Raw genomic sequence first — 114,521 nt, forward strand, 5'->3', positions numbered from 1 at the left:
ACCTCAAGATGGCGGCCCGTGGGGCAGGCATCCTGCTGCGCGAACGGCTGGCGCCGCTCGAGCGTGCCATCACGGCCTTGAAGAACCGCAAGGCGCCCCCGCGCGAGCCGAGCACCAGCAAGATCGTTGTTTTCATCGAGCGCCATGTTCCGAGCCGCGTCGGCATCGCAGCGACCGTGCTGATCCTCGCCGGCAGCATCGGTTTTGGCGTGGTCAAGGGCGAGCATGTCGATGAAGTCGTCGCTGCCTTTCAGGATACCCGCAACGCTGCGGCCAATGCCGCCGGCTTCCGCATTTCCTCGGTCATTCTCAATGGCCGTAAACAGCTGACCCAGGACGAGATCCTGGCTATCGGCGGCATCAACGGCCGCTCGTCGTTGCTGTTTCTCGACGCCGCCGCCGTGCGCGAGAAGCTGAAGGCCAATCCGTGGATCGGCGACGCCAATGTGCTGAAGCTGTATCCGGATCGCCTGCAGATCGACGTCACCGAGCGCACCGCGTTCGCGCTCTGGCAGGAAGACGGCAAGCTCGCCGTCATCGCCGACGATGGTGCCATTCTCGAGAATTACGTGCCGAGCCGCTTCGTCAAACTGCCGCTGGTGGTGGGCAAGGGCGCCGATATTCAGGCGAAGGATTTTCTCGCTTTGCTCGATCGCTATCCCCAGGTCCGCGCCGTGACCAAGGCCGCGATCCTCGTCGGCGAACGGCGCTGGAATCTCCGCCTCAATGACAATCTCGACGTCCGCCTGCCCGAGAACGATGTCGGCAACGCGCTGGCCATGCTCAGCAAGCTCGATCGCGAAGAGCGCCTCTTCTCGCGCGACATCGTGGCCATCGACATGCGTTTGCCGGATCGCCTGACCGTGCGTCTGTCCGAGGAGGCCGCAAAGGCTCGCGAAGATCAGTTCAAGGCGCAAGACAAAGCCAAGAAGAAAGCGGGCGCAGCATGAGTGGGCTGGATCGCAACCAGGCACCGAAGACGCGCCAGATGGCGGCCAACCGCACTGCGCTCGTGGCGTCGCTTGATGTCGGCACCAGCAAGATCGCGTGCATGATCGCGCGTCTGCGGCCCTGCGCGCCAAACGAGGCGTTGCGCGGCCGGACTCATGCGGTCGAGCTCATCGGTTACAGCCAGATCCAGTCGCGCGGCGTAAAGTCCGGCGCCGTCGTCGATATGGGTGAAGCCGAGCAGTCGGTACGTCAGGCCGTCGGCCTCGCCGAGCGCATGGCCAAGGTTCGCGTCGAATCCGTTTTGCTGTCGGTCTCCGCAGGCCGCTTGCAGGGCCAGCTCATCGAAGCTACGGCCGATATCAAGGGTGGCGCGGTCAGCGCATCCGATATGGCACGCGTGACCTCGACAGGCATGCGTCATGCGACACCTCCGGGCCGCACGGTGCTGCATGCGCTGCCGGTGAGCTATTCGCTCGATGGCGTGAAGGGCATCCGCGACCCCAAGGGGATGGTCGCGTCTCAATTCGGTGTCGACATGAATGTCATCACTGCCGACGCGACGGTCGCACGCAATCTGATGCTCGTGGTCGAGCGTTGCCACCTCAATGTCGAGGCGATGGCGGCTGCGCCCTATGTCGCAGGCCTTTCTGTGCTCACCGACGACGAGACCGATCTCGGCGCCGCCGTTGTCGAGATGGGGGCGGGGACCACGACGATCGCGACCTATTCCGGTGGACGCATCGTGCATGCGTCCGGATTTGCGGTCGGCGGGCAACATATCACCATGGATCTCGCACGTGGCCTCGGTTGTTGCATCGCGGATGCCGAGCGAATCAAAACGTTATATGGCACGGTGCTGACGGGTGGCTCCGATGCGCGCGAGATGATGAACGTGCCGACGGCAGGCGATAACGACCGCGATTATCCGCAGGCCGTGTCGCGCGCCACGATTGCAAACATCGTACGCCAGCGTGCCGAGGAGATTTTCGAGATGATCCGGGATCGGCTTGCCGACTCGCCTTTTGCAGCAGAACCGCGCGCACGTGTGGTGCTGTCGGGCGGCGCGTCGCAGCTCACCGGTCTTGCCGAACTCGGTTCGCAGATTCTCGGCCGCTCGGTGCGCGTCGCGCGCCCGCTCGGTTTCGGCCGTCTGCCCAATGAGGCGAAGAGCGCATCCTTCGCCGTTCCATCGGGTCTTCTGGTCTATCCGCAATTCGCTCACCTCGAACATGTCGAGCCGCGCTTCACGCGGCAGCTCAAGACAGGCACCGACGGCGGCGGATACTTCGGAAAGGTCGGTCGATGGCTACGCGAGGGCTTCTGATGAGATTTTTCCAGACACTGCACATTCCGTCACCGACGCCATCGGCTTTCAGCCGCCGGCACGACCACACAATTCGCGCGTAATACGAGAGGCAACCTCATGACCATCAATCTCAACGTTCCTGATATCAGCGAGCTGAAGCCTCGGATCACCGTGTTTGGTGTCGGTGGCGCGGGCGGCAATGCCGTCAACAACATGATCACCGCCGGTCTGCAGGGTGTCGACTTCGTCGTCGCCAACACCGACGCGCAGGCGCTAACGATGTCGAAGGCGCAGCGCATCGTGCAGATGGGCACGCAGGTCACCCAGGGGCTCGGCGCCGGTTCGCAGCCGGATGTCGGCGCGGCCGCCGCTCAGGAAGTCATCGACGAAATCCGCGATCACCTCACCGGCGCCAACATGGTGTTCGTCACCGCCGGCATGGGCGGCGGCACAGGCACCGGCGCCGCACCGGTCATTGCCAAGACCGCACGCGACATGGGCATCCTCACCGTCGGTGTGATCACCAAGCCGTTCCACTTCGAAGGCCAGCGCCGCATGCGCACCGCCGAGGCCGGCATTGCCGAGCTGCACAAGGTGGTCGACACGCTGCTGATCATTCCGAATCAGAACCTGTTCCGGGTCGCCAACGAAAAGACCACGTTCGCCGACGCCTTCGCGATGGCCGATCAGGTGCTCTATTCGGGCGTCGCCTGCATCACCGATCTGATGGTGAAGGAAGGCCTGATCAATCTCGACTTCGCCGACGTTCGCGCCGTCATGAAGGAGATGGGCAAGGCGATGATGGGCACCGGCGAAGCCACCGGTGAGAAGCGCGCGCTGACCGCCGCCGAAGCTGCCATCGCCAATCCGCTGATCGACGATTCCTCGATGAAGGGCGCGAAGGGCCTGCTGATCTCGATCACCGGCGGCAAGGATCTGACCCTGTTCGAAGTCGACGAAGCCGCCACCCGCATTCGCGAGGAAGTGGATTCGGACGCCAACATTATCGTCGGCGCCACCTTCGACGAAGGTCTCGACGGCGTCATCCGCGTGTCGGTGGTCGCCACTGGCATCGAGCAGGCGCAGCTCGCCCGTACGGCGCCAGGCCCGGTCGGTGCCCCGGTCGCAGCCGTGGCCGGCCAGGCCGTTCCGGACACCCGTCTCGCTGACCTGACCGCCCGTCTGCGCGCCGACAACCAGCGCCTCGCTGCAGCTACGGCGGCCAAGGCGGGCGCTCCGGTCCCCGCCGCTGCGCCCGCTCCGCGCGCACCGTCCAGCAATCACGAGCGCGCCGCTCTCGCCGCCATCGCTGCCGCTGTTGCGCCGGAGGCCGCTGCTCCGGCAGCGCCGCAGCAGTATGGTGACGTGACGGTTCGCCCGATCGCCCAGAAGCCGTCGCTGTTCCCGGAAACGCCGCGCCAGGAAACCCCAATGGAAGCGCCGATCCCCGAACAGTTCATCCCGCCATCGGCTGAGCGTGCGCCGGTTCGCGCCCCGCGTATGCCGAAGTTCGAGGAACTGCCGATGCCGGCGCAGGCCGAGATTCGCCAGGCCCGCGGCGATGCGGAGGACGAGCCTCAGAAGCAGCGTCTGTCGCTGCTGCAGCGCCTCGCCAATGTCGGCCTCGGCCGTCGCGACGAGGAAGCGGAAGCGCCAGTGTCCGGTCGCCCGCAGGCCCCGGTTATGGCCCCGATGCCGCCGCTGCCCGAGCGCAAGCCGCAGCGCAACGTGGCCCAGCAGATGGCCAATGAACCGCCGGTGTCTGAATATGCGCGCCGTCCGGCTCCGCAGGGCCTCGACGTACATGGCCGCCCGGCCCCTGTTGCCCCTGCGCCACAGGGCGACGATCATCTCGATATCCCGGCCTTCCTGCGCCGTCAGTCGAACTGATCGACTGTAACAATCGTCACAAGCATGAAGCCCCGGTCATCTGACCGGGGCTTTTTCGTGAGCGTGGTGCAAAATGCGTCATTGTTTGTTAATTCATTGATAGTACTTCGTTAATTGATATGTGCCGACGCGGCTTCGCCGCCTGGGAGTGCGCCAGCCGTCAGAAACCTTGGTTAACAATCGGCCGGAATGCGGCAGAGGTTGGGTAACAATCGGTTAGAAAGCGTGAGTTGGCGCACTTTGTGGCAACGGTTAATGTAACTGCGACTCGGGGGCTCGGAAGGCCGCAAGGTTCGCCTTGATAGGTTCGACTGAGTGAGTCCCTCTCATGACGAGAGGTCTACTTGGGTGGGTAGCTTATGACTTTCAGCCGACAGACCACGCTTGGAGCGCAAGCCACCGTGACCGGTGTCGGCGTCCATTCCGGAAAGCCTGTCAGCCTGACACTCGGGCCCGCTCCTGTCGATGCCGGCTATATCTTCGTCCGCACCGGGCTCGAAGGCCCGGATCGCGAAGTCCAGGCCACGACCAAATCCGTCATCGCCACCGAATTTGCCACTGTGCTCGGCGATCGTGAAGGCCCGATCGTTTCCACCGCCGAACACGTCCTTGCCGCGCTGCGTGGTATGGGCATCGACAATGCCACCATCGAAGTGGACGGTCCGGAAGTGCCGATCATGGATGGTTCGGCCGCCCCCTTCGTCGCCGCCATCGATCAGGCCGGCGTGGTCGAGCAGGGCGCCCGCCGCCGCTTCATCCAGGTGTTGAAACCGGTGCAGGTCGCCATCGGTGACAGTTTCGGTGAACTCCGCCCCCACGCTGCCGGCTTCCGCGCCGAGATCGAAATCAACTTCAACAATCCCGCCATCGGCCGTCAGAGCTTCGTGCTCGACCTCAATCCCGAATCCTTCCGCCGTGACGTCGCTCGCGCCCGTACCTTTGGCTGCATGAACGACGTGGCCCGCCTCTGGAGCGCCGGTTTCGCGCTCGGCGCCTCCTTCGAAAATTCCGTCGTGTTCGACGATACCAAGCTCCTCAACACCGAAGGCCTCCGTTACGCCGACGAATGCGCCCGCCACAAGGTGCTCGATGCGGTCGGCGATCTCGCTCTGGCCGGCCTGCCCATCCTCGGCGCTTATCGCTCGGTGCGCGGTGGCCACAAGCTCAACAACGAAGTCCTGAAGGCGCTGATGGCCGATCGCTCGGCCTGGAAGATCGTCGAAGCCGACGCTGTTTCCTTGCAGACCGCCCGCCGCGGCCGCGCCTCTGCCGATGTCACCTCGGGCGTGCTCGGCGGTTTGGCGCCGGCATTCGGGCCGGACGTCTCCTGAGCGGATGCGGTGTTTTGGACGTATTCCGGCGTCCCACACCCGCAGTAACCATAACCACCTGTCTCCACACCTCTTTCGCCACAATCCCGGCGAAATGCGTCCCTATCCGGTTGGTTAACGAACGGCCTTCGGATAAACAGGCACGCGGTCGGGGAGATGACCACGGGCCCGTTTGGGCTGGTTCGTATCGGGGCGCGGTTGGCGCGCAAGGCACCGCATTCAGGGCACCGTGATGGCGCCCGCAGACAGGCGTCAGGCAAGAATAGATGTCGGCACAGCGTATCGCGCTTACCTTCCGTGATGAACTCAATCGCCTCAAGCGTCCGCTGCGGCTCGCTGCCGGCCTGATCGTGCTTGCCGTGCCACTGGCCGGCTGCGGCACCGGCGCCCTGTGGGACAAGTTCTCGAAGAAAGACGATCAGTTCGTCGATGAACCCGCCGACAAGCTCTACAATGAGGGTCTGTACCTCATGAACCAGAGCAAGGATCCGAAAGCGGCTGCGAAGAAATTCGAGGAAGTCGATCGCCAGCACCCGTATTCGGAATGGGCGCGCAAGTCGCTGTTGATGTCCGCCTATGCGGCCTATCAGACCGGCGACTACGACACCTGCATCGGCTCCGCCACGCGCTACGTGACGCTGCATCCGGGAAGCCCGGACGCCGCCTACGCTCAGTACCTCATCGCCGCCTCGCATTACGACCAGATCCCGGACATCTCGCGCGATCAGGGCCGCACCGAAAAGGCGATGGCTGCGCTCGAGGAAGTCATCCGCAAATACCCGACCTCCGAATACGCCACTTCCGCCAAACAGAAGCTGGAAGGCGCCCGCGACCAGATCGCCGGCAAGGAAATGGATATCGGCCGCTATTACATGAAGAAGCGCGACTACACCGCGGCCATCAACCGCTTCAAGACAGTGGTCACGCAATATCAGACCACGCGTCACGTCGAGGAAGCGCTGATGCGCCTGACCGAGGCCTATATGACCGTCGGCGTGGTCGGCGAGGCGCAGACCGCCGCCGCGGTGCTTGGCCACAATTTTCCTGACAGCCGCTGGTACAAAGACGCCTATAATATTGTAAAGTCGGGCGGTCTCGAACCGAGCGAGAACAAGGGCTCCTATATTTCGCGGGCCTTCAAGCGAATCGGCCTCGGCTAGGAATCGTCCTCTCATGCTCGCTCGTCTGTCGATCCGTGACATCGTCCTGATCGAGCGGCTCGATATCGAATTCGCGCGCGGCCTCGCGGTGCTCACCGGCGAGACCGGCGCCGGCAAATCCATCCTGCTCGATGCCTTCGCGCTCGCCCTCGGCGGTCGCGGCGATGCCGGTTTGGTCCGTCACGGTGCAGAGCAGGGGCAGGTGATCGCTGCCTTCGATCTCGAACCCGGCCATCCCGCGCTCGGCCTGCTCAAGGACAACGGTTTCGACGACGACAGCGGCGAGATGATCCTGCGCCGCGTGCAGCTCGCCGATGGCCGTACCCGCGCCTACATCAACGATCAGACCGTCAGCGTGCAGACGCTCAGGGCCATCGGCGCGGCGCTGGTCGAAATCCACGGCCAGCATGACGACCGGGCGCTCGTGGACGCCGCCAGCCATCGCCGCCTGCTCGATGCCTTTGCCGGGCTGGAGAAGGACGTCGCTGCGCTGGAAACCCTGTGGGACGCCCGCAAGGCCGCCTATACCGCGCTGGAAACCCACCGCGCCAATATGGAGCGCGCGGCCCGCGATGCCGACTATCTCCGCCATTCCGCCGACGAGCTGAAGAAGCTCACCCCGAAGGAGGGCGAGGAAACGGCGCTTGCCGAACGTCGCACCGGCATGATGCAGGGCGAAAAGATTGCCGCTGACCTGCGCGAGGCACAGGAAGCGGTGTCCGGCCCGCATTCGCCGATCTCCGCGCTGGCTGCCGCCGTGCGCCGCCTGGAGCGTCGCGCTGGTTCGTCGCCGGCGCTGGTGGAACCTGCGGTCAAGGCCATCGACGTCGCTATCAACGCGCTTGAAGAGGCCAGCCAGCATCTCGAGGCCGCATTGATCGCGGCCGATTTCGATCCCGCCGAACTCGAGCGTATCGAGGAACGTCTGTTCGCGCTGCGCGCTGCTGCCCGCAAATTCTCGACCCCGGTGGATGGCCTCGCTGCGTTGGCTGCGAAGTTTTACGCCGATGTGGCGACGATCGATGCCGGAGCCGGACAGCTGCAGAAGCTGGAGAAAGCTGCGGTCGAATCCGATGCGAAATACGTTGCTGCGGCGACGAAACTCTCCTCCGCACGCATCAAGTCTGCCGAAAAACTCAACAAGGCTGTGATCGCCGAGTTGGCGCCGCTCAAGCTGGAGCGTGCGAAATTTATCACGCAGGTCGATACCGATGCGGCGGCGCCCGGCCCGCAAGGCATCGACCGCGTCGAATTCTGGGTGCAGACCAATCCCGGCACGCGCCCGGGGCCGATGATGAAGGTCGCTTCCGGCGGCGAACTCTCGCGGTTTCTGCTGGCGCTGAAAGTGGTGCTGTCCGACAAGGGCTCGGCGCCCACGCTGGTGTTCGACGAAATCGACACCGGGGTGGGTGGCGCGGTGGCCGATGCCATCGGCGCGCGGCTCGGCCGTCTCGCCGGCAAGGTCCAGGTGATGGCGGTAACGCATGCACCGCAGGTGGCTGCGCGCGCGGACCAGCATCTCCTGATATCCAAGGCGGCGCTCGACAAGGGCAAGCGCGTGGCAACCAATGTGAACACGCTGGCGGACGATCATCGCCGCGAGGAGATCGCGCGGATGTTGGCAGGTGCTGAGATTACCGCCGAGGCGCGGGCTGCGGCGGATCGGTTGCTCAAAGGCGCGGCGTAACCCAAACTCGTCATTCCGGGGCGCGCCGAAGGCGCGAACCCGGAACCTCATAATGCCTGCACTCTGTGTTACAAAACGCCGCCATACCGTACTGCGTCTACATGCTCGCCTTGAAGAAGAATGGTGCGCTGTATATCGGTGTCACCAACGACCTTGTTCGCTGCGTCCACGAACACAAGACAAATGCGGTCAAAAGTTTTACCTCGCGCTACAACGTGCATGTTCTTATGTGGTTCGAGATTTACGCCGATCCGCTGACGGCGATCACCCGCGAGAAAGAGCTGAAGAAGTGGCGGCGGGAATGGAAAGTTGCTTTGATCGGGGCAACGAATGTCGAATGGCATGATTTGTATGCGTCGATCCCGTAAGAGCGCCCCATGATGAGATTCCGGGTTCGCGCTGCGCGCGTCCCGGAATGACGAGTGTAGCTATGGCAAAATCTCCCAAAACTCCCCCCGACATCTCCACGCTCACCAAGCCGAAAGCCAAGGTCGAGCTGATGCGGCTGTCGCTGGAGATGGAGACGCACAACAAGCTTTACTATCAGGACGACGCGCCGACGATTTCCGACGCGGCCTATGACGCCCTGCGCCAGCGCGTCGAAGCGATCGAAGCCAAATTCCCCGATCTCGTGAAATCGGACTCGCCGACCCAGACCGTCGGCGCTGCGCCTTCGCGCGGCTTCGCAAAAATCCAGCATGCGGTGCCGATGCTGTCGCTCGGCAATGCCTTCAGCGACGAGGAAGTCACCGAATTCGTCACCCGCATCCAGCGCTTCCTCAAGCTCGACGAAATCCCGGCACTCGTCGCCGAGCCAAAGATCGACGGCCTCTCGCTGTCGCTGCGTTACGAGAATGGCGAGCTGATCCATGCCGCCACCCGCGGCGATGGTTTTACGGGAGAGGACGTCACCGCCAATGTCCGCACCATCAAGGACATCCCTAATACGCTGAAGGGCAAACAGATTCCCGCCGCCTGCGAACTGCGCGGCGAGGTCTATATGCTCAAGAGCGATTTCCTTGCGCTCAACAAGAAGCAGGAAGAAGCCGGCGACACAGTTTTCGCCAATCCGCGCAACTCGGCAGCCGGGTCGCTGCGGCAGAAGGATGTCGCTATCACCGCATCGCGGCCATTGAAATTCTTCGCCTATGCCTGGGGCGAGATGTCGGACTACCCGATGCCGGCGCCGACCCAGCATGCGATGGTCGACTGGCTCCACAAAGCCGGCTTCACCGTCAATCCCGAGATTACGCTGTGCAGGAGCGTCGATGACGCGCTCGCCTTTTATCGCCGTATCGGCGAAATCAGGGCCAAGCTCGGCTACGACATCGACGGTGTCGTCTACAAGGTCGATCGGATCGACTGGCAGGCGCGTCTCGGCTTCGCCGGCCGCGCGCCGCGCTGGGCCATCGCACATAAATTCGCGGCGGAGCAGGCGATGACCGTGCTCGAAAAGATCGACATCCAGGTCGGGCGCACCGGCGCGCTGACCCCGGTGGCGCGGCTGACCCCGATCACGGTCGGCGGCGTCGTGGTGTCGAATGCAACGCTGCATAACGCCGACTATATCGCCGGCATCGGCAATGACGGTCAGCCGCTGCGCGATGGCGTCGATATCCGCGAGGGTGACACCGTGATCGTGCAGCGCGCGGGGGATGTCATTCCGCAGGTCGTGAATGTCGTGCTCGACAAACGCCCGAAGACAGCGAAGCCCTACGTGTTTCCCGACAAGTGCCCGGTCTGCGGCAGCCATGCCATTCGCGAGAATGACGAGGTCGTGACCCGCTGCACCGGTGCGCTGGTGTGCCCGGCGCAGGCGGTGGAGAAGCTCAAGCATTTCGTCTCGCGGCTGGCCTTCGACATTGACGGCCTCGGCGACAAGCAGATTCAGGAATTCTATGACGAGGGCATCATCATGCATCCCGTCGATATCTTCACGCTGGCCAAGCGTGATGAGCGTGCCAACAAGAAGCTGCGCGATCGCGAAGGCTATGGCGAAGTCTCGGTGCGCAATCTGTTTGCAGCCATCGACGATCGCCGAACGATCGAACTCAATCGCCTGATCTTCGCGCTCGGCATCCGCCATATCGGCGAGGGCAATGCAAAGCTGTTGGCGCGGCACTATGGTTCTTTCGCCGCGTTCCGCGAGGCGATGCTGGCTGCGGCGGCGGGCCAGAGTGAAGAGGGGAATACGTCGGAAGCCTATCAGGACCTCAATAATATCGGCGGCATCGGTGAGATCGTTGCCGACGCCGTGGTCGAGTTCTTTGCCGAGAAACGTAACGTGAAAGCGCTCGATGAATTGGTTGGTGAACTCACCGAAGTTATCCCGGTCGCGCAAGCCAAGACCGACACGCCGGTCGCGGGCAAGACGGTGGTGTTCACCGGCTCGCTGACGAAGTTTACACGCGATGAAGCGAAGGCGTCGGCCGAACGTCTGGGGGCGAAGGTTGCCGGCTCCGTGTCGAAAAAAACCGATTATGTCGTCGCTGGCGAGGATGCAGGTTCAAAGCTTGCCAAGGCGCGGGATCTCGGCGTGACCGTGCTGACGGAAGACGAGTGGCTGGCGCTGATTGGGGGATAATACCTCCGCCCTACATCAACCCGCTCTCTTCACTCTCCGCTTTCTCGACCATCTTTTCCGTCACCACCACCTTCCGCCGTGGCACCAGAAAGATCATCGCGGCCGCGCAGCCGCAGGACAGCACGACCAGTGACAGGTTGAGCGCTACCGGCGTCGCAAAATGCCCGCCGAGCCACGCGCCACCCTGCGAGCAGAGTGCGCCGAATCCCATCTGCATGAAGCCCATCATACCCGAGGCCGCACCGGCCGCTTGCGGGCGGATGCTGAGTGCGCCGGCGGCGCCGTTCGACATCACGAAGGCATTGCCGAACATCACGATCATATGGGTGAGGAACAGCCAGGCCGGGTCCTGATTGAGGCCCGTCAGTCCCCAGACGACATTGAGCAATGCGCCGCCGAATTGCAGCGCGAGGCCGAACCAGATCAGCTGCTCGATGGTTCGGCGCGGCGCAAAGCGCACACAAGCGAGATTGCCGACGAGATAAGCGAGGCCGGATGTTGCGAACCATGCGCCATATTCGGCAGAGCTGCGGCCCATCTGGTTGACGACCACATAAGGTCCGCCGCCCGCGAAAGTGAAAATGATCCATGAGGCCATCACGTAGCAGAAGAGATAGCCGAGAAAGGCGCGGCTGCCGAACAGCACTCTTGAATCCGCGATGAAGCCGCTGCTGCCGGAATCGATGGTTGCGCGCTTGCGTGTCTCCGGCAGCAGGAAAGCAATCGCCAATGTGACGGCCAGCGACGCCGCGGTGACCGTGTAAAAAATTGCCCGCCAGCCGAAGCCGGTTTCGATCAGGCCGCCGGCGAGCGGCGATAGCATCTGCGCAATCATCATGACAGCGATGACAAGGCTGATCATCGGCCCCACGCGTTCACGTGGATAGAGATCGCGGATGATGGCGCGGCTCATGACCATGCCCGTCGCGCCGCCCAGCGCCTGGAAGAAGCGTGCGGCGATGAGTTGCGGCAGCGTGGTCGCGAAACTCGAGCCGATGCCGGCAACCACCATCAGGCTGAGCCCGGCAAGCAGCACCGGCTTGCGGCCGAAGCGGTCGGACAGCGGCCCCATGATCAGCTGCGAGAAAGCGAGCCCGACCATGTAGAGCGATACGGTCATCTGCGCGATGGAGATGTCGGCATCGAAGGTGCGGGCCAGCTCCGGGAGTGCCGGTACCAGCATATAGAGCGAGATGGGCGCGATGCCGGTCATCACGACCAGCAGAAGCAGCATCACCCGCGAACGCGTAGAATCCGTTTTGTCGAGATCGCTGGCGGCCGGACTGCAGGTCACGCGAACATTGTTCTTTCGTTGTTATGGCTGGACCAGCGGTTCGGTCGCCGCCTGCAACCAGGTCCGCGTTTCCTCGTCGTCGATCAGCGGCGCGATCTCGCGGCGGACGCGGGCGTGATAGTCGTTGATCCAGACGAGCTCACGCTTGCTGATGCGATGAGCGTTGATCAGCCGGCGATCGATCGGTGCCAGGGTCAATGTCTCGAATTGATTCATCGGCTGCTCGGCGCCATCGATCCTGGCTTCGACGACGAGTTCGAGATTCTCGATGCGGATGCCGAAGGCGTCGGTCTTGTAATAGCCGGGCTCGTTGGAAAGGATCATGCCGCGTTTCAGCGGCGTGGTGCCGAGTTTGGAAATCCGCGCCGGGCCTTCATGCACCGAGAGATAGCTGCCGACGCCATGGCCGGTGCCGTGGGCGAAATCGAGCCCGGCATGCCACAGGAACTGGCGGGCGAAGGCATCGATCTGCGCGCCCGTCGTGCCATCCGGAAACACGGTACGGGCGATGGCGATGTGCCCGCGCAGCACGCGCGTAAAACGGTCGCGCATTTCGTCGGTCGGCTCGCCGATGGCGATGGTTCGCGTGACGTCGGTGGTGCCGTCCTCATATTGCGCGCCGGAATCGATCAGCAGCAGGTCGCCAAGGGCGACACGGCGATTGCTCTTGCGGGTGACGCGGTAGTGTACGATGGCACCGTTCGGCCCGGTGCCGGCGATGGTCGGGAAGGACACATCCTTCAGCGCGCCGGTGTCCCGGCGGAATGTTTCCAGTGCCTCCACGGTGTCGATCTCGGTGAGGCCACCCTTCGGCGCCTCGCGGTCGATCCAGGCCAGAAACTTCGTCAGCGCCACGGCGTCGCGGCGATGTGCGGTCATGGTGCCCTTGATCTCGACCGGATTCTTCATCGCCTTGAGCATGGCGATGGGATCGGTGCTGCGGACAGCCGTGCCGCCGGCAGTGGCAATGAGCTGGCTCAAGGCATCCGCTGCCGTCGCGCTATCGAGCGCGATGGATGCGCCGCTCACCGCGAGATCGCGCAATGATTTCGCCAGCGCATCGGGCTCCCGTACTTCGGCGGAGGCTTCGAGATGGTCGCGCGAGCTGTTGGACAGCTTGCGGTGATCGATGAAAATCTGTGGCCGGCCGTCCTTCGGCACCAGCGCATAGGACAGCGGCAGTGGTGTATGCGAAACGTCGGCACCGCGGATGTTGAAAGTCCACGCCACTGCATGTGAGTCCGACAGCACGATCGCGTCGACGCCGAGCTTAGCGATCTCGGCGCGGATGCGTGTGAGCTTGTCGGCCTCGCTTTCGCCGGCATATTCCATCGGATGGATTGTGACGGCGCCGAGCGGTGCTGCAGGGCGTTCGTGCCACACGGCATCGATGGGATTGCTATCCACTGCAACGAGCTCGGCGCCGGCCTTGGCGCAGGCCGCCTTCAGGCGCTCCGCTGCTGCTGTCGTGTGCAGCCACGGATCAAATCCGAGGCGGTCCTCCGGCTTCAGATGGTCGGCGATCCAGTTTTCCGGCGGCGGTTCGACCAGCGACTGGATGCTCCAGGCATGGGTATCGACCTGTTTCGCCACCTGCACGGTATAGCGGCCGTCGACGAAAACCGCGGCCTCCTGCAGCAGGACCACCGCCATACCGGCCGAGCCGGTGAAGCCGGTGAGCCAGGCCAGCCGCTCGTCGGATGGCGGGACATATTCGTTCTGCTGCTGGTCAGCGCGCGGGATCACGAAGCCGGTCAACTTCTGCCGCAGCAATTCCTCGCGAAACGCAGCCAGCCGCGCCGTCAGCGCGACGCCGCCCTCGGGTTCTTCAAAGGTCTGGAAATGAGCTTCGAACATGGTGGTGATATCCTACGGGCGTGCCATGGCGCGGGCAATCGAGGGGCAGGGTTGCGAAAAGCTGGCACAGGTTATGCTTGAATTCCGGACAGCGGAGTCAGAAATCCGGAACCTTTTCGCGCCGCGATTTGTTGCCGATTTGCTGCCTCGGCGAAGACTGCAAAGCCTTTGTCGTGAAGTCTTTTCAGTCTGGTCTTTGTGTTCAACTCAACGAAGAGGGAAAACACCATGCCCGCTTTCACGTTTGAGAAGATTTCCCCGCCGCGTCATAACGCGCATTCCGTCCTTTCGCAGCCCCAGCCGCAAGTCTCTTCGCCGCAGCAACGAGACAATGTGATCCAGGTGCTCGGCCGCTTCGTCATCGCGCGCGTGCGTGAGGACGAAGGGTCTGCGAAGCAATCCCTTCCGAAGTAATCTCTTCGGTCATTGCCCGGTTCGACCGGGCAAGCCAGTCAACAGAGCTACGAGCGATCGAGTCGGAAACGCGGCCTCGGCTGGATCGTCGGCTCCAAGCGAGCAATCGCGCGCCTGGGCGGGTGATGGCAGCTGGAGCGGGATTACCCCGCCCGCTGCATCAACAGGCTGCTCCAGCCCTCGATGATCTGCTCCCGCAGCAGCACCAGGCCCCGCGCGCGATAGGCGGCGATCACGCTGGTCGCCTGGTGCGGCAGCAGGCCGGACAGGATCACCATGCCGTTGCTCGCCATATGTCGCTCCATATCGGTGGCCATGGCGCGCAGCGGATTGGCGAGAATATTCGCGAGGATCAGGTCGAACGGCGCATGCAGCGCGATCTTCGCCGACGAAAATCCCTTGGCGCAAACCGTCTCGACCAGATTGCCGACGCCGTTCAGCCGCATGTTTTCATGTGCCACCTTCACCGACATCGCATCGATATCGGTAGCGAGCACGCGCGTCTTGGTGGCCTTGGCCGCAGCGATGGCCAGCACGCCGGTGCCGGTGCCGAGATCGAGAATGCGTTTTGGTGCCTTCGAGCGCAGGACATAATCGAGATAGACGAGGCAGCCGCGCGTGGTGCCGTGATGACCGGTGCCGAAAGCCAGCGCCGCCTCGATTTCGATGCCGAGCTGGTTATCCTGTACCTTGTCGCGGTCATGGCTGCCATGGACGATGAAGCGTCCGGCGCGCACCGGCACCAGTCCTTCGAGGCTTTCCTTGACCCAGTCCTTGGCCTCGATGGCGTCGAACACGACGCTGGCGGCCACGGTATCGTCCGAAGCGAGGGCGACCAGATTGCGGATCGAGGCTTCGTCCGGCGGATCGGCGAAATGCACGGTGACATCCCAGCGGCCCTCGGGATTTTCGAAAGCCGCGATGGCGGCTTCGCCCTCTTCAAAACTCTCGGTGAGCAGATCGACGATGCGCTTGGCGCTGAATTCATCGCCGACGGCAAAGGTGGCGCGGCTGGTGCCCTGGGTTGTCATCGCGGATCCGTCGTGAACAGGAAATGCACGGGTTTGTCCACGTTTCGTACAGGGTTTATCCCGGGGATGATACCCGGCTGATGCACCGGAATTGCACCGCCCTATACCGGCGCCGTGCACCAGCTGTCCCGGGCTTCTCAACAGACTTGTCCCGCCGCCGATCACAGGTCGCGCACAGACTTATCCACACCTTGCCCACAGGCTTATCCAAACAACGCCCGGTGATCCCGCAGCACGGTCTTCGCTGCATTATGGCCGGGGGCGCCGGTGACGCCGCCGCCGGGATGGGCGCCGGAGCCGCAGTGGTAAAGGCCTTTCAGCGGCCCCCGATAGTCGGCATGGCCGAGCATCGGCCGCGCCGAGAACAGCTGGTTCAGGCTCAGCGCGCCGTGGAAAATGTCGCCGGCGATGAGGCCGAAATCGCGCTCGAGATCGAGCGGCGACAGCGCCTGCCGGCCGATCACGCTGGCCTTGAAGCCGGGGGCGTAGTCGTCCACCGTTTTGATCATGAGAGCGGCCACCGTGTCGCGATGGTCGTCCCAGGACATTCCGCTCGGCAGTTCTGGCGCTACGTGCTGGCAGAACAGGCTGGCGACATGCTGGCCGGCCGGCGCGAGGCTGTCGTCGAGCGTCGAGGGGATCAGCACCTCGACGATCGGTTGCTTGCTCCAGCCATCCTGTCTGGCGTCGAGCCAGGCGCGGTCCATATAGGCGAGGCTCGGCGCGACGATGATGCCGGCCGTCAGGTGATCGCCGGTGCCGGGCAGCGCCGTGAACGAGGGCAGGGCGCTCAACGCCACATTCATGCGGAAGGTGCCGGAGCCGCCGCGCCAATTGGTCATGCGCGCGCGAAATGCCTTCGGCAGCGCATCGGCCGGCGTCAGCCGCGTATAGAGCAGTTTGGGATTGACGTTCGAGATCACATATTTCGCGCGGATGCTTTCGCCATTGTCGAGCACGACGCCAACCGCGCGGTCGCGCTCCACCAGCACTTCGCGCACGCCATTGCCAAGCGCGATGTCAACGCCGTGGCTTTGCGCTGCGGCCGCCATGGCCTGCGTGATCGCGCCCATGCCGCCGATGGCATGGCCCCAGACGCCTTTCTTGCCGTTCACCTCGCCAAAAGCGTGATGCAGCATCACATAGGCGGAGCCTGCGGCGTAAGGGCTTGCATAGTTGCCGACAACGGCGTCGAAGCCGAACAGCGCCTTGACCAGATCATGCTCGAACACATCGTCAAGCATCTCCCCGGCCGAGCAGGTGAACAGATCGAGCAGGATGCGCTGCTGCTCGATGGTGAGTTCGTTCAAAATCTTCGCGGTGCCGAGCGCGTTGATCGTTTCGGAGACGGTGTTGCGGCCAAAACCCTGCACCACATTGGGCGGCGCCCGCAGCACGAAGGCGCGCAGCACATCGGCGATGACTTCGAGCTGCTGCGAGAAGGTGCCGATCCGCTCGGCGTCATGGGCGCTGAGTTTCGCAACCGAGGCCTGCGTACGGCCTTCGCCGGTCAGCAGGTAGCTGCCGTCTGGTGCAGGCAGGAAGTTTTGTGCCCTGCGCTCGACGATACGCAATCCATGCTCATGCAATTTGAGATCGGCGATGATTTTCGGATTGAGCAGGCTGACGGTGTACGATGCCACTGAGTTGCGGAAGCCGGGGTGAAACTCCTGCGTCACCGCGGCGCCGCCGACCACGCTGCGGCGGTCCACCACCTTTACGCGCAACCCGGCCATCGCGAGATAGGCCGCGCAAGTGAGGCCGTTATGGCCGGCCCCGATGATCACAACGTCGTGGTCTGACATGTCCGGTTCAGCTTGGGTTGCTAGAACCTCCCTTATCGAAGAGGCGGCCCTGCGGCACAAGGCCATGTGGCGCCAATTCGGTTCCTTGGTTAGCCCGGATTGCCCGAATGGGTACTCTATGCTCCATTCGCGCTCCGCCGGCCGCCCGGCGGATACTGTTGCCTGCTGTTCAGCCGGAGTGTCCATGAGTTCGTCGCAGCCGCCCGCCGCCCCAAACTCGGCCTCCCGCAATCGTCTTCTGCTGACAGTCTATACGGCCGCGATTTTCGTCAGCGCGCTGCTGCTGTTCTCGGTGCAGCCGCTGTTCACCAAGATGGTGCTGCCGCGGCTCGGCGGCTCGCCGGCGGTGTGGTCGGTGGCGATGGTGTTCTTCCAGTCGCTGCTGCTGGGCGGCTACGCCTATGCGCATTTCCTGATGCAGCTTCGCAATCGCGCGATTCCGGTGGCTGTGCATCTGGTGCTGCTCAGTGCGGCGCTGTTGACGCTGCCGCTGGCCATCGCAAATGGTTGGGGCGAGCCGCCGGAGAGCGGCTATGCATTCTGGCTGCTCGGTCTGTTCGCCGTCTCGATCGGTTTGCCGTTCTTCGCCCTCGCCGCCAACAATCCGATGCTGCAGGCCTGGTTCGTACGCACCGGCCATCCGGACGGCCGCGATCCATACTTCCTCTATGCGTCCTCGAACATCGGCAGCTTTCTCGCATTGCTGTCCTATCCGGTACTGCTCGAGCCGATGTTCTCGCTGCGCACGCAAAACCTGATCTGGACCTCCGGTTATGGGCTCCTCATCGTGCTGATCGCGTCCTGCGGTTTCCTGCTGATGCGCTCTCCGGCCGTGGTGATCGCAGCGCCGGAAGCGGGCGGGTCGGAAACCGCTGAGCCGAGCTGGATGCAACGACTGCGCTGGATTTTCCTTGCTGCCGTGCCGTCGGGCCTGCTGATCGCGGTCACCGCCCATATCTCCACGGACGTTGCCGCGGCGCCACTGCTCTGGGTGTTGCCGCTGTCGCTCTATCTGCTCACCTGGGTATTGGTGTTCCAGTCGCGTCCGCTGCTCCCGCATTGGCTGATGCTTCAGTTGCAGCCGCTGGCGATAGCCGGCGTCATTGTGTTGCTCGCCGTCGGCGGTGAACAAAACCTGCTGCTCACTTTGGGCGGTCACCAGCTCGCCTTCTTCATCATCGCCATGGCGTGTCACGGCGAACTCGCGCGCACCCGTCCGGCGCCGCGTCATCTCACCGGCTTCTATGTTTCGTTGTCGTTCGGCGGCATGGTGGGCGGCCTGTTCGCGGGCCTCATTGCACCCTACACCTTCTCGTGGATCGCGGAATACCCGATCCTCGTGGCGCTTGCGGTGCTCTGCCTGCCGGCGCAGTCCGGGCGTTCCTCGCGCTGGACCGGCATCTATTGGCTGCTGCTCTTCGCCGCCGCCGTGGCGCTGATCGCGCCGAGTTACACGACAGGCAAGCTGTTCAACTGGTTCGACGCCCAGCGCGTCTATGTCGTCGCGGCCGTTGCCGTCATCGGCGTGATTGTGGCCCGGTTGCATGTCGGCAGGCTCGAAATGCTCGGGATCACGGTGCTCGCGCTGGCGTTGATCCGCATCTACCCGGCCGATGACGGACGCGTCGAGACCGTACGCAGCTTCTTTGGCGTGCACAAGATTCAGGTCACCGCGAACGGTCAGTATCATGTGCTGCTGCATGGCACGACAATTCACGGCGCCGAGAAGTATCTCAACGACGACGGCACGCCTGTGACCGGCCGTCCGGAACCGATCTCCTATTATTACAAGGACGGCGGCATGGGGCAGGCGATTACGGCGATGCGTGCGCGCAAGGGGGCGCCGCTGCATGTCGCCGTTATCGGTCTCGGCTCGGGTTCGTTGGTCTGCGCCCAGGCGCCGGGGGAAAATTGGACGTTCTTCGAGATCGACCAGACCATGGTCGACACTGCGCGAGATCCGAAATACTTCAGCTACATTTCCAAGTGCCAGCCGGACATCAAGCCTGTCATCGGCGATGCGCGGCTGACCTTCGCGCGCGAGCCCGATAGCGCCTACGATCTCATCATCGTCGATGCCTATTCGTCCGACGCGATCCCGATCCATCTGGCGACGCAGGAGGCGATGGCGATCTACAAGGCGAAGCTGGCGCCGCAGGGGGCTGTTGTCATGCATGTCTCCAACCGTCACCTCGAACTCGCCAGCGTGGTGACGGGCATTGCCGATGCCAACGGGCTGAAAAGCTGGGTGTTCAACGAGGATACCGGCCGCGATGCCGAATATATCTTCTCGACCAATGTCGTGATTTCCGCACGCAACGACATGGACGTCGGCAGTATCGCGCTGCCGTCATCGTCATGGACTCTGACGCCGGCCAAAACGGATCAGCGGGTCTGGACTGATGATTATTCCAACATCCTCGGCGCCGTCTGGCGCCGGCTGCGGGACGGAGATACGTGAGCGTCCCTCAGTCGTAGGGCGGATGAGCGAAGCGTAATCCGCCGGCCGAGTCATAAACGAAGCTCTGCGGCGAATGACGGCTTCGCCTCATCCGCCCTTCGGGATTGTGTTTCAATAGTCGCCGAAGAAACCACGCTGACGCGGAGCGTAATAGACCTGCGGCTGGCGGTTGTAATTGTAGTAGCTGCGGTTGGCGTAATATTGCTGCGTCTCGGCCTCCGTCATACGGCGATAGCCGGGAGGGGCCGGATACTGACGGCCATCGTCGCCGTCGGCGGGATAGATATAGCGGTTATCAGACGGCTGCGCTTGGCGGATCACGCGACGATTGTTCGGCACCGCCTGCGGCGCAATCTCCATCGGATTGCCATAGGCATCATAGGTCGGCTCGGCAGGCGCGACTTCGCGGCGAGCTACCGCGGTCTTGCTGCCGCGCGGATTGCGGGCGAGGGCGACCTGCGACGAGCCGGTGAGGGTCACGTTGGTGTTCAGCACACCGTCGGCCTTCACCATCGCAAACAGCGTAGCGGCGTTCTCGCGTGACAGTCGCACACAGCCATGGGAGGCCGGAGAGCCGAGCCGGTTCACTGAATCCGTGCCGTGGATGGCATGGCCCTTCTTGGTGAAGAAGATCGCATGCGGCATCGGCGCGTCGTCGAATTCCTTCGAGAAGTGATCCTCTTCCATGCGGAACGTCTGGAAACTGCCGTTTGGCGTTTCATAGGACGGGATGCCCGACGACACCGGCCAGCGATATTTCTCGACGCCGTCCTGCACGACGGTCATCGTCTGGGTGTCTTTGTTGACGGTGATGTTGATCTTGGCTTCGGCACTGCTGCCGGCAGCGAGAACGGAGAGACCCGCCAGGGTCATGACAATCGCACGCATGTTACCTTTCGCCTCCGGGCCTCGCCCTGTTCATTCGCTCGCCGTCCCGGTTCCAATATGTATCCGGGTCCGGCGTCTCGCCAGTGACAGTTTCGTGCATCCTTAACCGCAGACGGTTCACGCCGTGGCAGGCCCTTTCGCTTGCTGCAGCGCGGAATGCGCATTTTAACACATCGGATGGGAACCAGTTCCGCCGACACGACGTTGCCATGACGCAATGTGATTGCGACCAAATCGCGCTCGGCGCTGGGGGATCGAACATGAACATCAAGACAACTGCACTGCCCATCCGTTTTACCGTGAAAACCCGTCTCGCGATTGCGGCGGCGGTGCTGGCCCTGACGGCGGCGCCGCATTTCGCCCATGCCCAGGGCGTGTTCCGCGGCGCAGAGCAGGGCGCCAATCGGGGCGCCCGGGAGGGTAACCGTGCAGCCGGTCCGGTCGGAGGCCTTGTCGGCGGCGCCATCGGTCTTGGTGTTGGCGGTGCCGTCGGCGGCGTCAAGGGCGTGCTCGGCATTCCCGAAGGGAGCCGCCGCCAATGTCGCGGCTATTACAACCGTCACGGCAAATTCCGCTGCTATCGCTGAGCGGATCGGTTCACAACAAAACGGCCCGGAGAAGTCCGGGCCGTTTTCGTTTCCGCATCATTTCTTCAGCTTGTAGCCGGTCTTGAAGATCCACCAGACGATCGTCATGCAGACCGCAAGGAAGATCAGCGTCATCGCCACGCTCAGTTCGATGCTGACATCGGAAATCTCGTAGAAGCTCCAGCGGAAGCCTGAGATCAGATAGACGATTGGGTTGAGGAGCGTCACCGTGCGCCAACCCGAGGGCAGCATGTTGACCGAATAGAAGCTACCGCCCAGGAAAGTCAGCGGTGTCACCACCAGCAGCGGGATCGCCTGCAGCTTTTCGAAACTGTCGGCCCAGATGCCGATGATGAAGCCGAACAGGCTGAAGGTCACCGCTGTCATCACCAGGAAGGTCAGCATCCATACGGGATGCAGGATGTGCAACGGCACGAACAGGCCGGCGGTCCCCAGGATGATCAGCCCGAGAATGATCGACTTGGTGGCGGCCGCGCCGACATAGCCGATCACCACTTCCAGCGCGGAGACGGGCGCCGACAGCAGCTCATAGATCGTGCCGATGAACTTGGGAAAATAGATGCCGAAGGACGCATTGGCGATGCTCTGGGTCAGCACCGACAGCATCACGAGGCCCGGCACGATGAAGGTGCCGTAGCTGACGCCCTCGATATTCGAAATGCGCGAGCCGATGGCGGCACCGAACACCACGAAATACAGCGACGTGGAAATGACCGGCGACACGATGCTCTGTAGCAGCGTGCGCCAGGTGCGCGCCATTTCGAATTTGTAGATGGCGGCGATGGCCCGGAAGTTCATCTCACTTCCTCACCAGGTTGACGAAGATTTCTTCGAGCGAGTTCTGGGTCGTTTCGAGATCGGCGAAGCGGATTCCGGTCTCGCGCAGATCGCCGAGCAGGCTGGTAATGCCGGTGCGCTCGCTTTTGGTGTCGTAGGTGTAAACCAGGTCCATGCCGTCATTGCCGAGTTCGAGATTGTATTGCGCGAGCGAGGCCGGCACGGAATCGATCTTGCTCTGCAGATGCAGCTTCAGGCGCTTCTTGCCGAATTGCTGCATCAGTTTGGCTTTTTCTTCGAGCAGGATGATCTCGCCCCGGTTGATGACGCCGACCCGGTCGGCCATCTCCTCGGCCTCCTCGATGTAGTGCGTCGTCAGCAGCACGGTGACGCCCGAAGCGCGGAGCTCGCGCACCACTTCCCACATGCCCTTGCGCAGTTCCACATCGACGCCCGCCGTGGGCTCGTCGAGGAACAGCACCTGCGGCTCATGCGACAGCGCCTTGGCGATCATGACGCGCCGCTTCATGCCGCCCGAGAGCTCCATGATCTTGTTGTCTTTCTTCTCCCACAGCGAGAGATCCTTGAGGATCTTCTCGATCAGCGCAGGGTTCTTCGGCTTGCCGAACAGGCCACGGCTGAAATTCACCGTGGCCCAGACCGACTCGAAACTGTCGGTATGCAGCTCCTGCGGCACCAGGCCGATCAGCGAGCGCGCCGCGCGATAGTCCGCCTGGATGTCATGTCCATCCACCAGTACCTTGCCCGAGGTGGCATTGACGATGCCGCAGATGATGGAAATCAGCGTCGTCTTGCCGGCGCCATTGGGGCCGAGCAGCGCAAAGATTTCGCCGCGATTGATGTCGAGATCGATGCCCTTCAGCGCGGTAAAACCGGAGGCATAGCTCTTGGTGAGGCCGGAAACGGAAATAATGGGTGACATGCAGGGCAATCGGCGCGGAGGCAGTGGGAACTGTGCGGCAGGATGGCACACATAGGAATGCGTCTGCTCCGCCGCAATCGCCGCAGAGAAGATTTTGCTGTTACCCTGCCGGCTCGTACTCGATCTCCGCGATCGTCGCGCCATCCGCCGCATCGGCGAATGCCGGATCGGCGCTCAGTTCGTCGATGGTGCGGGGCTTCGGCAGCGTGGTCGAACCGTCCGCATTGACCCAGTTCTCGGCCACGTCTTCGAGCGTCTCAACGGCTTCGTCGATGGCTTCGTCCAGGGTGTCGCCGGAGGTGGCGAGGCCTGGGAGATCGGGGAAGGAGACGCGGAAGCAGCCGTCGTCGCCCTTGCGGATCACGGCGAGATAGACCGGCATGGTCAGGCGCGCTCCACGAAACTGTCGACGACCTTCTTCTCGCCGGCCTTGTCGAAGGCGATGGTGAGCTTGTTGCCGTCGATCTTGGTGACGCGGCCGTAGCCGAATTTCTGATGGAAGACGCGGTCGTCCAACGAGAAGTCGGATTCGATGCCGGTGGATTTGGCCACCAGCTCGCCCTCGATCACCATCGGCCTCTTGCGCGACGCGCTGCTGCCAAAGGACGAAAACGGCGATTGGCTCTCGTTGAAGCCGCCACCGCCGCTGCGGCCGCGCTGCTGCTGCGCGCGCTGCCAGCCCGGGGTCGAATAGCTGGATCCGAAGGCTTCGAGATTGTCGAAGCGCGACGAGCCGTAGCCGCCGGCGCCGCCCCAGCCGCTGCCACCCTTGGATTCCGTGATCTCGACATTCGCCGCCGGCAGCTCGTCCAGGAAGCGTGACGGAATCGTCGTGCTCCAGGTGCCGTGAATGCGGCGATTGGTGGCAAAATACAGCTTTGCCCGCTTGCGGGCGCGCGTGATGCCCACATGGGCGAGGCGGCGTTCCTCCTCGAGGCCCGCGCGGCCCTGCTCGTCGAGGGCCCGCTGATGTGGAAACAGGCCTTCCTCCCAGCCGGGCAGGAACACATTGTCGAATTCGAGTCCCTTGGCCGAATGCAGCGTCATGACCGACACGGCGTCTTCGTCCGCCGCGCCCTCGCGGTCCATCACCAGCGAGATGTGTTCGAGGAAGCCCTGCAGGTTCTCGAATTCCTCCATGGAACGCACGAGTTCTTTCAGGTTCTCGAGCCGCCCGGCGGCGTCCGCCGAGCGGTCCTTCTGCCACATCTCGGTATAGCCGCTCTCGTCGAGCACGACTTCTGCAAGTTCGGTGTGCGGGACCACTTCGCTCTGTTTGCGCCAGCGTTCGAAACTCGTCATCAGGTCGCGCAGCGAGCCGCGCGCCTTCGGCTTCATCTCGTCGGTCTCGATCACCTGCCGTGCGGCTTCGGAGAGCGGAATGCGGCGGCGGCGCGCATGGTCGTGCAGCATCTGCACGGTGGCATCGCCGAGCCCGCGCTTCGGCACATTGACGATGCGCTCGAAAGCGAGATCGTCAGCCGGCGAATTGATCACGCGCAGATAGGCGAGGGCATCGCGGATTTCCGCGCGCTCATAGAAGCGCGGGCCGCCGATCACGCGATAGGGCAGGCCGAGGGTGACGAAACGATCTTCGAATTCGCGCATCTGGAACGAGGCGCGGACGAGGATGGCGATGTCGTTGAGCTTGTGGCCCTCGCGCTGCAGCTGCTCGATCTCCTCGCCGATGCCGCGGGCTTCCTCTTCGGAATCCCATGCGCCGGTCACGGTGACTTTCTCGCCGTCCTCGTCCTCGGTGCGCAGCGTCTTGCCGAGCCGGCCCTCGTTATGCGCGATCAGATGCGAGGCGGCGGCGAGGATGTGGCCCGTGGAGCGATAATTGCGCTCCAGCCGGATCACCTTGGCGCCGGGAAAATCATGTTCGAAGCGCAGGATGTTGTCCACTTCGGCGCCGCGCCAGCCATAGATCGACTGATCGTCATCGCCGACGCAGCAGATGTTGCGTTGCTCCCTCTCCCCGCTTGCGGGGAGAGGGTCGGGGTGAGGGGCTGCCTCCGCGAGCGCAGCAGGTGGAGAGTCCCCCTCAACCGGATTGCTTTGCAATCCGACCTCTCCCCGCACGCGGGGAGAGGTGACTACTCCGCCTGAGTTCTGTGACAGCAGTCGCAGCCAAAGATACTGCGCGACGTTCGTATCCTGATACTCGTCGACAAGGATATATTTGAACCGCGCCTGATACGACTTCAGCACATCCGGCTGTTCGCGGAACAGGCGGATGCATTCCAGCAGGAGATCGCCGAAGTCGGCGGCGTTCAGGATCTTCAGTCGCTCCTGATAGTCCTTGTAGAGCTTGCCGCCCTTGCCGTTGCCGAACACCGCGGCCTCACCTGACGGCACCTGCGCCGGCGTCAGGCCGCGATTCTTCCAGCCGTCGATCAGGCCGGCCAGCATGCGCGCGGGCCAGCGCTTGTCGTCGATATTTTCCGCGGACAGGAGCTGCTTGAGCAGGCGGATCTGGTCGTCGGTGTCGAGCACCGTGAAATTCGACTTGAGCTGCACCAGCTCGGCATGGCTGCGCAGGATGCGACCGCCGATGGAGTGGAAGGTGCCGAGCCACGGCATGCCTTCCACCGCCTGGCCGAGCATGATGCCGAGGCGGTGCTTCATCTCGCGCGCGGCCTTGTTGGTGAAGGTCACCGACAGGATCTCGCCCGGCCGGGCGCGGCCGGTGGAAAGGATATGCGCGATGCGCGAGGTCAGCACCTTGGTCTTGCCGGTGCCGGCGCCGGCGAGCACCAGCACGGGCCCATCCAGCGTCTCGACGGCTTCGCGCTGTTCGGGATTGAGATTGCTCAGATAGGTCGGTGCCGGCGCAGCAGCGGCACGGGCGCGCGCAGCAATGCCGCCCGCCGCGGGCTGATAGGCGGGGAGGTCGTTGGTAGGCACTTTGCGGGCGTCGGTCATGCGAATCGTCATCTGCCCACACTGGCACGGCGGGTCTCGAAAGGGAGCCTTGTTAACAGGGATTGGGCTCATATAGGGGCAAGTGGAGCCCCCCGGTAGAGTTATCCCCGCATGGGAACCCGGAACAGCGACATTGCGGCGCTTGACTTGGCCTGCCACTCGGCTACCCAGCAGGGGTACGGGACGACCCGCACCTTCGACGACCATTCCGGGACGGCCCGGCCCGTTCAAAGGGGCCGGCATGGCGAACCCGATCAAGCAATTCGACATCATCCCGCTCGTCCGTCTTGGCGAGATTGGCGGCCACGACCTCGTCGTTACGAATTCGTCGGCCTTCATGCTGCTCACGGTGGCGCTGGCGGCAATGTTCGTGCTGCTCGGCAGCCGAAAGCGAGCCCTGATTCCCGATCGCTGGCAGTCGGTGGTCGAATTGCAGCATGAATTCATCCTCAAGACATTGCGCGACATCACCGGCGATCATGGCCTGCGGTTCTTCCCGCTGGTGTTTTCGCTGTTCGTCTTCATCCTGTTCGCCAATCTCATCGGCATGCTGCCCTATTCCTTCACGGTCACCAGCCATCTCATCGTGACCTTTGCGATGGCAGCTCTGGTCTTCGCCGTGGTGACGATCTACGGCATCGCCAAACATGGGCTGCGCTTCTTCCGGCTGTTCATGCCGCCGGATGTGCCGATGGCCCTCGCGCCGTTCATCGTTCCGATCGAGGTGATCTCTTATCTGTCGCGGCCCGTGAGCCATTCGGTGCGTCTGTTCGCGGTCATGCTGGGCGGGCACATCACCCTGAAGGTGTTTGCCGGTTTCGTCGTCGGCCTGTCGGGGATCGGCGCCATCGGTATCGTGGCGGCGATCCTGCCGTTGATGATGACCGTGGCGATCACGGCGCTGGAAATCCTGATGGCCTTCATCCAGGCTTATGTCTTTACGATGCTCACTTGCATGTATCTGAACGACGCGCTGCATCCCGGCCACTGAGAAGCGGTGGTGTGGGCTATCGCATGGGATTGCTGCAAGTAGCCCGCGGCCATCCTTCGAGACGCGCGCAAGGACGCGCTCCTCAGGATGAGGGGAAAGTATGTGGCACGATAGAAGACCCTCATGGTGAGGAGCCCGCGAAGCGGGCGTCTCGAACCATGCAGGCCGAGCGCTATTCCGATCCATGCGGTAGTGCTGGGTCGGCAACGAAGGGGACGACCTCTTCGTATCTCACAAGCTCAGGACGGCCTGATCAACTGGAGAACCAATCATGGCTTGGCTTTATCTGTTCGTAGCCGGCATTCTCGAAATCGGTTGGGCTTATTCGATGAAGAAGTCGGAAGGCTTCACCATTCTGGTGCCGAGCGTGATCACGATTGTCGCGATGATCGCCAGCTTTGCGCTGCTTTCGATCGCGATGAAGACGCTGCCACTGGGGACCGCCTATACGATCTGGACCGGCATCGGCGCTGTCGGCGCTTTTGTGGTTGGTATCGTCGTGCTTGGCGAGTCCGCCAATGCGATGCGCCTCGCGGCAGGCACACTCATCGTCGTTGGCATCGTGATGATGAAGCTCTCCACGGTCGATTAGCCACGATCCTCTTGTCCCGGACGCGATGCGGCGCGCAGGCGAAGCGAAGCTTCGCCGCAAGTGCCGCTTCGCAGAGCCGGGACCGTACCAGCACGCCGGAGCCTGTGACGTCCCGGTCCTGCGAAGCAGTAAGCGCGCTGCATCGCGCCTGGGACGCAGCACCGTTAACCCTCTCATTTCCGTGATGATCGCCGGTATTTCGTCCGGAACTTTCACTTGACACGCGGCTTGTCTTGGCATCGAGCGCGACGTCAGAGCTCGCGCAGTGAACCAACCAACCGTAACTGAGGTACGTGTCATGCTGAGCTGGGTCGTAACATTCCTCGTTATCGCGCTGATCGCCGGTGTTCTCGGCTTCGGCGGCGTGGCCGGTGCATCCGTCGAAATCGCCAAGGCGATCTTCTTTATCGCTGTCGTGCTGTTCCTGATCTCGGCCGTCGTGGGCCTGGTTCGCGGTCGCGGTAATAGTCTGTAGCGTCGGACGTCGTATCGTGTCCCGGATGCAGTGCCGGGACACGTACCAAGAGACAGCGTTTGAAATGGTCCCGGCTCCGCGGAGTAACGCTATGCGTTGCGCCGCCTCCGGGACCGGTTCGTTAGAGCGCGACTATTTCTTTGCCGGCATCGCGATGCTGCGTCCGACGCCTTCGGGCCTGTCCAGGCTGGAATGGGCCTCCGCTAGCGCCCGGACATTGGCGTTGATATCCGGTGGAAACGGCGCCACCTTGCGCGCCGTCATATCCATATGCAGCGTCATGTTTTCCGAGGTAGCCGACAGCCAGCCTTCGGTGGCATGGCGTAGTTCCTTGAACGTATGAATGCGCTTTTCGTCGGCGGCGACCACGAGAATGGACACCTGCGCGGGATCGCCGAGGTGGATTTCCCGGACGTAGCGCACGTGGCACTCTGCGGTGAAGGACGAGTTGTTTCGCTCTTTCAGGTAATCAGGTCCCATACCGATCTGCAGCCAGAGTTCATCCACCGCCCGATCGAACAGCACGTTGTAATAGGCCATGTTGAGGTGGCCGTTATAGTCGATCCATTGGGGCTCGATCTGCATGATCGAGGATTTGAACACGGCGGGGCGGCGCAGCAATTCGTTGATCTCGGTCATTCCCATCCCATTTCCACATCGCGTCTCTTGACCGCTTATACAAGCTTTGTCACGGTCGCGCCCCGTTGAAAGGGACAACCGTGGGTAACATCGAATCGCATTTGAAGCACCCCGAGCCGAAAGCTCTGGCGGCCGCACTCGAGGCGCTGACGGCGCGCTTCGGCAACAAGTTCGTGACCTCCCAGGCGGTTCGCGAACAGCACGGCCACACCACGACGTGGCTGACGAACCAGCCGCCGGACGGCGTCGTGTTCGCGCAGGAGACGGCGGATATCCAGGACGTCGTGCGCATTTGCGCCGCCAACAAGGTCCCGGTGATCCCGTTCGGGACAGGAACGTCGCTGGAAGGGCAGGTCAATGCCCCCGCCGGCGGCATCTGCATCGACCTGCGCGACATGGATAAAATTCTCGCGGTGCATCCCGAGGATCTCGATTGCGTGATTCAGCCCGGTGTCACCCGAAAGGCGCTCAACGAGCATCTGCGCGACCAGGGCCTTTTCTTTCCCATCGATCCCGGCGCCGATGCCTCGCTTGGCGGCATGGCCTCGACCCGCGCGTCCGGCACCAATGCGGTGCGTTACGGCACCATGCGCGAAAACGTGCTGGCGCTGAAGGTGGTCCGCGCCGATGGCGAGATCATTACGACGGGGACCCGCGCCAAGAAGTCCTCGGCCGGCTACGATCTGACGCATCTGTTCATCGGCGCCGAAGGCACGCTCGGCATCATCAGCGAACTCACCATCAAACTGCGCGGCATTCCCGAAACGATAGCGGCGGCGTCATGCTCGTTCGACAGTGTGCGCGGCGCCTGCCAGGCCGTGATCCTCGCGATCCAGACCGGCATTCCGGTGGCCCGCATCGAACTTCTGAATGAAGCGCAGGTGCGAGCCAGCAATGCCTATTCGAAGCTGACGCTCCCCGAAACCCCGCTGCTTCTGCTCGAATTCCATGGCAGCGAGGCGGAGGTCGCCGAACAGTCCAGGAATTTTCGCGAGATCGCCCTCGAATGCGGCGGCGGCGATTTCGCCTGGACCACCAAGCCCGAGGACCGTACCAAGCTCTGGCAGGCCCGGCACGACGCTTACTGGTCGGTCAAGGCCCTGCGGCCGGGGTCGGACGTCGCGGCCACCGATGTCTGCGTGCCCATCTCCCGCCTTGCCGATTGCGTCGGTGAGACCGAGGAAGATCTCGCGCGCTTCAATCTCCTGTCGCCGATCGTCGGCCATGTCGGGGATGGCAATTTTCATTGTTCGTTGGTCTGCGACCGCAACAATGCCGGCGAAGTCGAGCGCGCCGAGGAGTTCATGCACCGCCTGGTCAAGCGCGCCCAGGCGATGGGCGGCACCTGCACTGGCGAGCACGGCATCGGCCAGGGCAAGCAGAAATACATGAAGGACGAATTGGGAACCGAAGCGCTCGACGCCATGCGTGCGATCAAGCGCGCGCTCGATCCCGACAATATCCTGAACCCCGGCAAGATTCTGCCGCAAGCCTGACGCACGGCGGCCACAGCGTTTCGCGCAAATTTTGTGCGCGAAACGCTGCTTTCGTCGCATGGACGGATGGTCCTCGAACACCTATGAGGTGCGATAGATAAATTTGCTTGTAAAAATTGTGCCGCGACCCCGCCGCGGACCTTGGGAATGCGACGCCCTGGCGTCCAAGAAAAAGGCATCGACCGATGCGGCTGCCGTTCTTCTATGGCTGGGTGATCGTCGCCGTCACCTTTGTGACGATGGCGATCGGGGTGAATGCCCGCACGTCGTTTTCACTGCTTTTTCCCCCCATCATCTCTGAATTCGGCTGGGATCGCGGTGTCACCGCGGGCGCCTTTTCCTTCGGCTTTCTCGTTTCCGCAATCATGAGCCCGCTGATGGGCAGGCTGATGGACCGCGGCGGCCCGCGCGCGGTGATGGAGCTCGGAACCGTGCTGATGGGGGCCGGGCTTCTGCTCGCGCCGCTCACCACCCAGCCCTGGCATCTCTATATGACCATCGGTGTTCTCGTCGGCGCCGGCAGCATCTGCCTTGGCTATTCCGGGCAATCGCTGTTTCTGCCGAACTGGTTCAGCCGCAAGCGCGGCCTGGCGATCGGTCTTGCTTTCGCCGGCGTCGGCATCGGTTCGATGACGGTGCTGCCATGGGTACAGTCGATGATCGAGCAGACCGGCTGGCGCACGGCCTGCACCGCCATGGGCCTCGTCGTTCTGATCGTGCTGGTGCCGATCAATCTCTTGCTGCGCAAGCAACCCCAGGACATGGGACTGTTGCCCGACGGTGATGCTGCGCCGCATCCGTCGGCCAAGCAGGTCTCCAACATCGTCGATTCCGCCTGGGCCAGCACCGACTGGACGCTCGGCCGTGCGATTCGTACGGCGCGTTTCTGGTGGCTGGCGCTGGGATTGTTCGGCGGCCTGTATGCCTGGTACGCGGTCCAGGTCCACCAGACGAAGTATCTGCTCGATGTGGGCTTCTCGCCCACCGTCGCCGCCTGGGCGCTCGCGCTGGTCAGTCTGTTCGGCGTGCCCGGACAGATTTTTCTCGGTCATCTGTCGGACCGCATCGGCCGCGAATGGATCTGGACGGTGAGCGGCGTCGGCTTCGTCATCTGTTACGCCACGCTGATCCTGCTCGAATATGTGCCGAGCATCGCGCTGGTCTATGTCATGGTGATCGCGCAAGGTCTGCTCGGCTATGGTGTGACCTCCGTCATGGGCGCGGTGGTGCTCGAAATTTTTCACGGGGAACATTTTGGCAGCATTTTCGGCACGCTGACCCTGGCCGGATTGGCAGGGGGGGCTGCCGGGCCGCTGGTGACTGGCGTTTTGCACGACCACTACGGCACCTACACGGTTGCTTTCGCGCTCGGCATCGTGGTCTGCCTGCTCGCGACCGCCGCGATCTGGATGGCGGCGCCGCGCAAGGTGAGGGTCGTCGCCGGCCGGCTGCATCGCGCCCAGGCTGCGCGTGAGGCGCTGGAACAGGCTTCGCGCGGCTGAGCGCAAGTGCAGGGGATTGGTGCAACGCTTCGCACAGCCGCGTCTGCGGGTTATGCTGTGACTTCGCCACAGTTCCTTCTATAGATTTCTATAGATAGAGTTCGTCCGGCGCATTCCGGAACGTAGTGAGCGGGCACGCGGATGCCGCGGGCCGTCAAAGGGGAGATTCCGTGCAGACCACGCTGCTCGGCCTCGCGATAGCATTCATCCTGGCGCTGGTGGCTGCTCTGGTCGGGCCGTTCTTCGTCGATTGGAGCCAATTCCGCCCACAATTCGAGGCGGAGGCGACACGTATCGTCGGCGCGAAGGTGCGTGTGACCGGCGCGCTCGATGCGCGGCTGTTGCCGGCGCCGTCGCTCCAGTTGCACGGCATCATCATCGGCGGCGCGAATGATCTCGGTCGCTTCCGCGCCGAGAAACTCGATGTCGAATTCAGCCTCGGTTCTTTGCTGCGTGGCGAATGGCGCGCGACCGAACTGACGGTTGATGGCGCTGCCGCAGACCTCGGCCTCAACGCGCAGGGGCGTTTCGATCTGCCGGCATCGACCGGCCCGTTCAATCTCGGCGCTCTGGCGATCGATCGATTGAATGTCACCGGTCGTCTCAGTCTGCATGATGCCGCAAGCCGCTCGACGCTCGAGCTCAGCGACATCGCCTTCAGCGGCGACGTCCGTTCGTTGGCAGCAGGCGCCATGCGGGGGGACGGTAATTTCACCCATGCGGGTACGCGTTATCCGTTCCGCATCTCATCCGGTCAGGCCGGGGATGGCAATGGTACACGGCTGCGTTTCGTCGTGGATGCCGGCGAGACATCGCCCGGTCTCGATCTCGATGGCACCCTGAGCTTCGACAATCGTACGCCCAGCTTCGATGGCGCGATGACCATCGCGAATACGGCGAACAAGGCCGACATGACGTTGTCGAATGTGCCTTGGCGCCTTGTCAGCAAGGTGAAGGCCGATCCGGCGCAGGCGCGGCTGGAAACCATCGATGTGAGTTACGGCGCCGACGACAGCGGGCTGAAGCTGACCGGTGTTGCCGATCTCCGCTTCGGCGCATCGCCTCTGCTGCATGCCGTCTTGTCGGCAAAGCAATTCGATGCGGATCGATGGCTTGCGAAGCAGGACGGTGGCAACACCGCTACTCCGATTGCGGCGCTGCGCAGGCTGACGGCCTTCATTCCGCAGCCTCTCTTACGGACTGAGATCGCAATCAGTGCCGAGCAGATCACGCTTGGCGGGCGCCCCATGATGAATATCGGCGCCGACCTGCACGGCGACAGGACATCCTGGGTCGTCGAGCGGCTCGAATTCCGTGCGCCGGGCGGGACGCAGGTGGTTGCCAGCGGTGCGGCTGAACCTGACGCCAAAGGCTTCGCCGGAGCGATCAATATCGAATCCGTCGATCCTGATATCCTTGCTGGCTGGCTCAAGGGGCGCAATGATGCATCGCTGCGCGATCAAAAGCCGCTGCGCATTCGCGGTAATTTCACCTCGCATGCGGATGGGTTTTCGCTCGCAGGTTTGAAAGCGGAGATCGATGGAGGGGCGCTGGAAGGCCGCGTCGCGCTCAACTATCCATCATCTTCGGAGGGCTCGCGGATCGATGCCGACCTGCGTGCGGATCGTCTCGATCTCGATGCAGCGATGGCGCTGGTGCGCTCGTTCGGCGGCTCGCATGCGGAATGGCCCGAAACGGGGCAACTGTCGCTTGATATCGGACGCGCGATCGCCTCAGGTCAGGAGATGCGTCCTTTCGCAGCCCGGCTGGTCTATAGTCCGAAAACGATCGCGCTCGATCGCTTCAGGGTTGGAGAGCCCGCGGGGCTGATGCTCGATGGCAGCGGTGCGTTCGATCGCGCTGAGGCCACCGGCAAGTTGATGCTGAGTGCGAGTGCGCCGTCGCTTGCGCAGATCGGCAAGACCATCGCGCCCCTTGTGCCAGCCGCAGCGACACGCATCAGCGAACTGTCGGCGATGCCGGGTGCCGCGAAGTTGAAGCTCGCGCTTGCGATGGCCAAATCGCAGGCGAAGCCCGATCACGCCGATGCGCGGATGTCGCTCGATATCGACGCGCCGCAGGTCAAGGGTGCGCTGACGATCACGGCTGCACCGACGCTGGCGGCCATGCGCAACCTCGATGGTGACGCGTTGTTGCGGAGCGAGCTATCGCTCGATTCCAGTTTGAAGGGGCAGGGTGGCCCAATGCTTACGCTGCTCGGCCTGAACGGCGCGCTCGCGGCGAGCAATGCGCCGCTGATCCTCGAGGCGAGCGCCACGGGCGCATGGCGTGCGCCGATGCGCGTCAAGGCGAAGCTCTCGGGCGATGATCTCGATGCGGATGTACAGGGAAGTGTCGAGCCTTTTGCGCAGATGCCGAAGGTAGCGCTGATGCTGGCGCTGCGCGGAGCCAATGCGGCGCCGCTGCTCGGCCTTGAGAGCTCCGATCCATTTGCAAGGTTGAATCTGTCCTCCCGCGTTGGGTTGAATGGCGACAAGCTCGATCTTGACGATATCGACAGCACGATCGCGGGATCACGGCTGCGCGGTCGTCTGGCCATGACGCTCGGGCCCGAGAAGTCGGTCGACGGTCAGCTCGGTGCCGACAATATTGATCTGGCCTCCGCATTCGGCTGGATGATCGGTGCGCGGGGGCGAGAGGCCACCGAACCTCTCGGCGGCGGGATGCTGCGAGGCTGGCGTGGTCAGCTTGCCTTTCAAACGCAGCGCGCAAGCCTGCCCGGTGGCACCGAGTTCCAGCTGCTGAACGCAACAATCAAAAGCGACGGCCATGCGCTGACCATCGATCCGATCAGGGGCAAGCTCGGTAGTGGCGATGTCGTGGCCGATATCGATCTCAAGCCAGCCGCGACGACAGGTTATTCATTTGATGCGCGCATCGCGGCAACTGGCGCGGAAGGCAGCGCGCTACGCTATCGCGGTCTCGCGATGCCGGCCGGCAAGGTTTCGCTGAAGATGAGCGTCGCGTCGCAGGGGCGCAGCGCCTCGGCGCTTGAAGGCGCTGTGACGGGCGACGGTCTCGCGACTATCGACGGGGTGCGCATCGCCGGGCTGGATCCGCGTGTGTTCGACGCCGCGATCGGTGCCAGCGATAGCGGGCAGGCGACCAACGATGCCAAGCTCAAGCAGATCGTGCAGCAGGCGCTTGGGCGCGGCGAGTTTGCGATAGCCTCCGCGCAGATCCCGTTCAGTCTCAAGGACAGCCGACTGCGCGTCGGGGCCACCACGCTCGAAGCCGAAGGCGCACGCGCCGTTGTTTCGGGGGGGTACGACATCGTCGCCGATCAGGTCGATATGCGCGCGAGCCTGCTTGGCGCCGCGACCGGAAGCTCGACTGCGCGTCCGGAAATCCAGTTATTCCTGATGGGGCCGCCTGACAGGCTGGATCTTACGGTCGATGTTGCGTCGCTCTCGTCGTGGCTCGCGGTGCGGGCGATCGATCGGGAGACGCGTCGGCTCGATCTGCTGGAACGTGGAGCATCGCAGGCGCCCGCCCCGGTGCCGGCTGCGCTTCCGCCGCCGCGCATCGCACCTCCGGTCGAGGGCCCTGCGCCCAACGATGCGCCGATATCGTCGGTGCCGACATCGCCGGATATTCCCTTGCCACGCAGGGCGCCCCCCAGAGCTGCTGCCCCACGACCGGTGATCGTCCCGCCGGTCGTCAGCCAGCAGATTGCGCCGCTGCCTGCACCGATTGAGGTCCGTCCGGCACCGGGGGCTGCCCGCGCGCAGCCAAAGCAGCGTCCCGCCCCGCCACTCATGCTCACGCCACCTGCAGCTACGTCACCGGCCAAGCCAAGCTTCTAGAGTATTTTTGATCTTGATAGAGTCCTGTTCCGGACGCCCTGCAGCGCAGGCGATGCAGAGCATTGCCGACAATGCAGCTGCGCAGAGCGCCGGAACCGTGCAACGCTCGGCGTCTGTTGTGGTCCCAGCTCTGCGAAGCTTCACTTGGAATGCCAATCGCGTCCGGGAAGCAATTCCATCAAAGCAGAAATTGCTCTGTGCTCTAGCGATGTCCGAATGATGCGCGGTGCTTGATCCATCTTCAATGGATCGACACGGGTGCCATACTCCATCGGCCAATGCTACGGAAACCGTCAGCGCTTCCGTAACGCATGGTCGAAGGCGCGGGCAGCCAGCTGCCCGATCCGATCAGGCGGACAGGTTCGTGTTGCTTTCGATGCCACGCTGTGGCGGTGCCGCGCGGGTGCGGAAGTAGTCGAGCACGAAGAGCCGGATCGCCGATGACAGGTTGCCCTGCTGGCGATTGGTGTCGATTTCTCCCACCAGTTCCGAAAGCGTCATGTCGCGGAGATTGGAAATCTCCTTCATGCCGTTCCAGAACGCCTCTTCGAGGCTCACGCTGGTCTTGTGTCCCGCAACGACGATCGATCTTTTAACTACGGGCGACTTCATGATGCGCTCTCGCCATCGATTTTATGCTGGTCAAGCATGGTGTTCGCACGGGCAGTGCGCTGCTCCTCTAGGGTACGTTCGGATTTGATGCGACCAAAACGGGCGCGATTGATGTCCGCTTGTCGGGAAGCTTCATCGCGCGCTGCGCGCTTTCGGAAGCGATTGAGATTGATCAGGTCACCCAATGATCGCTCCTGTCGTTCAATAAGGTGATGGATCGCGCAACGCAGACTTTTCCGTCAGGTACTGATACGAGGCGGGAGCGCGGTTGGTTTCGTCGTCCATCCAAAAAATTCACTCCGTATCTTTAACGCAAAAACAGCAGTCGAACTCAATCATAGTTAGCAGCACCGCCGAACTTCCGAAGCCGGCTTTCTGAAGTCACTTATTATGAGGCAGCTCGGATCGAGTTGACTCATCAAGTCATCTTCTCAAGTCGGCTTCCTACTAATCGCAGTAACCGTTGGAAACGATAGTTGGTCACCCTAACTAAATTCAGCGGTATGAATTATAACTATTTCGCTTTTGAGATATTCTCAACAAGCTGTGAGAAAAATATTTGTCTCCATAATAAGTACTCATCCTGGTTGTATCATTTTGACCGGCTGTACGAGGCGATCGAACTCTTTTGTGTCGACGAGGTTCAGGCGCAACGCTTCTTCCTTGAGAGTCGTTCCGTTAGCATGCGCAGCCTTGGCAACCTTCGCTGCGTTGTCGTAGCCGATCTTGGGAGCCAGTGCGGTGACGAGCATGAGTGAGCGTTCCGTCAGTTCGCGGATGCGCTTTTCGTCGGCGCGGATGCCATTGATGCAGTGCTCAGTGAAGGATCGCGCAGCGTCCGCAACCAACCGGATGGAATGCATCATACAATGCGCCATCACCGGCTTGTAGACGTTTAGCTCGAAGTGTCCCTGGCTGCCGGCCACGGTGATGGTCGTATGGTTCCCGAATACCTGGCAACATACCATTGTCATCGCTTCACATTGTGTCGGATTGACCTTGCCCGGCATGATCGATGAGCCGGGTTCGTTCTCCGGAAGAATGAGTTCGCCAAGTCCCGAGCGCGGGCCGGAGCCAAGCAGGCGAATGTCGTTTGCAATTTTAAATAGTCCTGTCGCGAGGGAATTTATTGCCCCGTGTGCGAACACATAAGCGTCGTTCGAGGCCAGAGCTTCGAATTTGTTCGTCGCACTCGTGAACGGCAGCTTTGTGATCTTCTGCACATTCTTGGCAAATAGTTTGGCGAAACCAGGCTTCGAGTTGAGGCCGGTGCCGACCGCCGTGCCGCCCTGCGCGAGCGGGTGCAGGTCCTTCACTGCCATACGCAGCCGCGCAATGCCGTTCTCGACTTGCGATGCGTAGCCGGAGAATTCCTGGCCGAGCGTCAGCGGCGTTGCGTCCTGTGTGTGCGTGCGGCCGATCTTCACGATCTTGGCGAAGGCTTTTTCCTTCTTGCGCAGCGCAACAAGCAGCTCGCTCAAAGCGGGGATGAGATCGTGCGTGATTCCTTGAGTTGCAGCGATGTGCATCGCGGTCGGAAACGAGTCGTTCGAGGACTGGCTCATGTTGACGTGATCGTTGGGGTGCACCGGCCTTTTGGCGCCGCGTTCGCCTCCCAGCAATTCGTTGGCACGATTGGCGATCACCTCGTTGAGGTTCATGTTGGTCTGCGTGCCCGAGCCGGTCTGCCAGACGACGAGCGGGAAGTGATCGTCGAGCTTGCCGTCGATGACTTCGCGGGCGGCCTGGACGATGGCCTTGGCGAGCTTCGGCGGCAATATGCCGAGCTCACGATTTGTCTCCGCGGCAGCGAGCTTGACGATGCCGAGCGCATGCACCAGCGGCATCGGCATACGATCATGGCCGATGCGGAAGTTTTGCCGCGAGCGTTCCGTTTGTGCGCCCCAATAGCGGTCGGCGGCGACAGCGATCGGGCCGAAACTATCGGTCTCGGTGCGAGTGGACGCGGCGGATGTCTTCTTCTGCGATTTGGCCATGATGGGCTTCCTGCATTGCTGCGCCGAAGGACGCGGCGCAAAACGAAACGGGCCGCATCGCTGCGGCCCGTTCATTCTACACGCTCTTGCGCTTATTTTTTCCGGAAGCGGTCTAATCGGACGACTTCCGCCCCTTCGCCGTTTTTCGGCGCCTCGCCTTCGGCGGGCGCTTCGGGGGATGCGGGCGCGGAGGGGAGGGGCTCAGCAGGCGTCGTCGCCGAGGGCGTGCTCGCAGCCGGCGCTTCGGCAGCGGCTTCGGTCTCGAAGCTCAGGCCGAACTGCACCGACGGGTCGTAAAAGCTCTTGATTGCTGCAAACGGAACGACCAGGCGCTCGGGGATTCCGTTGAAAGACAGGCCCACTTCGAAGCGGTCCTCGGTCACCGTGAGATCCCAGAACTGATGTTGCAGGATCACCGTCATTTCTTCCGGATACTGCGCCAGCAGGCGCGGGGATAGCTTCACGCCGTCCGCCTTGGACACGAAGGTGATGAAGAAGTGGTGTTCACCCGGCAGGCCATGTTCGGCGGCATCGATCAGCACCTTGCGCAGCACGCCACGGAGGGCGTCCCGGGCCAGCACGTCGTAGCGAATATGATCGGTCGGCATCGTTCGGCCCCGTCGCTTTCGTCTTGATAGAGGATGTATCGGCAATTGTGGCGATGTCGGGAAGCCGACTCGCGCCATCCTTCCCATTCCATACGCCCGCGTGCAACCGCGGTCAGCAGCCTTGGAGACTGGCAGTCCGGGACGGACGGGTGCACTCTATATATAAGAGTGATGTGTCGCGAAACAGATCGGATGGCTCTGGAGCCGATATTGGGGCAAAAACCACGCAAAAATCGTTTGGCGCGGCCTCTTCCTCGGCCTAAACCGGCGCCATGCCTGCCCCATCGCCCCCACTCACGGCTGAAAGCTCGGGAAATACAACCCCGGCGCCCGTTGGATTAGGGACGCTGTTCATCGCCTTTGCGAAGATGTCCCTGGCCGGCTTCGGCGGCGTGCTTGTCTGGGCCCGCCGGGCCATTGTCGAGCAGCATGGCTGGATGACAGCGGAGGAGTTCAACGAAACCTTCGCCATCTGTCATTTCTTGCCGGGGCCGAACATTGTCAATCTGTCGGTGGTGTTCGGCGCTCGTATTCGCGGCATTCCCGGTGCCGTCGCCGCTTTCGCGGGGCTGCTCGGTCCGCCCGTCTTGATCGTCACCTTTCTCGCGATTCTTTATTCACGTTATGGCGATCTGGAAGCGCTGCGCCGCACACTGGCAGGCGTTTCCTGCGTTGCGGTCGGATTGCTGTTCGCGGTGATCGCGCGGATGATGCTGCCACTGTTGAAGAAGCGCGAGCCGCTCGACCTGCTGACAATGCTCGCCGTCTTCGTTGCGGTCGGACTGGTGCGCTGGCCGCTGCCCATCGTGCTGCTGGTTGGGGTCCCGGTGAGCGTTCTGCTGACGATAATGGTGCGGCGCAGGAGCGGGGCGTGAACCAGATTGGTACCGGCACGCTCTGGACGGTCGCCAGGACCTTCGGTCTGATGTCGCTGTTCGCCGTTGGTGGCGCCAATTCAGCGATTCCCGAAATTCACCGCATTGCAGTAGACGTCAATCACTGGCTCACGGATAAACAGTTTTCCGACGTTTTTGCTATTTCGCAGCTTTCGCCAGGCCCCAACGTCCTCATCGTCACACTGATTGGCTATCAGGTCGCCGGTATTCTCGGCGCCCTGGTTGCCACCTTGTCGATGTGCGGTCCAACGGCGGTTGTCGCCTACTATGTCAGCCGTTTTCTCGCGCGTTCGACGCACGCGACGTGGCCAGGAATTGTGCAGGCAGCACTTGTCCCATTATCCATTGGTCTAATGAGCGCGAGCGGCCTCATCGTGATGATGACCGCAGATACTTCAATAATAGCATATTCCGTCACCGCGGTTGCAGCCGTTCTGGCCTTTGCAACGCGGCTTAACCCGCTATGGTTGTTAGTTGGCGGCGGATTACTTGGTTTCGCTGGCATTCTCTGACGAAAGTGGCTAGCAAGCTTGCCAACGGGGTCGTTGGGCGGCCCCGAATGACTTGAGCTATCCGACTTCGACTACAAGACCTGGGCTATAAGCTCGTGACTAGAGGGACGTACCAATGAGTGATGCGCCGAGCCACGCGCCGGAGAAATCAATTTTACCTAGCTGGGTCAAAGGCCCGCAGGATTTTATCGGTGGCCTCGCCCTGATGGCGATTGCTGCATTTGCGTTGTGGGCGTCCAGCGATCTGCAGGGCATGCACGGCTTCTCGTTCGGCGCAGGCACCGCGCCGCGGATGTTCGGCATTCTGCTGCTCGCTCTTGGCGCTGCCGTGATGGTGGTCGGCATCTTCAATGAAGGTCCGGCGTTGCAAAAGTTTCACTGGCGCGGTCCGTTCTTCGTCGGCCTTGCGATCCTTTCCTTCGCTCTGTGCATCCGCCCGATGGGCATGATCTTCTCGGCGATGTCGAGCTTCCTGATCGCGGCGCTCGGTTCGACCGAGACGCGCTGGATCGAAACCGCCATCGTCGGCGCTTGCCTCACGGCGTTCTGCGCCTTGCTGTTCCCGTATGCGCTGGGTCTGCCGCTGCAGATGTGGCCAACCTTTCTGATGCGCTGAGGACGAGGGCGTTATGGGCGATCTTTTTTCCAATCTCGGTCTCGGCTTCGCGACCGTCTTTCAGTTCGTGCAGTGGGCGCCGCCTTTTCTGGGCGGGATGAGCATTCCCGTTCCGATGAACATCCTGTTGTGTTTGATCGGTGCGCTGGTCGGTACGCTCGTGGGTGTTCTACCGGGCATCGGCACTATCGCCACCGTGGCGATGCTGCTGCCGATCACCTTCGGCCTGCCGCCGGTCGGCGCGCTGATCATGCTCGCCGGCATTTATTATGGCGCGCAGTATGGCGGTTCGACCACATCGATCCTGGTCAACATTCCCGGTGAAGCGGGCTCGGTCGTCACCGCGCTCGACGGCTTCCAGATGGCCAAGCAGGGCCGTGCCGGTCCGGCGCTCGCCATTGCCGCTATCGGCTCGTTCTTCGCCGGCTGCGTTGCCACCGTTCTGATCGCGATCCTTGGCGCGCCGTTGACCAAGCTCGCGCTGGCCTTCGGTCCGGCGGAATACTTCTCGCTGATGGTGCTCGGCCTGATCTTTGCGGTCGTGCTCGCCAAGGGCTCGGTGCTGAAGGCGATCGCGATGATCGTGTTCGGCCTGCTGCTGTCGATGGTGGGATCGGACATCGAGACCGGCGCGTCGCGTATGTCGTTCAACATTCCCGAGCTCGCCGATGGTCTTGGCTTTGCCACCGTCGCGATGGGTCTGTTCGGCTTCGCGGAAATCATCCGTAACCTCGACGCCGGCAGCGAAGAAGATCGCCAGCTGGTGCAGTCGAAGGTGACCGGCTTGATGCCGACCAGGGAAGACATGATCACGTCGACGCCTCCGATCCTGCGCGGTACGGTGCTCGGATCGATCCTCGGCATCCTGCCGGGCGGCGGCGCGGTCATCGCGTCCTTCGCAGCCTACACCCTCGAGAAGAAACTCTCGAAGAACCCGAAGAAGTTCGGTCGCGGTGCGATCGAAGGCGTCGCGGCGCCGGAAAGCGCCAACAACGCAGCTGCGCAGACGTCGTTCATCCCGCTGCTCACCCTCGGCATTCCGCCGAATGCGGTGATGGCGCTGATGGTCGGTGCGATGACCATTCACGGCATCGTCCCGGGTCCGCAGGTGATGCAGAAGCAGCCCGATCTCGTCTGGGGCATGATCGCCTCCATGTGGGTCGGCAATCTGATGCTGTTGGTCATCAACCTCCCGATGGTCGGCATCTGGGTGCGTCTGCTCCGTGTGCCGTATCGCCTGATGTTCCCGTCGATCGTGGTGTTCTGCAGCATCGGTATCTATTCGGTGAACAACGCGCCGATGGACGTCGTCCTTGCAGGCGTGTTCGGTCTGATCGGTTACTGGCTGATCAAGCATGACTTCGAGCCGGCTCCGTTGCTGCTCGGCATGGTGCTCGGCCCGCTGATGGAAGAGAATCTGCGTCGTGCCCTGCTCATCTCGCGCGGCGATGCGACGGTGTTCTTCACCCGTCCGCTGTCGGCGTCGCTGATGGCGATCTCGGCCTTCCTGCTGATCCTCGCCGTGCTTCCCGCATTGCGAAAGAAGCGCGACGAAGTCTTCGTCGAGTCCGAGAGCTGAGGCCCTACTCACTGCTGCGTCACTCCGCCGCGGCCCGAAGTCGAATGGACTTCGGGCCGTTGCTTTGTATGAGTGCCGCGCGATACGACACTACGGCGCAGAAACTTCGGTCTGGGAGGCAATAATATGAAGTCATTTAAGAGCATGCTTGCGATCGGCGGCGTGGCGGCATTGGCCGGCATCGGCACCGTTTCGACCAAGGCGCAGGCGCAGGAATATCCGACCCGGGCCATCACCATGATCGTGCCCTTCGCGGCCGGTGGCCCGACCGACGTGATCGCGCGCATCGTCGCGTCCGATATGTCGAAGACCCTCGGCCAGCAGATCATCATCGAAAACGTGGTCGGCGCCGGCGGCACCACGGGTGCGACCCGCGCTGCACGCGCGGCCAATGACGGCTACACCATCATCACCGGTCACATGGGCACGCATGCTGCGTCGGTGCCGCTGTATCCGAAGCTCGCCTATCACCCTGAGAAGGACTTCGAGCCGGTCGCGCTGCTTGCCGGCACGCCGATCCTTATCCTCGCCAAGAAGGATTTCCCGTCGAAGGACCTCAAGGAATTCGTCACCTATGTGAAGGCGAACAACGAGAAGCTGAACATGGCGCATGCCGGCGTCGGCTCGGTGTCCTATTCGTCATGTGAGCTGCTGTCTTCGGTGCTCGATATCAAGCCGATCGGCGTGCCGTTCAACGGCACCGGCCCGGCGATGAACGCGCTGGTCGGCGGCCAGGTGGATTACATGTGCGATCAGATCGTCAACGCCGTACCACAGATCAAGGGCGGTACCATCAAGGCTTACGCTGTGGCCACTCCGGAACGCAACGCATCGCTGCCGGATCTGCCGACCACTACCGAAGCCGGCCTGCCGAAGTATCAGGCCTCGGCCTGGAATGCGATCTTCGCACCCAAGGGCACGCCCGCTGCGATCACCGCCAAGCTGAATGCGGCTGCCGCCAAGGCGCTGGACGATGAGAACGTCCGCAAGCGTCTGCTCGATCTCGGCTCGGATATTCCGAAGCCGGAAGCCCGCACCCAGGCTGCTCTCGGCGAGCTGGTCAAGAGCGAAGTCACCAAGTGGTCGGCCGTGCTGAAGCCCGCCCAGTAAGCGGGAACCATCTAGTGGTTTGATTGCAGGGTCGGATCCTTCACGGGTCCGGCCCTCGTCATTTGGGGAGGCGTGGCGGCGCCGTATCGCTGCCTGTTCCAGCTCTGTCAGCACTCGGCTAATGTCGACCCGGGGGCGGGATTCTTCTGCGGTTTAACGGCGAAAGTTTTGACTGCTGTTCAACTATGGCATTGACCCCGCTGGGCAATTTCCTTGTCCCTGAAACTAGCGCTGTCATTTTCGGACGACTTGCCTATAGTTGAGTCGTCGCGCTACGGCGGCCGCGTAACGACCGCAGTCAGTCTGCCGGGCAAGGCGGTGACGCATTCCCAGTAGTTCTGCGACAGTCGGGACCTTGGCGCGCTGTCCATATGATACATCCGGAAACTCAATACCTCGATTTGCTCAGGCTTGCGCTCGAGCACGGCGACGAGCGGCTCGACCGAACGGGGATCGGTACCCGCTCGATTTTTGGCGCAGTCGTTCGTTTCAATCTGTCCGACGGCCATGTGCCCATTCTCACGACGAAGCGCGTCTATTGGAAGACCGCCATTAAAGAGATGCTTTGGTTCCTGACGGGTGGAACCAATATTCAGGCGCTTCTCCGGGAGAACGTTCGGATCTGGACCGATTGGCCGTTGGCGCGCTACCGGACGGAGACAGGCGAAAGCATTACCCAGGAAGAATTTGAGAGCCGTATCATTGGCGACGATGCGTTCGCCGCGAGGTGGGGCGAGCTCGGCCCTGTCTACGGAAAGCAATGGCGCCGATGGCTCGGGGCCGATGGGCGCGAACATGATCAGATCGCCCAGCTGGTGACGACGCTGAAAACCAATCCCGCAAGCCGCCGCATGCTTTTTCACGGGTGGAATGTCGCGGAGCTGGGGGCGATGGCGCTTCCCCCGTGCCACATGGTCTACCAGTATCACGTTACGTCCGACGGGCGGCTCAACTGCCTGCTTTTTCAAAGGTCCGTAGACCTGCTGCTTGGCGCTGCGTTCAACTATGTGGGGGCATCCGCTTTGCAGTTGATGTTAGCCCAGCAGGCCGATCTTCGACCTGGCGAACTCGTGTGGGTCGCCGGAGATGCGCACCTCTATCTCAATCATCTTGATCAGGCGCGCGAACAACTCACGCGTGAACCGCGCCAGTTGCCGAAAATGAAAATCGTTCGGCGGGCATCGAGCATCGATGACTACCGGATCGAAGACTTTGAGGTCGAAGGGTACTCGCCTCATCCGCCAATCAAGGCCGACGTTGCCGTCTGAGGACGAGCAGCGGGCGGGCGGCAGGGCCTTCGAAGTGGTCCTGCCGTCCGCATCGAGGGAAGTTCAGCCGCCTGCCAGATGGTCTGCAACCGTGACGGACTCTGGCAGGACTTTCCGCTCCGTCAGCCAGTTCGCCGCGTTCTGCAGCTCAGTAACGAACTTCTTGTCGGACACCGGGATCAGCTTGTAGTTGCGTTTGCGCTCGATGAACTGGTCGCGAATCCTGTCGTCATATTTGGCGACTTTCTGGACCAGATACTCAGCGTCGCGGGTGTTCTGATTGACCCATTGCGCTTCCTTCTCATAGGCGGCGTTCAGTGCACGCACGAGAGCCGGATTGTCCTTGGCAAATTTGCGTGACGTCACATATGAGGAGAAGTCGATCTGGAACGGCAGGTCGCGCCCTTCGAGGAAGACGTCGTGTGCCTTGTAGTCCAGCCGTGCGATATCGACGCCGGGTGACCACATCGACCACGCATCGACTTTGCCCGAGGCGAGGGCAGGCGCCGCGTCGGGCGGGTTCAGATACACGAACTTGACCTTCGATCGATCAACCTTGTGCTTCTCCAGAGCTGCGATCAGCAGGAACTCGCCAAGGCCGGAGCGGTTGACGGCAACTGACTTGCCGACCAGATCCTCGACCTTGTTGATGCCGGAATCGTCCTTGGCGATAATCGCCGTGGTGCGCGGCTCGTACAGGACGAATTGTGTGAAGACCAGCGGCGAGCCGGCGATGATCGCGGCCAATGCCGGCGTCGTGCTGCCGCCGAAGCCGAAATCCGCGCTGTCGCCGGTGACAGCCTGCAATGTTGGCGCATGGTTCGGGAACGGGCCAAGCCACTCGACCTTGATGTTGTCCTTCGCCAGTTCCTTTTCGAACTCGCCGCGCTCTTTCGCGATCAAAGTGAGCCCATGATAACCCCAGGTCAGCCGGACCTTGTCGGTCTTCCGGCCAGTATCGGCGATGGCATCATCGCTGCCGGTGAAATGAATGCCGGCATAGGCGCTGAGACCCGCCATCGCCCCGCTGAGCAGGTCGCGGCGTGACGGCGTAAAGAGACGTTTTGACATGAATGAGCTTTCCCGGGTTGATGTCAGGCAACTTGAAGATCGCTGGCGACGCCGAGTTCGCGCAGCAGCTGGTCGCGCGTGGCGGCGGGACCGCCGTGGACCGGCGTTCGGTGCTCGGCAGCGATGGTTCCGTGGCGCATAACCAGAATGCGATCGGCCAGCGCGATCGCCTCGTCGACGTCGTGGGTGACAAGCAGGACTCCGGGCCGGTGGCGAGCGACGAGTTCCTTAACCAGCACGTGCATGCGAATACGGGTCAGGGCATCGAGCGCCGCAAAGGGTTCGTCGAGCAGCAGAAGCCGGGGTTCCTGCACCAGCGCACGGGCCAGCGCGACTCGTTGCGCCTGCCCGCCCGACAGGTTGCGCGGCCAATCGTCGAGGCGATCTCCGAGGCCGACCTCGACAAGTGCCGCAGCGGCACGTTTGCGCGGATCGGGGCCACGCAGCCCGAGCGAGACATTCTGCCAGAGCGTGTCCCACGGCAGCAGGCGATGCTCCTGAAACACCACGGCAGGGCGTCCGGGCGCATCGATATGGCCACCCTGGATTGGGTCGAGGCCGGCGAGGGCGCGCAGCAATGTCGTCTTGCCGCAGCCGCTTTCACCGAGCAGGGCGACGAACTCGCCGCGACCAATGCGAAGATCGAGGCGGTCGATGACGGTGCGGGCGCCGTATGTGCGGGTCAGTGCGCTGACGGTGACGGCGGCTTCGGCGATTGTTTCCGGGATGCTCATGCGCGTTCGCTTTTGCCGTAGTTGGGATGCCAGGCCAGCAGGCTGCGCTCGAGCAGGCGGGCGATGGAGTCGGCGGCGACGCCGATCAGTGCATAGATCACGATGGTGAGCACGATCACGTCGGTCCGCAGGAACTCGCGGGCGTCCATGGCGAGAAAACCAAGGCCGGACTGGGCGCCAACCGTTTCAGCGACGACCAGAGCCAGCCACGCGGTCGCAAGAGAGTAGCGGACGCCGGTCAGGATCGAAGGCAGCGCGCCGGGCAGGATGATGCGCCGGATCATTTGCCAGGTGGAAAGTCCCTGCACGCGGCCAAGCTCGAGCAGTTTCGGATCGATCTGACGGATGCCGAGCGTGGTGTTGATGTAGATCGGAAAAGCAACGCCGAGAGAGACAAGAAAGACCTTCTGCCCTTCACCGACGCCGAACCAGACGATGACGAGCGGCACAACTGCGAGGAAGGGAATCGCGCGGATCATCTGAACGCTGCGGTCGATCAGAGCTTCGGCAATCCGCGAGAACCCGACAAGGGTGCCGAGAATGAAGCCGACGCTGCCGCCGACGATAAAGCCGGTACCGGCGCGTAGCAGGCTGACACCGAGGTCGGCGAGCAGCGCGCCGGACAGCGTCAATTTCCACGCAGTGCGGAGCACTTTGGACGGAGCAGGCAGAACCTGAGGCGACAGCCAGCCCGCTTGCGCCAGCGCTTCCCACACGACAATGAGCAGGAAAGGCGCAATCCATGAAAGTAAGACCAGGTTGGGCTTGAATCTGATTTGTGGAAACGCCGAGATCGTACGTTTCGGTGCTGCGCCGGCCGACGCGCTGTATTGTTGCTGGATGGCGTAGTCGGCGTTGCTCACTCTGGCGTCCGTCGCTCTGTTTCGAAGTGGACGCGAATGTAGAGCAACGACAAGTATGGCGTCTGCGGTTTCTGCAGTGAAATCGTTCTCCACGCGTTATTCGTTAGGTTTGATACGTGGAAGCGCTCGTTCTGAGGCCAATGATCCTGCGGTCGTCGTTGTTTTGGAAAATGACACTGACGTTCTCGATCGAGATCGTGCCGTTGCGCGTCGATGAGGATTATTCTTTCAGTTCGTCAGCACATTCTCAGAAAAAATTTCCATTTCCGGTCTGCGCCATTTCGCCGCCGCAGGGCCTGGTCGCATGACCCAGCTTGCATTGGCTTCGGATGGTCGTCTTATAACCTCAGTGATCTCTGTGCATGAGGCAAACAATGAGCAGCGCACCTCTTCGATTTGGAGTCTGGTCTCCTGTGCATGGCCCACGCGCAGCACATCGCGATCCCGAAGAGCCGTATGACGCTTCATGGGAGCGCAATCGCGCGTTGGTGCTGCAGGCCGAGGCGTTGGGTTACGATTCCGTCCTGATCGCCCAGCACACCATTAATCCACATCAGGAAGATCTCGATCAGCTCGAGACATGGAGTTCCGCGGCGGCTCTTGCGGCGCTGACGAGCCGTATCGAGATCATCGCAGCCATCAAGCCATACTTGTTTCACCCAGTTGTGCTGGCGAAGATGGCTTTGCAGATCGAGAATATCAGCCGCGGGCGCTTAGCCGTGAATCTCGTGAATGCCTGGAACAAGCCAGAACTTGAAAAGGCAGGTATCGGCTTCGCCGAGCACGACGATCGCTACGCCTATGGCAAGGAATGGATTTCGATCGTCTCGCGGCTGACCAGCGGAGAGCGATTGACCCATCACGGCAACAACTTCGATATCCGTGATTACGCCCTGCGCCCGAAGGATCTGTATCGCGCGCGGCCTGCCATCTATGTGGGTGGCGAGTCCGAGCCCGCGCGCGATCTGGTGGCGGCGCATGGCGATGTCTGGTTTATCAACGGACAGCCCTTGAGCGACGTAGCGACGCTCATCGCCGATGTGGCATCCCGGCCGCGCGCTGGGGTGCCGCTGCGTTTCGGGCTTTCCGCCTTTGTTATCGCACGGGAAACTGACGCGGAGGCGGAGCAGGCGCATCAGCGCCTGTTGGCGCTGGCGGCGCAGGATGCGCCGATGAAGGCCATTCAGCGTGCCAACACCGATCCGAAGGTGGTGATGATGCAGACCATGCAGAAGACACCGCGCGTCGGTACCAATGGCGGAACTGCCGCCGGTCTGGTGGGGAGCTACGATACGGTTGCCGCGCGCATCCGCGAGTTTCACGCGGCTGGGATCGAGCTCTTCATGCTGCAATTTCAGCCGTTCGAGGCCGAAATGCAGCGCTTCGCTGAGCAGGTGTTTCCGCGCGTGAGAGAAACGCGCTTTCTTAAAGCAGCGCGGGGATGAGTCGACGTTCCTCAACAGAAAGCCCGCGCCGGAAGCGCGGGCTTTTGCGTCCATGCTGCCGGGAAGTTTACCAGGCTGGCAGGATTGAGCCATTGAACTTGGCAATAATGAAGTCCTTCACCGGCTGCGAACGGTAGATTGCGATGAACTTCTTGAGGGCCGCTTCGTCCTTGCGATCGTCGCGCGCGGCAAAGATCAGCGTGAAGTAGGGCTTTGCTTCGGCCACTTCGGTCTCGGCAACAAGCGCCGTGTTGAGAGCGAGGCCAGCCAGATAGGCATAGTTCGACGAAACGAACGCCGCGGCGACGTCATCGAGCGACCGGGGCAGTTGTGCGGCGTCGATTTCGACGATTTGTAGCTTCTTCGGATTCTCCGCCACGTCGAGAATGGTTGCGGACAGGCCGGTGTTGGGCTTCAGTTTGAGGAGGCCGGCCTTCTCGAACAGCAGGAGTGCGCGCGCGGCATTCGTCGGATCGTTCGGGATGGCGATCTTGGCCCCATCGGGGATTTCGGTGGCTTTCTTGTACTTCTTCGAGAAGATGCCGGCGGGGACCAGGATCGACTCATCGAGCGCGGCGAGCTTGTAGCCGCGGGCTTTCGATTGGTTGGCGAGATAGAAGCGATGCTGGAAATTGTTGAGGTCGATGTCGCCGGCCTGGAGCGCCGCATTGGGCTGGTTCCAGTCGGTGAACTCGATGATTTCGGCCTTCAGGCCCTCTTTCTCCGAAAGGCGGGCAGCTTCGCGCAGGATGTCGCCATAGGGGCCGGCGGAGACGCCGATTTTCAGCGGCTTGTCAGCCGCGTGAGCGTGAATAGCAGGCAAAGAGAGAACGATCGCCGAGAGGGCAATGCCGAGAAAGCGTGATGCGATGGTCATGAAGATCAGGTCCGGATGTGTTTCAGCAAAATCAAGGAGCAGGCTGGCGCTGCTCCACTTCAAAATGATCCATGATTGGCGCCTCGGGCGTCAATGAAATCGACTTTCGTTTAGTTGAGGCTTTGGAGGAAGAAAGACGGGTGCGGATCGCCGAATGGAGCATTCGCAACTTTCGTTGCGTCGCTCCCTTCATTCCGAGAGGCAGACTCATTGTATCGGCGTCGTTCGTTCGCCCCGGAATCAGATATGACTAAGGTCGGTGGCTTTCGGACGCTGTTGGTGGCTTCTATGGAATCCCGTTGATGAGAGTGAAGATAGCGGTGGAACTCCTGACCGGAAAACCGTCCAGCGTCGCATCTTGCGCGTTGCTCAAGGCTGGGGTCGCGGTTTGACCATGAAGATCTTGCCAGACATCGTGCTCGTCTATGCCGTCGCCGAAAATGGGGTGATCGGCAATGGCAACACCATCCCGTGGCGGTTGAAGTCGGATATGCAGCGCTTCAAGGCGCTGACGATGGGCAAGCCCATCGTCATGGGCCGTAAGACCTTCGAGTCATTCCCGCGCCGCCCGTTGCCTGGCCGCACCAATATCGTGATCACGCGCAATGCCCATTACACGGCGGACGGCGCCGTTGTCGTGACATCCCTGGCCGACGCGCGCGCCATCGCCGTTGGCGATGCATTGCGCCGTTCGGCGCCAGAGATCGCCATTGTCGGCGGCGCGGAGATTTACGCGCAGTGGATGCCCCATGCAGATCGCCTCGAGGTCACCGAGGTTCATGCGCATCCCGTCGGCGATACCACCATACCGCCGGTGGATCGCGCTGTGTGGGAAGAAACCGGCCGCGTCAGGCATCCCGCCAAGGGCGAGGACAGTGTCGATTTCTCCTATGTGACATATTGCCGGCGGCCTTCGAACTGACCTCGTTTTTCGCCCGTTAACATTGAAAAACAGAGCGTTACGCTTAGCTGCAACGGTCAGGCGCCCCGCGTTGTAAGAGCAGGGTCCGTCCCCTATAAAGCCATGCAAACGTGGCGAGACCGGGCACTCCGGCCGCGCAGAGGAGAGTTTGAATGCCGTGGAAGAATCAAGGCGGTGGCCCATGGGGGCCCGGCCCGAAAGGACCCTGGGGATCGGGTCCGCAGTCGTCCGGACCGAGGCCGCCCGATCTTGAGGATCTTCTGCGCAAGGGGCAGGACCGGCTGCAATCGATGCTGCCGGGTGGCTTCATCAGCGGTATGGGCATCTTCCTGGTCCTCGTCATCGCGGGTGCGATCTGGGGACTGTCCGGCTTCTTCCGCGTGCAGTCCGAAGAGCTCGGCGTCGTGCTGCGCTTCGGCAAACATGTGCGCACCGTGCAGCCAGGTCTGAACTATCATCTGCCTTATCCGATCGAGACCGTGTTGCTGCCGAAGGCGCTGCGCGTGTCGACGCTGTCGGTCGGCATGTCGATCCTCGAAGACACCGGTCGCCGTGGTCGCACCGTGCGCGACGTGCCGGAAGAGAGTCTGATGCTCACCGGCGACGAGAACATCGTCGATGTCGATTTCACCGTGCTCTGGCGTATCAAGCCGGATGGCGTGGGCAACTTCCTGTTCAACATCCAGAACCCGGAAGGCACCGTGAAGGCGGTCGCCGAGAGTGTGATGCGTGAAGTGGTCGGCCGTGCCAACATCCAGCCGATTCTCACCGGCGCACGCACCACCACCGAGACGCAGGTGCAGGAACTGATGCAGAAGACGCTCGACGGTTACGGCGCCGGCGTCCTAGTCCAGCAGGTGCAGCTGCAGAAGGTCGATCCGCCCGCTCAGGTCATCGATGCGTTCCGCGACGTGCAGGCGGCGCAGGCCGACGCCCAGCGACTGCAGAACGAAGCGCAGACCTATACCAACCGCGTCGTACCGGACGCACGCGGCCGTGCCGCGCAGATCCTGCAGGTCGCCGAAGGTTATCGCGAACAGGCGATCGCCGAGGCCAAGGGCCAGAGCGCGCGCTTTCTGAAGGTCTATGAAGAATACAAGAAGGCGCCGGACGTGACCCGTGAACGTCTGTACCTCGAAACCATGGAGAAGATTCTCCACGGCGCCGAGAAGCTGATCAACGATTCCGGCTCGGGCGCCGGCGCTTCGCAAGGCGTCGTGCCTTATCTTCCCTTGAACGAACTGACGCCGCGACGTCAGCCACCGGCGACATCTGGTCAGCCTCAGCAGAGTGGGGGCAACCGATGAAATCCGGTATCTCAGGTATCGTTGCGCTGATCGTGCTGTTGGTGCTGGTCATCGTCGGTTTCGGCTCGCTCTACACGGTGCGCCAGACCGAGCAGGCCCTCGTGGTTCGCCTCGGTGAACCCGTGCGTGTGGTCACCGAGCCCGGCCTGAACTTCAAGGTGCCGTTCGTCGACAGCGTGATCACCATCGACAAGCGCATTCTCGATCTCGAGAATCCCGCGCAGGAAGTCATCGCCAACGACCAGCGTCGTCTCGTGGTGGATGCATTCGCGCGCTATCGCATCAAGAACGCACTGCGCTTCTATCAGAGCATCGGCACCATTCAGGCTGCCAACATCCAGCTGACCACGCTGCTCAACGCCGCCATGCGCCGTGTGCTAGGCGAGGTCAACTTCATCCAGATCGTCCGTGACGACCGCGAAGGTCTGATGAACAAGATTCGCGACCAGCTCGACCGCGAGGCCGACGGTTATGGCATCCAGGTCATCGACGTCCGCATCCGTCGCGCCGATCTGCCGGAGGCGAACAGCCAAGCGGTCTATCAGCGCATGCAGACCGAACGTCAGCGTGAGGCGGCCGAGTTCCGCGCACAGGGCGGCCAGAAGGCTCAGGAGATCCGCTCCAAGGCGGACCGTGAGGCGACGGTCATCATCGCGGACGCGAACTCGCAGGCCGAACAGATTCGCGGTGACGGCGACGGCGAGCGTAACCGTCTGTTCGCGGAGGCCTATGGCAAGGACGCCGACTTCTTCGCGTTCTACCGCTCGATGACGGCCTATGAGAACGGGTTGAAGCAGAACGATACCCGTTACCTGCTGCGGCCGGATTCGGAATTCTTCCGCTTCTTCGCCAATCCGACCGGCAAGCCGGCCCCGGCACGACCATAACGACGCGCGGCGGCGCAAACGGCCTGTACGTTTTGCGTTCGCGGCAAGTCTGATCTAAGGATGAGGCGCATCGTCACACGATGCGCCTCATTTGCTTTTCAGAAGACTGCGCCAAGAAACGTCAGGGTGCGAAAGTTCGGGAGTTGATACCGGTGGGGTCCATAGCGTTGACCGACTTCCTCATCGGTTTGGGGATACTGCTCGTGTTCGAAGGCATTCTGTTTCTCGGTTTTCCCGGCTGGATGCGACGTGCCATGAAGAGCGCGCTGGCCTCTCCCGACAGCGTACTGCGGCTGGCTGGCATCATCTCCGCGGTGGGGGGGCTGATCCTGATCTGGTTCGTGCGGCGCTAGACGCGTCCCGCGCTGTCTGTCCAAAAGCGCAGCGCGATCAAGACGATCGCGAACGGGTCTATCTGCATTCCGCCGCAATCTGACGCTCAAATGGGAGCGTCGCGACCGTTGCCCCAAGGTTCCGCGAGGCTTGCGCAATCGTGTGGTTCGGGCGCACTCTGCGCGCAAATCGCCGACTCTCGTCAGGAGACGTTACACCTATGCCCATCGCGACTCTCGCACCCCTTTCACAGCGCCGCGTGCGCAATTTCGGCTTGCGTCCGCTGATCGCGGCAATCGCGGTCGGTGCGCTGGTCGGCATCTCCGCGCCGCCAGCGTTGGCCCGGGGCCCCGACGGCATTGCCGATGTCGCCGAAAAAGTGATCGACTCGGTGGTCAACATTTCCACCACCTCGACTGTGGAGGCGAAGAATGGCGGCGAGGGCGGCAATCGCGGTGCGATGCCGCAACTGCCACCGGGCTCGCCCTTCGAGGAATTCTTCGAGGACTTCTTCAAGAATCGCGGTGGCCGCGGCGGCGGCGAGAAGGGCGGCGGCCTGCAGCCGCGCAAGACCAATTCGCTCGGCTCGGGATTCATCATCGACACCTCGGGCCTCGTGGTCACCAACAATCACGTCATCGACGGCGCCGACGAGATTACGGTGATCCAGAACGACGGCACCAAGATCAAGGCCGAGCTCGTCGGTGTCGACAAGAAGACCGATCTCGCGCTGCTGAAATTCACCCCGGTGAAGCCGGTGACGGCCGTGAAGTTCGGCGACAGCGACAAGCTGCGTCTCGGCGAATGGGTAATTGCCATCGGCAATCCGTTCTCACTCGGCGGCAGCGTCACCGCGGGCATCGTCTCGGCGCGTAACCGCGACATCAATAACGGTCCTTACGACAGCTACATCCAGACCGACGCCTCGATCAATCGCGGCAATTCGGGTGGCCCGCTGTTCAATCTCGATGGCGAGGTGGTGGGCGTCAACACGCTGATCATCTCGCCGACCGGCGGTTCCATCGGTCTCGGTTTCGCGGTGCCGTCAAAGACGGTGGCTGGCGTGATCGATCAGCTCCGCGAATACAAGGAAGTGCGTCGCGGCTGGCTCGGCGTTCGCATCCAGCCGGTCACCGACGAGATCGCCGAAAGCCTCAATATCAAGCCCGCCCGCGGCGCGCTGATCGCCGGCATCGACGAGAAAGGCCCGGCCAAGCCGGCCGGTCTGGAGACGGGCGACGTGGTGGTGAAGTTCGACGGCAAGGACGTCAAGGAGCCGAAGGACCTCTCGCGCGCCGTCGCCGCCAGTCCGGTCGGCAAGGCCGTGGACGTATTGATCATCCGCAAGGGCAAGGAGGAGACCAGGAAGGTCACCCTTGGCCGCCTGGAGGACGACAAGCCGGTGCAGGCCTCGCTGAAAGCGGCGCCGGAAGCGGAGAAGCCGGCGACGCAGAAGGCGCTCGGCCTCGATCTGACCGGGCTCAGCAAGGAGCTGCGCACGAAGTACAAGATCAAGGACAGCGTGAAGGGCGTTGTTGTCACCGGCGTCGACAGCGGTTCTGATGCCGCCGACAAGCGCCTCTCGGCCGGCGACGTCATTGTCGAGGTCGCGCAGGAGGCGGTGACCAATGCTGCCGATGTCAAGAAGCGCATCGATGCCGTGAAGAAGGACGGCAAGAAGTCGGTGTTGCTGCTGGTCTCGAACGGCGAAGGCGAGCTGCGGTTTGTTGCGCTGAGCGTGCAGTAAAGCACTGTCGTTCCGGGGCGCTCGCGCATAGCGCGAGCGAACCGGAACCTCGATGTGAGACAGGCACTCTCCGTCGGGACTGCCGCAGGTGATTGGCACATCGGGATTCCGGGCTCCGTCCCGCCGCCGGTGGCGTCGGTCCGTCCCCGGAATGACGAGTGTGCTAGCTCACAAACTCGCCGCGCCGATATCCCTGCGCATAGAGCAGCGCGGTGAGATCGCCAAAGTCGATCCGCCCATGTGCGGCTGCAGCCACGGCCGGCTTGGCGTGATAGGCGACGCCGAGACCCGCATCCTGGATCATCGCCAGATCGTTGGCGCCGTCGCCGACGGCCAGCGTATCGAGATTGTCGAGATCGAAGCTCTCGCGCAATTCCTGCAGCGTCGCGAGTTTGGCGGCCTTGCCGAGAATCGGCTCGGCAACAGTGCCGGTCAGCTTGCCGTCCTGTACATGCAGTTCGTTGGCGCGGTTCTCCTGAAAGCCGACCAGTTCCGCAACCTTGGCGGTGAACAAAGTGAAGCCGCCGGAGACAAGGCAGGTATAGGCGCCATTGGCACGCATGGTCTGCACGAGTGCGCTGCCGCCCGGCGTTAGCGTAATGCGCTCGGTCAATACCTCATCCACCACGCCGACCGGCAGATCCTTCAGCAGCGCCACGCGCTCGCGCAGCGCCGGCTCGAACTCGATCTCACCGCGCATGGCGCGTTCGGTGATCGCGGCCACATGGGCCTTGAGGCCGGCGAAATCCGCCAGCTCGTCGATGCATTCCTGGCCGATCATGGTGGAATCCATGTCGGCCAGAAAAAGCTTCTTGCGTCGATCGAGCACAGGCTGCACCACCACGTCGATCGGCATGTCGCCGCGCGCGGCGCGCAGACGGTCGGCGAAGATGATCTGGTCGGTGGTGCTATTGTTCTCGGGAGCGAACAGGATGTCGGCGGCGACGCCGTCGTCCAGCCAGTGGATCGTGGTATCGCCTGGCAGGGTCGCGCGCAGACCGTCGAGCACCGTGCTATCGAGAGCGGGATCGGCGGGGTTGCAGATCAGGGTAGCGACGAGAGACATGACGTGAGTTCCAGGCCGGATAACAGAGCGCTGCTTATCGCAGGGCCGACCGCCAGCGGCAAGTCGGCGCTGGCGCTGGCGGTGGCGCGCGCGCGGGACGGTGTGGTCATCAATACCGACAGCATGCAGGTCTACCGCGATCTGCGCGTGCTGACCGCGCGGCCGACCCCGGAAGAGGAGGCCACGGCTCCACATCGTCTCTATGGCACCGTGGATGCGGCGGTGAACTTTTCTGCCGGGGCCTGGGTCGATGCGGCGCGTGATGTGCTGAACGAGGTGAGCGCGGCCGGCAAGCTGCCGATCTTCATCGGCGGCTCCGGGCTCTACTTCAAAGCGCTGACCCGCGGACTTTCCGCTGTGCCGCCGATCCCCGATACCATTCGCGACGACGTCCGCGCCCGGCTCGGGCGCAACGGCCCGGAGGCACTGCATGCGGAGCTGGCCGCGCGCGATCCCGTCTCCGCCGCAAAACTAAATGTGCGTGACCGCACCCGCATCGCGCGGGCGCTGGAAGTGATCGAGGCCACCGGTCGCGCGTTGACCGACTGGCACAATAACGCGCTGCCGCCGTTGTTGCCGCCGGATGGCGTGACTGCCGTTTTCCTCGCACCAGATCGCGACGACCTCTATGCCCGCATCGATGCGCGCTTTGTGCGCATGCTTGACGAGGGCGCGCTGGATGAAGCCGAAGCACTCGCCGCCCGCAGGCTGGATCCATTACTGCCGGCAATGAAAGCGCATGGCGTGCCGGCATTGATCAAATATCTGCGTGGCGAGATTTCGCGCGAGGAGGCTTGTGCGACAGGGCAGGCCGATACGCGACACTATGCCAAGCGGCAGTTCACCTGGTTCCGGCACCAGCTCCCGGAGTTTGAATGGATGACGCCGGTGGAGGCCAAGGCTAAACTACAAACCCCATCCTCATCCTGAGGAGCGCACTTACGCGCGTCTCGAAGGATGGCCGGAAGCGCTGGAGTCCGCGAGCTCATGGTTCGAGAAGGCGCTCTCAGCGTCGCAATCGCGCCACTAGGCCTCCTCACCCCAGCCTGAACGCAATTGCGTTCAGGCGAGAAGGGCGGAGTAGCCGTATGCCTCCGCATATCAGCCCCGCCAATCTTTCCTCTCGCCGAACGTCTCCGACCCAGCTAGCCTTTGATCTCACGTGTGATCTGGCTGGCAGCCTTGACTTCCCGTTTTTGCCCGCTATGGTCCGCGCAAGTTTCGAGATCATACGACCAAGTCATGCGCAATAAAATTACAAGCCTTCTTATTATCGTGGTACCCTGGCGCATCGCCGGGGGTAGCTGATGGCTACCCACGATCCGAGCGGTGCGCACAGGGGTCCCAGGCGGGCCCTTTTTTATTGCCTGCAGTTCTTCGCTTGAATGACCACGACGACCAACAAGACCACAGCGCCAAGGGCGCATCCGGAGCCGACCATGAGTGACGCAAAGCCCCACGATCCCAACCAGATGACCGGCGCCGCCATGATCGTGCGCGCGCTCGCGGATCACGGTGTGAAGCACATTTTCGGCTATCCCGGCGGCGCCGTGCTGCCGATCTATGACGAGATCTTCCAGCAGGACGACGTCCAGCACATCCTGGTCCGCCACGAGCAGGGCGCCGGCCATGCCGCGGAGGGCTATGCGCGCTCCACCGGCCTGCCGGGCGTCGTTCTGGTCACCTCCGGTCCCGGCGCCACCAACATGGTCACCCCGCTGGCCGATGCGCTGATGGATTCGATCCCGCTGGTCTGCATCACGGGGCAGGTGCCGACGCATCTGATCGGCAATGACGCGTTCCAGGAATGCGACACCGTCGGCATCACGCGGCCCTGCACAAAGCACAACTGGCTGGTACGCGACGTGAACGATCTCGCCAAGGTGCTGCATGAGGCCTTCTATGTCGCCACCACCGGCCGTCCCGGCCCTGTCGTCGTCGACGTTCCGAAGGACGTGCAGTTCGCCACCGGCACCTATCATCCACCGCGCAAGTCGGATGTTCACGTTTCCTATGCGCCGCGCCTGAAGGGTGATGCCCATGCGATCCGCAAGGCCGTCTCGCTGCTGGCCAATGCCAAGAAACCCGTCATCTATTCCGGCGGCGGCGTGATCAATTCGGGACCTGCGGCAACCAAACTGCTGCGCGAGCTGGTCGAGGTGACCGGCTTCCCCATCACCTCCACGCTGATGGGCCTCGGCGCCTATCCGGCCTCCGGTCCGAACTGGCTGGGCATGCTGGGCATGCACGGCACCTACGAAGCCAACATGGCGATGCATGATTGCGATGTCATGCTGTGCGTCGGCGCGCGTTTCGACGACCGCATCACCGGCCGTACCGATGCGTTCTCGCCGAACTCGAAGAAAATTCACATCGATATCGACCCGTCCTCGATCAACAAGAACATCCGTGTCGACGTCCCGATCATCGGCGATTGCGGCAATGTGCTGGGCGACATCCTCCAGGTGTTCAAGGCCGAGGCGAAGAAGCCGGATACGAAGGACTGGTGGCAGACAATCGCCAAATGGCGCGCGCGCAATTCGCTGGCCTTCAAGAAGAACAACGATGTCATCATGCCGCAGCATGCGATCCAGCGTCTGTTCGAGCTGACGCGCGGCCGCGATACCTACATCACCACCGAAGTCGGCCAGCATCAGATGTGGGCGGCGCAGTTCTTCGGCTTCGAGGAGCCGCATCGCTGGATGACGTCCGGCGGTCTCGGCACCATGGGCTACGGCCTGCCGGCGGCGATGGGTGTGCAGGTGGCGCATCCCGATGCGCTGGTGATCGACATCGCCGGCGACGCCTCGGTGCAGATGACCATGCAGGAATTCTCGACCGCGGTTCAGTACGAACTGCCGATCAAGATCTTCATTCTCAACAACCAGTACATGGGCATGGTGCGGCAGTGGCAGCAGCTGCTGCATGGCAACCGTCTGTCGCATTCGTACTCCGAAGCGCTGCCGGATTTCGTCAAGCTCGCCGAAGCCTATGGCGGCGTCGGCATGCAGTGTTCAAAGCCGAGCGATCTCGACAGTGCGATTCAGGACATGATTAAGGTGAGGAAGCCGGTGCTGTTCGATTGCCGCGTGGCGAATCTGGAGAACTGTTTCCCGATGATCCCGTCCGGTAAGGCGCATAACGAAATGCTGCTGCCGCTGGAAGCCAATGACGAAGCCACCGCTGCCGCCTTCGCCGGCGGCAAGGCGCTGGTGTGACGAGCTGATGCCAAGCCTCATGCTCAATTGTCATCGCCCGGCTTGACCGGGCGACCCAGTAGACATTGACGGTGCAGTTTATCACTGCTGCTGGTGTCTACTGGATCCCCGCTTTCGCGGGGATGACAGCGAGAGTGTGGGGCGACGATCAAAATTCCGGCGAAAGCCGACCAAGACTTCGACAGGAAACGACAATGGAACAGCCTGCCTCCGCCTATTTCATCGAAGAGCGTCACGATCCCAACGAGACGCACACGCTCTCCGTGCTGGTCGCGAATGAGCCCGGCGTGCTTGCGCGTGTCATCGGCCTGTTCTCCGGCCGCGGCTACAATATCGAAAGCCTCACCGTGTCCGAGACCGAGAGCCAGAAGCATCTCTCGCGCATCACCATCGTCACCACCGGTACGCCCATGGTCATCACGCAGATCAAGCATCAGCTCGATCGCATGATCCCTGTCCACCGCGTGGTGGACATGACCGTTACCGGTCGCTCCATCGAGCGCGAACTGGCGATGGTGAAGCTGCGCGGCACTGGCGAGCATCGCGTCGAAGCGCTCCGCCTTGCCGAAGCTTTCCGCGCCCGCGTGATTGACGCCACCATCGAAAGCTTCGTGTTCGAGATCACCGGCAATACGGCGAAAATCAACCAGTTCATCGAGCTGATGCGTCCGCTCGGCCTGGTCGAGATTTCCCGCACCGGCGTCGCTGCCATCACCCGCGGCGCGGAAGGGATGTAACTTTCGCGCATCGTCGTCATGAAACCTCTCGACATAGCACTGGCCGTTGCCGTCGCCGTGATCTGGGGCGTTGGCTTCGTGCTGACCAGGATGGCGGTCGACGAGATGTCATCGACCTTGATCACCACGCTGCGCTTTGCCATCACAGCGTTGCCATGTCTGCTGCTGCCACGGCCGAAGCTGCCGTGGCAGGTCGTGGTCGCCACGAGCTGGCTGCTGGTGGCGCAGTTTCTGGCGCAGACCTATGGCATGGCGCATGGCGTGCCGGCTGGTCTGACGTCGGTGATCGTGCAGAGCCAGGCGCTGTTCACGGTGGGGCTGGCGGCGCTGCTGCTCAAGGAATGGCCGACGCGACAGCAAGCCGTCGGCATCGTCGTCGCCATGGCCGGACTCATGATGATCTGCTTCACCGTCGGCTATGACTTCAGTGTTTTTCCTTTCATGGTTCTGATGACTGCGCCGATCAGCTTTGCTTTCTCCAATCTGCTGCTGCGCCGCGCACAGGGAGTGCCAATGCTCGATCTGTTTTCCTGGATCAGCCTGGTCGCGCTGGCTCCGCTCCTGGTCGTGCTGTTCACGGTGGATGGCGCGGCGACGAGCTGGCATTCGCTCACCCACGCATCGCTGAAGGCGCTTGCCTGCGTCGCTTTTCTCGCGGTGGTCGGCACCACGCTCGGCTACTGGATCTGGGGGCGGCTGTTGCGCGATTACTCTGCAGCTCAAGTCGTGCCCTTTGCGCTGCTGGTGCCCTTCGTCGGCGCTGTGGCGTCGAGCTTCACTTTCGGCGAAAGTTTCGGTTCCCTGCGGCTGACCGGAATGATCGTGGTCGTGCTCGGCATTGCGGTGATGTTGCTGTCGCGCCGTCCGCCCGTCATGCGCGAGGTGGCGTAATGGAGCTGTCGGCGCATCTGCTCTGGGCGTTTCTGGTGTTTGCCGTGGTGATGTTCTTCACACCCGGGCCGAACAACATCATGCTGCTCGCCTCAGGCCTCAATTTCGGCTTCCGCCGGACACTGCCGCATCTGGCCGGTGTGACCTTCGGCTATGCCTTCATGATCGGTGTCACCGGGCTCGGCCTCGGCGCCATCTTCGCCTCGCTGCCCTGGTTGCAGACGGCGCTGAAATATGTCGGCGCGGCCTATCTGGTTTATCTCGCTTATGCCATCGCGCGCTCCGGTCCGCCGGAGCCGGGAGAGGCGGAGCGGCGGCGCCCGATGACATTCCTGGGGGCGGCGCTTTTTCAATGGGTCAATGCCAAGGGCTGGGTGATGGCGATCAGCATCATCACGGCTTATGCGGCCATCGCCGGCTATCCGTGGAATGTCGGGCTGCAGGTCATGCTGTCGCTGTTCATCGGTTCGCTGTCCTCGGTGGCCTGGGTGCTGTGCGGCACCGCCTTGCAACCGCTGGTCAAATCGGCCCGTGCCGTCCGCGTTTTCAACGTCACGATGGCAATTTTATTGCTCGCTTCGCTGTATCCCGTGCTGGCCGAGATATGAGTGCAAATTCGCCAGCAAAATCACTGTCGCGGGCTTGTCTCGCGGCATCCGTCGCCCTAGAAACCGGCGGCATTTCACGGTCATCTGCCAGCCGGCAGTGATCTTTCGACCTGGCGCTTGAAATAAAGTTGCCGAACAGAGGAACGACCCATGCGTGTTTATTACGATCGCGACGCCGACCTGAACCTGATCAAGGGCAAGAAGGTCGTCATCGTCGGCTATGGTAGCCAGGGCCACGCCCACGCGCTGAACCTCAAGGACAGCGGCGTCAAGGACGTCGTGATCGCGCTCCGCAAGGGCTCGGCCTCGGCCAAGAAAGCGGAAGCTGCCGGCTTCAAGGTGATGGAAGTCGCCGAAGCCGCCAAGTGGGCCGATCTGGTCATGATGCTGACCCCCGACGAATTGCAGGGCGACATCTACCGCGAGCACCTGCACGACAACATGAAGAACGGCGCCGCGCTGGTCTTCGCTCACGGCCTCAACGTGCACTTCAACCTGCTCGATCCGCGCGAAGACCTCGACGTGCTGATGATCGCGCCGAAGGGCCCCGGCCACACCGTGCGTTCGGAATATCAGCGCGGCGGCGGCGTGCCCTGCCTGATCGCGATCCACAAGGACGTCTCGGGCAATGCCCATGACCTCGGCCTCAGCTACGCATCGGCAGTGGGTGGCGGCCGCGCCGGCATCATCGAGACCACGTTCAAGGAAGAATGCGAAACCGACCTGTTCGGCGAACAGGCGGTTCTCTGCGGCGGCACCGTCGAACTGATCCGCGCCGGCTTCGAGACGCTGGTGGAAGCCGGCTACGCGCCGGAAATGGCCTACTTCGAGTGCCTGCACGAACTGAAGCTGATCGTCGACCTGATCTATGAAGGCGGCATCGCCAACATGAACTACTCGATCTCGAACACGGCGGAATACGGCGAATACGTCACCGGCCCGCGCATCGTCACCTCGGAAACCAAGGCCGAGATGAAGCGCGTGCTCACCGACATTCAGTCCGGCAAGTTCGCGCGCGACTGGATGCTGGAGAACAAGGTCAACCAGGCCTCGTTCAAGGCCACCCGCGCCCGCAACAACGCCCATCCGATCGAGGAAGTGGGCGCCAAGCTCCGCGACATGATGCCGTGGATCAAGGAAAAGGCGCTGGTCGACAAGTCGAAGAACTAAGCGCTACATCTGATTTAGCGAGCAACGGGACCGCGGCAGCGCGGTCCCGTTTTTCGTTTGGCCTGTGCGGTTCTTGTCCGAGGTGTTCCTATGCGCTCTGTCGTTGTCACCGGTGCATCCACCGGCATCGGTCATGCCACAACGAAAACCTTGCTGGGTAAGGGCTTCCGTGCGTTCGGCAGCGTTCGCAACTCTACGGATGCCGAGCGCTTGAAAGCTGAGTTCGGCGCGCAGTTCACACCGCTGCTGTTCGATGTGACCGATGAGGCAGCGGTGAAGGAGGCTGCCGAAGTCGTTCGTACGGCGCTGAACGGTGAAACACTCGCCGGTCTCGTCAACAATGCCGGCGTCGTGGTGCCCGGCGCACTGCTCGATCTCGATGTCAGCGACGTCCGTAGGCAGATCGATGTCAACGTGCTCGGCCCGGTCATCGTCACCAAGGCCTTTCTTCCGTCGCTCGGCGCCGACACTGCGCTGAAGGGCGCACCTGGCCGCATCGTCATGATGAGCTCCGTCTCCGGCCAGTTCGGCAATCCGCTGCTGTCGCCCTACAGCACCTCCAAATTCGCGCTGGAAGGCCTGAGCGAAAGCTTGCGCCGCGAGCTGATGCTGTTCGGCGTCGACGTCGTGACCATCGTGCCCGGTCCCGTGCGGACCCCGATCTGGAGCAAGGCGGAAGCGATCGATATCGCGCGTTTCGCACGGTCGCCCTATCTGCCGGCACTGACGAAACTGCGCGGAATGCTGGCTCAGCTATCGGAGAAAGGCCTGCCGCCCGAGCGGATTGCGGCGCTGGTCCATCGCGCGCTCACCGACGCCCGGCCGAAAGCGCGCGTCGTCGCATCGCCTGAACCGGTCCAGACCTTCATTGCCGGGGTCCTGCCGAAGCGGTGGATCGACCGGATCATCGCCCGTCAGCTCGGACTGGCTGCCAAGCCGCGCCCATGAGCCGCAGTTATGAGGCTTGATGTGGTAGGGCCAGATTGGTAGGGTCATTCGCATGATGACGACCCTGACCTCCGAAACCTCCGATACCGTCCGCAAGACGCTCGAATTCGTCCGCCACCACCGGCTTGCCAAGGGCGATCGGCTTCCCTCCGAGCGCAATCTGTCGGATCGGTTCGGCGTCACCCGCAGCTCCGTCCGTGAGGCGCTGGCGGTGCTGGACGCCATGCGCATTACCGAACGCAAGGCGAAGTCGGGCATTTTCCTCCGCACCACGCCCGACGATGGCGGGCTGGATGCGCTGGTGCTGCAAGCCGATCTCGGCGTGCCCTTCGATGCGCAGCTCACCCGCGATGCCATCGAGGCGCGCATCATCTGCGAAGAACAGGCGTTCCGGTTGGCTTGCCAGCGTCGCACCGAGGCCGATCTCGACAAGCTGCGCGGCTTGCTCGACACCTATGCCGTGCTCGCCGCCAATGGCCGCAACATGGCCGACGAGGATGTCGAGTTTCACCTTGCTGTCGCTGCAGCCAGCCAGAACCGCATCCTCGTGCGCACGATCACTCCGCTGATGCTGATGAGCACGCGCGGACGGCGTCGCTATTTTGAATCGGAGGCGCTGCGCCAGCGCTCCCTCGACGATCATCGCGCCTTCGTTGCCGCCATCGAGGCGCGCGACGAGGCCGCCGTCATCGCGCTTGTGCACCGTCATGTGCACACGGCCGCTGCCGATATCTGGGCCTTGAACGAAGCCGTGGCCGAGGCGCAAGACGCCGGGAAAACAGACACAAACGCCTGACGGGCCTGCCGACAATCCCGATCAACGGGAAGGCCCTTCTTCACGCGGCAAGGTCCGCATCCCAGGAAACGCAAAAGAAGGATCAAAAATGCGTATCTCGACGACCCCCGTGGCCGCGTCAACCGCCATTCGGTGCATTGCCATGCTTGCAGCGACGGGCATGATGGCGGCAAGCCCGGCACTGGCACAGAAGAAATACGGTCCCGGCGCCAGCGATACCGAAATCAGGATCGGCAACACCGTGCCCTATAGCGGCCCGGCTTCCGCTTACGGCATTCTCGGCAAGTCCTATGCGGCCTATTTCAAGCTGATCAACGACCAGGGCGGCATCAACGGCCGCAAGATCAACTTCATCAGCTACGATGACGGCTATTCGCCGCCGAAGACAGTGGAGCAGACACGAAAGCTCGTCGAGAGCGACGAGGTGATGGCGATCGTCGGCAATGTCGGCACCGCCGCCAATGCGGCGATTCAGAAGTATCTCAACGCTAAGAAGACGCCGCAGCTGTTTCTCGCCACCGGTGCCACGCGCTGGAACGATCCGAAGCAGTTTCCATGGACCATGGGCTGGCTGCCGAGCTACCACGCCGAAGCACTGGCCTATGCGAAGTATCTGCTGAAGGAGAAGCCGGACGCCAGGATCGGCGTGTTCTATCAGAACGATGATTTCGGCAAGGACTATGTGAAAGGCCTGCGCGAGGGGCTCGGTGACAAGGCGTCGTCGATGATCGTGATGGAGACCAGCTACGAGGTCTCCGAGCCCACGGTCGACTCTCACATCGTCAAGCTGAAGGCTGCCGGCGTCGATACCGTGTTCTCCTTCGCCACCGGAAAATTCGCCGCACAGTCGATCAAGAAGATCGCCGAGCTCGGCTGGAAACCGTTGCACATCGTGCCGAATGCAAGCTCGTCGCTCGGTAGCGTGCTGCGTCCCGCCGGCCTGGAGAATGCCCAGGATGTGGTATCGGCGACCTTCGCCAAGGACCCGACCGATCCGCAGTGGAAGGACGATCCGGGTATGCAGAAGTTCTATGCCTATGTCGAGAAGTACATTCCGGAAGGCAAGGCGATGGAGAGCACCGTGCTGTCTGGCTACAGCATCGCCCAGACCATGGTTGCGGCGCTTCAGCAATGCGGCGACGATCTCACCCGCGAAAACCTGATGAAGCAGGCCGCCAATCTGAAGGGCCTGCAACTCGACGGCCTGCTGCCGGGCGTGACGGTGAACACATCGCCGACCGACTTCTCGCCCATCGACCAGTTTCAGATGATGAGCTTCAAGGGCGAACGCTGGCAGCGTTTCGGCGAGATCATCAAGGGCGAGCCGCCGGTCGTCGCGGGGCGGTGAACACTATGACTGTCATCCCCGCGTAAGCGGGGATCCAGTAAACAGCGGCGTTTCGGTTCCGTCACTGCGATCTGTTCTGATCGGTCATCCGGTCCTGGCGCGTAATTGCGCGCACGGCCGGGTGACGACAGGCAGCGTTACTTCGTTCCGATCGTTTCCCACATCCAAGCTGCCACGCTCCCCGGTGAACTCGTAGCATCGTTGCCGGCGGCCCGCAGATTGGCTTCGCGCATCAGCGGCAAATCGATCTTGCCCAGCAGCGGCTGCAATGCGCCACGCAGTTGCTCGTCGTGGGCACGCCGCGGCGACAACAGCATGATCGCGTCGTAAGGCGGGATGGCATGTTGCGGGTCGTCCAGGACCACGAGATCGTATTTCGCGATCAGGCCGTCGCTCGTATAGCCGGCGATCACATCGACCTCGCCGGAGGCGACTGCGGCATACATGAAATCCGGCTGCATCACGCGCTGCGCCTTGAAGGACAGGCTGTAGGTCTTTTGTAGTCCCGCCCATTCCGGCCGCGAGAAGAACTCGTAGTCCCCCGCAATCGTCATGCTGCCGGCATGTGCGGCGAGATCGGCGGCGGTCCTGATTCCCAGCGCCTCGGCCTTCGCGCGGGGCATCACCAGTGCATAGGCATTGGCGAAGCCGAGTTCGCCGAGCAGCGTGACGCGCGATGTCGCCAGCGCCGTCTTCAGCTCGGCGAGCAACTGCTCGCGCGGCAGGATGTCGCTGCGGCGGAACTGGTTGGCCCAGAGTGTACCGGAATAATCGATATAGACATCGATATCGTTCGAGACGAGCGCGTCATAGATGACGCTGGAGCCGAGGCCTTGCCGCATCGATGTCGTTACCCCGGCGGCCTGCAGGCGCTGCGCTATCAGCGCCGCCAGCACATATTGTTCCGTGAAGGTTTTGGCTCCGACCACCACCCGCGTGCCGGAGCGCGCGAAGGACGGCGCCAGCGCTGCGAGCGCCAGTGCCGCGATGCCGAACGCCCCGGCCAGCATGCGAAGCCGGCTGCGCCGGCGAATGCCGGTTTCGATCAAGGCCAGCAACTGGTCCACCACCAATGCCAGCGCCGCGGCAGCGACACAGCCGAATATCACCAGCACCCAGTTCTGGGTCTGCAGGCCCGCGAAAATGTAGTTGCCGAGGCTGGTCTGCCCAATCGGCGTCGACAGTGTCGCGGTGCCGATCACCCAGACCGCCGAGGTCCGGATACCCGCCATGATCACCGGCAGCGCCAGCGGCAGCTCCACTATCATCAGCGTTTGCCGCGGCGTCATGCCGACGCCCTCGGCGGCTTCCGTGAGCGCGGGATCGACGCCGTTCAGTCCGGTAATCGTGTTACGGAGCACCGGCAGCATCGAATACAGCGCCAGCGCCAGCACGGCGGGGAGAAAGCCGAAGGCGGAGAAGCCGGCACCGAACCAGTTCAGCGACAGCGATGCCAATGCCAGCAGCAGTGGATAGAACAGCGCCAGCAGCGCGAGCCCGGGAACGGTCTGAACCACGCCGGCGAGGCTGAGCAGGGCGCCGCGTAACGCCGGATGCTTTCGCACCAGAACCGCAAGTGGCAGACTGACCGCGAGGCCGAGTGCGAGCGCGGCGAGACTGACGCGCACGTGATTGCCGAGATAGTCGGGCAGATGACCGAGCGCGTCGCTCCAGCGGGGATCGCCGGGCAGGGTCATGCGTTGCCTTTCGCCATCAGGTGCTGCAGACGTTCAGCCTGACGGCGCGGCGTGCTCAGCAGTTCGCCGACATAGGCGTCGCCATTTGCCGCCAGCTCCGCCGGCGTGCCCTGTGCGATCAGCCGGCCCGATTTCATCACTGCAATGCGATCGGCGAGCAGGATCGCTTCGGTCATGTCATGGGTGATCATGACGGTGGTGAGATTCAGCTTCCGATGCAGCGTGCGATAATCGTCGCTGAGTGCATCGCGCGTCAGCGGATCGAGCGCGCCGAACGGCTCGTCCATCAGCATGATGCGCGGGTTCGCCGCGAGGGCGCGGGCCACGCCGACGCGCTGGCGCTGGCCGCCGGAGAGTTCATGCGGATAACGATCGCGATGACTGCGATCAAGCCGTACCAGCGTCAGCAACTCATCCACGCGCGTGGCGATCGCGTTGGCCGCGGTGCCCATCAGCTTCGGGGTGATGCCGATATTGCCCGCAACGGTCATATGCGGAAACAGGCCGCCGCTCTGCACGACATAGCCGATGCCCCGGCGCAGCGTGATCGGATCGCGCGTCGCGACGTCTTCGTTGGCAACTCGCACCTCGCCGCCATCGGGCGCGATCAGCCGGTTGGCCAGCCGAAGCAGCGTGGTTTTCCCGGAGCCGGAACTGCCGACCACGGCCAGCAGTTCGCCCTCCATCACGTCGAGCGAGACATCGTCCAGCGCCGTGACGCGCCCGTCGTCGAAGCGCCTGGTGACGTGCCTGAAGCTGATCGCGGCAGAGCTCATGTCTCCGACTAGCATGGCCGCGTGAGGGCACCAAGCCGGGCCAAGCGTTGAAATATGCGACCCGCAACGCTAAAGCGGGTGTCGAAACGGTTCAGCCGGGGGAAATGCGCGTGGAGGCTATGGAAGCCGCGGCACCGATGGCGGTGGCGCTGGACGACGCGACGGTGGCGTTCAATGTCGCCGGCGGCAGTGTCTATACGGCGGTGGAGAAGGCGACCTTGCGCGTGGCCGATGGCGAATTCGTCGCCATCGTCGGTCCCACCGGCTGTGGCAAGTCCACACTGCTCAATGTCGCCGCCGGGCTGCTGCAGCCGGCCTCCGGCAGCGTCCGCATCTTCGATCGGCCGCTGGGCGGCCTCAACAGGCAGGCCGGCTATCTGTTCCAGGCCGATGCCTTGTTCCCCTGGAAGACCGCGGGCGACAATGTTGCCATCGGCCTCGAAGTGGCCGGCGTGGCGCGGGGCGAAGCCATCGAACGCGCCCGGGGATGGCTCGCAGCCGTCGGTCTCGGCGCCTTCGCGGCGCGCTATCCGCATATGCTGTCCGGCGGCCAGCGCAAGCGCGTGGCGCTGGCGCAGGTGCTGATCCGCGATCCCAAGATCCTGCTGATGGACGAGCCGTTCGGGCCGCTCGATGCGCAGACCCGCCAGGTGATGGGCAATCTGCTGCTCGATCTCTGGACGAAGGACCGCAAGGCCGTTCTGTTCGTCACCCACGACCTGGAGGAAGCCATCGCGCTCGCCGATCGTGTCGTCATCATGTCGGCCGGGCCTGGCGCGCGCATCATCGGCGATTGGCGCGTGACCTTGCCGCGTCCGCGCGACATTTTCGACGTCCGTCTCGACAAGGAGTTTCACGCCTTGCATCGCGAGATCTGGCATGTGCTGAAGGACGAGGTGATGAAGACCTATGCGCGGGCCTCCGGCATCGGAGGCGCCGCATGAAGCGCTCGACCTTGCTGCTTTGTCAGATACTCGTCGCCGTGGTCGCCATCGCGCTGTGGCATCTGCTCACGAGCGTCGAGATGTTCGGCCGCATCCTGCTGCCGCCCTTCTTCTTTTCCACGCCATCGGATGTGTTCAGCCAGGTCGTTGCCTGGTTCGCCTCGGGCATGATCTGGAAGCATCTCGGCATCACGCTGCTCGAGTCCTTGCTCGCCTTTGCGATCGGCTCGACGCTCGGTGTCCTGATCGGATTCTGGTTCGCGCGCCAGCCGCTGCTGGCTGCGGTCTTCGATCCCTATGTGAAGATGGCGAATGCGCTGCCGCGCGTCGTGCTGGCGCCGATCTTTGCGCTGTGGCTCGGTCTCGGCATCTGGTCGAAGGTCGCGCTCGGCGTCACGCTGGTGTTCTTCATCGTGTTTTTCAACGTCTATCAGGGCGTCAAGGAAGTCTCGCCTGCGGTGCTCGCCAATGGCCGCATGCTTGGCATGAGCGAGCGGCAATTGATGCGCCATGTGTTCTGGCCTTCGGCGTTGTCCTGGATGTTCTCGTCGCTGCACACTTCGGTGGGGTTTGCCGTGGTGGGCGCCGTGGTCGGTGAATATCTCGGTTCGGCCGCGGGGCTCGGTTATGTGATCCAGCAGGCCGAGGGCACGTTCGATGTCGCCGGCGTGTTCGCTGGCATGTTCGTATTGGCCGTGTTTGTGATCGCCATCGACCTGCTAGTGACGCTGGTGGAGAAGCGATTGCTGGTATGGAAGCCCGACGGGCGCAACTGATCGTAGCTGTAGGGCGGATGAGGCGACTTGTCCGCCAAAGCTCGAAGAGCGACGGCGGAAGCCGTAGTCCGCCGCGGAGTTTCAGCTATGGATTCGGCCGGTGGATTACGCCTTCGGCTCATCCGCCCTACGGTCGGGCGTATCTCTGTGCTAAGAGGCGGTTACGCTTTGCCCACCCTACAAAAGAAACCATCGGGAGACCCGCATGATGCGATTTGTTCTGGCTCTCATCGTCACCCTCGGTGTCGCGCAGGCGGCCTCCGCGCAGAGCAAGGTGACCATCGCCGTCGGCGGCGGCGCATGCCTGTGCTATCTGCCCACGGTCCTCGCCAAGCAGCTCGGCGAATATGAGAAGGCCGGCCTCGATGTTGAACTGGTCGATCTCAAGGGCGGTTCCGACGCGCTGAAGGCGGTGCTCGGCGGCAGCGCCGATGTTGTCTCCGGCTATTTCGATCACTGCGTCAACCTCGCCGCGAAGAAGCAGGAACTGCAGAGCTTCGTGGTCTATGACCGTTATCCCGGTCTCGTGCTGGTGGTGTCGCCGAAACAGACCGGCAAGATCAATTCCATCAAGGATCTCGCCGGCAAGAAGGTCGGCGTCAGCGCGCCCGGCTCGTCCACCGACTTCTTCCTGAAGTATCAGCTCAGGAAGAACGGCCTCGATCCCGCGGGCACCGCCGTGATCGGCATCGGTCTGGGGGCTACCGCCGTGGCCGCGATGCAGCAGGGGCAGATCGACGCGGCTGTCATGCTCGATCCCGCCGTCACCGTGCTCCAGGGCAGCCACAAAGACCTCAAGATTCTCAGCGATACCCGCACCCAGAAGGACACGCTGGATGTGTTCGGCGGCGAATATCCGGGCGGCGCGCTTTACACGACGACCGCATGGATCAAGGGGCACGAGAAGGAAGTGCAGGCACTTACCGCTGCGATGATGAACACGCTGAAATGGATACACGCCCATTCGCCGGAAGAGATCATGGCGAAGATGCCCGAGACGATGGTGGGCAAGGACAAGGAACTCTATCTCGCCGCGCTCAGGAACACGATTCCGATGTATTCGGAGACCGGTCTGATGGATCCGAAAGGCGCGGCCGCCGTGCTAGCGGTGTTCAGCGAAGGCTCGCCTGAAGTTGCGAAAGCGAATATCGATGTCAGCAAGACCTACACGAACAAATATGTGGAGCAGTACAAGGCGAATGCGAAATAGGGCCCTTGGCGTATGACGGCGCCCGCCATCCACCGTGTTGCTCAGCTCGATCTCGTTCGGAAGGACTGGCGCTGGCTGTTTGCCGAGCAGCGCCGCGCCGAGATCGACGCGCATTTCGCCGCCAAGCGCGCGGAGAAGCCGGCCATGTTCAATGGCCGCGTTCTGCTCGCGCGAAAACCGCTGTTCACCGGCGAGGGACTTTCCGCCGAATATTTCGAGACTGATTTTGCGAGCTTCCTCGCCTGGCGCGATTGGGGGTTCCCTGACCGCGATGTGCTGAACGGCTTTGGCATGGGGGCGCTGCGTAGCAGCGATGGTGCTTTTGTGCTCGGCGAGATGGGGCCGCATACGGCCAATGCCGGTCGCATCTATTTCGCGGCGGGTACGCCCGATCCGAACGATCTGCGCGGAGACACTGTCGATATCGCCGGCAGCGTGTTGCGTGAGGTCGAGGAGGAACTGGGCCTCACCGAGCGCGACTACCACGTCGCCGATGACTGGTGCTGCGTCATCACCGATCACTCCATCGCCATGATGCGGGTATTGACGTCCGATCTTCCTGCCGAGACGCTGCGCGGAAAACTCAAAGCCAATCTCGCCGCCCAGGCGAGCCCGGAGCTCAGCGATATCCATCTTGTGCGCAGCCCGGCCGATTTCACATCGACCATGCCGATTTTCGTCACGGCGTTTTTGGCCGCGCAGTTTAGCTGATCTTGTCCCGGATGCGTTGCGGCACGTCGCGTTGCACCGCGTCCGGGACAAATGGGCAGAGGCTGGCGCGTCGGAGATACGCGCGCTACGGTCGCGCGTTGAAGTCCGGAGTGCCCAGATGTCCACCAGATCCGCCAAGACTGCCTTCAAGTCCTATGTCGATCCCTACCGTGTCGATGGATCGAAGACGTTCCGTCTCAGGAATCACGACACCAATGCGTCAGGCGGGCTGCACAAGGAAACCGGCAAGCGGATCATCGAGGTCAATCGGCGCCGGCTGCAGGAATTGCAGGAAAAGCTGTACGCGCAGGATCGCTGGTCGCTGCTGCTGATCTTTCAGGGGATGGACGCTGCCGGCAAGGACAGCGCCATCGAGGCTGTGTTCGACGGCATCAACCCGCAGGGCTGCGAGGTGCATTCCTTCAAGCAGCCTTCGTCGAACGAACTCGATCACGACTTCATGTGGCGCAGCACCATTGCGCTGCCGCAGCGCGGGCGCATCGGCATCTTCAATCGCTCCTACTACGAGGAATGCCTCGTGGTGCGGGTGCATCCGGAGATCCTGGCCAAGCAGAAGATCCCGCAGGAGCTGGTCACCAAGCACATCTGGAAGGAACGCTTCGAGGACATCGCGGCGTTTGAAAAGTATCTCGCGCGCAACGGCACCGTGGTGCTGAAATTCTTTCTCAACGTCTCCAAGGAAGAGCAGCGCGACCGTTTCCTCGATCGCCTCGACGAACCCGCCAAGAACTGGAAGTTCTCCATGGCCGACGTTTCCGAGCGTGCGCTGTGGGACCAGTATCAGCACGCTTACGAAGACATGATCGGCCATACCGCGACGGCGCATGCGCCGTGGCATGTGGTGCCGGCGGACCGCAAATGGTTTGCACGCGTGGTGATCGGTTCGAGCATCGTGCATGCGCTGGAGCAGCTCGATCTGAAATTCCCGGTGGTCGATGGCGATGACCTGAAGGAATTCAAAATGGTCCGCGAAGCCCTGGAGAAGGAGGGCGGGCCGGCCGCGAAGAAAGCCCGCTCGCGCGTGCGGGCGAAGAAGAAACTCAGCCGCAGCCGTAACCGTAGCGCGGATTAGGCGACTTGTCCGCCAAAGCTCGAAGAGCGACGGCGGAAGCCGTAATTCGCCGAGGAGTTTCAACAATGAACTCGGCCGGCGGATTACGCTCCGCTCATCCGCCCTACGTCTCGTCGCATTATGCGAGAATTGTAGGATGGGTAGAGTGCAGGCGCGACGCGCCGGAGCGAAACCCATCGGCGGAGCTTGCGGCATCGATGGGATTGATGGGTTTCGCTCCGCTCTACCCATCCTACGGCCGCAAAATATGTTCCCATTTCGTTCTTGACAATATTCCCATGATCGTCCATATCCCTCCCGTCTTGTTCGCGAGGGGCGCTCTCATGAGGCGTCTTTGAGCGGGGCGAGATGCGGCGCCTGCGGGCGGGGGAGGACGTATCCCTCGCACTCGGGAGGCCTGGGGTCACCGTCCGGGCCCACTACGGGGCTCTGCCACTCAGTGGCTGGACGGGTGCGGATGACGGCTGGCGAAAGCCGGTCCGATGGCAGGGCACCTGCCAGCTTCCAGTACCCGGAAGCACGGTCCCTCGGCCAAAAACCGTCGCGGTGGCACGCCGTCAGGCGTTGCGCGGCCGGCCAGCACTGGCGATCCAGTGCGCACCGATCGCGTCAGAAACCACCCCACGCGCCTGGCGGCGTGCCGCCTCCCCTCATGTCTTCGAGGGGAGACCTGCTCACACCTCGGACGCGCAAGCGCCGCGAGAATGCGAGCGCACGTTTTCAGACATCACGGGGCTGTTTGACATGTTGATCAGGCAACGACGCGCTGGGCGTAGGGCGGATTGCGCGATGAACGGCGGATTACGCCTTCGGCTCATCCGCCCTACGGCACTCTGAGGAGGGAGAAGGTCTCAACTCAGCTTCAACGCCTTCAGCACCGTTGCCACCTTGTCCTGAGCGGCATCGGGCAGCGGCAGCACCGGCTTCGGCGGTTTCGCATCGGTGATCCCCAGAATATCCACCGCCGCATATATCACGCGCAGGCTTGAATACTGCTTGAACAGATCCCACAGCGGCTGCAGTGCCGCGTTGAGCCGGCGTGCTTCCTCCGCCTTGCCCGCCAGCGCGGCGCGGGTGAGGGCGAGGCAGCTGTTCGGAAACAGGCCGGCTGCGACCGAGTACCAGGCCTCGCCGCCGGCCAGCAGCGCTTCGGTGACGTTCCAGTCGCCGGCATAGCCGATGGGAAAGCCCTTAGGCACCGCCGCGCGGCGCTGCTTGAGATGATCGGCGATCGCATTGGCGTCCGGCGCCGTGCCCTTCAGCGTGACGACGCCGGGAATGCGCGCGATGCGGCCGATCAGCTCCGGCGTGAAGGTGAAATGCGTGGTGGCAAAATTGTCGTAGATCACCAGCGGCAATTCGGTCTCGGCGGCGACGATGCGGAACAGCTCGAACACTTCGTCATGCGTCAGCGGCGTATAGGACACCGGCGCCAGCAGGCCGGCTGCAGCGCCGGCCGCCTTCGCATCGCGAGCGAGATGGATCACCTCGTCGAGGCGGAGCGCGCCGATTCCGACCAGAACCGGCACGCGGCCGTTGACTTCGCCGATCGCCGCATCGGTGGCGCGGCGGCGCTCGTCCCGGGTGAGAAAGGGATAGGAGCCGGTCGAGCCGAGCAGGCCAATGGAGTCCACCTTCGCCGCCGCCAGCGGCGCCACCAGCCGCTGCAACGCCGGCGTATCCACCCGCCCATTGGCATTCATGGGCGTGATCGGGAAGGCGGACAGGCCTTTGATGAAGCTCATGATCGGGTCCTCGCAGTTGCAGCAAACGAATTAGCATATCGGGCGGATTAGGTCAGTCATCCTGACCCTCTTAGCCGTTGCGACGCGGCGGCATTTGCGTTTAGAACAAGCCCGTCGCGTCCGGCAAGGAACCGTCAATGGTTTCCGCCGACACTCACAGGCGCGGCCCTCGAAGGATAGCAATGCTGATTCGGAACGACAGTGCTGACATGGACACGGGAGCGATTTTCGTTGCTCCGCGCGCCCTTGCGCCTGCGTCGTCTCCAGCCCTCCTTCTCGGCGGTCTGCTTCTCCTTATCGGCCCCTGAGCGCCGGCTGGGCAGTCATGCCTGGGCACTTAGGGGATGCGAACTGAACCAAGCAAACCTCCCGGCGCCCGCACAGACAGCGCCCGATCTTTAAGGAAGATTCCATGACCACCACGACCCAAAAGTCCGAGAAGGACCGCGTCTTCATTTTCGACACCACCCTGCGCGACGGCGAACAGTGCCCCGGCGCCACCATGACCTTCGAGGAGAAGCTGGAAATCGCCGAGATGCTCGACGACATGGGCGTCGACATCATCGAGGCCGGTTTCCCGATCTCGTCGGAAGGCGATTTCGAAGCCGTGCACGAGATCGCCAAGCGCTCGAAGAAGTCGGTCATCGCCGGTTTGGGCCGCGTCAATCCGAAGGACATCGACCGCTGCGCCGAAGCGGTGAAGCCCGCCGGCGATCGCGCCCGCGTGCATATGGTGATCGCGACCTCGCCGCTGCATATGCGGGTGAAGCTGAACATGACCCCGGAGCAGGTCATCGACGCTTCGGTGGCCGGCGTCACCCGCGCCCGCAACATGGTCAGTAATGTCGAATGGTCGGCCGAAGACGCCACCCGCAGCGATATCGACTTTCTGTGCCGCATCACCGAAGCCGTTATCAAGGCTGGCGCCACCACGGTGAATATCCCCGACACCGTCGGCTACACCACGCCGGAGGAATACACCCGCATCATCCGCACGCTGCGTGAGCGCGTGCCGAATTCCGACCAGGCGATCTTCTCGGTGCATTGCCATAACGATCTCGGCATGGCGGTGGCGAATACGCTGGCCGGCATCGACGGCGGCGCGCGTCAGGTGGAGTGCACCATCAACGGCATTGGCGAGCGCGCGGGCAATGCGGCGCTGGAAGAAGTCGTGATGGCCATCAATGTGCGCAACGACAAATTCCCGTACTGGAACAATATCGATCCGACCTGGCTGACGCGCGCGTCCAAGGTGGTGTCGGCGGCGACCTCGTTCCCCGTGCAGTACAACAAGGCCATCGTCGGCCGTAACGCCTTCGCCCATGAGAGCGGCATCCACCAGGATGGCGTGCTGAAGGACGCCTCGACCTATGAGATCATGACGCCGGCATCGGTGGGCTTGAAACATTCGTCGATCGTGCTGGGCAAGCATTCCGGTCGCCATGCCTTCATCCATCGTCTGGAAGAGCTGGGCTACAAGCTGGGCAAGAACCAGATCGAGGATGCCTTCATCCGCATGAAGGCTTTGGCCGATCGCAAGAAGGATATCTATGACGAGGATATCGAGGCGCTGATCGATCAGGAGATCGTGCAGGCTCACGATCGCATCAAGCTGAACTCGCTGACGGTGATCGCCGGCACGCACGGTCCGCAGCGTGCGACCATGAAGCTGAATGTGGATGGCGCGGTGAAGATCGAGGAGGCCGAAGGCAACGGGCCGGTGGATGCCGTGTTCAACTGCATCAAGGCGCTGGTGCCCCATGAAGCCAAGCTGGAGCTCTATCAGGTGCACGCAGTCACCGAGGGCACCGACGCGCAGGCTGAAGTTTCGGTGCGTCTGTCTCAGGACGGTCGCTCGATGACCTCGCGGGCTGCCGATCCGGATACGCTGGTTGCTTCGGCCAAGGCCTATCTGGGCGCGCTGAACAAGATCGTGATGAAGCGAGAGCGTGACAAGCCGGCACCGGTCGCTGTCGCGAGCTGATGTTCTTTAGAAACTTTCGCGCGTGGCAAACGCGGCGTCGAAGGGCGCCGCGTTTTTGCATTGCAGGAAAGCTTTTCCAGCCCCTGACGAAGGGAGCAGTGGTCTTCGCCTGTTAATGGCGATACATCTGCCTGTGGCATCCAAGCGCAGCGGCGATTTGAAACAGCTCGCGCGCCAACAGGGAGAACACCATGCGCCACTTCACCACGCGCCGGCTCGTTGTCGCGGCAGTCTCCGTCGCAGCACTCGCGCTCGTCGGGCCGGCTCAGGCCCAGTCGCCCATCGTTATCAAGTTCAGCCACGTGGTCGCGCCCAACACGCCGAAAGGGCAGGGCGCCGACAAGTTCAAGGAACTCGCCGAGAAATATACCAATGGCAAGGTGAAGGTCGAAGTCTATCCGAACTCCCAGCTCTACAAGGACAAGGAGGAGGTCGAGGCGCTACAGCTTGGCGCCGTGCAGATGTTGGCACCGTCGCTCGCCAAGTTCGGGCCGCTCGGCGTCAAGGAATTCGAGGTGTTCGATCTGCCTTACATCCTGCCGGACAAGGCGGCGCTGAACCGGATCACCACCGGCCCGATCGGCAAGGGCCTGCTCGCGAAGCTGGAGCCTAAGGGGATCAAGGGGCTCGCCTATTGGGACAACGGCTTCAAGATCATGACGTCGAACAAGCCGATGCATAAGGTCGCTGACTTTCAGGGTCTGAAGATGCGCATCCAGTCGTCGAAGGTGCTGGAAGCGCAGATGCGCGCGCTCGGCGCCATTCCGCAGGTGCTGGCGTTCTCGGAAGTGTATCAGGCCATGCAAACCGGCGTGGTTGATGGCAACGAGAACACCCCGAGCAACGTCTATACGCAGAAGATGCATGAAGTGCAGAAGCACATGACGCTCTCGAACCATGGCTATATCGGCTACGCCGTGATTGTGAACAAGAAGTTCTGGGATGGCCTTCCAGCCGATGTGAAACCGCAGGTGGAGAAGGCGATGGATGAAGCCACTGCCTATGCCAACAGCCTGTCGCAGAAGGAAAACGACGACGCCATCGTCGCCATGAAAAAGGCAGGCACCACGACTTTCTACGAATTGAAGCCGGAAGAGCGCGCCGAGTGGATGAAGGCGCTGGAGCCGGTGACGGCCGACATGGCTTCGCGCGTCGGCAAACAGCTCATTGCTGATTTCCAGAAGGAAGCGGGAGCCAAGACCAACTGAGGTTGCGGCGAGGCTGAGGCCCTCATCCTTAGGAGTGGCTCGCTTGAGCCGCGTCTCGAAGGGGTGAGTGTTTGGTACTCATGGTTCGAGGCGCGCGCCAAGTGGCGCGCTCCTCACCAAGAGGATGAGAGTGTGGGGAAGGGGACGACTTTGAAATTCCTGTTACGCATCCTCGATCGTCTCGAGGAGACCCTGATCGCGACGCTGATCGGCGCTGCGACGCTGGTGATCTTCGTCGCCGTGGCACATCGCTACACGACGGACTTCGTGGTCTCCAACCGCACATTGCCGGGCGCGATGGCGGTTTACAAATTTCTCGCGGGCATTCACCTTTCCTGGGCGCAGGAGCTGTGCATCTATATGTTCGTCTGGATGGCGAAGTTCGGCGCAGCCTATGGCGTGCGCACCGGCATCCATGTGGGCGTCGATGTGCTGGTACTGAAACTGCCGCCGAAATGGCGCAAGGGCACCATCCTGTTCGGCCTGCTTTGTGGCGCGCTGTTCACCGGCATCATCGGCACCATGGGCGCGAATTTCGTCATCGGCCTGTCCGAAACCGACCAGACTTCGCCCGATCTCGAACTGCCGAGCTGGATCGTCTATCTCTGCATTCCGCTCGGCTCATATCTCATGTGTTTCCGCTTCCTGCAGGTCGCCTACAATTATTTCCGTTTCGACGATCTGCCGCATCACGACCACACACACGTTGAGGGAGTCGAAGTCGACACTGCAGTCGGTCCGACGCCGGAGGGCGTTCGATGACCACGCTGTTCATTTTTGCCCTGCTCATCGCGCTGATGCTCACCGGCATGCCGATTTCGATCGCGCTCGGCTTGACGGTGCTCACCTTCCTGTTCTTCCTGACCCAGGTCCCCATCGAGGCGGTGGCGCTGAAATTGTTCACCGGCATCGAGAATTTCGAGATCATGGCGATCCCGTTCTTCATACTCGCTGGCAATTTCCTGACCCACGGCGGCGTCGCCAAACGCATGATCAATTTCGCGACCTCCATGGTCGGTCATTGGTATGGCGGTCTCGGTCTCGCAGGCGTCATGGCCTGCGCATTGTTCGCGGCGATTTCCGGATCCTCGCCTGCTACCGTGATCGCGATCGGTTCGATCCTGCTGCCGGCTATGGTCGCGCAGGGCTTCCCGAAGCGTTTCGGTGCAGGCGTCATCACCACGTCGGGCGCGCTTGGCATCCTGATTCCGCCGTCCATCGTGATGGTCATTTATGCGGTTGCGACGGGGGGCAGCGTTGCACTCGGGCCGGATGGTGCGCGCGTGACGTCTGCCTCGGTGGGACAGCTGTTCATCGCCGGCGTCATTCCCGGCCTGATGTTGGCGACCCTGCTCGGCGCCACCACGGTCTATCGCGCCTGGAAGTTCGATTATCCGCGACTGCCGCGCGCGCCCTGGGGCGAGCGCATCAAGGCATTCCGTGAATGTATCTGGGGCCTGTTGCTGATCTTCATCGTGCTCGGCGGCATCTATCGTGGCTGGTTCACGCCGACGGAGGCCGCGGCGGTCAGCGCCGTCTACGCCTTCGTCATCGCCGTGTTCGTCTATAAGGACATGGGCCTGAAGGACGTGCCACGGGTGCTGCTCGGCTCGGCCAGCATGAGCGCGATGATTCTCTACATCATCACCAATGCGGTGCTGTTTTCGTTCCTGATGACATCGGAACAGATCCCGCAGCAGCTTGCTGCCTGGATGCTCGATCAGGGTGTCAATTGGTGGACGTTCCTGATCTTCGTCAACATCCTGCTGCTGATTGCCGGCAATGTGATGGAGGCGTCATCGATCGTGCTCATTACTGCACCGATCCTGTTTCCCATCGCGGTGAAGCTCGGTGTTCATCCGGTGCATCTCGGCATTCTGATGGTGGTGAACATGGAAGTCGGCATGTGCCATCCGCCGGTGGGCCTCAATCTCTATGTGGCGTCGGGCATCGCCAAGATGGGCATCACCGAGCTCACCATCGCAGTCTGGCCGTGGCTGCTGACGATGCTGATGTTCCTCGGTGGGGTGACGTTCATACCTGAAATCTCGTTGTGGCTGCCGCGCGTCCTCGGCCTGCTGTGACGGAATTCATGTGTCGCGACACGGCTGTTGGGGTACCAGCAACATTGCGACATGATATGGCCAAAGCGTAAGTTGAAGCGCGACGGCGGTGTGCGCAATCTTCATGGCAAGCTCTTTCAAAGGAGGTTGCCATGAAAAAGCTGTTGCTCGCTGGCGCCGCGGTTGCGGTCATTGCAGGATCTACTGCGGTCTATGCCCAACATCGCCCATGGATGCATCATCAGATACGTATGAACCCGGAGGATCGCGCGGCCTTCGTCGATGCGCGCATCGCCGCCGTGAAAGCCGGACTGAAGCTCACCCCCGATCAGGAGAAACTGTGGCCGGCGGTGGAGGCCTCGGTTCGCGATTTCGCCAAGCTGCGCATCGATCGCGCCAATGCGCGGATGGAAGAACGCAAGGCGCGCGAGAACAGCGCACAGGGCAATACGCCAGCCAATCCAGTCGAACGCCTGCAGCAGCGCGCCGACAATATGGCGGCGACCGCTGCGGCCCTGAAGAAAATCGCGACGGCTGCCGATCCGCTCTACAAGACCCTTGATGACGGCCAGAAACGCCGGCTCGCCGTGCTGACCCATATGGGCCACCGCTTCGGTGGCGAGGGATGGCGCCACCGCGGTTCGCGTCCGTCTGAAGACGGTCCGGGTGGCTTCGAGCGCGGCAGCTTCGAAGGACCCGGTTTCCCGTCGCCCGCCTTCGGTCACGACGACCCGCCGGGCGCGGAACGCCTCTGAAACGCCCGTTGTCCACCGCCACATCGGTGAAAAGCCGCTGAAACCTGGCGGCTTTTCCACTTTTTCGCAAAAGCGAAATTCGATGCATTTTTTATGACGGCATCGCTGGACATCCCCGGGGGGCTTTGCTACACGCAGCCGTCCCCGCGGGGATATCCGGATTGGATCCGGGCGCATAGCTCAGTTGGTAGAGCAGATGACTCTTAATCATCGGGTCCTAGGTTCGAGCCCTAGTGCGCCCACCAATGTTCCTCACAACATTGTTTGACGGAACATTCGGGTGGCCTCGATAGAAACTCGGATCAAGCGATCTCCAGATCAGTCGTTCTTTTGCCTGGCGACAAGGGCTGCAGTCCCTGTGCCATAGTTCCGCAGCGGTTGCGTTGTTCGAGGCGATCGGCCTGTCTGCGATAGTCTTCCGAGGCTTCCAGTAATCGCGTGACCGTTACGGCGTCCAGTACATTACGGGCCAGCCGCTCGGCGCGTTGGGCCTGTTCGCGAAGATATTCGATCCGGGTCATCATCGTCCCCTCACACCTGTCGAAACAAGTTGAGTCGAATTCGATCGTTCCCAGCGTCGCGCGGGATGTTTAACGGCAGGTAACCGGGCGGTCTTGTGCGTCTTGGCCGCGAGACCGGTCGTGCTGCCGTCCAACCCGATAGAGCTCCATAACCGTAGATTCACGTTAAGCGCGGACTTTCCGTGCGAGGTGGTAGGCTTGTAAATGCTCTTTACCCCTCTCACGGGCGCGCTTCGTATCCCGAATGAAAACGGGGACATGGTGATGTCGGAAACTGCAACCGCAGGCAAAAGGCTGGAGAAATTCCCGGCCTTCGATGGTTTTCGTGGGATCGGCGTGGTGGTGGTGATCTTCAGTCACTGTCCGCAGGTGTTGGAAAGCGGCCTCTACAACAGCATCTGGCATATCAACCAGCTGTCACGCGTGGGGTATATCGCGCTCGATATCTTCTTCGTGATGTCAGGCTTCTTCATCACCAGGCTGCTGCTGCGCGAGCGTGCCAAGACCGGACGTATCTCGTTCAAGGATTTCTACATACGCAGGGCGCTGCGCATTTTCCCGGTCTATTATCTCACCGTCATCGTCTGCGTCTTGCTGTTCACATTCGGCACCGCCGATACGATCAGCCTGCTCACCTATACCTTCAATTTCTACCATCCGTTGCATCCGGTCCCGAACCCGCTCGAACACACCTGGTCGCTGTCGGTAGAAGAGCAGTTCTATTTCTTCTGGCCACTGCTGATCCTGCTGGTGCCGCCGCGCTGGCTCAGTCGTGTCATTGGCATTGTGGTGCCGCTGCTGGCGATTGCCAGCGGTCTGGTGATGGCGGTGATCTTCATCGGCCACGATCCGCGCGAGGCCGGCGACGTCGTCTATATGTCGCTGTTCACCCGCATGCTGTCGCTGTCGCTTGGCGGCTGGCTGGCGCTGCGCGAGTTCGAGAACAAGCCGCTGCGTGGCTGGCGCTGCGTTGCCCTGTTCCTTGGTGCGATCGTGGTGCTCACGCTTGATCGCATGGGGCGCAATTTCGGTATCATCACATCGCAACCGGTTTACTGGACCATCGCGCTGATCGCCTATGCCATGGTCAGCGTCTCCTTCGTTGCCACCATGGTATTCGACCGCGGTATTCTGAAGCGGGTGATGACCGCGATCCTATCGATCCCGCTGCTGCGCGGTCTCGGCCAGATGTCCTATGCGATGTATGTGTTCCATCTGCCGGTGCTGTTCTATCTCGGCATCAATGACGCTGCGCTGGATGGAGCCAAGGTGCCCATCTTGCAGGTCGCGATCGCCTTTGCAGTCACGATCGGCCTGTCGATACTGTCCTACTATCTGCTGGAAACGCCGATGGCGAAGCTGAAGGACCGTTTTGGCAAGGTCAGGCTGTCCGAGGCGACGGGCACCAATGCGGTGCCGCGTGGCGGCCTTTTCCGGGCTTTTTCGCGCGCCGCCCTGCTATCGTCCGAGGATCGCGAACCGGTCGCGGATCGGCCGTCGCAACAGGCTTGGTCGGATGTGTGGCGCAAGGAGGTCAAATAGCGAGCGGCGTCCTTCCCAAGCGGGATACGCAGAGCTCTTGACGAAGCCTCATCGCTGCCCCCAATGGACGGCAAGCGGCAGCAATCGCCCTGGCATTTCCGGGAGGCTTCATCGAATGATCACGCTCTATCACTGCGCCCGCGCGCGCTCGTTCCGCCCGCTCTGGGCACTGGAAGAGCTGGGGTTGGAATATGAGCTCAAGATGCTGCCATTTCCGCCGCGCGTTCACGCCAAGGAATATCTCGGAATCAACCCGCTCGGCACTATTCCGCTGATGTTGGACGGCGGGACGCGGATGACCGAATCTGCTGCGATCGCGCATTACCTCGTCACGAAATATGGCCCATCACCGCTCGCCGTCGGAGTGGATGAGCCGGATTATGGGCCGTTTCTGAATTGGCTCCATTTCGGCGAGGCGACGCTGACATTCCCGCAGACGCTGGTGCTGCGTTATTCGCAACTCGAGCCGGAGGAGCGCCGCAACCCTCAGGTGGTCGAAGATTATTCGCGCTGGTTTCTTGGTCGGCTGCGCATCATCGAAACGATCACGTCGGCCAACGAGCATATCTGTGCCGGCCGTTTCACAGCGGCGGACATCTCGGTCGGCTATGCACTGCTGATGGCGCAGCGCCTCGGCCTTGCCTCGCAATTCGGGCCGGCTGTCGCGGCCTATTGGGCGCGGCTGCAGCAACGTGACGGATACAAGCGTGCGGTGGAGTCGGAAAACCGCGCCGGGGATGAGCAAGGTTTGGCGCGGCGCGTGTGAATCGCTATACCCGCGATATTGCATGCGAGAGAGCGAGTACATCCGATGGCCAATGACAGTGTGATCCTGGAGAAGAAGGGCGCCGCACTCTGGATCACCATCAATCGTCCGGAGAAGCGCAACGCGATGAATGCCGACGTCATCGCGGGCATCGCAGATGGCTATCGCCACGCGCATGACGATGCCGAGGTGCGTGTGCTCGTGTTGACGGGTACTGGCGACAAGGCATTTTGTGCCGGCGCCGATCTCGCCAATTCAGGCTCGGCGTTTGCGCAGGACTTCTCCAGGCCGAACGGCGACCTCGCCGACTTGATGCGGCTGTCGCAGAATGCCACAAAGCCGGCCATCGCACGCGTCAACGGCGTCTGTATGGCCGGTGGCATGGGCCTGCTGTGCATGACCGATATGGCCGTCGCTGCCGACACCGCGATCTTCGGCTTGCCGGAGGTGAAGGTCGGCGTATTTCCGATGCAGGTGCTGGCGCTGCTGCAATCCATCGCGCCGCGCCGTCTCGTCAACGAATGGTGCATCACCGGCGAGCCATTCGACGCGCGGACGGCACGGGACGCCGGCTTGCTTAATCACATCGTGGCGACGGCCGATCTCGACGCCAAGGTCGAGTGGCTCATCTCGCGCATCACCGACAAGTCGCCGACTGCGATCCGCCGCGGCAAATACGCCATGCGCGCCGTCGCTGCCATGTCGTTCGACGAGAGCATCGCCTATCTGGAAAGTCAGATCTCGATTCTCTCGATGACGGAAGATGCGAAGGAAGGCCTCAAGGCCTTTGCGGAAAAGCGCAAGCCGGCCTGGCCAGGGAAGTGAGATGCGGTGCGCGAAGCATTTGGCTCACGCGCGCTGCTACCGAAATCCCATGCCGGTCGAAAGCTGAACGGCGATCAGAAACACGCTGCCGGCGATCGGCAGACTGATCAGACGAAACAACTGGTTGAATGAAATCATTTGAGCCATCCAATAAATGAGCCCCGAGCCTGACTATCGGTGATTATGCTTAATAGCAGGTAAATGGCTCTGCGCTTCTTGGTTGAGCCTCGGCGTCTGGCGCTTGGCAAGCCCTATCGGGGACCGCATCTCAGGTGATGCAATGTCACCTCTGGCGGGCAGTTGAGGCGAACCGGCAGCAGGCTCGTTCCGACGCCGACGGACGTATAGCCAGCAAGATTCCCGTAACGCCACGCGCCATTGCCCATATGGCGCGGCAGCACGGCTTCCAGCTTGATGGCACGGCCGCCGGGCAGGCAAAGCTGGCCGCCATGCGTGTGGCCGCTAAGCATGAGGTCGAAACCGTGTTCGGCCGCTTCCCTGTAGGTTTCAGGCGTATGCGACAGCAGGATCGAGAGTGCTTCTCGCGGAATCTGCGCCGCAACTTTCGGGATGTCGTCGGCGCGATAGAAATGCGGATCGTCTACGCCAGAAAGATAAATCCGGGCATCGCCGCGGCTGATTGTTTCGACCTCGTTGAACAGCATGCGAATGCCCATCGTCTCAAGGGCAGGCGCAAGGCGAATGGTGTCGTGATTGCCGAGGACGCCGAATATGGGACCGCGCAGCTTCGTTCGAAGTTCTCCGATGCCGTCGATGGCGCGTTGAAAGGGACCGTAGGTCTGACCGCGATAGTCGCCGGTGAGCACGCAAATGTCGTAGCGGAGATCGCCGACGAAAGAGATCAAGTGCTTCAGAGCCTGTTCGCTCAGATCGACATGGAGATCGCTGATCTGCAGGATCGTGAAGTTGTCGAATACCGATGGCAGGCGAGGCGATGTCACAACATTCTCGCGCACGAGTACCTGGTTTGCCTCGCGGCGCGCGCGTTGATAGAGGCCAGTCAGCTGCAGACCGGCACGGATGATCGGCGCAGCCGTCAACCAGTTCTCCAGATTGAAGAACAGACGCCCCTGGCCGAACAGCTGGTGGTCGCGACGGGTCTCGATCTCCAGCCGCTGTGTGACGTGCGTCGCGCCGATGCGGTCGATCAGCGGGCGTAATGCGCTGTCGTCTGGCGGCATATGCTGCGGCCGGGCCAACCGTTGACTGTCCTAGCCGGTCGAAGCCTTGAGGCCGGCAGCCTCGATGCCGGCGACGCAACAGATTTCGTCATTGTCCGAGGTGTCGCCGGAAATGCCGATGGCGCCGAGCAGGGAGCCGGACTGATCCTGGATCAGGACGCCGCCCGGGACAGGAACGAGAGCGCCGCGCGCCATGGTGTTGACGGCATCGATAAAGAACGGCTGCTCTTCGGCGCGCTTGAACAGGGCACGCGAGCCGAGGCCCATCGCCAGCGCACCATAGGCCTTACCATGTGCGACTTCGCCGCGCATCAGGCTGGTGCCGTCTTGCGCGATCGATGCCTTCACGCAACCGCGCGCATCCAGCACCGTGATGGCCATCGGCTTCAGCTTCATTTCGATCACCTTGGCCAGGGCGGAATCGAGAATTTTGCGGGCGATGTCGAGCGAGAGGTCGGGCATGAATTTTTCCTTCAATGGGTGGCGGCAGATCGTGGTGGTACAGGTACGCCGTCGAGGCTCATGGCCATCACACGCGCGACGTGCATCGCTTCGCGCGATGTGCCGTCGGCGATTTGATGGCGACACGATGTTCCATCGGCGACGATCAGCGTTGATTCATCTGCCTTGCGGACGGCCGGCAGCAGCGATGCTTCGGCCATCTGGATCGAGGCCTGATAGGTGTCTGCGCCATAGCCGAAGGCTCCGGCCATCCCGCAACAGCTGGACTCGATGGTCTCGACCTTCAGATCGGGGATGAGGCGCAGCGCTTTTTCGACCGGCTTGAGCGCACCGAAAGATTTCTGATGACAGTGACCATGCACCATTGCTTTCGGTGCGATGGGCTTGAGCGGCAGTTGCAGCCGGCCTGTCTCTGCTTCGCGAACGAGGAATTCCTCAAACAGCATCGCATGTGCGCTGATCGCTTTTGCAGTGTCGTCAGAGCGGAGCGACAGGAGCTCGTCGCGCAGTGTGAGGAGGCAGCTCGGCTCCAGGCCGACAATGGGCACGCCGCGTGCGGCAAAAGGCGCATATGTCACAACAAAACGATCGAGCTCGGCACGCGCTTGATCGACGAGACCGGCGGAGAGGAACGTGCGACCGCAGCACAGCGCGCGTTGGCCGTCTACGGGTTTGGGCAGATGCACGCGGTAGCCACCGGCGATGAGTACGCGCAGTGCGTCGTCGAGATTCTCGCGCTCATAAGCGCGGTTGAAGGTATCGGCAAACAGCACGATTTCGTGGCCATCGATGGGGCCAACGACTTCCGTATCGCGATGAAAAACGTCGCTTCGCCAGGCGGGCAGGCTCCGCTTGGCGCTGATGCCGGTGACGCGCTCGACGAGGTTACGCAGCACAGGGTGATCGTTGCGCAGGTTCATCAGCGGCGCGAGTTTTGCGGCGAAGGGCGCATAGTGCGGCAGATAACCGACGAGGCGATCGCGCAGCGACAGGCCGTGCTTCGCGACGCGTGCAGCGAGCACTTCGATCTTCATCTTCGCCATATCGACGCCGGTGGGACATTCGTGGCGGCAGGCTTTGCAGGAGACGCAGAGCTTCATGGTTTCCGCCATCTCGTCGGAGGTCAGCGCATCCGGGCCGAGTTGGCCTGAGATCGCGAGCCGCAGCGTGTTGGCACGGCCGCGTGTCACATCCCTCTCGTTGCGCGTGGCGCGGTAGGACGGGCACATCACGCCGCCTTCGAGCTTCCGACATGTGCCATTGTTGTTGCACATCTCGATAGCTCCCTGGAAACCGCCACCGGCGCCAGGATAAGCGGACCAGTCAAGTTCGGTCTTTAACTCACCGATGCGATAGTCGGGCGTGTAGCGGAACAGCGAGCGATCATCCATCTTCGGTGGATGGACAATCTTGCCGGGATTGAGGATACGGCCCGGATCGAAGCTGTTCTTCACTTCGGCAAAGTCGTCGATGATGCGCTGACCGAACATCTCGGCGTGAAACTCGGAGCGCACCAAGCCGTCGCCATGTTCGCCGGAATGCGAACCCTTGTATTCGCGCACCATGTCGAACGCTTCTTCGGCAATGGCGCGCATCGCCTTGACGTCCTTGTCGAGCTTCAGATTCAGCACGGGACGCACATGCAGACAGCCTTCGGAGGCATGCGCATACATGGTGCCGGAAGTGCCATGCTTGGCGAACACGCCGAGCAGGCGCTCGGTGTAGTCGGCGAGATGCGGCAGGGGCACGGCGCAGTCCTCGATGAAGGAGACCGGCTTACCCTCCTGCTTCATGGACATCATGACGTTGAGGCCGGCGGCACGAAACTCGGCGATGCCGGATTGCAGCGCTGGCTCCGTAACCTCGATCACGCCGCCCCATTTACGCTGCGGATGGTCCCAGCCGAAGCCGAGATCGCCCATCAGCTCGCCAAGTTCTTTCAGCTTGGCCGTATTGGCGACCTGATCTTCCTCGGCGAACTCGACGATCAGCAGCGCATCGGGATCGCCGCGCACGGCGTTCTTGATGATCGGCTGAAACATGGCGATGTCGCGGCCGAGCGCGATCATGGTGCGATCGACCAGTTCGACCGCGATCGGTTTCAGCTTGACCAGATGCTGGGTCGCATCCATCGCTTCATAGAAGCTGCCGAAGTGGCAGACGCCGAGCGCCTTGTTGCCGATCAGCGGCCAGAGTTTCAGTTCCACCTGCGTGGTGAAGGCGAGAGTGCCTTCGGAGCCGACGAGTAGATGCGCGAGATTGTTCGGCGTGTTGCGCGGAACCAGCGCATCGAGATTGTAGCCACCGACCCGGCGCTGCACCTGCGGGAAGCGTGCGGCGATCTCCTGCGCCTCGCGTTCACCGAGCGCCAGCATTTCGCGGAACAGGACAGGCGCGTTGTCATTCGGGTTGATCTCGCCGAAATGGAGCTGCGTGCCATCGGCCAGCGCGGCGTCCATCGCAATCGTGTTGTCGCGCATGGTGCCATAACGCAGCGAGCGGCCGCCGCAGCTATTGTTGCCGGCCATGCCACCGATAGTGGCGCGTGAGGCGGTTGAGACGTCGACGGGAAACCACAGGCCGCGCTTCTTCAGTTGCCGGTTGAGATCATCGAGGACGATGCCGGGCTCAACGATGCAGGTTCGATTTTCCACATCGACCGAGATCAGCTTGTTGAGATGCTTCGACAGGTCGATGACGATGCCTTCATTCACCGTCTGCCCGCATTGCGAGGTGCCCCCGCCGCGTGGTGTGACCACGCGTCCATCGTCGCGGCAGATCGCCATGGCGTGCAGCGCTTCGTCGATGGTGCGGGGGACGACCACGCCGAGTGGCATGATCTGGTAGAACGAGGCGTCAGTGGCGTAACGGCCGCGGTTGAAGGCGTCGAAGAAAACGTCGCCGGTGGTTACAGCGGCAAGTCTGGCGGCCAACGCACTATCGGCCGCCGAACTACGAGTCGTCACGGCCTGCTTTGTCGCCATCGCCTGAGTCTCATGTTATGAAAGTTTGTCTTTGCATCGAGGTCAGGCCTTGGCAAGGGAGGGGCGATCCGGCAAGCCGGGGGGCCATGGCCTTTCGTCACAGCGCTCCTTGCTGCGTTGCAGAATCGGAATCTGGCACCTGCCGCTGAAACGGACTCGAATAAACGTCTGGTATAATGTATACCAATCCCCGGGACATAGTCCTTCACAGGTGAATTCACGGGCATTGCATCAGAACACTCTCGGGGAGAACGTCATATGACCGTACATACCGGAAGGCATTTTCTACAGATTCCTGGCCCCACCAACGTGCCCGATCGGGTGTTGAGGGCCATGGACATGCCGACGCTGGACCATCGCGGTCCGGAATTCGCTGAGCTCGGCTTGCATGTTCTCGCTGCGATGCAGCGTGTCTTCCGCACCAAGCAGCCGGTGATGATCTATCCGTCGTCGGGCACCGGCGCTTGGGAGGCTGCCATCGTCAACACGCTATCACCCGGCGACAAGGTGCTGATGGCGGAGACCGGCCAATTCGCCACTCTGTGGCGGAATCTCGCCGAGAAATTCAAGCTCGATATCGACTTCGTGCCGGGCGACTGGCGCCATGGCGCAGATCTCACGGAAATCGAGAAGCGCCTCTCGGCCGACAAGGGGCACGCCATCAAGGCTGTCATGGTCGTCCATAACGAGACCTCGACCGGCTGCGTGACTTATCCGCTCGACGTGCGAAAAATCCTGGACCGCGTGAGCCATCCGGCGCTGCTGATGGTGGATACCGTCTCCGGCCTCGGCTCGCTGGAATATGAACACGATGCCTGGGGCATCGACGTCTCCGTGGCGGGCTCGCAGAAGGGCCTGATGCTGCCGCCGGGCCTCGGCTTCAACGCCGTCTCGGAAAAGGCACTGGCGGCCTCCAGGGCCAACCAGTCCGTCCGTTCCTATTGGGACTGGCAGGAGATCATCACTGCCAACAAGCTCGGTTCCTGGCCCTACACGCCCGCCACCAACCTGCTCTACGCGCTGAAGGAGGCGGTGGCGATGCTGGAGGAGGAGGGGCTCGACAACGTCTTCGCCCGTCACAAGCGTCATGGCGCCGCCGCCCGCGCGGCTGTGAAGGCCTGGGGTCTCGAGACCGTTCCGCTCCGCCAGCAGGACCATTCGCCGGCCCTGACCGCCGTCCTGATGCCGGAAGGCCATGATGCCGATGCGTTCCGCAAGGTGGTGCTCGAGAATTTCGACATGTCGCTCGGCACAGGCCTGAACAAGTGGAAGGGCAAGATCTTCCGCATCGGCCATATCGGCCATTTCAACGATCTGATGCTGATGGGCACGCTGGCCGGTGTCGAAATGGGCCTCGAACTCGCCAAGCTCCCGCATCGCGCCGGTGGCGTGATGGCGGCGATGGATGTGCTCACCGGCAAAGGCGTCGTCCATATGACCAAGGCCGCGAGCGCCTGATGCTGCATGCCGTCTGTGCTGCGGCGGCCTAACAATCTGTCTAACAATACCTTGGGGGCTTGAGCATAATCGCTTCAGCCCCTTTTTATTCCGGCTACCGAAAGAGATTGCCTATGACCGCGCCTGTCAGCGAAGATCTGCTCTATTCCGTCGAGAACGGCATTGCCAAGATCACCTTCAACCGCCCGCAGGCGCGCAACGCCATGCTGTTCTCCATGTATGAGCGCATGGCGGAGATCTGCACGGCGGCCAACGAGGATCGCTCCATCAAAGCTATCATCCTGACTGGTGCCGGCGACAAGGCTTTTGCTTCGGGCACCGACATTTCCCAGTTCCGCGCGTTCAAGACGGCGCAGGATGCGCTCGATTACGAGGCACGGATCGACCGGGTGCTGACGGCACTGGAGACCTGCCGTGTGCCGACCATTGCCGCCATTGCGGGCGCCTGCACCGGCGGCGGTGCCGGCATCGCCGCCTGCTGCGATCTGCGGATCGGCACGGCGGCCGCGCGTATCGGGTTCCCGATCGCCCGCACGCTCGGCAATTGCCTGTCGATGTCCAATATCAGCCGCGTGATGTCGCTGGTCGGCCCGGCGCGCACCAAGGACATGATTTTCACTGCCCGCCTGATCGAGGCCGAGGAGGCGCTGGCGCTGGGCCTGATCAACGAGATCGTGCCCGACGTGGAGACGCTGCAGCACCGCGCGCTTGAGCTTGCGCAGCTTGTTGCGAGCCATGCGCCGATCACCCTCGAAGTCACCAAGGAAGCCGTGCGCCGCTTACGCAAGACGCTGACGCGGGACGAGGGGCAGGATCTCGTGCTCAAGGCCTATATGAGCGACGATTTTCGCGAAGGGATGGATGCCTTCCTCAACAAGCGCAAGCCGAATTGGCAGGGGAAGTAGAGCGATCAGATCACAGGCAGGGGGCCGTCTGCGTGGCGGCCCTTTTCGTTTCGCCCCCTGACCAAAGTCGCCCCGACCATGCATCCGGCGCGCTTGATGTGACGGACAATACCCCGCAGAATAGAACCAACCAAAAGAGGCGGGCGCCCAAAAGCTCGCTTGGGGTCATAGGGAAGAAACAAATGTCCAATTCTATCGGCGTTAAGTCGATCGGCGCCACAGCCGCGCTTGCGGCTATGCTGGCTGCTACCCCCATTCTCGCGCCGGCACATGCGTGGGAGCCCACAAAACCCATCGAAATCGTGGTCGCCGCCGGCGCCGGTGGCGCGTCCGATCAGATGGCGCGCATGATGCAGGCCGCGATTCAGAAGAACAATCTCGCCAAGGTGCCGGTGGTGGTGTCGCTGAAGGGCGCTGCCTCCGGCGGCGAGGCTCTGATCTATATGAAATCGAGCGACGGTGATCCCAGTAAGGTGCTGATCGCATATTCGCTGATCTACATGCTGCCGCTGTCCGCAAAAATTCCGTTCAACTGGCGCGAGCTGACGCCGGTCTCGGTGGTGGCGATGGATCAGTTCGTTCTCTGGGACAATGCCAAGGGTCCGAAGACGGTGAAGGAGTTCGTCGAGGCGGCGAAGGCCGCGTCGTCTCCGTTCAAGATGGGCGGCACCGGCTCGAAGCGTGAGGACCATGTGCTCACGGTCTTCATGGAAAAGAAGACCGGCGCAAAATTCTCCTATCTGCCCTACAAGTCTGGCGGTGAAGCTGCCACGCAGCTGGTCGGTGAACACACCGAAGCCAATGTCAACAATCCCAGCGAGAACCTTGAAGTCTGGCGTGCCGGCCAGGTACGTGCGCTCTGTGTGTTCGACAAGGAGCGGATTTCCTACAAGACCAAGGTCACCGAGACGCAGTCGTGGAACGATGTGCCGACCTGCAAGGAAGAAGGTCTCGACGTGCAGTATCTGATGCTGCGCGCGCTGTTCCTGCCCGGCAAGGTAACCAAGGAGCAGCAGGCCTACTATGTCGATCTGTCCGAGAAGGTGACGAAGACGCCCGAATACAAGGACTACATGGAGAAGCAGGCGCTGAAGCCGGTGTTCCTCAAGGACGAGGCGATGACCAAGTTCCTCGAAGAGGACGATGCGCTCAATAAGTCGCTGATGACCGAAGCGGGATTCGTCGCGAAGTAACGCTGTCTGTCGTCCCGCGCGAAAGCGGGGACCCAGTAGACACAGGCGCTGACGGGCTACACTGGCAGCTGTGTTGACTGGATCACCCCCTTTCGCGGGTGATGACATGCCCATGATGCGCAGCGCGCGTGCGCTGCTTCCTCCATCTGCAGAAACTCGCCATGTCCAACACCGATCTCGAAATCGTCGTCGAAGACCCCACTGCGCCCGACGATGAATCGCCCTCCGTTGTCAGCCGTCGCACCATCGAGATCGTCGCATCGCTGGTGCTGCTCGCGCTTGCGGTGCTGCTCGGCTACGATAACTGGCAGACCGGTATCGAATGGGATTCCACCGGACCACAGCCTGGCTATTTCCCGTTCTATCTGTCGGTGATCCTCGGTGGCGCGAGCCTCTACGGTCTGATCTCGGCGCTGCTCTCGCCGGGCGCGAAGATCGAGACATTCGTGACGCGCGCGCAGCTCCGCCGCGTGCTGCTCGTCTTCGTGCCGACGGCGCTGTTCTGCTTCGCCACGCAGTTTCTGGGCATCTATGTGGCGAGCTTCACGCTGATCGCCGGCTTCATGCGCTGGATCGGTCAGATCGCCTGGTGGAAATCACTGCTCACCGCCTTTGTCTTCACCGCCATCATGTTCGTGACCTTCGATGTCGCCTTCGACGTGATCATGCCCAAGGGCCCCCTCGAAGCGGCGCTCGGACGCTAGGAGGTCGATATGGAAGCCCTCGGTCTCCTGCTGCACGGTTTTTCCGTTCTGCTCACATGGAAGATCCTCGCACTGATGATGGTCGGCCTCGTGCTCGGCGTCTTTGTCGGCGTGCTGCCGGGCCTTGGCGGCCCCAACGGTGTTGCCATCCTGCTGCCGCTGACCTTCTCGATGGATCCGACCTCGGCCATCGTGATGCTGTCATGTATCTATTGGGGCGCGCTGTTCGGTGGTGCCATCACGTCGATCCTGTTCAACATCCCGGGCGAAGCATGGTCGGTGGCGACGACATTTGACGGCTACCCCATGGCGCAACAGGGAAAGGCCGCCGAAGCGCTGACGGCAGCCTTCACCTCGTCTTTCATTGGCTCGCTGGTGGCGGTGATGCTGATCACCTTCCTGGCGCCAATGATCTCGTCCTTCGCGCTGAAATTCGGCCCGCCGGAATTCTTCGCGGTCTATCTGCTCACCTTCTGCTCTTTCGTCGGCCTCGGCCGTGAAGCCAAGCACAAGACCGTCATCTCGATGGCGCTCGGCCTCTTGATTGCTGGCATCGGTATGGACACCGTTTCGGGCAATCTGCGCATGACGTTTGGCTCGTCCGATTTATTGCGCGGCATCAATTTCCTTGTCGCCGTCATCGGCCTGTTCGGTATCAGCGAGATCCTGCTGACCATGGAGGAGCGGCTCGCTCTGCGCGGCCATGCTGCCAAGATCAATCTGCGCACGGTGCTGAACGTCTGGATGGATCTGCCGCGTTACTGGGCTACGCTGCTGCGCTCCTCGGTGATCGGCTGCTGGCTCGGCATCACTCCGGGCGGCGCCATCGCGGCGAGCTTCATGGGCTACAACCTCGCCAAGCGCTTTTCGAAGGATTCCGAGAGTTTCGGCAAAGGCCGCATCGAAGGTGTCTTTGCGCCCGAAACAGCCGCGCATGCGTCTGGCACTGCGGCACTGCTGCCGATGTTGGCGCTCGGCATTCCCGGCTCCGGCACCGCGGCGATCCTGCTCGGCGGCCTGATGGTCTGGGGCCTCAATCCCGGCCCGCTGCTGTTCGTTGAGCACAAGGATTTTGTCTGGGGTCTGATTGCCTCGATGTATCTCGGCAATGTCGTCGGTCTTGTGTTGGTGCTGTGCACCGTGCCTGTTTTCGCCTCGATCCTGCGTGTGCCGTTTGCCGCCGTGGCGCCGATGATCGTCGTATCCTGCGCCATCGGCGCCTATGCGATCCAGAACGCCATGTTCGATATCTGGCTGATGCTGGGCTTTGGCGTGGTCGGCTATGTCTTCAAGAAGATCGGCATCCCGCTAGCGCCGTTCACTCTGGCGCTCGTCCTCGGCAGCCGCGCCGAAGACGCCTTCCGCCTCGCCATGATCGGCTCCGGCGGCAGCCTCGGCGTGTTCTGGTCCAACGGGCTGGTGGGCACCATCACCACGCTGGCGATCACGCTGCTGTTCTGGCCGGTGATCGACCGCATTTTCACAGACGTCGGCCGCATGCTACGGCCGGCGAGCGCGGCGGGATAGGTCGATCAGACCACCTTGGCATCCTTCAGCGCGGCGATCTCATCCGCGCTGAAGCCGAACTCGGCGAGGACGTCCTCAGTGTTCTCGCCGAATTCAGGCGGCCGGATAGCCATCTTGCTCGGGGTACGCGACAGGGTGAAAGGCTGGCCGACCAGTGTGATCTTGCGGTTCTGATCGTTCGGCACGTCCTGCGCGAGACCGAGATGCCTGACCTGTGCATCGTCGAACATCTGGTCGATACTGTAGATCGGCCCGCAAGGAACGCCGGCGGCGTTCAGTGTTTCAACCCAATAGGCCGTGGTGTTCTGCTCGGTGCGGCGCTCGATCTCGGCATTCAACGCGTCGCGGTTCTTCGAGCGGGCGGGACCGGTGGCGTAGTCGGCATTTGAGATCAGTTCCGGTGCGCCAATGGCTTGCGCGCATCGCTCCCAGATTTTGCCACCGGTTGTGGCGATGTTGATATACCCGTCCGAGGTTCTGAACACGCCGGTGGGAATGCTGGTGGGGTGGTTATTGCCGGCTTGCTGTGGCACTTCACCTTCCATCAGCCAGCGCGAGGCTTGGAAATCGAGCATGAAGATCTGCGCTTGCAGCAGCGATGTCTGCACCCATTGGCCCTGACCGGAGACGTCGCGCTCCAGCAGTGCCGTGAGGATGCCAAGCGCGCAGAAGAGGCCTGCGGTGAGATCGGCGATGGGAATTCCGACCCGCATCGGCCCCTGATCAGGCGCACCGGTGATTGACATCAGCCCACCCATGCCCTGGGCGATTTGATCGAAGCCGGGGCGCTTATGATAGGGCCCGTCCTGGCCGAATCCAGAAATACTGCCATAGACGATGCCGGGATTGATCGCCTTCAGGCTCTCGTAATCAATGCCGAGCCGGGCTTTCACGTCCGGGCGAAAATTCTCGACCACCACGTCGGCCTTATCGACCAGTCGCTTGAACACCGCGAGACCGCGCGGGTCCTTCAGGTTCAGGGTCATGCCCCGCTTGTTGCGGTGCAAGTTTTGAAAATCCGAGCCTTGTCGGGGACCGCCGGGTTGCTCGGAGCCGGCATCATCGCTCAATGCATCGATCTTGATGACATTGGCGCCCCAATCCGCGAACTGCCGTACCGCTGTTGGGCCCGAGCGGATACGGGTCAGGTCGAGGACGGTAAAGCGGGAAAGGGCCTGCGAGGCGCGTGGGAAGGACATTCAGAGGGCTCCGGTGATGCCGTGAAGTGGCGACCATTACCTTTCGCGCAAACGGGCGGCCTTGTCATGCCCGGCAATCGCAGGCGGAGCGCGCATCACTGTCTCTTGCGCAAAAATCATGTGACCGGGATGTCACCAACCGGTTGCAACCAAAGCTTCAGCTCGCGCAACCGCTTGACCGCCAGTCTAATCAGTTGAATGCTAGTGCACTACTTTTAGCTGTGTGTATGGTTGAAGGTATTATTTTAGGAATTGTCGTTTTTGCGGCCGACTATACGCTGGCGATGCGGGTCATGGCTCGCAGGGCTGACGTGTTGTACGGGGGGCATCGTCTCGCGGACGCCATCGCAACTTGAGTGGCAGAAGCCGGTTGTCGCCGCGTTTTCACGCTTCTTGAGTGGTGTTCGGCCTTTCTCTCGCCGCTGATCGGACAGGACGATCCATAGCTCCGGGCGCGAGGATCGGTTAGAACTCGCCTGGCTGCAGACTGCGACGGTTGCGGCGACGCGCTGAGGCAGTGGATTGGTTGAATGCAGAGTATCGTGATCGGCGCCACCGGCATTGTCGGGGGCTACATTGTGGAACATCTCGTTCGGGCCGGAGAACACCCGCTGGCGCTCTCGCGCAGGCAGCGGCAAAGCAACGATGTGGACTGGCTGCAGGGCGATCTGACCAGGCCTGCCGAGCTGAACATCCCCGAAGCGCAGACGCTTTACTGCACGGTTGAAGTCGGCGTGCTCGCTGATGCCTTGTCCCGTATCGCCTCGCCGTCGTTGAAGCGCGTCGTTGCCTTCACTTCGACGAGCATCGTCACGAAGATCAATTCGGAGATTCCGTCAGAGCGGGAGTTGCTGCAGCGTTTGGCCGATGGCGAACGGCGCCTGGGTGCTGTCTGTGAGCAACTCGGCATCGAATGGACCATTCTGCGCCCCACGGTGATCTATGCCGAGGGCAGGGATGGCAATGTCTCGCGGCTCGCCCGACTGATCCAGCGCTTCGGATTTTTGCCGCTGATGGGAAGCGGTGCCGGGTTGCGGCAGCCCGTACATGCGGAAGATCTGGCGATCGGCGCGATAGCCGCTGCCGGTAGTCCGGCGGCAGCAAACAGAACTTACGCCCTGCCGGGCGGAGAAGTTCTCAGTTATCGCGAGATGGTCGGGCGCATCTTTGATGCACTGGGCAAGCCGCGACGGATTGTGTCGGCGCCGCCCGTGCTGTGGCGGCTGGCTTTCACGCTGGCAAAGCCGTTTTTCCCGCATGCTAATGTGGCGATGGGCAATCGAATGGCGAAAGATATGACGTTCGACGCATCAACTGCGATGCGAGACTTCGGCTGGAAGCCGCGTGGTTTCGAGCCCAGTTTTGACGGCAAACTCTAAGGCCTGCGGTACCCTGGGTCGTCCGGTTTCCTTGTCGTTCAAATTGGTCTAAAAGCCGCCCGCTGCGTAACTCCGCTCATAAGGAATGCCGTCACATTGCCGTCCAGCCAGCCGAAAGTCATCATTCTGCTTGCCACTCGCAACGGCGCTCAATTCCTCTCGGAACAGCTCGAGTCTTACCGGTCGCAGACATATTCAAACTGGGAATTGCTGATCTCCGATGACGGATCGACGGACGCGACTGTTGAGCTCGTTCAGGAGTTCGCAAAATCCGTGCACCAGCGTGTGACTATTCTTACAGGGCCAATGCAGGGCTTCTGGCAGAACTTCGTTTCGTTGGTGCGTAACGCAGATATCACAGGAGATCTGTTCGCCTATAGCGATCAAGATGATGTGTGGTTTAGGGAAAAGTTGGCCAGAGCGGTAGAATGGTTCCGGACGCAATCTGGTGATGTGTCCGCACTCTACTTCAGCCGCACCGAGCTGATTGAAGGCGATGGTACTCCTGCTGGTTTCTCACCGTTGTTTACACGGCCGCCGGCCTTTCAGAATGCGCTGGTTCAGAATATCGGCGGCGGCAACACCATGGTCTTCAACCGTGCAGCCCTGATGATCTTGCGCGCGACGCCGGAAGATGCCGCAATGGTCTCTCACGACTGGTGGACTTATCAGGTGGTGACAGGCGTGGGTGGCCTTGCTCACTACGATCCATGGCCAAGCCTGAAGTACCGGCAGCATCATGGCAACCTGGTGGGGTCCAATATCGGAATTCGTGCGCGTCTGATCCGAATGGCGGCCTTTGCCAATGGCCGCGTCGTGATGTGGAATGACCTGAACCTGAAGCTGCTCGACAGAATGCGGGAATCATTCACATCGGTAAACGCCGCAACGCTTGATGACTTCGCCAATGCTCGCCGCGCGTCGCTGCTGCGGCGGCTGTATCTGATCCGCAGATCGGGAGCCTATCGACAAAGCAAAGTCGAGAACATCGGCTTGTTTGTCGGCGCGCTGTTCGGTCGCCTCTAGCGGGCAGTTGAAGAAGTGTGTGGCGAAGCGCTTTGGATGATGATTCTGTAGGATCGGAATTGATCCAGGGTGGCGGTTGGCACGATGCGGGGAAGTGACGAACGGTCAGGCTCGCTTTTCAGTTATGTGGATCTGGAGGCTCGGGTTCACGCCGACCACCCGCTGCGGGTGATCCGGGACTTGGCGAATGCGGCGCTGGACGATCTTTTCGGGGCATTTGCCAAGCTCTATACAGACTGCGGCCGACCCTCGATTGCGCCGGAGAAGCTGCTTCGAGTGATACTCCTGCAGGCGTTCTATGGGGGCGCTCGGAACGGCATCTGATGGAACGGATGGAGTTCGATCTTCTGTTCCGCTGGTTTGTCGGGCTTGGGGTGGACGATGCAGTCTGGAGCCACTCTACCTTCTCGAAGAACCGCGACCGGCTGCTGAGGGCGAGATTGCGGCCAAGTTCCTGAATGCGCTTTTGGCGCAGCCGAAGGTCAAGCGCCTGCTATCGAGTGATCATTTCTCGGTGGGCGGGACACTGATTGAAGCTTGGATGTCGATCAAGAGTTTCCGGAGAAAGGATGGCAACGACAACGATCAGGACGGTCCGGGACGCAATGTGGAGCGCAACTTTGACAAGGAGAAATGATCCAACGAGACCCATGAGAGCACGACCGATCTCGAGGCCCGACTCTACAAGAAGGGAGATGGCCAGCTGGCCAGGTTGAGCTATATGGGCCATGCGCTGATGGAGAACCGTCATGGGTTGCGGTGTTGGGCGGCGTGAGTCAAGCGACCGGTACTGCCGAACGGGACAAGGCGCTCGAACTCATCGATGACTATCGAGGAGATCACGAGCGCCGCATCACCCTGGGCGCGGACAAGGCTTATGACGTCACGCCGTTCGTCCGCGAACTGAGAGGCCGATCGGTCACGCCGCACATCGCGATCGACGGCCACCTCACCAAGGCCGGCAAGCGGCGCAAGACGGCCGTCGATAGCCGCACGACGCGCCACGTGAGCTATGATATCAGCCAGCGGTGCCGCAAACGCATCGAAGAAATCTTCGGTTGGATCAAGAGTTCCGCTGGCTTGGCATCCTGTTCGATGAGGTCGGCGGCGCGTTCGCCTTCGATTGCCTCACGGGCTCCATCCACGGCTTCTGCGACGGCGATGCCGTCCAGTTCAGCTGGGACGGAAACAACGAAATGGACCCAGCCAGCGGTAATGGCTGGGCCGAACTGCAGGATGACCGTTCGCTCGAAGGCGAAATCTGCCTCATCAACAGTGACGACATTCCTTTCATCGCGCGTCGTTCAATGACTTCTTCAACAACCTGCTAGAGCATTTTCGTTCCGATGGAATCGGAATGGGGCCCTCGCTTCTTGTTTGACGCGTTTTCCTAACGCGGACCGGCAGCCATCTGGCTTGAAAACGCTGCGGTCTGCCACGCTAGGATTTGAGGTGTCGCTGGATCAGTGACACATCGTAAGAGCTATTCGATGCAATCACAGCTGCCCATTTCGACGCTGTTGAAATACCTGCCGGGTTCGCTTTGAGGAGCTCCCGTTTGATGAACGGGCACTTGTAGTCTGAAATCAGGACATCCCAATAGAAGTGCATCGGATTGATCGCTCGGCCAGTCAGCAACAGCATATGAAGATGGGCGAGAAAAGCCCGATCCGAAGCGGGGCGTTCTGTAGGTGCTGAGGCTGCCAACCGGTCTTTCATCGTTTCGGCGACTGTCCAATGGCTTGCCAGGGCACCGGAGCGGAGATGCTGTCGTCCGAGAACTTGCGTCAGGCGGGTTTCGCCGTTTCGGATCACCCATCGCTTGTTGTTAACGTAGGGGAGCGTGCGCCAGAACGTCTTGAAAGCAGAGGATTTCAGCGCACTCGCAAAAAAGACAATGAAGAACGTCTGCAAGTGGTAGCGCTGTTGCTCCCAGGAATCCGCGATGCCCCAGAAATCATACTTGGACTGGTCGATTGCCGCGAGCGTGTCGCTGAGAGGCCAGAAGGGGCCGTAAATGCTGTCGTTCATCATCAGCAAAGCGTCGAGCTCATTGAGATCGCCGAGTGAAGCAATGCCGTCCTTGTAGGCGCCGAAGTCATAACCTGTGTTGAAGCGCCAGATGATCTCCTTGCAGAGCGGACTCGTCGCTGCTCGGCTGGTGGCTGGAAGAAGCGGTGCATTCGAGACGAATGTGACGCGAAAGCCTGCTGCTACAAGTTCGTTGAGCTGATGCAGGACATATTCGTGAACGGTCCCCTGTGGGTCGAAGTGAACATACACCGCGACCTTGCGGGACTCACTTAGCGGATCATCGCCGGGAATACGCTCACGCAGCAAGGAACTGCGTCGAATCAGACGCGCTGCCAGTTCGATCACCATGTCGTGGACAACGATGAATGGCGCAAGAACGAGTTGCACGAACGACTTCAACTTGGCCGTCGAAGACCGCTGTTGGAAGCTTTGGGTATGTTCTTTCGTCAACGGTCATTCCGGTGAATTTTGCTGGCCCATCACCAGGCGAGTTCTACGATATGATGGCGTCAACGGCCAGCTGGCCGGCAGGTGATCCGCAGCTTCAGGAGAACCGGAGCTGCATGCCGCTTGGCGAGCTGCCTTCAAGGGCGATCCTTAGCAGGTACTGCCCGTAGGCTCCCTTGGCGATCGGCTTGCCCAACTGTTCCAGCTGGCTGGCACTGATCCAACCGAGATGGAAGGCGATCTCTTCGGGACAACAGATCTTGAAGCCCTGGCGTTTTTCAAGTACGCGGACGAATTCCGCTGCTTCTAGCAGATTGTCCGGTGTCCCGGTGTCGAGCCAGGCAAATCCTCGGCCCATCTTCTCGACCTGCAGCTGTCCGCGTTCCAGATAGGCCCGGTTGACGTCGGTGATTTCGAGTTCGCCACGCGCGGAAGGTTTGAGATTTGCAGCGATATCGACCGCGCTGCCATCGTAGAAATAGAGTCCTGTAACTGCCCAGTTCGAACGGGGTTGCAGCGGCTTTTCCTCAATCGAAAGGACGCGATTGCTGGCGTCGAATTCCACCACTCCGTAGCTCTGCGGGTCACTGACGTGATAAGCGAAAACCGTTGCGCCTTCCGCTTGCTTGCGCGCATTCTGGAGCAGTGGGATCAGATCATGGCCGTAGAACAGGTTGTCGCCGAGTACCAATGCTGATGATTGTCCAGCAACGAAATCGGCGCCGATGATATAGGCTTGGGCCAGCCCGTCGGGGCTCGGTTGTTCGGCATAGCTGAACGACATCCCCCATTTCGATCCATCGCCGAGCAGGTGCTGGAATTTGGGGAGGTCAACCGGCGTTGAGATAATCAGGATGTCGCGGATACCTGCCATCATCAGCGTGGAGAGCGGGTAGTAGATCAGAGGCTTATCGTAGATTGGCAGCAGCTGCTTGGAGCTGGCGAGAGTCATCGGATGGAGGCGCGTACCGCTGCCACCAGCCAGAATGATGCCTTTACTGATCGAACCCATGACTAGCTATTCCTACTGGCTACGTCTTTGGAAAATCCTGCATCAGCAGCCGCTCAACCGTATCGGGCAGCGACTGGCGCCAGTCCGGAAGATGAACGCCATGAACCTTAAACAGCTTGCTGTTGTCCAGCCTTGAATTGGCGGGGCGCTTGGCCGGGGTGGGGTAGGATGACATCGGGATCGGCTTGACGTGAGCTGACGGGCCGCCTGCCGCGGCGGATACGTCGAAAACAGCCTCGGCAAAGCCCGCCCAGGTCGTTTCGCCTGCGCCAGTCATATGGAACACACCGCGCAACTCTGCTGCCGAAGGCTTCTGAACGAGATTTTCTGCAACGGCGATGATCCCATTCACTATATCCAGCGCGTTTGTTGGGCTCCCCAACTGGTCGCTGACCACCGAGATCTCGTCACGTTTACTAGCGAGCGAGAGCATTGTGCGCGCGAAATTCTTGCCGAATGGGCTGTAGACCCAGGCAGTGCGTAGAATGGCGTGGTTGTCGCTCGCCGAGATGATCGCGCGTTCACCTTCCAGCTTGGTTTGCCCATATACGCCCAGAGGGCCTGTTGCGTCGCTTTCGCAATAGGGACGATCCAGGGTGCCGTCGAAGACATAGTCCGTCGACAGGTGAATGATGGGAATGCCGAGCCGGCTGGCTGTCCGGGCGACAGCGGCAGCTCCCTCGACATTAACGGCGTAAGCAAGGTCGGGCTCGCTTTCAGCGAGATCGACGGCCGTGTAGGCAGCTGCATTGACCACGACCTGCGGGGCAAGTGCGACCAAGGCCGCTTCAACTTCGTTCGGCCGGGTCAAATCGACTCCCGGTCGTGCAATCGTGGAGACATCGAGTGCTGCGATCGCTGCCCGCTCAAGCAGGGACTGAGCTACCTGTCCGTTTCTTCCGGTGATCGCGATCCGCATGAAGCTTCACTCGAAATATGTCGGAAGCGACTTGAAGCGGGGCAATCCCAAATCCTTGTCCGACAGTATGGCTTTGTCCTGGGACACTGGCCAGGTGATCCCTAAGTCGGGATCGTTCCACGCCACGCCAAGATCGTTGGCCGGCGAATAGTAGCCCGTCACCTTGTACAGGACACGGGTATCCGGTTCGAGGGTGCAGAAGCCATGGGCGAAGCCGACGGGCACAAGCAACTGCTGACCTTCCTCTGCAGTCAATGTCTCAGCGACCCACTTGCCGTAGGTCGGCGACGAGCGTCGCAAATCGACTGCAACATCGTAGATGCTGCCACGCAGCACGCGGATCAGTTTGTCCTGGGCGGCCGGATGACTCTGGAAGTGCAGGCCGCGAACTGTCCCCGCATGGATGGATCGAGATTGATTGTCCTGGACGAAATCGAGCGTGATGCCGTGCTCTCGAAACCGGCTGTTGTTGTATGTCTCGCAGAACACACCGCGCGAGTCGGCGAAAGCTCTCGGTGTGATGATCTTGACGGCCTCTATGGCGGTTGGCGTAACGGTCAACATGTCGTTTCCTGAAGCAATGACGGCTATCTCTGGATGGCTATGCCTAGTCGCTCGCCACGATAGACCCCTGAGCGCACACGCTCCCACCAGGTTCTGTTGTCGAGATACCACTGTACGGTCTGACGCAGTCCGCTCTCGAAATTGTGGAGCGGCCGCCAGCCGAGTTCGTTCGCAATCTTCGAGGCGTCGATCGCATAACGAGCGTCGTGGCCGGGGCGGTCTGTGACAAAGGAAATCAGCCCTTCACGCGCGCCAATCGAGGCATCCGGCGCAAGCTCGTCGAGCAGAGCGCAAATCGCCCTGACGACCGAAATATTGGTATGTTCGTTGTGTCCGCCGATATTGTAGCTTTGGCCGGGTGCGCCCTGCCGTGCCACCTGGATCAACGCCTCGGCGTGATCATCCACATGCAGCCAGTCGCGAATGTTCTCTCCCGTACCGTAGACAGGAAGCGGTTTTCCTTCCAGCGCATTGATGATGGTCAGCGGGATCAGCTTTTCCGGAAAGTGATACGGTCCGTAGTTGTTCGAGCAATTCGTCATCACCACGGGCAAGCCGTAAGTATGGTGCCATGCCCGGACGAGATGATCGGAGCCGGCCTTGGATGCGGAGTAGGGAGAGTTGGGTTGATACGGTGTCTCTTCCGTGAAGTAGCCGCTGGCGCCGAGCGAGCCGAATACTTCGTCGGTCGAAATGTGATGGAAGCGGAAGTCCCGCTTGCGCTCGACCGGCAGTTCATGCCAATGCGCAAGCGCTGCCTGGAGCAACGAGAACGTTCCAACGATATTCGTCTGGATGAATTCGCCGGGGCCATCAATCGAACGGTCGACGTGGCTTTCAGCAGCCAGATGCATCACCACATCGGGAGAGAATTCCTCGAATGCGGCTCGCATGGCGGCGCCATCGACGATGTCTGCCTGCATGAATCTATAGTGCGGGTGCGAAGCTACCGGAGCCAGCGATTCCAGATTGCCGGCATAAGTGAGCTTGTCGACCACCAGCACCTCGTCGCCGGCGGTCTGCAGCAGCCTTCGCACGACGGCCGATCCGATGAAGCCGGCGCCGCCCGTTATAAGATATCGTCGCATCATAAGTTCAAGCGCTTGGCCAGGTTCGTGTGGAATTCAAATAGCAGATAGCCCATCGAATACCAGACCGGCGTTGCCATCTTGTCCGCGATCGACGCAGAACGCGATCGTGCCGGAATGGTTGTCTCGGTCAGCGAAGCAAATTCCGGACGCGTTGCAATTGAGCTCTGATGCGCGGAGATGCGATCAGGGACTGGAATTTCGCGGTGCCCCAGTCTCGCATTCGATTGTCGAGCGCGCGGGGAGTGTTTGCAATGCGGCGTGCGATCATGTGAGGAAGAAAAGCATGACGTCCGCGGCGCAGCTCGTCTCCCAGCTGTCTCCGCTCTTCCTCCAAAGCGACGATATCGCGTTCTCGCCGCGCCAAAGCGGCCGTCAAGCGATGCAATTCGGAGGACAGCGCGGCAATTTTTCGTTGCTGGCAGGTTTCATATCGCTGGCGTGTCGACGCGCTCTCCGTCTCGACATTCTCATCCATGTCACCGGCGCGCGAGGACTCCACCCAATGAAACAGGTTGGACGTCGCATAGTCGAACGGGGCGCGCGCAACCCGCGTGGCCGGGTTTCGATGCAGTACTGCAGCGGAATCGAGAACTTCGATCCGATCGAACAGCGCGCTAAAATAGGCGTGCTCGCTCACGCCCGACCGGTCGGGCGCGGGATCGGCAGCGCGAAGTCCGGTGTCCATGGACGTTGCAAAGGGGTAGCGGCCATGTACGATATTCATGACCGGAGACAGTGCGTCCAGGACCTCGTCCCGCAATGGCCCGCTGCGCTGTGTGGTATTGGCTGCCAGCACATATCGGCCACCGGACGTCAGACAGGGGGACAATTCCCAGAGAAGGCCTAGGCGGGTTGCCAGATCCGTGTTGGTTGCGTCAAGGATCAGGTCCCATGACCGCCCCCCCGTGGCCTCCAGGAGCTCCTGGACGGCTTCTGCGACGACGGCCGAAGGGCCCCCGCCAGCTCCGGAAGGCGGCTTCGGCGTGACGATGCGAAGCTCTGAAGCGGGAGATGTTTGGGCGACTAGCGATGCGATCTGGTCGGACACTGCATCAGCAACTAAGATGATAGTCCTTGAATTCGGTGCGTATAGCTCGATGACACGCCGAAGCCCTGCGGGCGGAGAAAATTCCAACCGTGAACTGTCTGATACCCGATTGGACGCGCCGAGGATCAAGGCCGGACCGTCGCTTGCGCATCGGCGCTGTGCTGGTTTGCATTCGACGAAATGGAGGCCGGCGCACGATCGGCTTCGCTCTGACGCGTCGCGACGAGCTGCAGGCGCCGCGTCCCGAAAACGAGGCCGGTCGATGAGCGTGTGATGACGGAGCGCGCCGAGCCGCCCTGGCCGGCGATCCTGACGCGTTCACCGCGAATGTCGTATGCGGACATAAGGCTTCTCCTGCTCCCTCAATATCGTATCGCTCTGCGGGACGCAATCGCGGGCGGGGTTAGGTGTTGATTTTTCTGGCAATTTGCGGGTTTTGCGTGCCGGTCGCGAACGATCGGAGTGGTCGTTGAGCGAGGGCTGCATCCAGGCTGGAAGATCGTCCGGACGATGCGGAACGGGCGCCCCGAGAAGTCTCGCAGCGACGTCAATCCGGGGTGGATATCGATTGCACTGGCTGCTAAAGGCGGGGCGTATTCCTCGGAGACCTAATCCTTAATGAGTGTGATCAGCCGAGCGCTCGACATGCGCGGAAATGCTGCGGCATTGACCGAAGTGATCGGTATGATGCGCCGTCACCCGGCTCTCATTTGGGAGATGACAGTCCGTGAATTGCGGGATCGCTATTCGGGAAATTCATTGGGCCTCGCTTGGGCGGTCGGCGCGCCGTTGGCCATCTTCGCTGCCAATGTTCTTGCCTTCCTCTTCATTTTTCGCGTTCGGATGAACGCACAGGACGACGGAGCCGCTTACGCTGTTTTCGTGCTGTCGGGGATGGCGGTCTGGGTGGCCCTGAGCGAAGTGCTCAGCCGCGCCCCCGTCGCGATCGTTCAGAGCAGCAATCTGGTGAAGCAGATCGTCTTTCCCAGTGAGATATTGCCATTCAAGATCGTGCTTGCAGGACTTCCGACGCTCGCGGTTTGCGGCTCCATCGTTATCATTCTGTCGATTGCGACAGGCCACGCGACGCTGCTGGGGCTGTTCGTCCTGCTGCCCATCTGCGTCGTGTTCTTTCTCGTGATGCTGACGGGTCTCGCATATGTGCTGTCCGGAATCGGGGTGTTCCTCCGCGACGTGAAGGATGTGGTGGGCCTGCTTCTCTCGGTCGGGATGTTCCTGCATCCCATCCTGTATCCTCCAGCGTCCGTGCCGGTTTGGCTGGACAGGCTGTTCTACTTCAGCCCATTCAGCTACCTGATCTGGTGTTTTCGGGACGCGCTTTATGAAGGCGCGATAACCCGCCCCGTGGCGTGGATCGTATGCCCGATCCTCGGAATAGTGTTTCTATTGCTGGGCTGGCGTGTTTTCCGCTCGTTGCGGCCCACGTTCGGGAATGCGCTGTGACAATCCAAACCATTTCAGTCAAATCCCTAAGCAAGATTTATCGCGTCTGGAAGCATCCGCGGGATCTTCTGATTGAGGGCTTGAGCGGTCGCGTGCGCCATAGCGAATTTCAGGCGTTGACCGACATCTCCTTCGACGTTCCGGCTGGCTCCGTCGTCGGTCTGATGGGGCGAAATGGTGCAGGCAAGAGCACGCTGCTCAGGATCATCGCGGGAACGCTCGATGCATCCGGCGGCAGTGCTGTGGTCGCGGGTCGCATCGCGGCTATTCTGGAACTGGGCACCGGATTCCATCCGGATTATACCGGTCGTGAGAACGTGTTCCTGGGGGGGCTCTGCCTGGGCCTGTCGCGGAACGAGATTAAGCAGCGGTTCGACGAGATTGTCGATTTTGCCGAGCTCTGGGACTTCATCGATCAGCCGTTCCGAACCTATTCAAGTGGCATGCAGGCCCGTCTGACCTTTGCGGTCGCAACATGTGTGGACCCTGACATTCTCATCATCGACGAAGCTCTCGGCGTCGGGGATGCGCGGTTTCAGCTCAAATCGTTTGATCGCATTCGCCGCTTCAAGGAGCAGGGTAAATCGATCCTTCTGGTGAGCCACAATATCGCTCAGATCGTTGCGATCTGCGATCGTGCCATTCTTCTCGAAAAAGGCCGCGTTCTGGAAGATGGCGACCCCAACGTGGTCGGGAAAATCTATCATGAGCTGCTGTTCGCTCCTGCGCCGGCAGTAACGATATCTCAGCCGCCGGCGCAGTCTCCGGAGGATGTTTCCGGCCAGCATCACGAGGATATTTCTGCGGATGGTCCGAAGCAGATCGACGGTGCCGCCGATGTAGCCGCGGGCGATGCGCCAGCTCAAGGCGAGTTCCAGGGCAGTGAGCGCGAGCGGCGCTATGGACTGCGGGAGGTCGAGATTGTTGACGTCAAGATTGAAGACGCTAACGGGCAGCCGACCACATTTTTGCAGACACTGACTGCGTACAAAGTCGTCTTGAAGATGAGGTCGAAAAAGGTGTTCTCCGACCTGCACATAGGCTTCCTCGTGCGGGACCTCAAAGGAATAGAGATATTCGGGTGGGATACCGCTAATTCGCTTGTTGGACCTATTCCTGCGGTTGTGGAGGGGGAGGTTTTTGTGCATAAAATTGCGTTCCGGACTAATCTGTCCGGCGGGCAATACTTCCTAACAGCGTCGATAGCCCAAGCTGATAAAACCAAACAAGACATGCGATTTGATTGCTTGGCGATCACGGTTGCACCAACGCCACATATATTCACCGCATCTTTTGCAAATCTCGAAATGCGGCTCATTGATCGATCGTCTGGTGAAGAGATATACGGGCGCTTCGAGCGCGAAGATTGAATTGGGAAGTCTGCTGCCCCTCATTGTTGGTCGCCGCAGGGCCCCGGTCGAGTAGCACCCGAACCCGAGAGACATTTGATTGGTTCTTGCCTTTGAAGGGGGTTCACTCTATCGAAAATGCCAATCCGGTGTGTGAACAATTGATGTTCAACTCTTGAAAGAATAGATTTTGGCTTTCCCGCAATCCGCTACACCCGAAGATTACCTGGCTTTCGATGCTGCGGCCGTGCGCCGTCGCAAGCCGATCGATCGTGTGGAAATCGACGCGTACCTCAAGAGCATCGAGGTGCATCCGTACTACGCAAAAATGGCGACGGTAAAAGACATCTCCATGTTGCATGTGGATGTCCTGATGCTGTTGCGGCTGTTCGCCAGAGCGACGCGCGGCGGCATTCTGGAAATTGGCCCCTATATCGGTGGTTCATCTATCGGGATCGGCTCCGGTGTGCGGGATGGCGGTGGCCGCCCTTATGCCAGCGTCGAACACGGCGGTGTCGAGGAGGAGATCGGTGGCACCTATCGCGATCATCCGTTCTATCCGTCATCCAATATTATCGATGATTTGAAGAAAAATCTGGCGGCCGAGGGACTTGGTAGCTTCGTTTCGATTTTCCCGGGAAAGTCGGATACGCCATCGGTTGTCGAAAAGGTCTTCGAACTGTTTCGCGGAAGCCCCATCGAGCTGCTGTTTATCGACGCGGATGGGGCGGTCGATCGTGACATGGAGCTGTATCGGCCGCTGATCGCCAAGAACTGCCTGTTGGTGTTCGATGACTACACGGCTCCCGGGGCGGAAGAAAAAGAGCAGCGTGTGCGACGAGTTGTCGATGAAGAAGTCGCGCGGGGACGCCTCGAAAGCTACGGTGTCTACGGTTGGGGGACCTGGATCGGGCGCTATCGGGGCTGAGAGCGGCTCCTCTCCATCCAGGTGTGCACACGTTCTGAAGGGCGTGAGAAAATTGCCTTCTCTGGATCGATAAAGCATTCCAGAGAAGGTTATGCAGTTCGCGCTGCGTAGCTTCGCGCGTTTCCATGGGGGCGGTTCAAGCTTGCATTTGAGGTCGAAACTTCTGCTGCTCGCGTTCTGTGCTTCAACGGCGCTGCTGCTCGCGGGGATTCTGCTCGAGCTTGGCGTATTGCGGTCGGTCGAAGTCTTTCAAGCTCCATACCAAGAAGCTTCCGCGGGGTCGTCGATCCGCGTTGTTCCCGTCAGGGGGGGAGGCCGGCAGGGCTACCTGTGGGTGCGCAGCGATGCAGAAGGCGGCTCTGATCTTCGTGCCTGGCTGGGTGACGTTGAGCTTCAGCCACATCAAAACATTACGGAGTCCATGAATGGCTTCAGCCATTGGGGGCGAGCTGTGTATTTCCGTCCGCCCCTGCAGGGAGGGGCGGAGCCTGCACCTGGCCAGCTGACAATTCGCTATCATGTTCGTTTCAAAAACTGGGCGCTCTACGGAAGCCTTCTGCTGTTCGCTGTCCTGGCTTGGAGCGCGCGATTTGTCCCCGAATTGAAGGGCGTGGTTCAGCGATTACATAGACTAAGCTTGCGATGCCTCGTCTTCATTCTGTGTTCGCTCGTAGCGCTCGCGATCTTCGCTTTCGCCAGCTGTATTGGCGGAGCTGTTACTGGCTATAGCCTGTATCCGATGTACGGATACGATCAATTGCGGCAGTGGTGGCCGGCCTTTGGTGAATTGATCCATTTTGAGCCGATCTTGCCATTGGCATTGTTATCATTGGCAATGATCCTTTGCGTGTTGTCGCAGTCCACGTCACCTGGAGACGAGCGAACTACACGGCTGGAAGCAGTCGTTGCTCGACTATGGACGTATCTGGGCCTCCCGGCATTGCTGGGGCTGTTCTCACTATCCATCGCGATCGGCGCCTGGAGTGGCAACTTCACGCAACTTGATGTTCCTTACATGAACATTGCGGGCTTGGTTCCTAACAGCGACGCGAGGGGATATTTCAGCGAAGCGCTCGGATTGCTGCAGGATGGCGGATATGGCGATTTCGGAGCGCGTCGTCCACTCGCGACAATCCTCCGCGCGTGGACGGTGTGGTTGGCGGGAAACTCGTATGTCACGGTTGTTCTGCTTCAGACTGTTGTCGTGGCGACCGCCATATATGTTGCGACAACATCAATCTTGCGTTGGAGAGGGATTGCTGCCGCACTTTGCTTTCTCGCCTTCTCCTACATTATTGTGCGCCCGTTCATCGTCACGACATACACTGAGGCTTTGGGTGTAACTCTCGCCTATCTTTCAGTGCCATTTTTTATTCGCGGTCTGGTTCATTTCTCCCGCGCCTATCTCCTGATCGCATTTGCCATTTTTCTAGGGGCGATGTCTGTTCGGTCGGGCAGCGTGCTCACGATTCCCGCATTTATTGTCTGGGGACTGTTTTTCGGTCCCGGTGGGTGGAAGCAGCGTGGGGTTTTTGCACTGCTCGCCTCCGCGGCCGCCGTTGCCGTCAGCGTTTCGGGCAACTTTTTGAACTTGTTTTACAAATTGGGCGAGCAGGGGGCTGTCGATACAGCTCTTCCGTGGCTGATATGCGGTTTGTCGCTCGGGACAAACTATCACATCTGCGAGACGCGATACGCTGCGGAGATCGCAACAATCGCGTCAGAAGCACAAGTTGCGAAGTTTCTGTACGCCGTTGCGTGGAAAAACTTCCTTGCAAATCCCTGGGATTTCTTCCATGTCGTGATCACGACCGGTACCCAATTCGTCACGGATGCTCCAACTCTGCTGTTCCGCGGCTATTCGTCGTGGCGAACTCAGACCTATTTCCCCGTTTGGTCCTTTTATGCGCTTGTGCTGGTCGGGTGGGGCGCAATATGCGTCCGCAGCTTCGACCGGCGAATTTTTGCACTCATCGCGTTTTTGGCCGCCAGCATGATCGTTTCGGCTGCCTTTGTTTATATTACGGACGGATGGCGAATATTCATCGTTTGCTACCCCCTTGTCGCCGCCATTCTCGCCGGGGGGCTTGGTGCGACCCAAATTTCGAACGAGGTGCCGGTCAGGCTGCGAACTCGCCAGTTTGCTTTTGCTGCGCTGGTGGCTGCGTTGGTGATTGCTTTTGTGCCGGCAATCTTTATCGCGAACTATCGATCAATGGGTTCGGTCAGCACCCCAACGGCTGCGCCTGATGAAATCATTATCGGACCCGCACGGCCATTGGTTGGATTTATGGTGGTGGACCACTCATCACGGTTCCCGCCAAAAGTACCGTCAATCACGATGAGTGAATTTCGCGATTTTCTGAAGACTGCGAGCCTCCTGGAGACGACGCCGCTCGAAAGCCTTCCCCCGGTGCCCTTTGGCTTCATCTATCCCACAAATGTTCCGGCGGGGATGCGTACCTTCAACGCAGTACTGGTCCCATCTGCGGTTCTGCTGGAGGAGCGGCATGGCTGGCGTCTCAAGACTGTGCCGTTCAATCCTGTAGAACGGTGGGTCAAGGCTACGGAAGCAATCTCGATTCCGTGAAGCTTCATGGAGAGCTTGAGTCTGGCGAAGGCCGGCGCTCCGCTTTGGAATCATTGGACGTCGGATATTCATCTTGTGGTATGCGCCGCAGCATGCCAACAGTTGCCGGAAATCGGCTAAGTTGCTCGAGTTGCGGCCTTGGCTGCAGACTTTACACGGATGGCGCATGAATATCGCAGACCAGCATAAAGCGGAAGTCGACGACGGAAGCCGCTTTGCATTCGGTAAGAATTGGGCGAACTTTCTTTCGAGCATCGACGACGAAAGAATTGCGCTCGCGGTCAAGTCGCTGTCGTCGTCCCTTGCCACCGACGATCTGACTGGGAAGACGTTCCTCGATATTGGGAGCGGTAGCGGACTGTTCAGTCTGGCTGCTCGTCGTCTGGGCGCGAAGGTTTTTTCGTTCGACTACGATTCCGATTCCGTAGGATGTACGCGTGAGCTGCGCCGCCGCTATTTCCCGGATGACCTCGACTGGACCATCGAACAAGGTTCCGTGCTGGACAAGGACTATCTCGGCAAGCTCGGAACTTTCGATGTGGTTTACTCGTGGGGCGTGCTCCACCACACGGGCAGCATGTGGGAAGCGTTGGCCAACGTGAAGCCGCTGGTGCCGGTCGGCGGGCAGTTGTTCATCGCGATCTACAACGATCAGGGCGAGATCACGGACAATTGGGACAGGGTTAAGAGGCGATACAACCAGCTTCCGGCACCGTTGGCCTTCGCCTACGCACTTTGGATCATCGGCAGGGAAGAATATCCCGCTGTTGTCAGCAATCTGCGCAACGGCACGCTCAATCAGTATGTGCGCTCGTGGCGTGACTACGCGAAGATTTCCACGCGCGGTATGAACCGCTGGTACGACTGGATCGACTGGATCGGCGGCCTGCCATATGAGCGGGCCACCATCGAGGAGATCGTCGATTTCTATAGCATCGACGGCTTCAGGTTGACCAAGACGTTCGATTGCAGCGGCTATGGTTGCAACGAGTTCGTTTTTAGCCGTGATGCGTTGTCCGGTACAGTGATCGATACGCCGATCAAAGGCGCCAATACGTTCGGTCGACGGTTCGGTTACCGCGTCGTCGGTCCTTTCGCCGACGTCGCGAACGGACTGTTAGTCGAGATCAAGGCCTTGCCGCCGCTTCAGGACGGGGAAACCCACGTACTGTTGTCGGACGGCCGGATTGTGTCTGAAACCAAGCTGGACGAGCCCGGTACTTGTGTCTTTTTGTCAGACCGTGTGTGCGCCTCTGATCTGGATGGCAAAGCCAACTTTGTAGCGCCTGCCGAGACGGTCGAACTGCGTGGACCTTTCACGCGCACGTGGCGCCGCAACATGTGGCAGGTCAACCTCCCGCATCTTGCTTCGCTAGCCGACTATCCGTTTGGTGGTGAGCGCGTGTCGCCGGTTTTCATTTTTGAGGATGACCAACAGCTGCCGACGCCGCATTCGATGCATGCTGACATCGATCGGCTTGGCGAAGGGCGTTTCGCGCACTGGGGAGAGCACATCTTCTTCTCCACCAGTGACAACAGCGACCCCAACACCAATGGGCGATCCTATCGACTTCTCCTAACGCGCGCCGGTCATCAGGCCAGCGCGGTCAAATAGCTCGCAGCAAGCTGAGATTTCGGGAATTTTGCTATCGTTGCATGCCGGCCAGCCTCTCCCATGGCCTTCGCGAGGGGCATGTCCGACAGGAGCTTGAGACAATCTGCGGCGAGGCCCTCGGCGTCTCCAACCGGACGTATAAACCCGGTTTTTCCCTGCTCAATGATATCGGGGACGGCACCCGCATTGGTGGCGACCACTGCGGTTCCAAGCGCCTGAGCTTCCACCACGACATTCGGCATTCCCTCCTTGGTGGAGGTCAATAGCAGGAGCGTTGCAAGTGTCATCAGGGCGTAGACGTCGTCGCGTCGACCCAGCAGGCTGACATGGTTAGCCAAGCCATAGACCTGGATTTTCTGCTCCAGTTCCGCCCACAGCGGACCCATCCCGGCGATAAAGATTCTGACGCTGGGACAGTCCTTGACGATTCTTCTGCACACTTCGATGAAGGTAAAGGGATCTTTCTCGTCCGAAAGGCGAAATACGCCCAGCACCGTCGGTGTCGATGTATCCAGGCCCAACGACGCGGCGGTACACTGCAGCTGCTGAGCGGAGGGCGTATGAAATGCCTCGATGTCGACGGCGTTCGGGATGGTTGAGACGCGAGAACGATCGATGCCGATCCAGTCAGCATAGTCTTCGCCTGCGCCGGAGAAATTACTCGTGAAGCGAACCGCTCCCGATTCAGCAAGAAGTTTGTAGTTCGGCAGGAATTGATGACCCTGGAGATATGGGAAGTTCGTAGGATTGTAGTTACGAAATGAGACGACTATCCGCTGGATTCCAAGAAGGCGCCCGGCCACGGCAGCGACCACGTTCGGGTGGTCCAGTTGGGCGAAGATCGCCCTGGGCTTCGCCATGGCGATTGCGCTCATCACTCTCAATAGGCCTGTCGCATCGCCTGTCAGATTGGCTTCGACAATGTTGTGTAGATTGGGAACGTCCTGCAATGTTTGCCAGAGTTGCGCGATGCTCAATGAGGCTGCATCGATCAATGTGATACCGGATTGCTCCAGCATCGGCAGATAGTGACCGTTGGCTCCGCCCAGTGACTCGTATGTGACGAAGGTGACTTTGTACCCAAGCGCGGCGAGGGATTGCGCCAGATAGATCCACTGCCGCTCGGCTCCGCCGGGCGGGAGCGCGTGAGTGATGACGACAAATGAATCGCCAGACTGGAGCTCAAAACCGTCTCCATCAGTTGA

Annotated in this window: 100 protein-coding genes, 1 tRNA gene and 1 pseudogene (2 of these 102 cut by a window edge); 67 read left to right on the forward strand and 35 right to left on the reverse strand. The window is 61.5% G+C overall.

Features of this window, described 5'->3' with window-relative positions; translation table 11 throughout:
• The 8 genes from E0H22_RS08810 to ligA form a co-directional block, all read left to right on the forward strand.
• Positions 1-950: the 3' portion of a cell division protein FtsQ/DivIB gene (locus E0H22_RS08810; RefSeq protein ID WP_233025281.1), read on the forward strand. 55 nt of this gene lie to the left of the window's left edge; only the last 950 of its 1,005 coding nucleotides appear in the window; the start codon falls outside the window, past its left edge; it ends in the stop codon at positions 948-950.
• Positions 947-2,275 (forward strand): cell division protein FtsA, encoded by a 1,329-nt coding sequence (gene ftsA / locus E0H22_RS08815; RefSeq protein ID WP_233025282.1) that lies wholly within the window; start codon positions 947-949, stop codon positions 2,273-2,275. The genes E0H22_RS08810 and ftsA overlap by 4 nt, the downstream gene beginning before the upstream one ends.
• A 99-nt stretch (positions 2,276-2,374) precedes the next feature.
• Complete coding sequence (ftsZ, locus tag E0H22_RS08820; protein WP_233025283.1) at positions 2,375-4,147, forward strand: cell division protein FtsZ; 1,773 nt, start codon at positions 2,375-2,377, stop codon at positions 4,145-4,147.
• 359 nt (positions 4,148-4,506) lie between these two features.
• The gene (gene lpxC / locus E0H22_RS08825) at positions 4,507-5,478 is read left to right on the forward strand and encodes a UDP-3-O-acyl-N-acetylglucosamine deacetylase (protein WP_233025284.1); all 972 of its coding nucleotides are present in this window, start codon (positions 4,507-4,509) and stop codon (positions 5,476-5,478) included.
• A gap of 266 nt (positions 5,479-5,744) precedes the next feature.
• On the forward strand, positions 5,745-6,638 hold the full coding sequence (locus tag E0H22_RS08830; protein ID WP_233025285.1) for an outer membrane protein assembly factor BamD: 894 nt from the start codon (positions 5,745-5,747) through the stop codon (positions 6,636-6,638).
• 13 nt (positions 6,639-6,651) lie between these two features.
• The gene (gene recN / locus E0H22_RS08835) at positions 6,652-8,325 is read left to right on the forward strand and encodes a DNA repair protein RecN (RefSeq protein WP_233025286.1); all 1,674 of its coding nucleotides are present in this window, start codon (positions 6,652-6,654) and stop codon (positions 8,323-8,325) included.
• A gap of 101 nt (positions 8,326-8,426) precedes the next feature.
• Complete coding sequence (locus E0H22_RS08840) at positions 8,427-8,693, forward strand: GIY-YIG nuclease family protein (RefSeq protein ID WP_430715234.1); 267 nt, start codon at positions 8,427-8,429, stop codon at positions 8,691-8,693.
• Between the two features lie 62 nt (positions 8,694-8,755).
• Positions 8,756-10,909: an NAD-dependent DNA ligase LigA gene (gene ligA, locus E0H22_RS08845; RefSeq protein ID WP_233025287.1), complete on the forward strand. Its 2,154-nt coding sequence runs from the start codon at positions 8,756-8,758 to the stop codon at positions 10,907-10,909.
• A 10-nt stretch (positions 10,910-10,919) separates the two neighbouring features.
• Here the strand turns inward: ligA and E0H22_RS08850 are convergent, their stop codons facing one another.
• Complete coding sequence (locus E0H22_RS08850) at positions 10,920-12,143, reverse strand: multidrug effflux MFS transporter (protein WP_233026226.1); 1,224 nt, start codon at positions 12,141-12,143, stop codon at positions 10,920-10,922.
• Positions 12,144-12,224: 81 nt separating this feature from the next.
• On the reverse strand, positions 12,225-14,060 hold the full coding sequence (locus tag E0H22_RS08855) for an aminopeptidase P family protein (RefSeq protein ID WP_233025288.1): 1,836 nt from the start codon (positions 14,058-14,060) through the stop codon (positions 12,225-12,227).
• Positions 14,061-14,288: 228 nt separating this feature from the next.
• On the opposite strand from E0H22_RS08855, the gene E0H22_RS08860 reads away from it, so the two are divergent.
• A complete protein-coding gene (locus E0H22_RS08860; RefSeq protein WP_233025289.1) occupies positions 14,289-14,474 on the forward strand; it encodes a hypothetical protein in 186 nt (61 codons plus the stop codon).
• 143 nt (positions 14,475-14,617) lie between these two features.
• On the opposite strand, the gene E0H22_RS08865 is transcribed toward E0H22_RS08860, so the two are convergent.
• Positions 14,618-15,505 (reverse strand): 50S ribosomal protein L11 methyltransferase, encoded by an 888-nt coding sequence (locus E0H22_RS08865; RefSeq protein ID WP_233025290.1) that lies wholly within the window; start codon positions 15,503-15,505, stop codon positions 14,618-14,620.
• A 203-nt stretch (positions 15,506-15,708) separates the two neighbouring features.
• The gene (locus E0H22_RS08870; RefSeq protein WP_233025291.1) at positions 15,709-17,310 is read right to left on the reverse strand and encodes a phytoene desaturase family protein; all 1,602 of its coding nucleotides are present in this window, start codon (positions 17,308-17,310) and stop codon (positions 15,709-15,711) included.
• 184 nt (positions 17,311-17,494) lie between these two features.
• On the opposite strand from E0H22_RS08870, the gene E0H22_RS08875 reads away from it, so the two are divergent.
• Positions 17,495-19,771 (forward strand): fused MFS/spermidine synthase, encoded by a 2,277-nt coding sequence (locus tag E0H22_RS08875; RefSeq protein ID WP_233025292.1) that lies wholly within the window; start codon positions 17,495-17,497, stop codon positions 19,769-19,771.
• Positions 19,772-19,882: 111 nt separating this feature from the next.
• Here E0H22_RS08875 and E0H22_RS08880 read toward each other — a convergent pair whose 3' ends face one another.
• Positions 19,883-20,659, reverse strand: a complete 777-nt coding sequence (locus tag E0H22_RS08880; RefSeq protein ID WP_233025293.1) for a L,D-transpeptidase family protein — start codon at positions 20,657-20,659, stop codon at positions 19,883-19,885.
• A gap of 260 nt (positions 20,660-20,919) precedes the next feature.
• On the opposite strand from E0H22_RS08880, the gene E0H22_RS08885 reads away from it, so the two are divergent.
• Positions 20,920-21,246: a hypothetical protein gene (locus E0H22_RS08885; RefSeq protein WP_233025294.1), complete on the forward strand. Its 327-nt coding sequence runs from the start codon at positions 20,920-20,922 to the stop codon at positions 21,244-21,246.
• A 57-nt stretch (positions 21,247-21,303) separates the two neighbouring features.
• Here E0H22_RS08885 and E0H22_RS08890 read toward each other — a convergent pair whose 3' ends face one another.
• From E0H22_RS08890 to E0H22_RS08905, 4 genes are all read right to left on the reverse strand, one after another.
• Entirely contained in the window at positions 21,304-22,065 is a 762-nt protein-coding gene (locus tag E0H22_RS08890) for an ABC transporter permease (protein WP_233025295.1), read from the reverse strand.
• A 1-nt stretch (position 22,066) separates the two neighbouring features.
• On the reverse strand, positions 22,067-22,987 hold the full coding sequence (locus tag E0H22_RS08895) for an ABC transporter ATP-binding protein (protein ID WP_233025296.1): 921 nt from the start codon (positions 22,985-22,987) through the stop codon (positions 22,067-22,069).
• Between the two features lie 100 nt (positions 22,988-23,087).
• Entirely contained in the window at positions 23,088-23,369 is a 282-nt protein-coding gene (locus E0H22_RS08900; RefSeq protein WP_233025297.1) for a type II toxin-antitoxin system HicB family antitoxin, read from the reverse strand.
• Between the two features lie 2 nt (positions 23,370-23,371).
• The gene (locus E0H22_RS08905) at positions 23,372-25,912 is read right to left on the reverse strand and encodes an ATP-dependent helicase (protein WP_233025298.1); all 2,541 of its coding nucleotides are present in this window, start codon (positions 25,910-25,912) and stop codon (positions 23,372-23,374) included.
• A gap of 241 nt (positions 25,913-26,153) precedes the next feature.
• Between E0H22_RS08905 and E0H22_RS08910 the strand changes: the two genes are divergently transcribed.
• The 3 genes from E0H22_RS08910 (at position 26,154) to E0H22_RS08920 (ending at position 27,970) form a co-directional block, all read left to right on the forward strand.
• Positions 26,154-26,903, forward strand: a complete 750-nt coding sequence (locus tag E0H22_RS08910; RefSeq protein WP_233025299.1) for a F0F1 ATP synthase subunit A — start codon at positions 26,154-26,156, stop codon at positions 26,901-26,903.
• A 271-nt stretch (positions 26,904-27,174) separates the two neighbouring features.
• A complete protein-coding gene (locus E0H22_RS08915) occupies positions 27,175-27,495 on the forward strand; it encodes a DMT family transporter (RefSeq protein ID WP_233025300.1) in 321 nt (106 codons plus the stop codon).
• A 298-nt stretch (positions 27,496-27,793) separates the two neighbouring features.
• Positions 27,794-27,970 carry a DUF1328 domain-containing protein gene (locus E0H22_RS08920; protein WP_233025301.1) on the forward strand — a complete coding sequence of 59 codons (177 nt, stop codon included), beginning with the start codon at positions 27,794-27,796 and terminating at the stop codon, positions 27,968-27,970.
• 132 nt (positions 27,971-28,102) lie between these two features.
• Here the strand turns inward: E0H22_RS08920 and E0H22_RS08925 are convergent, their stop codons facing one another.
• On the reverse strand, positions 28,103-28,609 hold the full coding sequence (locus E0H22_RS08925; protein WP_233025302.1) for a thioesterase family protein: 507 nt from the start codon (positions 28,607-28,609) through the stop codon (positions 28,103-28,105).
• 80 nt (positions 28,610-28,689) lie between these two features.
• Between E0H22_RS08925 and E0H22_RS08930 the strand changes: the two genes are divergently transcribed.
• From E0H22_RS08930 to E0H22_RS08940, 3 genes are all read left to right on the forward strand, one after another.
• On the forward strand, positions 28,690-30,105 hold the full coding sequence (locus E0H22_RS08930) for an FAD-binding oxidoreductase (RefSeq protein WP_233025303.1): 1,416 nt from the start codon (positions 28,690-28,692) through the stop codon (positions 30,103-30,105).
• A gap of 185 nt (positions 30,106-30,290) precedes the next feature.
• Positions 30,291-31,607, forward strand: a complete 1,317-nt coding sequence (locus E0H22_RS08935) for an MFS transporter (RefSeq protein ID WP_233025304.1) — start codon at positions 30,291-30,293, stop codon at positions 31,605-31,607.
• Between the two features lie 170 nt (positions 31,608-31,777).
• Positions 31,778-35,434 (forward strand): AsmA family protein, encoded by a 3,657-nt coding sequence (locus tag E0H22_RS08940; RefSeq protein WP_233025305.1) that lies wholly within the window; start codon positions 31,778-31,780, stop codon positions 35,432-35,434.
• 348 nt (positions 35,435-35,782) lie between these two features.
• On the opposite strand, the gene E0H22_RS08945 is transcribed toward E0H22_RS08940, so the two are convergent.
• From E0H22_RS08945 to E0H22_RS08960, 4 genes are all read right to left on the reverse strand, one after another.
• Positions 35,783-36,046: a ribbon-helix-helix domain-containing protein gene (locus E0H22_RS08945; protein WP_233025306.1), complete on the reverse strand. Its 264-nt coding sequence runs from the start codon at positions 36,044-36,046 to the stop codon at positions 35,783-35,785.
• Entirely contained in the window at positions 36,043-36,231 is a 189-nt protein-coding gene (locus E0H22_RS08950; protein ID WP_233025307.1) for a DUF4169 family protein, read from the reverse strand. The genes E0H22_RS08945 and E0H22_RS08950 overlap by 4 nt, the downstream gene beginning before the upstream one ends.
• A 393-nt stretch (positions 36,232-36,624) precedes the next feature.
• Positions 36,625-38,043 (reverse strand): class II fumarate hydratase, encoded by a 1,419-nt coding sequence (gene fumC, locus E0H22_RS08955; protein ID WP_233025308.1) that lies wholly within the window; start codon positions 38,041-38,043, stop codon positions 36,625-36,627.
• Between the two features lie 92 nt (positions 38,044-38,135).
• A complete protein-coding gene (locus tag E0H22_RS08960; RefSeq protein ID WP_233025309.1) occupies positions 38,136-38,651 on the reverse strand; it encodes an SspB family protein in 516 nt (171 codons plus the stop codon).
• Between the two features lie 272 nt (positions 38,652-38,923).
• On the opposite strand from E0H22_RS08960, the gene E0H22_RS08965 reads away from it, so the two are divergent.
• From E0H22_RS08965 to E0H22_RS08990, 6 genes are all read left to right on the forward strand, one after another.
• The gene (locus E0H22_RS08965) at positions 38,924-39,526 is read left to right on the forward strand and encodes a chromate transporter (RefSeq protein WP_283818805.1); all 603 of its coding nucleotides are present in this window, start codon (positions 38,924-38,926) and stop codon (positions 39,524-39,526) included.
• A 50-nt stretch (positions 39,527-39,576) separates the two neighbouring features.
• Positions 39,577-40,059, forward strand: a complete 483-nt coding sequence (locus E0H22_RS08970; RefSeq protein ID WP_233026228.1) for a chromate transporter — start codon at positions 39,577-39,579, stop codon at positions 40,057-40,059.
• A 115-nt stretch (positions 40,060-40,174) separates the two neighbouring features.
• Positions 40,175-40,675 carry a tripartite tricarboxylate transporter TctB family protein gene (locus E0H22_RS08975; protein ID WP_233025311.1) on the forward strand — a complete coding sequence of 167 codons (501 nt, stop codon included), beginning with the start codon at positions 40,175-40,177 and terminating at the stop codon, positions 40,673-40,675.
• A gap of 13 nt (positions 40,676-40,688) precedes the next feature.
• Entirely contained in the window at positions 40,689-42,254 is a 1,566-nt protein-coding gene (locus tag E0H22_RS08980; RefSeq protein ID WP_233025312.1) for a tripartite tricarboxylate transporter permease, read from the forward strand.
• Between the two features lie 126 nt (positions 42,255-42,380).
• Entirely contained in the window at positions 42,381-43,364 is a 984-nt protein-coding gene (locus tag E0H22_RS08985) for a tripartite tricarboxylate transporter substrate-binding protein (protein WP_233025313.1), read from the forward strand.
• A 371-nt stretch (positions 43,365-43,735) separates the two neighbouring features.
• The gene (locus E0H22_RS08990) at positions 43,736-44,632 is read left to right on the forward strand and encodes a thymidylate synthase (RefSeq protein ID WP_233025314.1); all 897 of its coding nucleotides are present in this window, start codon (positions 43,736-43,738) and stop codon (positions 44,630-44,632) included.
• A gap of 63 nt (positions 44,633-44,695) precedes the next feature.
• On the opposite strand, the gene E0H22_RS08995 is transcribed toward E0H22_RS08990, so the two are convergent.
• The 3 genes from E0H22_RS08995 to E0H22_RS09005 are packed head-to-tail and all read right to left on the reverse strand — an operon-like array spanning position 44,696 to position 47,300.
• On the reverse strand, positions 44,696-45,703 hold the full coding sequence (locus E0H22_RS08995) for an NrtA/SsuA/CpmA family ABC transporter substrate-binding protein (protein ID WP_233025315.1): 1,008 nt from the start codon (positions 45,701-45,703) through the stop codon (positions 44,696-44,698).
• Positions 45,704-45,726: 23 nt separating this feature from the next.
• Entirely contained in the window at positions 45,727-46,437 is a 711-nt protein-coding gene (locus E0H22_RS09000) for an ABC transporter ATP-binding protein (RefSeq protein ID WP_233025316.1), read from the reverse strand.
• The gene (locus E0H22_RS09005; RefSeq protein WP_430715235.1) at positions 46,434-47,300 is read right to left on the reverse strand and encodes an ABC transporter permease subunit; all 867 of its coding nucleotides are present in this window, start codon (positions 47,298-47,300) and stop codon (positions 46,434-46,436) included. The genes E0H22_RS09000 and E0H22_RS09005 overlap by 4 nt, the downstream gene beginning before the upstream one ends.
• Before the next feature lie 116 nt (positions 47,301-47,416).
• Here E0H22_RS09005 and E0H22_RS09010 point away from each other — a divergent pair, with 116 nt between their 5' ends.
• Together E0H22_RS09010 and E0H22_RS09015 are read left to right on the forward strand one after the other, a co-directional pair.
• Positions 47,417-47,608 carry a hypothetical protein gene (locus E0H22_RS09010; RefSeq protein ID WP_233025317.1) on the forward strand — a complete coding sequence of 64 codons (192 nt, stop codon included), beginning with the start codon at positions 47,417-47,419 and terminating at the stop codon, positions 47,606-47,608.
• A 66-nt stretch (positions 47,609-47,674) separates the two neighbouring features.
• Positions 47,675-48,745, forward strand: coding sequence for an LLM class flavin-dependent oxidoreductase (locus E0H22_RS09015; RefSeq protein WP_233025318.1), 1,071 nt, complete (start codon positions 47,675-47,677; stop codon positions 48,743-48,745).
• A gap of 67 nt (positions 48,746-48,812) precedes the next feature.
• Here the strand turns inward: E0H22_RS09015 and E0H22_RS09020 are convergent, their stop codons facing one another.
• Complete coding sequence (locus E0H22_RS09020) at positions 48,813-49,622, reverse strand: MetQ/NlpA family ABC transporter substrate-binding protein (protein WP_233025319.1); 810 nt, start codon at positions 49,620-49,622, stop codon at positions 48,813-48,815.
• 394 nt (positions 49,623-50,016) lie between these two features.
• Between E0H22_RS09020 and E0H22_RS09025 the strand changes: the two genes are divergently transcribed.
• The 5 genes from E0H22_RS09025 (at position 50,017) to E0H22_RS09045 (ending at position 54,818) form a co-directional block, all read left to right on the forward strand.
• Positions 50,017-50,544: a dihydrofolate reductase gene (locus E0H22_RS09025; protein WP_233025320.1), complete on the forward strand. Its 528-nt coding sequence runs from the start codon at positions 50,017-50,019 to the stop codon at positions 50,542-50,544.
• 152 nt (positions 50,545-50,696) lie between these two features.
• Positions 50,697-51,851, forward strand: coding sequence for an FtsH protease activity modulator HflK (gene hflK, locus E0H22_RS09030; RefSeq protein ID WP_233025321.1), 1,155 nt, complete (start codon positions 50,697-50,699; stop codon positions 51,849-51,851).
• Entirely contained in the window at positions 51,848-52,738 is an 891-nt protein-coding gene (gene hflC / locus E0H22_RS09035; RefSeq protein WP_233025322.1) for a protease modulator HflC, read from the forward strand. Before hflK ends, hflC begins: the two co-directional genes overlap by 4 nt.
• Before the next feature lie 152 nt (positions 52,739-52,890).
• Positions 52,891-53,091: a DUF2065 domain-containing protein gene (locus E0H22_RS09040; RefSeq protein ID WP_233025323.1), complete on the forward strand. Its 201-nt coding sequence runs from the start codon at positions 52,891-52,893 to the stop codon at positions 53,089-53,091.
• Between the two features lie 200 nt (positions 53,092-53,291).
• Positions 53,292-54,818 (forward strand): Do family serine endopeptidase, encoded by a 1,527-nt coding sequence (locus E0H22_RS09045; RefSeq protein WP_233025324.1) that lies wholly within the window; start codon positions 53,292-53,294, stop codon positions 54,816-54,818.
• A 163-nt stretch (positions 54,819-54,981) separates the two neighbouring features.
• Here E0H22_RS09045 and serB read toward each other — a convergent pair whose 3' ends face one another.
• A complete protein-coding gene (serB, locus tag E0H22_RS09050) occupies positions 54,982-55,884 on the reverse strand; it encodes a phosphoserine phosphatase SerB (protein WP_233025325.1) in 903 nt (300 codons plus the stop codon).
• Between the two features lie 3 nt (positions 55,885-55,887).
• On the opposite strand from serB, the gene miaA reads away from it, so the two are divergent.
• The 9 genes from miaA (at position 55,888) to E0H22_RS09095 (ending at position 65,600) form a co-directional block, all read left to right on the forward strand.
• Positions 55,888-56,814 carry a tRNA (adenosine(37)-N6)-dimethylallyltransferase MiaA gene (gene miaA / locus E0H22_RS09055; RefSeq protein ID WP_233025326.1) on the forward strand — a complete coding sequence of 309 codons (927 nt, stop codon included), beginning with the start codon at positions 55,888-55,890 and terminating at the stop codon, positions 56,812-56,814.
• Positions 56,815-57,323: 509 nt separating this feature from the next.
• On the forward strand, positions 57,324-59,102 hold the full coding sequence (locus E0H22_RS09060) for an acetolactate synthase 3 large subunit (protein WP_233025327.1): 1,779 nt from the start codon (positions 57,324-57,326) through the stop codon (positions 59,100-59,102).
• Between the two features lie 194 nt (positions 59,103-59,296).
• The gene (gene ilvN / locus E0H22_RS09065) at positions 59,297-59,839 is read left to right on the forward strand and encodes an acetolactate synthase small subunit (protein ID WP_233025328.1); all 543 of its coding nucleotides are present in this window, start codon (positions 59,297-59,299) and stop codon (positions 59,837-59,839) included.
• Between the two features lie 18 nt (positions 59,840-59,857).
• The gene (locus tag E0H22_RS09070) at positions 59,858-60,730 is read left to right on the forward strand and encodes an EamA family transporter (protein WP_233025329.1); all 873 of its coding nucleotides are present in this window, start codon (positions 59,858-59,860) and stop codon (positions 60,728-60,730) included.
• 5 nt (positions 60,731-60,735) lie between these two features.
• Positions 60,736-61,338, forward strand: a complete 603-nt coding sequence (locus tag E0H22_RS09075) for a LysE family translocator (protein ID WP_233026232.1) — start codon at positions 60,736-60,738, stop codon at positions 61,336-61,338.
• Positions 61,339-61,488: 150 nt separating this feature from the next.
• Entirely contained in the window at positions 61,489-62,508 is a 1,020-nt protein-coding gene (gene ilvC / locus E0H22_RS09080; RefSeq protein ID WP_233025330.1) for a ketol-acid reductoisomerase, read from the forward strand.
• 90 nt (positions 62,509-62,598) lie between these two features.
• Complete coding sequence (locus tag E0H22_RS09085; protein WP_233025331.1) at positions 62,599-63,456, forward strand: SDR family oxidoreductase; 858 nt, start codon at positions 62,599-62,601, stop codon at positions 63,454-63,456.
• Positions 63,457-63,508: 52 nt separating this feature from the next.
• Positions 63,509-64,252: a FadR/GntR family transcriptional regulator gene (locus E0H22_RS09090; protein ID WP_233025332.1), complete on the forward strand. Its 744-nt coding sequence runs from the start codon at positions 63,509-63,511 to the stop codon at positions 64,250-64,252.
• Between the two features lie 88 nt (positions 64,253-64,340).
• A complete protein-coding gene (locus E0H22_RS09095; RefSeq protein ID WP_233025333.1) occupies positions 64,341-65,600 on the forward strand; it encodes an ABC transporter substrate-binding protein in 1,260 nt (419 codons plus the stop codon).
• A gap of 137 nt (positions 65,601-65,737) precedes the next feature.
• Here E0H22_RS09095 and E0H22_RS09100 read toward each other — a convergent pair whose 3' ends face one another.
• A complete protein-coding gene (locus tag E0H22_RS09100; RefSeq protein ID WP_233025334.1) occupies positions 65,738-67,297 on the reverse strand; it encodes an ABC transporter permease/substrate-binding protein in 1,560 nt (519 codons plus the stop codon).
• On the reverse strand, positions 67,294-68,073 hold the full coding sequence (locus tag E0H22_RS09105; RefSeq protein ID WP_233025335.1) for an ATP-binding cassette domain-containing protein: 780 nt from the start codon (positions 68,071-68,073) through the stop codon (positions 67,294-67,296). Before E0H22_RS09105 ends, E0H22_RS09100 begins: the two co-directional genes overlap by 4 nt.
• A gap of 119 nt (positions 68,074-68,192) precedes the next feature.
• Between E0H22_RS09105 and E0H22_RS09110 the strand changes: the two genes are divergently transcribed.
• The 5 genes from E0H22_RS09110 to E0H22_RS09130 all read left to right on the forward strand — a co-directional run bounded on the left by E0H22_RS09110 (position 68,193) and on the right by E0H22_RS09130 (position 72,807).
• On the forward strand, positions 68,193-69,017 hold the full coding sequence (locus E0H22_RS09110; protein WP_233026234.1) for an ABC transporter ATP-binding protein: 825 nt from the start codon (positions 68,193-68,195) through the stop codon (positions 69,015-69,017).
• A complete protein-coding gene (locus tag E0H22_RS09115; protein WP_233025336.1) occupies positions 69,014-69,793 on the forward strand; it encodes an ABC transporter permease in 780 nt (259 codons plus the stop codon). Before E0H22_RS09110 ends, E0H22_RS09115 begins: the two co-directional genes overlap by 4 nt.
• 208 nt (positions 69,794-70,001) lie before the next feature.
• Positions 70,002-71,003: an ABC transporter substrate-binding protein gene (locus tag E0H22_RS09120; RefSeq protein ID WP_430715269.1), complete on the forward strand. Its 1,002-nt coding sequence runs from the start codon at positions 70,002-70,004 to the stop codon at positions 71,001-71,003.
• Positions 71,004-71,015: 12 nt separating this feature from the next.
• On the forward strand, positions 71,016-71,714 hold the full coding sequence (locus E0H22_RS09125; protein WP_233025338.1) for an NUDIX hydrolase: 699 nt from the start codon (positions 71,016-71,018) through the stop codon (positions 71,712-71,714).
• Positions 71,715-71,832: 118 nt separating this feature from the next.
• On the forward strand, positions 71,833-72,807 hold the full coding sequence (locus E0H22_RS09130) for a polyphosphate kinase 2 family protein (RefSeq protein ID WP_233025339.1): 975 nt from the start codon (positions 71,833-71,835) through the stop codon (positions 72,805-72,807).
• An 851-nt stretch (positions 72,808-73,658) separates the two neighbouring features.
• Here E0H22_RS09130 and E0H22_RS09135 read toward each other — a convergent pair.
• Positions 73,659-74,552, reverse strand: a complete 894-nt coding sequence (locus E0H22_RS09135; protein ID WP_233025340.1) for a dihydrodipicolinate synthase family protein — start codon at positions 74,550-74,552, stop codon at positions 73,659-73,661.
• 412 nt (positions 74,553-74,964) lie between these two features.
• Here E0H22_RS09135 and E0H22_RS09140 point away from each other — a divergent pair, with 412 nt between their 5' ends.
• The 6 genes from E0H22_RS09140 (at position 74,965) to E0H22_RS09165 (ending at position 80,807) form a co-directional block, all read left to right on the forward strand.
• Positions 74,965-76,536, forward strand: a complete 1,572-nt coding sequence (locus tag E0H22_RS09140; protein ID WP_233025341.1) for a 2-isopropylmalate synthase — start codon at positions 74,965-74,967, stop codon at positions 76,534-76,536.
• 191 nt (positions 76,537-76,727) lie between these two features.
• Positions 76,728-77,744, forward strand: coding sequence for a TRAP transporter substrate-binding protein (locus tag E0H22_RS09145; protein ID WP_233025342.1), 1,017 nt, complete (start codon positions 76,728-76,730; stop codon positions 77,742-77,744).
• 150 nt (positions 77,745-77,894) lie between these two features.
• Complete coding sequence (locus E0H22_RS09150; RefSeq protein WP_233025343.1) at positions 77,895-78,506, forward strand: TRAP transporter small permease; 612 nt, start codon at positions 77,895-77,897, stop codon at positions 78,504-78,506.
• Positions 78,503-79,828 carry a TRAP transporter large permease gene (locus E0H22_RS09155; protein ID WP_233025344.1) on the forward strand — a complete coding sequence of 442 codons (1,326 nt, stop codon included), beginning with the start codon at positions 78,503-78,505 and terminating at the stop codon, positions 79,826-79,828. The genes E0H22_RS09150 and E0H22_RS09155 overlap by 4 nt, the downstream gene beginning before the upstream one ends.
• Positions 79,829-79,959: 131 nt before the next feature.
• Positions 79,960-80,562 carry a Spy/CpxP family protein refolding chaperone gene (locus E0H22_RS09160; protein ID WP_233025345.1) on the forward strand — a complete coding sequence of 201 codons (603 nt, stop codon included), beginning with the start codon at positions 79,960-79,962 and terminating at the stop codon, positions 80,560-80,562.
• A gap of 169 nt (positions 80,563-80,731) precedes the next feature.
• Positions 80,732-80,807, forward strand: a tRNA-Lys gene (locus tag E0H22_RS09165).
• Between the two features lie 57 nt (positions 80,808-80,864).
• On the opposite strand, the gene E0H22_RS09170 is transcribed toward E0H22_RS09165, so the two are convergent.
• Positions 80,865-81,083, reverse strand: a complete 219-nt coding sequence (locus E0H22_RS09170; protein WP_233025346.1) for a hypothetical protein — start codon at positions 81,081-81,083, stop codon at positions 80,865-80,867.
• Between the two features lie 264 nt (positions 81,084-81,347).
• On the opposite strand from E0H22_RS09170, the gene E0H22_RS09175 reads away from it, so the two are divergent.
• From E0H22_RS09175 to E0H22_RS09185, 3 genes are all read left to right on the forward strand, one after another.
• Complete coding sequence (locus E0H22_RS09175; RefSeq protein WP_233025347.1) at positions 81,348-82,625, forward strand: acyltransferase family protein; 1,278 nt, start codon at positions 81,348-81,350, stop codon at positions 82,623-82,625.
• Positions 82,626-82,740: 115 nt separating this feature from the next.
• Entirely contained in the window at positions 82,741-83,391 is a 651-nt protein-coding gene (locus tag E0H22_RS09180; RefSeq protein ID WP_233025348.1) for a glutathione S-transferase family protein, read from the forward strand.
• A gap of 45 nt (positions 83,392-83,436) precedes the next feature.
• Positions 83,437-84,216: an enoyl-CoA hydratase/isomerase family protein gene (locus tag E0H22_RS09185; RefSeq protein ID WP_233025349.1), complete on the forward strand. Its 780-nt coding sequence runs from the start codon at positions 83,437-83,439 to the stop codon at positions 84,214-84,216.
• A gap of 251 nt (positions 84,217-84,467) precedes the next feature.
• Here E0H22_RS09185 and E0H22_RS09190 read toward each other — a convergent pair whose 3' ends face one another.
• From E0H22_RS09190 to E0H22_RS09200, 3 genes are read right to left on the reverse strand one after another with little or no spacing between them, the layout of a single operon-like run.
• The gene (locus E0H22_RS09190; RefSeq protein ID WP_347340828.1) at positions 84,468-85,436 is read right to left on the reverse strand and encodes a metallophosphoesterase; all 969 of its coding nucleotides are present in this window, start codon (positions 85,434-85,436) and stop codon (positions 84,468-84,470) included.
• Positions 85,437-85,448: 12 nt separating this feature from the next.
• Entirely contained in the window at positions 85,449-85,880 is a 432-nt protein-coding gene (locus E0H22_RS09195) for a GlcG/HbpS family heme-binding protein (protein WP_233025350.1), read from the reverse strand.
• An 11-nt stretch (positions 85,881-85,891) separates the two neighbouring features.
• Entirely contained in the window at positions 85,892-88,864 is a 2,973-nt protein-coding gene (locus tag E0H22_RS09200) for an FAD-binding and (Fe-S)-binding domain-containing protein (protein WP_233025351.1), read from the reverse strand.
• Between the two features lie 258 nt (positions 88,865-89,122).
• Between E0H22_RS09200 and E0H22_RS09205 the strand changes: the two genes are divergently transcribed.
• The 5 genes from E0H22_RS09205 (at position 89,123) to E0H22_RS09225 (ending at position 94,651) form a co-directional block, all read left to right on the forward strand.
• Entirely contained in the window at positions 89,123-90,322 is a 1,200-nt protein-coding gene (locus E0H22_RS09205; protein ID WP_233025352.1) for a pyridoxal-phosphate-dependent aminotransferase family protein, read from the forward strand.
• A gap of 113 nt (positions 90,323-90,435) precedes the next feature.
• Complete coding sequence (locus E0H22_RS09210; RefSeq protein ID WP_233025353.1) at positions 90,436-91,227, forward strand: enoyl-CoA hydratase/isomerase family protein; 792 nt, start codon at positions 90,436-90,438, stop codon at positions 91,225-91,227.
• Positions 91,228-91,409: 182 nt separating this feature from the next.
• Positions 91,410-92,420 carry a Bug family tripartite tricarboxylate transporter substrate binding protein gene (locus tag E0H22_RS09215; RefSeq protein ID WP_430715236.1) on the forward strand — a complete coding sequence of 337 codons (1,011 nt, stop codon included), beginning with the start codon at positions 91,410-91,412 and terminating at the stop codon, positions 92,418-92,420.
• Between the two features lie 161 nt (positions 92,421-92,581).
• Positions 92,582-93,124: a tripartite tricarboxylate transporter TctB family protein gene (locus tag E0H22_RS09220; protein WP_233025354.1), complete on the forward strand. Its 543-nt coding sequence runs from the start codon at positions 92,582-92,584 to the stop codon at positions 93,122-93,124.
• Between the two features lie 9 nt (positions 93,125-93,133).
• On the forward strand, positions 93,134-94,651 hold the full coding sequence (locus E0H22_RS09225; protein WP_233025355.1) for a tripartite tricarboxylate transporter permease: 1,518 nt from the start codon (positions 93,134-93,136) through the stop codon (positions 94,649-94,651).
• A gap of 5 nt (positions 94,652-94,656) precedes the next feature.
• On the opposite strand, the gene E0H22_RS09230 is transcribed toward E0H22_RS09225, so the two are convergent.
• Positions 94,657-95,850, reverse strand: coding sequence for a CaiB/BaiF CoA transferase family protein (locus E0H22_RS09230; RefSeq protein WP_233025356.1), 1,194 nt, complete (start codon positions 95,848-95,850; stop codon positions 94,657-94,659).
• 26 nt (positions 95,851-95,876) lie between these two features.
• Between E0H22_RS09230 and E0H22_RS09235 the strand changes: the two genes are divergently transcribed.
• The 4 genes and pseudogenes from E0H22_RS09235 to E0H22_RS09250 all read left to right on the forward strand — a co-directional run bounded on the left by E0H22_RS09235 (position 95,877) and on the right by E0H22_RS09250 (position 99,566).
• Positions 95,877-96,206, forward strand: coding sequence for a hypothetical protein (locus E0H22_RS09235; protein ID WP_233025357.1), 330 nt, complete (start codon positions 95,877-95,879; stop codon positions 96,204-96,206).
• A gap of 186 nt (positions 96,207-96,392) precedes the next feature.
• Positions 96,393-97,229: an NAD-dependent epimerase/dehydratase family protein gene (locus E0H22_RS09240; protein ID WP_347340829.1), complete on the forward strand. Its 837-nt coding sequence runs from the start codon at positions 96,393-96,395 to the stop codon at positions 97,227-97,229.
• Between the two features lie 96 nt (positions 97,230-97,325).
• On the forward strand, positions 97,326-98,255 hold the full coding sequence (locus E0H22_RS09245) for a glycosyltransferase family 2 protein (protein WP_233025359.1): 930 nt from the start codon (positions 97,326-97,328) through the stop codon (positions 98,253-98,255).
• A gap of 84 nt (positions 98,256-98,339) precedes the next feature.
• A pseudogene (locus E0H22_RS09250) lies at positions 98,340-99,566 on the forward strand (IS5 family transposase).
• Positions 99,567-99,695: 129 nt separating this feature from the next.
• Here E0H22_RS09250 and E0H22_RS09260 read toward each other — a convergent pair.
• The 7 genes from E0H22_RS09260 to E0H22_RS09290 all read right to left on the reverse strand — a co-directional run bounded on the left by E0H22_RS09260 (position 99,696) and on the right by E0H22_RS09290 (position 105,714).
• Complete coding sequence (locus tag E0H22_RS09260) at positions 99,696-100,739, reverse strand: rhamnan synthesis F family protein (protein ID WP_233025360.1); 1,044 nt, start codon at positions 100,737-100,739, stop codon at positions 99,696-99,698.
• Between the two features lie 94 nt (positions 100,740-100,833).
• The gene (gene rfbA / locus E0H22_RS09265; RefSeq protein WP_233025361.1) at positions 100,834-101,748 is read right to left on the reverse strand and encodes a glucose-1-phosphate thymidylyltransferase RfbA; all 915 of its coding nucleotides are present in this window, start codon (positions 101,746-101,748) and stop codon (positions 100,834-100,836) included.
• 19 nt (positions 101,749-101,767) lie between these two features.
• A complete protein-coding gene (gene rfbD / locus E0H22_RS09270) occupies positions 101,768-102,667 on the reverse strand; it encodes a dTDP-4-dehydrorhamnose reductase (protein WP_233025362.1) in 900 nt (299 codons plus the stop codon).
• Between the two features lie 6 nt (positions 102,668-102,673).
• Positions 102,674-103,231, reverse strand: coding sequence for a dTDP-4-dehydrorhamnose 3,5-epimerase (gene rfbC, locus E0H22_RS09275; RefSeq protein ID WP_233025363.1), 558 nt, complete (start codon positions 103,229-103,231; stop codon positions 102,674-102,676).
• Between the two features lie 23 nt (positions 103,232-103,254).
• Positions 103,255-104,322: a dTDP-glucose 4,6-dehydratase gene (gene rfbB / locus E0H22_RS09280; RefSeq protein ID WP_233025364.1), complete on the reverse strand. Its 1,068-nt coding sequence runs from the start codon at positions 104,320-104,322 to the stop codon at positions 103,255-103,257.
• 127 nt (positions 104,323-104,449) lie between these two features.
• Positions 104,450-105,118 (reverse strand): hypothetical protein, encoded by a 669-nt coding sequence (locus tag E0H22_RS09285; RefSeq protein ID WP_233025365.1) that lies wholly within the window; start codon positions 105,116-105,118, stop codon positions 104,450-104,452.
• 377 nt (positions 105,119-105,495) lie between these two features.
• Positions 105,496-105,714, reverse strand: a complete 219-nt coding sequence (locus E0H22_RS09290) for a hypothetical protein (protein WP_233025366.1) — start codon at positions 105,712-105,714, stop codon at positions 105,496-105,498.
• Between the two features lie 274 nt (positions 105,715-105,988).
• Between E0H22_RS09290 and E0H22_RS09295 the strand changes: the two genes are divergently transcribed.
• From E0H22_RS09295 to E0H22_RS09315, 5 genes are all read left to right on the forward strand, one after another.
• Positions 105,989-106,834, forward strand: coding sequence for an ABC transporter permease (locus E0H22_RS09295; protein WP_233025367.1), 846 nt, complete (start codon positions 105,989-105,991; stop codon positions 106,832-106,834).
• On the forward strand, positions 106,831-108,204 hold the full coding sequence (locus E0H22_RS09300) for an ABC transporter ATP-binding protein (protein WP_233025368.1): 1,374 nt from the start codon (positions 106,831-106,833) through the stop codon (positions 108,202-108,204). Before E0H22_RS09295 ends, E0H22_RS09300 begins: the two co-directional genes overlap by 4 nt.
• Before the next feature lie 169 nt (positions 108,205-108,373).
• Complete coding sequence (locus E0H22_RS09305; RefSeq protein WP_233025369.1) at positions 108,374-109,111, forward strand: class I SAM-dependent methyltransferase; 738 nt, start codon at positions 108,374-108,376, stop codon at positions 109,109-109,111.
• 91 nt (positions 109,112-109,202) lie between these two features.
• Positions 109,203-111,701 carry a hypothetical protein gene (locus E0H22_RS09310; protein WP_233025370.1) on the forward strand — a complete coding sequence of 833 codons (2,499 nt, stop codon included), beginning with the start codon at positions 109,203-109,205 and terminating at the stop codon, positions 111,699-111,701.
• A 166-nt stretch (positions 111,702-111,867) separates the two neighbouring features.
• A complete protein-coding gene (locus tag E0H22_RS09315; RefSeq protein ID WP_233025371.1) occupies positions 111,868-113,316 on the forward strand; it encodes a class I SAM-dependent methyltransferase in 1,449 nt (482 codons plus the stop codon).
• Here E0H22_RS09315 and asnB read toward each other — a convergent pair.
• Positions 113,295-114,521: the final stretch of an asparagine synthase (glutamine-hydrolyzing) gene (gene asnB, locus E0H22_RS09320; RefSeq protein WP_283818806.1), read on the reverse strand. 2,703 nt of this gene lie beyond the right edge of the window; 1,227 of the gene's 3,930 nt are visible here — the last part of the coding sequence; the start codon falls outside the window, past its right edge; the stop codon is at positions 113,295-113,297. The genes E0H22_RS09315 and asnB overlap by 22 nt on opposite strands.

The organism is Rhodopseudomonas boonkerdii (assembly GCF_021184025.1).
GTDB lineage: Bacteria > Pseudomonadota > Alphaproteobacteria > Rhizobiales > Xanthobacteraceae > Tardiphaga > Tardiphaga boonkerdii.

Excerpts from the sequence above, each read along its gene's own strand:
- ftsA (WP_233025282.1), top strand. The coding sequence starts at position 947 with ATGAGTGGGCTGGATCGCAACCAGGCACCGAAGACGCGCCAGATGGCG.
- ftsZ (WP_233025283.1), top strand. The coding sequence starts at position 2,375 with ATGACCATCAATCTCAACGTTCCTGATATCAGCGAGCTGAAGCCTCGG.
- lpxC (WP_233025284.1), top strand. The coding sequence starts at position 4,507 with ATGACTTTCAGCCGACAGACCACGCTTGGAGCGCAAGCCACCGTGACC.
- E0H22_RS08830 (WP_233025285.1), top strand. The coding sequence starts at position 5,745 with ATGTCGGCACAGCGTATCGCGCTTACCTTCCGTGATGAACTCAATCGC.
- recN (WP_233025286.1), top strand. The coding sequence starts at position 6,652 with ATGCTCGCTCGTCTGTCGATCCGTGACATCGTCCTGATCGAGCGGCTC.
- E0H22_RS08840 (WP_430715234.1), top strand. The coding sequence starts at position 8,427 with ATGCTCGCCTTGAAGAAGAATGGTGCGCTGTATATCGGTGTCACCAAC.
- ligA (WP_233025287.1), top strand. The coding sequence starts at position 8,756 with ATGGCAAAATCTCCCAAAACTCCCCCCGACATCTCCACGCTCACCAAG.
- E0H22_RS08850 (WP_233026226.1), bottom strand. The coding sequence starts at position 12,143 with ATGCTGCTTCTGCTGGTCGTGATGACCGGCATCGCGCCCATCTCGCTC.
- E0H22_RS08855 (WP_233025288.1), bottom strand. The coding sequence starts at position 14,060 with ATGTTCGAAGCTCATTTCCAGACCTTTGAAGAACCCGAGGGCGGCGTC.
- E0H22_RS08860 (WP_233025289.1), top strand. The coding sequence starts at position 14,289 with ATGCCCGCTTTCACGTTTGAGAAGATTTCCCCGCCGCGTCATAACGCG.
- E0H22_RS08865 (WP_233025290.1), bottom strand. The coding sequence starts at position 15,505 with ATGACAACCCAGGGCACCAGCCGCGCCACCTTTGCCGTCGGCGATGAA.
- E0H22_RS08870 (WP_233025291.1), bottom strand. The coding sequence starts at position 17,310 with ATGTCAGACCACGACGTTGTGATCATCGGGGCCGGCCATAACGGCCTC.
- E0H22_RS08875 (WP_233025292.1), top strand. The coding sequence starts at position 17,495 with ATGAGTTCGTCGCAGCCGCCCGCCGCCCCAAACTCGGCCTCCCGCAAT.
- E0H22_RS08880 (WP_233025293.1), bottom strand. The coding sequence starts at position 20,659 with ATGCGTGCGATTGTCATGACCCTGGCGGGTCTCTCCGTTCTCGCTGCC.
- E0H22_RS08885 (WP_233025294.1), top strand. The coding sequence starts at position 20,920 with ATGAACATCAAGACAACTGCACTGCCCATCCGTTTTACCGTGAAAACC.
- E0H22_RS08890 (WP_233025295.1), bottom strand. The coding sequence starts at position 22,065 with ATGAACTTCCGGGCCATCGCCGCCATCTACAAATTCGAAATGGCGCGC.
- E0H22_RS08895 (WP_233025296.1), bottom strand. The coding sequence starts at position 22,987 with ATGTCACCCATTATTTCCGTTTCCGGCCTCACCAAGAGCTATGCCTCC.
- E0H22_RS08900 (WP_233025297.1), bottom strand. The coding sequence starts at position 23,369 with ATGCCGGTCTATCTCGCCGTGATCCGCAAGGGCGACGACGGCTGCTTC.
- E0H22_RS08905 (WP_233025298.1), bottom strand. The coding sequence starts at position 25,912 with ATGACCGACGCCCGCAAAGTGCCTACCAACGACCTCCCCGCCTATCAG.
- E0H22_RS08910 (WP_233025299.1), top strand. The coding sequence starts at position 26,154 with ATGGCGAACCCGATCAAGCAATTCGACATCATCCCGCTCGTCCGTCTT.
- E0H22_RS08915 (WP_233025300.1), top strand. The coding sequence starts at position 27,175 with ATGGCTTGGCTTTATCTGTTCGTAGCCGGCATTCTCGAAATCGGTTGG.
- E0H22_RS08920 (WP_233025301.1), top strand. The coding sequence starts at position 27,794 with ATGCTGAGCTGGGTCGTAACATTCCTCGTTATCGCGCTGATCGCCGGT.
- E0H22_RS08925 (WP_233025302.1), bottom strand. The coding sequence starts at position 28,609 with ATGACCGAGATCAACGAATTGCTGCGCCGCCCCGCCGTGTTCAAATCC.
- E0H22_RS08935 (WP_233025304.1), top strand. The coding sequence starts at position 30,291 with ATGCGGCTGCCGTTCTTCTATGGCTGGGTGATCGTCGCCGTCACCTTT.
- E0H22_RS08945 (WP_233025306.1), bottom strand. The coding sequence starts at position 36,046 with ATGAAGTCGCCCGTAGTTAAAAGATCGATCGTCGTTGCGGGACACAAG.
- fumC (WP_233025308.1), bottom strand. The coding sequence starts at position 38,043 with ATGGCCAAATCGCAGAAGAAGACATCCGCCGCGTCCACTCGCACCGAG.
- E0H22_RS08960 (WP_233025309.1), bottom strand. The coding sequence starts at position 38,651 with ATGCCGACCGATCATATTCGCTACGACGTGCTGGCCCGGGACGCCCTC.
- E0H22_RS08965 (WP_283818805.1), top strand. The coding sequence starts at position 38,924 with ATGCCTGCCCCATCGCCCCCACTCACGGCTGAAAGCTCGGGAAATACA.
- E0H22_RS08970 (WP_233026228.1), top strand. The coding sequence starts at position 39,577 with ATGTCGCTGTTCGCCGTTGGTGGCGCCAATTCAGCGATTCCCGAAATT.
- E0H22_RS08975 (WP_233025311.1), top strand. The coding sequence starts at position 40,175 with ATGAGTGATGCGCCGAGCCACGCGCCGGAGAAATCAATTTTACCTAGC.
- E0H22_RS08980 (WP_233025312.1), top strand. The coding sequence starts at position 40,689 with ATGGGCGATCTTTTTTCCAATCTCGGTCTCGGCTTCGCGACCGTCTTT.
- E0H22_RS08985 (WP_233025313.1), top strand. The coding sequence starts at position 42,381 with ATGAAGTCATTTAAGAGCATGCTTGCGATCGGCGGCGTGGCGGCATTG.
- E0H22_RS08990 (WP_233025314.1), top strand. The coding sequence starts at position 43,736 with ATGATACATCCGGAAACTCAATACCTCGATTTGCTCAGGCTTGCGCTC.
- E0H22_RS08995 (WP_233025315.1), bottom strand. The coding sequence starts at position 45,703 with ATGTCAAAACGTCTCTTTACGCCGTCACGCCGCGACCTGCTCAGCGGG.
- E0H22_RS09000 (WP_233025316.1), bottom strand. The coding sequence starts at position 46,437 with ATGAGCATCCCGGAAACAATCGCCGAAGCCGCCGTCACCGTCAGCGCA.
- E0H22_RS09015 (WP_233025318.1), top strand. The coding sequence starts at position 47,675 with ATGAGCAGCGCACCTCTTCGATTTGGAGTCTGGTCTCCTGTGCATGGC.
- E0H22_RS09020 (WP_233025319.1), bottom strand. The coding sequence starts at position 49,622 with ATGACCATCGCATCACGCTTTCTCGGCATTGCCCTCTCGGCGATCGTT.
- E0H22_RS09025 (WP_233025320.1), top strand. The coding sequence starts at position 50,017 with ATGAAGATCTTGCCAGACATCGTGCTCGTCTATGCCGTCGCCGAAAAT.
- hflK (WP_233025321.1), top strand. The coding sequence starts at position 50,697 with ATGCCGTGGAAGAATCAAGGCGGTGGCCCATGGGGGCCCGGCCCGAAA.
- hflC (WP_233025322.1), top strand. The coding sequence starts at position 51,848 with ATGAAATCCGGTATCTCAGGTATCGTTGCGCTGATCGTGCTGTTGGTG.
- E0H22_RS09045 (WP_233025324.1), top strand. The coding sequence starts at position 53,292 with ATGCCCATCGCGACTCTCGCACCCCTTTCACAGCGCCGCGTGCGCAAT.
- serB (WP_233025325.1), bottom strand. The coding sequence starts at position 55,884 with ATGTCTCTCGTCGCTACCCTGATCTGCAACCCCGCCGATCCCGCTCTC.
- E0H22_RS09060 (WP_233025327.1), top strand. The coding sequence starts at position 57,324 with ATGAGTGACGCAAAGCCCCACGATCCCAACCAGATGACCGGCGCCGCC.
- ilvN (WP_233025328.1), top strand. The coding sequence starts at position 59,297 with ATGGAACAGCCTGCCTCCGCCTATTTCATCGAAGAGCGTCACGATCCC.
- E0H22_RS09070 (WP_233025329.1), top strand. The coding sequence starts at position 59,858 with ATGAAACCTCTCGACATAGCACTGGCCGTTGCCGTCGCCGTGATCTGG.
- ilvC (WP_233025330.1), top strand. The coding sequence starts at position 61,489 with ATGCGTGTTTATTACGATCGCGACGCCGACCTGAACCTGATCAAGGGC.
- E0H22_RS09085 (WP_233025331.1), top strand. The coding sequence starts at position 62,599 with ATGCGCTCTGTCGTTGTCACCGGTGCATCCACCGGCATCGGTCATGCC.
- E0H22_RS09090 (WP_233025332.1), top strand. The coding sequence starts at position 63,509 with ATGATGACGACCCTGACCTCCGAAACCTCCGATACCGTCCGCAAGACG.
- E0H22_RS09095 (WP_233025333.1), top strand. The coding sequence starts at position 64,341 with ATGCGTATCTCGACGACCCCCGTGGCCGCGTCAACCGCCATTCGGTGC.
- E0H22_RS09100 (WP_233025334.1), bottom strand. The coding sequence starts at position 67,297 with ATGACCCTGCCCGGCGATCCCCGCTGGAGCGACGCGCTCGGTCATCTG.
- E0H22_RS09105 (WP_233025335.1), bottom strand. The coding sequence starts at position 68,073 with ATGAGCTCTGCCGCGATCAGCTTCAGGCACGTCACCAGGCGCTTCGAC.
- E0H22_RS09110 (WP_233026234.1), top strand. The coding sequence starts at position 68,193 with ATGGAAGCCGCGGCACCGATGGCGGTGGCGCTGGACGACGCGACGGTG.
- E0H22_RS09115 (WP_233025336.1), top strand. The coding sequence starts at position 69,014 with ATGAAGCGCTCGACCTTGCTGCTTTGTCAGATACTCGTCGCCGTGGTC.
- E0H22_RS09120 (WP_430715269.1), top strand. The coding sequence starts at position 70,002 with ATGCGATTTGTTCTGGCTCTCATCGTCACCCTCGGTGTCGCGCAGGCG.
- E0H22_RS09125 (WP_233025338.1), top strand. The coding sequence starts at position 71,016 with ATGACGGCGCCCGCCATCCACCGTGTTGCTCAGCTCGATCTCGTTCGG.
- E0H22_RS09130 (WP_233025339.1), top strand. The coding sequence starts at position 71,833 with ATGTCCACCAGATCCGCCAAGACTGCCTTCAAGTCCTATGTCGATCCC.
- E0H22_RS09135 (WP_233025340.1), bottom strand. The coding sequence starts at position 74,552 with ATGAGCTTCATCAAAGGCCTGTCCGCCTTCCCGATCACGCCCATGAAT.
- E0H22_RS09140 (WP_233025341.1), top strand. The coding sequence starts at position 74,965 with ATGACCACCACGACCCAAAAGTCCGAGAAGGACCGCGTCTTCATTTTC.
- E0H22_RS09145 (WP_233025342.1), top strand. The coding sequence starts at position 76,728 with ATGCGCCACTTCACCACGCGCCGGCTCGTTGTCGCGGCAGTCTCCGTC.
- E0H22_RS09155 (WP_233025344.1), top strand. The coding sequence starts at position 78,503 with ATGACCACGCTGTTCATTTTTGCCCTGCTCATCGCGCTGATGCTCACC.
- E0H22_RS09160 (WP_233025345.1), top strand. The coding sequence starts at position 79,960 with ATGAAAAAGCTGTTGCTCGCTGGCGCCGCGGTTGCGGTCATTGCAGGA.
- E0H22_RS09170 (WP_233025346.1), bottom strand. The coding sequence starts at position 81,083 with ATGACCCGGATCGAATATCTTCGCGAACAGGCCCAACGCGCCGAGCGG.
- E0H22_RS09175 (WP_233025347.1), top strand. The coding sequence starts at position 81,348 with ATGTCGGAAACTGCAACCGCAGGCAAAAGGCTGGAGAAATTCCCGGCC.
- E0H22_RS09180 (WP_233025348.1), top strand. The coding sequence starts at position 82,741 with ATGATCACGCTCTATCACTGCGCCCGCGCGCGCTCGTTCCGCCCGCTC.
- E0H22_RS09185 (WP_233025349.1), top strand. The coding sequence starts at position 83,437 with ATGGCCAATGACAGTGTGATCCTGGAGAAGAAGGGCGCCGCACTCTGG.
- E0H22_RS09195 (WP_233025350.1), bottom strand. The coding sequence starts at position 85,880 with ATGCCCGACCTCTCGCTCGACATCGCCCGCAAAATTCTCGATTCCGCC.
- E0H22_RS09200 (WP_233025351.1), bottom strand. The coding sequence starts at position 88,864 with ATGGCGACAAAGCAGGCCGTGACGACTCGTAGTTCGGCGGCCGATAGT.
- E0H22_RS09205 (WP_233025352.1), top strand. The coding sequence starts at position 89,123 with ATGACCGTACATACCGGAAGGCATTTTCTACAGATTCCTGGCCCCACC.
- E0H22_RS09210 (WP_233025353.1), top strand. The coding sequence starts at position 90,436 with ATGACCGCGCCTGTCAGCGAAGATCTGCTCTATTCCGTCGAGAACGGC.
- E0H22_RS09215 (WP_430715236.1), top strand. The coding sequence starts at position 91,410 with ATGTCCAATTCTATCGGCGTTAAGTCGATCGGCGCCACAGCCGCGCTT.
- E0H22_RS09220 (WP_233025354.1), top strand. The coding sequence starts at position 92,582 with ATGTCCAACACCGATCTCGAAATCGTCGTCGAAGACCCCACTGCGCCC.
- E0H22_RS09225 (WP_233025355.1), top strand. The coding sequence starts at position 93,134 with ATGGAAGCCCTCGGTCTCCTGCTGCACGGTTTTTCCGTTCTGCTCACA.
- E0H22_RS09230 (WP_233025356.1), bottom strand. The coding sequence starts at position 95,850 with ATGTCCTTCCCACGCGCCTCGCAGGCCCTTTCCCGCTTTACCGTCCTC.
- rfbA (WP_233025361.1), bottom strand. The coding sequence starts at position 101,748 with ATGGGTTCGATCAGTAAAGGCATCATTCTGGCTGGTGGCAGCGGTACG.
- rfbD (WP_233025362.1), bottom strand. The coding sequence starts at position 102,667 with ATGCGGATCGCGATCACCGGAAGAAACGGACAGGTAGCTCAGTCCCTG.
- rfbC (WP_233025363.1), bottom strand. The coding sequence starts at position 103,231 with ATGTTGACCGTTACGCCAACCGCCATAGAGGCCGTCAAGATCATCACA.
- rfbB (WP_233025364.1), bottom strand. The coding sequence starts at position 104,322 with ATGATGCGACGATATCTTATAACGGGCGGCGCCGGCTTCATCGGATCG.
- E0H22_RS09290 (WP_233025366.1), bottom strand. The coding sequence starts at position 105,714 with ATGTCCGCATACGACATTCGCGGTGAACGCGTCAGGATCGCCGGCCAG.
- E0H22_RS09295 (WP_233025367.1), top strand. The coding sequence starts at position 105,989 with ATGAGTGTGATCAGCCGAGCGCTCGACATGCGCGGAAATGCTGCGGCA.
- E0H22_RS09310 (WP_233025370.1), top strand. The coding sequence starts at position 109,203 with ATGCAGTTCGCGCTGCGTAGCTTCGCGCGTTTCCATGGGGGCGGTTCA.
- E0H22_RS09315 (WP_233025371.1), top strand. The coding sequence starts at position 111,868 with ATGAATATCGCAGACCAGCATAAAGCGGAAGTCGACGACGGAAGCCGC.